Origin of the sequence: Virgibacillus subterraneus, assembly GCF_900110695.1 — a bacterium.
In the GTDB taxonomy this organism is placed as follows: domain Bacteria; phylum Bacillota; class Bacilli; order Bacillales; family Amphibacillaceae; genus Lentibacillus; species Lentibacillus subterraneus.
The window spans coordinates 1,209,430-1,324,772 of the sequence record NZ_FOEH01000001.1 but is presented as its reverse complement, the minus strand read 5'-3'; the positions used below and the strand labels follow the sequence as shown (position 1 = coordinate 1,324,772).

The following is a 115,343-nucleotide window of genomic DNA, read 5'->3' as shown; positions in this document are numbered from 1 at the left end:
ATCCTTAAATTATAGTATATCACTTTTAAATACCCAGCTAAATAGAAAAAACCTTAATGATTGCTCAAGCGACTAATATTTTGGCACAATAGAGTAAAGGGAGGCTAGTAAAATGACAACAATTACTGTTGGAGATACAGTACGTGCTAATTATAATTCAGGAAAATACATAGGAGAAGTAATGGAAGATCGTGGCAAACGATTTTTAATTAAAGTTCTTGCAGTTGAGAAACATCCAATGCAAGGCGACCTTCATAATCCTGGTCAAGTGGATGGCGTATTTTTTCATGAGCGAAAGGCTCTGGCGCATTATGAAAAAATGAATGTAGTTAAATCAGCTGTACATCCATTTGAAGGAGAAGTACCTGATTACAATCAATCATTACATGAAGCAATTGATAATCAAAAGCAAAAGCTTGCCTTAAAAGATTCAGAGTTCAATCAAAAGGCACTGGAATGGATAAAAGGATTGGAAGAAAAATATTATACCAAAAGCTATTATAAATAGCAGGCAGTCTCACAACTATTGTGAGACTGTTTTTATTACGCAGTAGGGACTTTCAGGTTTTTCTTTTTCTTCTCTGGTTGCCCATAAATTTTCCTTGTTATTTTGGGAGCATAATTAAACAGAACCATCCCTAAAAATGCTGTTATTACGATATAAACACCGCTGAAAATTTTAATCGATCCAACAGCAACTCCTGCAATAACAACTGAAAATTCCCCTCTTGCACACAGGGATAAGCCCGCGCGTAATGCTACACGCTTTGACAAACCATATAACTTTCCGCCAACAATCCCGACTGTTATTTTAGCTACAATTGACCATATAATCAGCACAATTAGCAGTACTGGCATTGGAACGCCTTGACCTAAATCAACTGTTGTTCCAAAATAGACAAAGAATGTTGGTAATACAAGATTCTTAATTGGGGATACCGTACCTTCAATACGATCAATTTTACCAATTTCAGCTAGCATAACACCGGCTAAGAATGCACCCAGCACTTCGGATAGACCCAAATATAATGCCAATCCACCATAGGAAACTGCGATCCCCACTAATAAAGCAAATTTGAAATCTTCATCATCGATACGCTGCAGAAACTTTTCAAAATGCTTGAATAACGTTTTTCCTAAGATAATTGCTACAAGTGACAAACCAACAATTTTCCCTAACAGTATTGCAAAATCCAGACCACCAAAAGCGTCTCCTGAACTCATTGCGATTAAAATGGCGACTACTATTGGCGCTACTAAGTCTTCAAAAATTAATATACCTAAAATATACTCCGTCTCTGAGTTTGCCATCCTACCCTTATCATCAAGCAGTTTCGCTGTGATCGATGAACTTGTCGCATATGTAATACCACCAATGAGAAATGCTGTGAACCAGTCCATGCCAAAGCCAAATGCAATTACAGTAGATACACCAAGGCTTAGAATTACATCCAAAAGACCTGAACTCCATATTTTCTTAGCTATTCCGCCTAATCGTTTTGTACTGAATTCCAACCCAAGTACAAAGAACAATAAAACGATGGCAATTTCACTGGAGAAATGTAATATTTCATTTCCTTCCAAAAATTCAGCGAACGAAACACCTAATAAAATATACAATATTACGTTAGGAAACCTTATTCTGAATCCGATAAAACCTAACACAAATATACCGAGTAATACTATCCCGGCACCTAATAATGTTGGAAGATCAGTGAACAAAACTCATCATTCCTCACCCTTACATAGCTTTGATAAGGTGGAAATCTGATCTTCTTTTCCAACCGACATCAAGATATCACCTGGTATTAATGTTGTGTCTGCTTCAGGTATCGCAGTAACATCATCACCATGAACAATTCCAATTATAGTTGCACCACTTTTATTACGAACATCTGATTCTTCAATTGTCTTATGTGCAAGTGAGGATGCCTCTTCTAAAGTTATATAATCAATAATAATCTGGCGTTTAAACATACGCATCTTATCAATACCAACAGGCTGATAGGTTGCACCAAGTAATTGAGCAGCAATTTCTCTCGTTTCATCCGGTGTAAGATCCATAGCAAAATCTGCTTCATCACTATCAGCGTCATCAAAGAAATATAGCTCTCTTTTACCTGTATGGTGGACAATAATTACCAGCATGTCATCTTCTGCAGTCTTCATTGAAATTTTTTGACCAATTCCAGGAAGCTGGGAAACAGAAATGTTCATTTAAGTCACCTCTTCTTAATTGTTATAATTATGTGGCTAATCGCCAGATTCAGTGGCGAAAGTTGTAGTTGCACTTATACTTATTTTTGAAAATTCCATATATTCCATCAGTGTAAAATAAAAAGCTAGAGAATAGAATCCCTAGCTCGATTAATTATTCACCTAAATGTTCTTTAAGTACTTCTGTTACACCTTTAATTGCTTCGTCTTCATCGCTTCCTGTTGCAGAGATTTTCACTTCTGCTCCTTTAGGAATTCCCAATGACATAACACCCATAATCGATTTAAGGTTAACACTTTTTTCATTATATGAAATTTCAACCTCTGATTCATATTGTCCAGCCTTATTTACTAATAGTGTAGCTGGACGTGCATGTACACCAGTATCTGCTGTAATTGTAAATGATTGTTCTTGCATTATAACTCATCCTTCCAACAATAATATCCTTTATTATGTATCTCCATTTTATGAAATACTTAATTACATTATATACAATTATTATCTCGATTGAAACAAAAAAGCAATAATTACCGATTTATTTCACTTATTTGTTTTTGTATATCCATTATGATAACGTTACTTTTGTATCATTATCTAATATAGGAGGAAACATTCACATGAGTGTGCATATTGGAGCAAATAAAGGCGATATTGCTGATAAGATTTTATTACCTGGTGATCCCTTACGAGCAAAGTTTATTGCAGATACGTTCCTAGAAGACGTGACACAATATAATAATGTGCGAGGAATGTATGGATATACAGGAACTTACAAGGGTGAGCGTATATCTGTTCAAGGAACAGGAATGGGTGTACCATCCATCTCAATCTACGTAAACGAATTAATCCAAAGTTATGATGTTCAAAAATTAATTCGAGTAGGTACGTGTGGCGCCATTCAAAAAGATGTTCAAGTCCGGGACGTAATTCTAGCTCAGGGAGCAACAACTGATTCGCAAATGAATCGGATGATATTTAATGGTATTGATTATGCACCATTAGCTGATTTTGATTTACTAAAGAATGCATATGATGTAGGTATTAATAAAGGCATGAATTTACGTGTAGGAAATGTATTTACCAGCGATACATTTTATCGTGACAACGCACAAGAGTTAAATGAATTATTGGCTAAGTATAAAGTGCTCGCAATCGAAATGGAAACAACAGCATTATATACACTTGCCGCCAAGTTTAATCGCCAAGCCCTTTCGGTTCTGACAGTTTCTGACCACATCCTTACTGGCGAGGAAACTTCTTCAGAGGAGCGACAAACAACATTTAATGAAATGATGGAAATAGCACTTGATGCAGCGATAAAAGAATAACTGAACACAGCCTTTCAATTATGAGAGGCTGTTTTTTAACTTTATATGTTAACCAATATAAATTATAGTTGACAATGGAAGTCTATTTTTATATTATCTATATTGAAGGGAGCGATCGAAGTGAAAAGTTTACGTCCTATTGATCTAACATTCGGTGCAGTATTCGTATGTCTAATGGCTGTGGGAGCAAACATATCGGTGTGGTTTCCGATGCTAGCAGTTCCAATTGGAGGCGCGTCTGTACCATTATCACTCCAAACATTCTTTGCAATTCTTGCAGGACTAATGCTCGGAAAAAAATTAGGCAGTACCTCCATGATTACATATATTTTGGTTGGTGTGGCCGGAGTACCAGTCTTTGCAAAGATGTCTGCAGGCCCCATGGCGCTTGTCTCCCCTACTGGTGGTTTCATAATTTCATTTGTATTCATAGCATTTTTTGTAGGTTTCATTGCAGAGTTCAGCAGAAAACCATCCATTCCAGTGTATACGGTAGCAGCTCTTGTTGGTTTAATAATTAATTATGGAATAGGTGTAAGCTATATGTATGTTGCAATGAATACATGGCTTGAACTACAGATTTCTTATCCAGTAGCATGGATTGGTATGATTCCGTTTCTCGTAAAAGACACTGCTCTGGCATGTTTATCTGCTGTATTTATGGTAAGTTTGGCTAAGCGGGTTCCATCAAGATGGACTTCCGTTGCAAGGACATAATACGTGAAAGTTTGGCAAGGATATTCCTTATGGAGTATCCTTTTTAATTAAATGAAATGTTTCTACATATGTGATAAAATTACAAATTATAGTCTTTAAAACTTTACCACAACCGATTCATGACTAGTAAAGTTAAAGCAACAGAGAGGATGTTCACACATTCATGGGTTTCTTTGCAAATTTTCCATTATGGGCAGCATTGTCTGCAATTGTTTTTGCACAGGGGGTAAAAGTCCCTATTCGCTTCTTTGTGACAAAAGAATTCAAACCTGGTTTAGCCTTTAGCAATGGTGGTATGCCCAGTAGTCACTCAGCAGCAGTAGCAGCATTAACCACCGGTGTTGGAATTTCAGAAGGAGTTCCCTCCACTATGTTTGCTATAGCATGTGTCTTCAGTATTATTATTATGTTCGATGCCTCAGGAGTACGCAGGCAAGCAGGAGAACAAGCGATTGTTTTAAATCAGCTAGTTAAGGACTTTCAATATTTTATGGACGGGGCAAAGGACTGGAGTAAAAAGGAAGATTATGAAAAGCGTAAGGAGTTAAAAGAGTTGCTGGGACATCAGCCAATCGAAGTGTTTTTCGGTGGCTTATCAGGGATCGCAATTGCATTTATAATTTATCAATTATATTAAGACTTTTTCATAAAATTTTATCCCTCACAGCTAATTTTTAGAATAAAGTGAGCATAACCCAGCGCAGGAAATACACGAAGACTCCTGCGGGAGGAAAAGCTTCGGCGAGAGCCGCCCTAAGGTGCGCGAAGTTTATTCCAGAGCGGTGTCATAGCACTCAAGTATTTTTCCGCATTAAGTCACCATTTATATCAACTAATTCTTAAGATTCAGTGCTTGGGCCTATTTTAATAAACGTCCACAATAGAGCATTAGTTTGCCGAGCAATTTGCTTCATAAAGTCATAGTGAAATAAAGAGTTATTGCAATCGTTATGTAGATTGAATGCTTTCCATGCCTAGCGTGGCGTATGAGGTTTCAGAAAGGAGCGATTACGCCATCAATACATATAAAGACGATAGTAAATTCATATAAAAAAGCAGTTCAATTAAGAGTACAAATTGCGTTTTTGTATACCGTAACTGAACCACTTTATAAAGGGGAAACTTCTGTTTTGATTTAACTTTTGGTTATTTGATTCCTGAATACCTGTAATGCTTCATTTTCATTTAATTTGTTCAATTCTTTTTCTGTTAACTTACCATCGCCACGTTCAATGATGTATACCTCTACTTGCTTTTTACCCCACTCTGAATAGACATCTTCCACTGTTTCATAATAAAGATCGATTTTATTTCCGTTAATGGCTCCACCTTTATCAGCAACAACACCATATCCATAACCTGGGATAAACATAACAGTACCAATCGGATAAACACTTAAATCAGCAGCAATAGTAGAGTATAAGTCTCGTTTAACGGTTACACCAGAATACGTTACTCCATATTGCGGATGATCAGGAGTCTTCCCAGTTGATTCTACACCAGCAGTATAGCCAGTTGCTACAACAGTACTACTAGGAAACTGCTTTTCAATGAATTCCTCACTATATTCTTTCAGTGTTTTTGGGCCTTCTACTTGCTCGCTTGAAATATATCTTTTCTGCTGTTTAGCAACATTTAGTTTCTTCTCTTTTAATGCAGTCTGCCTATTTTTGGCTGTACCATTTGCATCTTTATAAGAAACTTCAGCTCCATCTGCAACCCACGCATGTACATCTGTGATTGTGATATTTGAAATAGACGATAATGTTACAAAAAACGCTCCCAGGAATAATAGAAACATACTAGTTCTGCGAAAAATTTTAGTTTTAGTCACTAATAACACCTTTCTGGTAGCATGCTAATTTAATATAACAGTTTTAGGCACGATATACCCTACCTCAGCAAACTGCATCCTCAAATAGCTACCTATCTTGACAGTGTTACCAAAAAACAAGTTATTATACACATAAACTAATGAAAAATAATGAATTCTATTAAATATTCAAAAAAGTAGAAAGCATTTTTTTTAGAACTCCCATTGAGTGTATTATGTGTGATAAAATAAATTGTAAGATTATTAGCTAAATGAAAAGGAGCATCATATTTGGAAGCTTACCACAAACTCACACTGGCAAAAGAAACGATTAACCATGTAATTTTAGGACAAGAAGACGTTATAGATTTACTGTTTACAGCACTCTTGAGTAATGGACATGTCATACTCGAAAGTATTCCAGGATCGGGTAAAACTAAATTAGCAAAAGCATTCGCTAAAATCTTTGACGGCGAATTCAACCGTATTCAGTTTACACCTGACGTGCTACCTAGTGATGTAACGGGGATCAGATTCTTCAATCCAAAAACACAGGAGTTTGAATTGTTAACAGGTCCTGTCAAAACAAACATTTTATTGGCTGACGAAATAAACCGAGCAACACCTAGAACACAATCAAGCTTGCTTGAAGTCATGGAGGAGCACCAAACGACAATCGATGGTACAACAATAAAAATCCCTTCACCTTTTTTTGTTATTGCTACTCAGAATCCCATTGAGTCCAATCATGGAACATTCCCATTACCTGAAGCTCAACTTGACCGCTTTTCATTGAAAATTACTCTGGATTATCCAACGTTTGAACAAGAAAAGGAAATTTTATCAAATCAACGCCTAAGTGACCCAATAGAAGAAGTCACGTCAATTCTGTCAATAGATGAGATTATTTTATTACAGCAAGAAGTACGACATGTTGATGTTTCAAATGTTGTAATGGATTACTTATTGCAACTCGTCCATAAAACTAGGGAGCATAAGGATATTGAACTTGGTGTCAGTTCACGAGCTGCATTAGCTTTAATGCGTGCCGGACAAGCTCGCGCATTTATAGACGGTCGTGATTTTGTCACCCCTCAGGATATCAAATCTATTGCAAGATATGTTTTCGAACATCGTATTATACTATCCATGGAAGGTGCAATACGTAATGAAAAAACAGAAGTCGTGCGAGAATTAATTCAGTCTATTGAGGTACCTGTTGAAGCGAGGACAACAAGATAATGCAATGGAAAATAGTAAAAACAACAGAAAACGAGGTTTACCACCAACTAACATTAGCATTTCTCCTTTTGCTGACAATCGTCAGTCTATACCTTGATAGACCTCTCGTATTTTTGTTGGTTGGTATAATCGCTATTTATTATCTTGGATTGCATTTATATAATCGTCAGATTGGGAAAAATTTAACTCTGGAGATTCCCGAGCAATTCAAGAAGGCATTTCCCAGTGAAACATTAAACCTATCAATTAAGATAAAAAATAACTCACTGCTCCCTTATTTAAATGGATATATATCCTTTAAAATGAAAGATCACGTTTTGAATGAGGATTATTTGCAAACAACCTGGAGGGGCTTAAATTATTACCAAATCCCTGTTTCACTCCCTGGGAAAAGTGAAGTATCATTAACAATCCCATTTAAGACTGTAAAGCGCGGTGTTGGTCGTCTTAAAGAATTCAATTTTACATTTTCCCACCTGCTAAGTTTTGAACAATTGATGCTATATCCTTTAGAAAAGAATTTTAATGAACTGATTGTCTTTCCTGAATTACAAGAAGTAAGTAAGCTGCGAGAAATACGGAACCAAAACCCTGGTACGAGTGTTACAATTCATTCTCCATATGAAGACGTCCTGCAGCCTTTGGGAACAAGAGATTATGTAACTTCTGATCCGTTTCAGCGAATTCATTGGAAAGCAAGTGCCAAGACACAAAAGCTGCAAACAAAAATATACGAACGAAACCGTTACATCGCCTGGACGATTATAATTAACATATCCGAAAGAAGTTCGTTGGGTAATTTATACACAAGTCCAAAACTGGAAAAGATCTTATCTGAAGCAGCGTACATAACCCGTAATATTATAAAAGACGGTCATGAAGTAGAAATCTATCTGAACAGTGATAGTCTTGTTCATTTACCTGAGGATCATGACATCCGACACTTGAAGAAAATTTTGGAACTGCTGACTCGTGTTGGTAATGGAAGTTTGATAATTCCAGTAAAAAATATTTTGTATCGTCTGCACCAGTCCCAAACAAAATCGCGGCTGATAATAATGATTGGAGAAAATGATGAATCGAATAACTACTATATTAATAAGCTAATCAGCCAAGGTAATCACCTATTCCAAGTTAATGATTCTCATATTATTCCAGTCACAAAAGGAAATGATATGTATGGATAATAACAATCGTATAGTCAAGTTCATGCAATTATTTTCGGAATCAATAATGTTTTACTTTATACTAATTCCTATTTTCACTTTTACCCAAGACCCATATCCATTTTGGAGCTATCTGCTTATTACAGGGCTAACTTTAATTTCACTTGATATTTCCCTGCGGATGATAAAAAACTACGCAGTTTATGTACCGGTTATAGCATTAGCTTTTTCGTTCATGAATTATATTTTTAGTTATCCAATGCTTACAATAGCACTTTGGCTAGGATTTATTACTTGGAGATATGCTCATACTGAAAGGAATGGTCCATCCGACAATCAGTTCACAATCCTAAATTTAACTTTCGTTATGTTTTTTCTTGAATTCATGTTTATTAATCATCCCAACCTTATATGGTTTGGTATTTTACAATTCATTATTATTCTTTGTGGGTATTGGCTGAAGCTGATGAACAATATGGAAAAACATAGTAAACTAAAGACAATTTTAACGTTTAGCACCTTCGGAATACTTCTTTTAGCTGGAGGTATAATTACTTATGGCCTTTATCCATTAACCAAAGGGCTTATCAGCTTTATTTTGTCAGGCGTTGGTTTCTTGTTCCAATATATCGTGTTCGGTATTGTTAATATGGCGAACTTTTTAGGTCTTGACTTTCGATTTTTGCTCAATCTTGTGGATGAAAAAACCTTTGATCAAGCGACAAGCAGTTTCAAAGAAAATATGGATGAATTGGACGAAATGGCTAATACTGACAGTTCCTACGATGGCGGGATGGAGATTATAAATTGGTGGACTATTATAATTGCACTAGCCTTACTTATTCTTATCGCAATTTTTCTTTTCAGGAAAAAAGTTGTTCAAGAAAATGTCCCTGATGGAAAGCAGAGCAGCATCTCAATCGTTACTCCGCTTATGTCCTCCCCCGATAGTAACAATGGCTTACGGAAGTACTTCTCATCCTGGAAAACAGTAAATCCTTTGAGAAGAAAAGTACTCAAGCTTGAACAGAAAGCATATACGAATGGATTGGGGAGACAGCCTTCAGAAACAATTGAGGAATGGTTTTCCCGTCTGCATATAAATCCTTCTTATCTTGATTTATATCAAAAGATCAGATATGGAGATAAGAATCTAACTCATAAAGAAAAAGAGAGATTTATTCACCTACTGGATGAATTAATGAGCAAGATTTGAAAACTTGGCTTATCGCCACTCCTTAGTATAGATAAGCCTTAGTTGCACTAGTGTAGAAATATTCTTCTAACTGATAAAAAAAGCGTTAACCCATTGAAGATATAGGGTTAACGCTTTTTTTACTATACATTAAAACATTTGATAGCCACTCTTACGTAAAAATCGAATAACAATTCCTGATACGATTGTCCCCAGAAAACCAGCTCCCAGAATACTAATATCAGCAGCTGTTATATCCATTAATTTAGAAAATGCTATTGAAAAAGAGCCACCTGGATCTTTAAAATATTCAAGTGATGACATATCATCAACTATCATCAAAACAATAACCGGATAAATAAGTGCCATTAACCAAGTTCGTCTTAACAACATATTTAAAATAAAGGCCAGTCCAAAAAATATCACAAAGAACAATAATATAGAAACTACAAACTGTATCACCGTTGTATCTCCCTTCACACTTTCCATACAAAAACTATTTTATAACAAACCAGCAGAAAAGCAAAGGCATCACATTTGCCTTTGCTTGGCAGTAGAAAAGTATAGATACTTTCCTACTGCATAAGTGCAACTACTGCTTTGCGATAAGCCAAGTTTTTCATTTGTTCTTCTAATCTAGTAAAATATATTAAATTTTCCTTTTCTTATTAATAACCCTGGCCCTCCCAATTTTAAGAGATAACGGTTATCAATGACTTTTTTCATAACTGTTGCACTCCAGCCGAATATTTTGCGCTGGTTTAGCACAACTCCAATAGCATCCGTATGACCAAGTGAAGCTACTGTCCCAAGAATTTTCGGCTCAAAAGCTTCTAGTTCATCTTTTCCTTGAACTAAGGACTTTACATTATGTGCAACAATTCCAGATTCCTGAATTGCTATTTGTGCTGTTGGAGGATATGGCCTTCCAGTTTCTTCGTTCATAATTAGTGCACAATCACCAATAACAAATACATCATCATAATCTGGTGCACGCATATCCGGACGTACTTCTGCTTTTCCACGATTTGTCTGAAACCCTGAAGCTTCAACAATTGAATTAGCACGAACTCCGGCAGCCCAAACTGTAGTCTGAGTCGGGATTTCTTCGAGTTTATCATCCTTCTGGTAAACAATACTGTCTGGCTTACATTCTTTTAACATTGCACCAGTGATAAATTCAACACCTCGTGACTCCAAGGAGTTCATAGCATATTCTACGAGCTGTGGATCAAACCCTGGTAATACAGATGGTGATCCTTCTACATTAATGACGCGTACAAGTGCTTTGTCTATATCGTATTCATTACAAAGCTCTGGAATACGGTTTGCTAATTCACCAACAAATTCAATCCCTGTAAATCCCCCACCTCCAACAACAATATTGAGACGGCCTTGATTCTTTTCTTTTTCATTATGATACATTGCGAAATTATACTCAATATGTTCTTTTATTAGTCGGGCACTGTTTATGTTTCCAATCGTAAATGCATGTTCTTCTAGTCCTGGAATTCCGAAAGTTGCTGCTTCAAAACCAAGACCAAGGACCAGAATATCATAATCTAACACACTATTTTCCAATTTCACTTTTTTTTCATCAGGCTTAATAGAAACAACTGTATCTTCTATAAAATTGACTTTACTCATATTAACAACATCTTTAACCGGAATTCGTGTACGATCATGATGCAAAGTTCCAGCTGCGTTTTCATGCAACCAAGTTGATTGGTAATGATAGTCATTTTTATTTACAAGCGTAATAGTAGCTTCATTAATGTTTAGTGACTTCTGCAATTTTACAGTAGTCATCATTCCCCCATAACCTGCACCTAATATGACGATATTTGGCTTGTTCATCTCTCATCACTTCCATTTGAATTATTTCGATACGTATGTGACTTATTTCACGTAAATAGACATTAGAAAACTTGGCTTGTGGCCAAGTGCAAATAGTTTATTTCATTTATATAACTTTTGTTACACGATTGTAATATAAAATATCTATTGATTATATTAGATGTTTTTTCGACAATTTTCAACCTTTATTTTTTATTTATAAAAATTGTATTTTTCAAACTATGTTAAAGTATCCTTGCTTGTGTGCATCAATACACATATAATAATTGTTTATGATAATATAGGAATGGTACACATACACGAAAAAGATAAATGGGGGATTTCCATGTCAGATAAAGTATATGACGTAACAATTATCGGCGCTGGACCTACTGGCTTATTTACTGCCTTTTATGGTGGGATGAGACAAGCTAGTGTTAAGATAATTGAAAGCTTACCACATACTGGCGGGCAATTAACTGCCCTGTATCCAGAGAAATATATATATGATGTTGCAGGTTTTCCGAAGATCCGTGCACAAGACCTGGTAGACAACCTTGAGGAACAGGCAAATATGTTTGATTCAACAATTGTTCTTGAACAGTCCATAAATGAAATTGAACGTATGGAAGATGACACATTCAAGCTGATTTCAGATAAGGAAGTCCATTATACCAAAACAATCATTATCACAGCAGGCAATGGTGCATTCCAGCCACGTCGCCTAAACGTTGGAGATTGTGATCAATTTGAAGGCGTCAATTTGCATTACCATGTAAAAGATATGAATCAATATAAAGATCAAAACGTCATGCTGCTGGGTGGTGGCGACTCAGCTGTCGATTGGGCATTAATGCTTGAACCAATAGCTAAAAAAGTAAGTTTGGTGCACCGTCGTGACAAATTTAGAGCACACGAACATAGTGTAGAAAAATTAATGGATTCAAATGTTGATATTTTGACACCTTTTGTTCCAACAGCTATTACAGGTACTGAAAAAATTGACAAAGTTACATTGGAAGAAGTAAAAGGTTATAAATCAATAGACATTGATGTCGACTCCGTTCTATGTAACTATGGATTTGTATCAACACTTGGTCCAATTAAAGATTGGGGATTGGAAATAGAGAAGAACAGTATCGTTGTTAACTCGAAAATGGAAACCAATATTCCAGGGATATATGGTGCCGGAGATATTACTACTTATCCAGGCAAAGTAAAACTAATCGCCACTGGATTCGGTGAAGGTCCAACAGCCATAAACAATGCAAAACAATATATCGATCCGAAAGCCCGAATTCAGCCAAAGCACTCAACAAGTATGTTTTAAATAATAAGCCTAAACACCTTATGAACGTGTTTAGGCTTATTTTTTTGAAAATCCTGAAGATGATCAACCATCATCCTGGAGTGAATGCTACCCTCCATTCTGGGAAGACTTTATTTTCGCTCACCGGACACAGGAGCCTCTATTTCGGTTAAAAAGTGCCTTTTGAGGGATACGCGGACACAGGAGCACTTATTTAACATATATCCAAATGAAATAGGGCTACTTTAAGCAAATAAGGTACCTGGTGTCCGCTTAAACCTTAATATTGCTTGTTTTCCATAAAATAAGGTCCCTCACGTCCACTAAAGTTGTTTCAGGCATTTCCTCGCTATTCTTTTGCTTTCGTTCAACAATGACAATAGTAGTTACCAAGCGATTATCTACTACAAGACGATTAAATCCTATATATATATATGAAAACGGCAGTCATTTTTATCATATGGTCATATGACATTTGATGTTGTTTGTATTATTTTTTTCAAAAATAATACTTTGTGTAACTATATTCGATTCTCAAGCCTAATAAGTGGCAACATAATATCGACAATTTTGTGGAAATTTAAAAATACTGAGGTAATCGCTGAGGTGGGGTGCATTTCATGATGCATTAATTTAATTAAGGAAGTCTATTCTTAGAAAACTAGGCGATTGCCTTAGTTACACTTTTGCAGCAAGAAAAATAGTTATACTTATCTAATAAAAAAAACCAAAGCGCCTTATTTCCTGCGCTTTGGCTTTTTAATTAGCACTTCTCTGGTGAACCTTCCCGTTCTTTTGCTTTAAATGAAGATCCACAGCCGCATGATACCATTGCATTCGGATTGTCGATGCTAAATCCGCCGCCCATCATGTTTTGCTTAAAATCTATCGTTGTTCCTTCTATAATAGGTATATCCTGTTTATAAATTACAACAGGGATGCCATTAATATCGTCAACCATATCAAGTTCCTCATTAACTTCATAATCAAAGCCTATTGAGTATGATAGTCCACTGCATCCGCCACCTTTAATTCCGAATCGCAGACGGACACCCTCTTCTTCTTCTTTCATCATTTCTTTCACCTGGATTGCTGCTTGATCTGTAACCGTAATAGCCATCTTAATTCCCTCCTCATTAATTCAGACGGATCAATATAATATGTTACCTACCAGTATACAAACTACAAGGAAACTATTCAAATATTATCGGCTAAAAAATAAGTTCCAGTTGCGATTACATCTGCTCCACCAGTCATCCAGACGGAACCTTTATCATCCCATTTAATAATTAAATCGCCACCTGCCAGATGAACAGTAATGTCCTCGTTTCGCTGTACACTTCCATTTAGGACGGCAGCTACTACTGAGGCGCATGCCCCCGTTCCACATGCTTGTGTTACACCAGAGCCACGTTCCCAAACCTGAAAATTAAGCTCTCTTGGAGAAATCACTTCAATAAATTCTACATTTACTCCATCTGGAAAGCGTTGGTCCTTCTCTATTACCGGTCCGAGTTCATACAATGGCGTTGTATCTATAGAGTTTACGAAAAATACTGCATGCGGATTTCCCATTGATACTGCGGTTACATCCAATTTTTCATCTCCAACAGTAAATGGCTCAGCAACAACCTGAGGGGCATCTTCACCCATCATCGGAATCGCCTGTCGTCGTAATATTGGCTCACCCATATTAATCGTGACTTCCTGTACCAGACCTGCTTCCACATTCACTTCGGCTTTAACTGTATTGGCACGTGTTTCAATTTGAAATTTCTCACGCTGGATAATCCCATTCTCATATGCATACTTTGCTACACAGCGTAATCCATTCCCACAGCTCTGTCCTTCTGAGCCATCCTTGTTAAAAATCCGCATGCCAACATCCGCAGCATCACTCGGCTGGATCAGAATCATGCCATCTGAGCCAATCCCTGTATAAACATCTGATACACTTTTCGCAAGACCTGATAGTTGCTCCTCCGCAATAGTAAACTTAAATAAATCAATATAAATATAATTATTTCCTAGACCATGCATTTTCGTAAAAGGGATTTCCATGTCAAAACAAACCTCATTCCATTTATGGTTGAAGAACTGCTCCATTTTTATCTAATTCACTATATATCGTCTTAAGTCTTGGAATGCCTTCAGCAACCAATTCATCATTCACAAATACAATTGGATAAAATAAATCTTCTTCAAAAATGCGTTCAACAAATTGCTGATGTTTCTCGACATCAGGAGGCTGATTTATGTCAATATATTCATATTCAATGACATCATCAATATACTTTCTCCCTATTGCAGCCTGCAGCCATTCATATGTGTCCAAAGACCCAGGTGCTCCAACACAGCTTGCGCAAATCTGTTCTGCTCCGTAAACCGATATCAAGATACTTTTTCCCATTGCGAAACCTCCACATCTTAGTTACTTATATTTTACAAAATCTTTAATAAAAGATAAAATAAAAATATCTACTATACACAAATGAAATTTTGGATAGATTTTTTTCCTAATCCGTTTTATAATGATATCAGAAAGGAGAAGATGGATAATGCAAGAGCAAGTACAGGAAGTTTTAAACAAATTACGCCCATTTTTACTACGTGATGGTGGAGATGTGGAGCTAATTGATGTTGATAACGAGGGCATTGTACTTCTTCGTCTTATGGGTGCTTGCGGTAACTGCCCAAGTTCTACAATCACGTTGAAAGCTGGAATTGAACGTGCTTTAATGGCAGAGGTCCCAGGTGTTACAGAAATCGAACAAGTATTTTAAAATATAACTTATTAAAAGCAGACTGAGGATAGTCTGCTTTTTTATGAATTTTTCACAGGTGTTATTGGGCCTTCTCCATTAAAGCTTGCTAGAAGGTTATCCATGCAAAGATGAAGCATTTTAGTCCGCGTTTCTACACTTGCTGATCCGATATGCGGCAAACAAACAACATTGTTCAGCTTCACAAGTGGGTGATTTGCGTCAATCGGTTCTTCCTCAAATACATCCAGGCCGGCAGCATGAATCGTATTCTCATTTAGAGCATGATACAGAGCCTTTTCATCCACTACTCCTCCACGTGACACGTTGATAAAGATAGCAGATGTTTTCATTTTCTGGAAAGCGTCCTTATTGAACAGCTTTCTTGTCTCAGTTGTTAAGGGAATAACTGAAACAACAAAATCAGCTTCACGAAGCAATTCGTCAAAGTCCATATAGGTAGCTCCAAGGTCGTTTTCAGCACTAGGCTTTCGTGAACGATTGTGGTACATAATTGGCATGCCAAACCCTTCTGCACGTCTGGCAATAGATTCACCAATTCTTCCCATTCCAACGATTCCAACTTTCTTCCCATGGATATCAGAGCCTGCCATTAAGTATGGCGACCAATGATTCCACTTGCCTTCACGAATATAATCATTTGCTTCTACAATTCTGCGTGACGTAGCAGTTAATAAAGAAAAAGCTAAATCGGCAGTTGTTTCGGTTAACACATCAGGTGTATTTGTAACGATAACATTCCTTTCCTGAGCCGCTTCTAAATCAATATTGTCATAACCCACAGCCATATTTGCAACAACTCTTAACTGTGGGGCATTCTCAAATAATTCACGATCCATTTTTTCAGTAAGCAAGCATAGCACACCATCAGCTTCCTTTACCTCTTCTAAGAGCACATCTCTTGGAACAGGAATATCCTCTTCCTCCCACATACGAAAGTCAAGGGAATCCTGATAAGGCACTAAAATCTCATCCGGAATTTTCCGTGTTACATAAATAATTGGCTTTTTCATAATTATCCGCTCCTATATCAAGCTTATAGCCAGTGTAACATAGGAATTTGTAATTCTTTACTATCAATACCTAAATGGTCAAAAAGATTACCTAACCGCTCCTCGTATATAGACTGATTTTCTAGCATTTCATCCAACTCATCATAGCGTTGCTCATACTGTTGTTTTGTGAAACCTTGTTCGATAATATCAAACAAATGGATTGGATACAGTAATCGTGCGTACATTAAACGCCAGCTGAAAATAGAGAGTGTCCGTACCTGTTTATATTCATCCAGAAAATCTTTAATCCCATTCATTGGATCTTCATGCTTCAGTAATTTAAACCTGATATATTCCGCTAAATCACGAACAGGGTGGTCATATACGAGGTCAGTAGTCCATATGGTTGATTCAATCTCTCCATGATATCTTCTGAAGGCAATAGTACCTTGATCAACTTCATGAAACCGTGATTCATACTCGCTCTCCTGCATATACTGGATTGCATTTTCACTTACTCCAATTATATATGGTAAAGCATCTACTAAAAGTCTGTGGTATTCATTAGGATATTCAGCTGAATCCACCTCAATCTGCTTTTCAAAAGCGGTTAACTTATCAATCCATAATTGTTTCCATTGACCATAGCTTGAAATAGTCTGTGGCTCATATTGATACCGTGAACCAGTTTGATGAAATTGAGCTAGAGATGCTCCATGTACTACACTGCTGTCAACAGGATTATCTTCCAATTGAAATACCATGTGATTCTCATTGTGGTATTCTGTGTACCACTCGCCCTTCCTATTTGGAACGGGAATAGCTGTTTGGGTGTAATTATTTTCATATAGATAATAAGCAAGTGCTGCCTGCTCCATATGTATAATTTCCCTCTGTTCAGCAGAAATGGTAAAATAAAATAAGTTATTATGTTTGAGTCCTTCTACCCCATTCCAAACAGTTCTTTCATTTGCTTGAATCCCATAATATGTTGCGAGTAAATCCCTCATGTTGGTCTCCCCTTTCATGACTATTATTAGTGTATGTTTGAAAAAGAAATATCTTAACAAATTTCCGGAAGAAAAGGTGATATTAAATGGATGAAAATACGAATCAGAGTGAACTGGAACAAAAAGCAAGAGAATGGTTAACAGAACGTGGTGTTACATTAGAAGATATTGCGGAGCTGGTGTATTACCTGCAATCAAAATATCATGATGAATTGAGCATGGATGATTGCTTGCATAACGTGGATCGTGTATTAACAAAAAGAGAAGTGCAGAATGCTGTTTTAACAGGAATACAACTGGATAAGCTTGCTGAGCAGAATATGCTTGCCCAGCCACTTCAAACAACAATTGAAACCGATGAAAGCTTATATGGAATCGATGAGATTGTGGCATTTTCTATTGTTAATGTGTATGGTTCCATTGGTTTTACGAATTATGGTTATATTGATAAACAAAAACCAGGCATTTTAAAACGATTGAATGATAAATCGACAGGGGAATGCCATACATTTTTAGATGATATCGTAGGGGCAATTGCCGCTGCAGCATCAAGTCGCCTAGCGCATGCCACTGGCGATGACCAGCTAATTGATGATTAACAAACAAAAGCCCAGCATTTGCTGGGCTTTTATCTGTTATAAGTGTGTTTAAATGTGGTCAATCCATTCGGTTAAATTATGTACATAATAGGTTGGTTCTTTAACAAGCAGTGGATAATCTTTATATGTAGTTACACCTGTAAATACCATTAATGTATCCATACCAGCATTTATACCAGCGAGAATATCAGTATGATAGTTATCACCAACCATAAGTGTTTCGTCTTTAGAAAAACCAAGTGTACTTAATGCCTGTTCCATGATAATCTCTTCAGGTTTTCCGATAAAGATTGGCTCTTTACCAGTACTAACAGTCACAACTGATGTTAGAGCCCCATTTCCTGGCTCAAGGCCTCTTTCAGTGGGAATTGCCACATCACTATTTGTCGAAATGAACGCAGCACCCCCACGAACTGCAGTACATGCTTTAGACAGCTTGTCATAGTTAATTTCATGATCAATCCCGATAACGACAAAATCACAATCCTTATCTGTAACAATATGACCTTCCCGCTGTAAAGCATCATACAGTCCTTCTTCTCCAATCACGAAACAGCGTGCATTATGCTTTTTTTGCTTAATAAATTTCGCTGTAGCCATACTCGATGTAAAAACATGTTCTGGAGTTGAACGGATATCCATACTTTGTAATTTATCGGATATTTGTAACTGCGTCCTAGAGGAATTATTCGTCAAAAATAAATACGGAATACCAAATTGATCAAGCTTGGAAACAAAATCAGCAGCTTGGTCAATCCGTTCATTACCCCGATACATCGTACCATCCAAATCGATTAAATATCCTTTATATCTTCTCATTTATCTAATACCTCTTCACTATTCTTTTGCAAAAGCATTTGCAACGCCTAACTCATTATCCAAGTAACTTCTGATGTATGAACTGAACTGATTTAACTTGTCCTTATTTTCCTGAATTGTTCGATCCAATAACGCATGATCTACTTCAATATAATCTTTTACTACGATTTTCCGTAATTGAATTACTTCCTTAAAGCCTGCCTCATCATTTTCAGGCATCACTTTCTCATCTACAAGAATATCGATGATGTCTTCATAACTTCCTGGGTCACGCATAATAAACCCATCGATCATCATATTCCCAACATCAAGTATTGATTCAATTACCATATGTACAGTACGTTCCAAGTATAACTTTTCCATAAATGTTTCATACTTATGGCGGGAAACTTCGTTAAGTAATTTTTCCATATATATAAGTGTCTCTTCAATTTTTTTTCGTTCAACAAAATACATGAATTCACCCTCCCAAAATACTGCTACATACAACTATACCATATTTAAAATGATTGAATAACCAATACATGTTATAGTATTAGTAAACCTGGCATTCGTTAAAGGGATTCTTATGAAAGCGTATCTTGCTTTCATAGGACCCCTTATACTCTGGAGTGCAAGCCTTAATATAGATAAGCCTTAGTTGCACTTATGCAGTGAGAAAGTATTTAATACTTTCTTAACTGCGAAAAAATACTAAAATTGTTCGAGGTGAAATAACATGGGAGATAAGTTTGATTACCTGAAAGATGAAACAGTAACAAAAGAGGTTCGCTACATAAGCTTTATGGGGAAATTACAACGCTATGACTTTGCCTTCATGCAACATGAAGAGAACCCAAAAAAACATATCGTCATTTATTTACAGAAAAACCGTTTTGCTCTACTTGGAAAAGACGACCTTTACAAAAAGGGGGAAATTGAGCATATATTTCATGAGACTCAAATGGAGGCAGATGAGATTCGTGAGTTCTTGGATGGGATTTTATAATTAATAACCACTGTTTGCTCAACGAATTGGAATGCTTCTATTGGATTGTAAGATAAGGCAACGTAATCTAAACAGGTAAGTAGTGAGAGTCGTATGCACTCTTGCTTGCATTGTTTAGTTTACACTACCATCCTTTTATAGTTTAAAGCCAGTTATTAGAAAACTCAGCTAATCATCAAGCCTTTATAACATAATTCTTAGTTACAAATTAGAGAACTACATACGTAGCAAACAAATACATTGCCCCAGTAATTAAAGCAGTGTAGAGAAATGTCTTTCGTGTATAGACTTCCCATGCATTGCTAAATGATTAGTATTCTCCCTGTCAGCTTAATCGTAAAATATTCAAGAATTTTCTTATGCTTCTTAGCTTCTTTATTAACCTATGGATCATCATAATTCATAGTTATCACTCTTTTCAAGATTGAATTAAAATTAACAGTGACAGTGCTGATTATTTTATATAGAAAAGTCATACATATAGACAGCAACTCACTTTAACTACCATATTTTCTCTTAATATGCTGTTCTTTTTCTCTATCATCCTTTACTTTAATTAGGGTTTTCTTCACTATTCAGATCATAATCCGGATTCTCCACACGAACCCAGAGCCCATGAAAACCTACAATAAATAAGATTCCAAAAGGTATTAAGCATGCTGTTGTTACAAAAAGGGCAGTGTTATAACCTTGGAAAACCTGTAGCGACCTTGAAAATCCATAGGATCCGCCTGCTGTAAAGATAACCAAGAGAAAGGCCACAGTCCAATACACTTTCCCGAATAGTGTTTTCCTCCATCTAGCTGAAAGTACTCCTTCCGCAACAACATACCGAAAATGATGTGTAAGTATTAGACATAAAACATAGACACCTATTAGAACAAGTAATAACCATAAAGGTTCACCTACTACGCGCCAAAACGGAATAAGGAAAAAGAATGCAGTTGTGTCATAAACAAAGATGCCTGTCAAAGCATGCCACCTGTAATCAAGATGTTTTTGCTTTAAATACCCCAAAAAAACTCTTAAGACAAGTAATGCTATTATTAACCCCCATATTAGAAAATATATGGTCGACCAGTGGGGTATTGCTACAACTCCAATACCAACTATCCCAGGAATAAGTGGACTCTTATAAACATTTCTAGCCAATTGATCAGTTGCAGTCTCTTCTTCACTTATTTTCAAGTTTCTCTCACCCTTTTTTAATCTAAAAATAATTTACTTTTTATATAGGTTCATACCAATTTTTATCCTCCATCTGGTAACGGCTCACATTGTAACGCCATAATTATCCATAGACTTATAAAAATAGCTATAGAAAAAAATGAAATTTAAATCTTCCTCCATAATTTATACTTTACTGTTCAAAATACCTCCCTTTGAATACCCCCATATTTTCACCTTAATAAACATAATACACCCTCAGCAGAAACTTCTTGAAGGTGTATTTATAGAATCGTTATGTCTTTTAACGTTGCATCACTATAACAAGGTTTAACTTTCCCCTAATTTAGGATGACTCTTTCCCTTCTTTTTCGTATTAAGATGATTTTTACGTAATAATGGTATAGCAAAACCTAACACAAGAGCTGTATATGGAATGCCTCCTGAACCGGATAACCACTCAAATGTCTCTATAGGTATATAGAAACAATAAATAAAAATCATCATAATCATATAGAACCTTCGCCAATTTTTTTCTGATTTAGACAAAAACGACATCCCCTTTCAATTAGCAAAAATAATATAAAAATGATTATTACATTACTTTTATTCCTCTAATTCAAGACCATGTTCATCTGCCAATTCAAGGAATTTATTATCGGCTTTCTTACCCAATTCCATCGCATCTTTTAATATTCTATTTGACTCTTCAATGATATCCTTCGTTTCCTGTTGGCTAACTGACTGATTTCCCATTTTCTTTACTGCTTGAAACTTTAATTGAATCCCTTCATGCCACAATTTAAATTGTTCCAAACGCATCTGATGCAATTCTTTCACTATATCCGTTTTAGGGTCTTGCGAATTAATATATTCTTCAACCTCTTTTACAATAGGCATAGCCTTTTCTTTTTGTAACTGATATGCCTCTGTCGGCGTTGAAGTATTTAATGACTTTTTTATTATTTTATCTAACTCTTGACCTTTACTGTTTACATTATTCAGATAGCTATTATGATATTCAACTAACTCTTTTGCTGTCTCAGATGCACATGCAGTGAGCAAGAGTATGATGAATAAACCTGTAATGAAAAAGATCTTTTTCATTTTCAATTACAAAACTCCCATTCACGTTATAAATATTATGGTTATTAATCTAATGGCACTGTACGCCTTCCATCCCATATCACATTTATAAAATCAATTTTCGGTCCTGCAGATTCCTGATAAATATTCTCTTTAATACCTTCCATATACCCGTCATAGGAAAAGGCTTCCATATCATTCGCTGCTTTTACATAAATTCTATGGTCTCGGATATACAGTTTTGCTCCTTCCAGAACACCGTCATTTTCCAGGATTGTTTCTTTAACTTCATCGATTACCTTAGACTCAATGTTCTCATACTGCAGTAAGTCCTCCAACTTTTCTCGTACGACAGACCTGTTCAACTCATCCTTCAAAACTTGATCAAAGGCTTCTATGTGTATTTCATTTGCTGTCCAACCATTATAGGAACTGTTTGAGGTTAAAGCATCTGCTCTGACACCAACTTTTTCCTCGATATCTTCAAAAAAGGCCTGCAACGCTCCTTCCAATGTTTCATCTTCATAATCATAGATAATTTGACGTACCTCTTCGTACAAAACACTGGAACCTGCAAGACTCGCTTGCTGAACAGTTGTTGCAGAACTTTCTTTAACAGCTAAAGCTCCCCCTAAATTCACAACCAATATTAAAAGAATCATAATAATGCCCAACATTCCCAGAACGAACAGTGCAATGATTCCTTCCTCATTTTGAAGGGTTTTTTTCATCATTTAATCACCCTACCATGTGCTGCTGTAGAATATGGAATAGAAGGAATTTGATTACCAAAAAGTTCCTCAGGTAAAAAAACTAAGTTAATTCTGACCTTCACACTTGCCAAAAAATCCCTGCCACCTTCACTTGATCCATTAATAGAAACCGTCTGTAAGTAATTGCCTGTGGAAGATAAAATTTCAGAAGCAGCTTGTTGTGCTTCATTCGAATTTTGAGTAACGGAATAGACCGTAGCATACTCATTTGCTGCTGACTGGGCGATTAGGACACCATTCACTCCTACGATAAACTGCCAGATTATCATTAGTAACAGTAAAGCTAACGGTAGAATACCCAAAAATTCAATTGTAGCTGAACCATTCTCATCTCTGAATTTTTTCTTCCACAGTTTCATCATCTTACACTCTCCTACCTATATGTATATAGATCGAACCTAAAGTTTTGGATGTCAAAGGTCCTTTTTCATAGAATCCATTTAATGATGCAAAATGATAGAAGTATAATAACAAATGGAGAGAATACTAAACTTAATGTCATCTGAGCGGCAAATGATTTTGTGATATCCTAAAACTATCTTTATATGTATTTGCTTGAATTCTATCGGTTTTGGCTACAACTTTTATATTATCTGGGTTAGTCATTTTGATACTCTTAAATGATTGCAGCAATTATAATTTTCAAATTTGTGTGTATATGTTTCCTAAGTGTATTTTAATGGATTATTCATGGTTCTCTCCTAACCTGGAAATATTATTGCAGATAATATTATCCCTGCAATCCAGTGGTATCCTTACTGTCTACCTCTAGTACATCCTCCGATTCACGCCATTTAATAATAAGTGAAGTTAGATAGACTATTACAAAAGGAAAAACTATTATATTTAAGGCTATTTGCGATATGATTTGAGCGGAATAGGAGGATGTAATATTAAATATTTGTGCGGATAGCGTCACACCTATTACAGCTTCCAACAATCCAGTGAATAAAATAAGTACCATGGTTTTAAATAAATGCTTTTTACCAATCCTCATTCCTTCCTTCAAAGACTTCCAAGTAGACTTTTCGTCAAACATGCTTAGGTATGTAACTGGAAAGAATATAGATAACAAGATCAATCCAGGAATTAAAAACAACATAAATCCTATTGTTGAGAAAAAAGATAGCAAACAAGCAAATATAAATACGGTAAACCCATTGGCCAGAAATTGATATAATGCATCTTTCAGACTATCTTCTTTTCCGACATATTCGTTATACACATAACGGATATATGGTATCTGAGCATATAAAAAAAACAGTACAGTTAAAAAACCATAATATATATCCGCATAAGAATAATTCACCAAATAGCTTGGTGTTATCGCATAAATATAATTGGTTACGAAGGAATGAAGCAGCAATAATGGGAATGTAGTTGTTATCATCAACATAAACATTTTCTCAAACTTGCCTGTATATAGTTGCCATGTATATTTTAATGGGTTTTCCATAGTTATCTCCTTCTAACTTATAACAATGATATGTAAGTATCGAATCTTTAATATCTATTCTTCTCAAGGATAACGTAATAGCTTTATATCCTGTTCAATGCGGGCATCTATATCCCGAATTAGAGCATTATACCACTTATCATAAAGTGCATTGTCCGAGTCATAATCATTTCCCACCACAATGTTTTTGGTCAATTCATTGAGCGACCTTTCTAACCCAACTTCCGAAACTTCACTTCTCATTTCATTTAACATTCTATTTTGAATGAGTGATCCATATTTTTTTAGATTATTACGGTTTTCGTAAATAACATCAAAATCCTTACGAAAATCATACCTTGGTTTTAATTGTTTGTATTGTATTAGGTTAAAGGAGGGAATAAGCTTTTTTAATCTTTCTATTTCCTCATCCGTAAAGTATCCGTTCTCTTTAATACAATCGAGAAGTTGTTTTGACTCCTCCCATAATTCAATCAGTTCATCTTGAAGCTTTAACATTGAATCCATAATACCGTAAGCACGTTGATAATTTATTTGTTTCTCGTTATCTAAAACGCCATCATCTAATATTGACTTTAAGTATTCTTTCATTTTACTGTGGAGTTGAAAGTTTAGACCTGCCCTAAAACTACCATAATCCTCTATATTGTTCGCAGTTAACGCATAATACGTATGAGCATTTAGTGCATTAATAGCTTCATCTTTATTGAATTTGTTAGGTGATATTATTGAAAAGCCTTTTTGCTCAGAGCCCCATTTTTTTGTGTAGAAAACATAATAAAACAATATATTATTTGTCTTATATGCCTGACCGTTTACATTCTCATTCTCAAACATTTTCTTGTTTTTTTTTGCCCATTTTATAAGTTTTTCTTTATTAACTTCCATTATTAACCCCTCGCTTAAATAATATAATTAATGAATAACTGATTTTTAATAAAAGAATAGAGTAATTACTCTATTCTTTTATTAAAACCATCCAGTCACAGTATCCCAAGCTTTCTTCGCTGTATCTTTAACCGCATCTGCAGCCTTTGTAACTTTATCCCAGTTTTTTGCAACAAGTTTAACCCCTTTTGACACAGCATAGAGTCCAGCACCAGCGGCCATTATTCCTGCCCCTATTGCCTGGCCACCTGGTATCGCTAGGGCCACTCCTCCAGCACTCATAAGAGTTTCCCCTATGTCTGCACCAATATCTGCCCCTGCAGAAACTTTATCTGTTCCTGACGCACTGTCATTTAAAGACGCGAAGTCCGCAATACTATCCCCAGTTTTATAAGCAGAAACAAACGTATTCACAGCTGATAAACCAGCATTAAATTTAGACAATGCCCCCATACTTTTCCATGTACCTTTAATAGCTGATATGTCGGTGTTTTTAAGTAATTTAGAGCTAGAGTCCTTAAATAATACTTTATACTTGTTAATTTTAGAATTATTCGAAAGAACATCTCTTCCACTAGAATTATTTTGGATGTCTCCAAAGTTCTTCGCCATACCCTGAATGGCTTTCACGGAATCATACGAATCATATGCCTTAAATCCCGCATCGGCGGCATTTACTATGTCATTGTTTCCCAATACTAATTTCGTGCTGTTAAGCAAAAAGTTGGAAGTAAACTTTCCTGGCCGGAAAGGAGCACCATCAAGACCAGATTTTTTGTCTAACCCATTATTAATAAAATTGGCAGAAGAGTTTAATACATCATTCGTTAAATAATGGGTTACTTTGTATGCACCTGTGTCATAAAAAGGTTGATCTCCTGATGTGCCATTACCATCGGTTCCTTCTCCTGACCAGGAATCAGCCTTTGTTCCATCACTATTGAAGCCATCTTCCGACCACGACTCACCTTTTGTTCCGTCACCATTGAATCCGCCTTCTGACCAGGGGTTCCCCGTGGTGCCACCACCATTGTAACCCTCTTCTGACCAGGGATTTCCTGTGGTTCCATCACCGTTGAAGCCGTCCTCTGACCAACCTTCTATATACCATGGTATACTGGTCCATTCATAGCCCAGCCAGTCAGAACCTTCAGTAACTGATCCATCAGTACCCTTACCATCCCAGGTACTGCCATTCCATTCCAGGTCAGAGCCATCCCAAGAATTTCCTTCCCAGGTATCACCCTCCCATGTATCACCTTCCCACGTATTACCCTCCCACGTGTCTCCTGACCATGAGCTCACAGCATAGACGGTGGGGGTAATTACAGGAAAGAAGGCGATGAATATTATTGTTAACAAAACTAATAGTTTCTTTATCCATCTACCAATTTCCATCACCCCGTTATTCTATTAAAATGTACACTGGGTGTTAATTCTGAGTTTGTTTATTAAACTTTTCGTTGATAGATTTCTTAGTCTTTTTTATATTTTCCGTACTTATGTTCTTTAGGTTTTCTTCGATTTCACCATCCAATTGTTTTACCATATCATTTACTTTATGAGCCCTTTTTTGTAATTTTTGCTCTTGTTCAAAAGTTACTATTCCCGCTTCTTCTGCCAAATTTATTGCAGCTAATAAATGATTTCCCTGTGATAGGGACCTAAAATGCCAATTGTTGGATAGTTCCATAATATCAAAACCGTTATTAACACTCATTGCATCTAAGTCTTGCAATGCATCTTCTTTCCATTCCTTCCACAACTCTAAAACTTCTTCCGCACGGTCGAATTCTTCTTCTAATTCATTTTGATCATTCGCAGTTGTATAAACGCCATTTGACGCTTCAGCCATTTTTTGTAATTGTTCCTGTGCTTTTCCATCTGCCTGGTAACCAATTATATTAATAACTGGTTTCGCGTTTGAATTGGAAAGGGATTTAGCAACTTTTACCGGGTCTCCATCACAAGTGCTTACACCATCACTAACCAAATAAATTAAGTTTGAATTATTCTTAGCTTCAAATTGTTTCAGCGCTTCTTTGGATTGCTTGAGTGCTGCAGCTATTGGTGTCCAGCCCTTAGGAGAAAATTTGTTCAAAGCTTGTTGAATTTTATTGGCATTATATGGTGCGAACCCGTATACCTGCTCAATTGCGCTACATGACATATCTTTATCTGCATCGGAACCAGACCCTTTATGACCATAAACTCGCAACGATACGTTAGCTTTCTCAGGAATGTTCTTAAGAAAGTTATTTATAGTTTCCTTTGCGAGTTCCATACGGGTTTTGCCAACGGTAGTAACTGCAGCCATGCTTCCACTCGAGTCAAGAATAACTTCGATATTATAATTTTCTTTAAAGTGGTAACGTGAGTCAGGTAAATCCGGATTTCCAAATGAAGAAAATTCCCATTTTTTAATCATATCTTTTGGATTCGGCAAATCCTCTGCAACTAGCCAATACATATAGGCTAAATATTTTTTCAACTCTTTTTCAGATGCATTTTCACTCATAGGCGGTAACTTTTTTAATTGTTTTTTGACTTCTTTTTCATTGTCATAGACACTCTTATTGGCAAACATTCCTGGCTGTTGAGATATAAATCCAGATATGTTCGTTGGAATTGGCTTCACCTGTTCCAGAATATCATTGTTATCTGTTTTAGCATCATCTTGTGATGTCATATCATTATTATCGCCAGTATTTTCTTTATCAGATGTTATTGATTCTTCTTGCTCAGTTGCTTTCTCTTCCTCATTCAACGCTTGGTTTTCTTCTTCATTTTCATTGCAACCTGAAATAACTATTAGGACAGCGATGATTGAAAATACATAGCAAAACTTCTTTAACATGAATTAAAGTCCCCTTACTTATCGATTATATTTTGATCATCTATTAATATCCTCAGCTACCGCCGCTGCCAATTTTATTAATTAGATCACTAAATTTTTGAACGAGTGTAGTCCCAAAATCTCCACCACTAAATGCCTGTGAAACAACACCAACAATTATAACTATTACAGCCGCTATACCAATCCATTCCAACGTCTGTGAACCTCTTTCATCCTTTTTTAAAGTCTCAAACCCGTTCATTGCCTTTACATAAATTTTTTGAATAAAGTTCATTTAAATCCCTCCTGATTTTTTAAAATAAATTAAAAATACTATTTTCACCCATTAACATATTCATGATCATTAATCCAGCAATCATCAATATGGATACGGGTGCGATTAAAAATGTGGTCACTAATGTTACTTTTGGTGATGCTTTAGCTGCCAATTCCTTCACTTGTTCCTGTCGTATTTGCCTCAAGTCATCCGCTTGTATCTTAAACGTCTTAGCTATCGGTATTCCTAGGTCCATCCCTTGTATTAATGCTTTGATTAATGATTGGAATTCCTCATTGTCATTCCGCTGTAATAGTTCACGATATGCTTTCTCCCGAGGAACACCAAGATGAATTTCCTGATTAAATCGAGAAAATTCCTCTCGAATTGGACCATCGAAATATCGAATCACCTCCCTTAATGCATGGTCTAAACTAACCCCTGCTTGTAGGCTGGTACTTACCGTATCCATAAAGTCAGGTAAGTCCATTCTGATTAGTTGTTGACGCTTTTTTGCTTCCCTTCTTACTAGAATTATAGGTATAAAGTAACCAATAACTGGGTTAAATATAATCATATATTGCGAGAATGGCAGCCCAATAATCATTGCTAATATGCCGGTAAAAAAACCTGCAATAAATAAAAATATTTTCAAGCCTTGGAAACGGGCAACAGTTAACTGTAATGGATTACCGGACCTTCTCAGCCATTCTTTCACCATATGGTTTTCACTAAAAAAGTTAATACGCTGACCTAAATCAGCAAAGTCATCTGCAGAATTTGTAACTCGACTGAAAATCTCTGCTCTTCTGTTTTTTTTCTTCACCTTTTTTTCAAATGGATCAACATGCGTTACCTCAGAAATATGGTCTAATGCAACACGTTTTTCCTGAATGAAAGACCAGAAATGTTTCATCCCGATAAGGCAACAGAACCAAAAAGCTATGATTGATAATATTATTAATGCATCCATATACTACACCTTTATATTCGTAATTTTTCGTATCAGGAAAAATGATAAAACAATTGATACTATAAATATTATTAATATTATTAATCCAAATCCGGAAAACAATGGATCAATAAAGCCATCAATCACATTATTCATAACAAGCAACAAGAATACAGGCAGTGCAGGAACAATAAACGAAATATATTTTTCTTCCGAGGTCATTGTCTTGATTACTTGATCTAATACTTTTCTTTCTTCAAATGTATCTGCCATTGTGTCAAGCGTTAATGCTAAGTTCCCACCGGTTTGCTTTTGTATTAGAAGTGTTGCAATAAACAGATTAAATTCACGTGACTTATTTCTCTTTTGTACGGAAAGAAATGCAGCTTCCATCGTGACACCCAGCTTCAGCTCATTGGAGATGCGTTTGAATTCATCTCCCGCTGGTGCTACAATTTCTCTTGCTGCTATGTCAATCCCCTGATTGATTGTTAACCCGGACCGTGCAGCATTTCCAAGAATCCTGCAAATTTCCCCAAGTTGTTCATTAAATCGTTTTTCATAATTATTTTTTCTAAAATAAAATAGTAAGTAATTTGCTACTAGAAGTAATAGTATTGGCAGTAACATTGCTACGTGGAATGGCATCCCGAATATGGAAAAAAACATTACAAGTAATGTGATATAGCCAGCAACCAATATTCCTAAATACTCCGAAGGCAACAATTTCAAATTTGCATTTTGCAGTTTATTCCGTAATGCTTGAGAGGATTCCTGTTCATCAAAACGATCCCCCCATTTACTAATAAAGCTTTTCCGCTCTTCTTCTGGGTACCACTGTCTTACTATTTGTTTCCATTCTTTCTTTTGGGAGCGATAACCTAAGTAAAAATACACAAACAGTAAAAGTGACAAAACTGCTAAACTATAAAGTATAGACACCGCTATGTTCATAGTCCACTTCCTCCTTTGGGGTGAAGAAATCCCTCTCCAATTCTATTCCAAAGATCTTAAGATGTGGTAAACATTTTGGGATTATCCCTGTTGGTGTATAATCACCCCTTATATTTCCATCACTGTCTACACCTGTTCGTTGAAATCTGAATATGTCCCTTACTTCTATTTTGTTACCTTCTATTTTTTCAAGTTCTGATATGTTCGTGATCTTACGAGTTCCGTCAGTTAAGCGTTGAACCTGGACGATATAATCCAATGCTCCGACAATATAATCGCGAATGATATGTGTAGGTAAATCCATTCCTGCCATAACTACCATCCCTTCTACACGATTAATTGCATCTATTGGAGTGTTTGAGTGAACAGTTGTTAACGATCCTTCGTGACCAGTATTCATTGCTTGGAGCATGTCAAATGCCTCTGCTCCACGAACCTCTCCAACAATAATCCGGTCGGGCCTCATCCGTAACGAGTTTTTGACCAAGTTCCGAATGGTTATTTCTCCACTGCCTTCAACGTTTGGGGGGCGGGATTCCATTCCAACAACATTGGATCTGTCAAGTTTAAGTTCTGCAGAATCTTCAATTGTTATTACCCTTTCACCATGTGGAATTGATTTTGCCAAAGCATTTAGCAAAGTAGTTTTACCACTTCCTGTTCCACCAGAGATTAATACATTTAATTTCGTTTCTACTAATACCTTCAAGAAGATAGACATTTTATTTGTGAACGTGTTGTATGTTTCTAGATCATCCATAGTAAATGGGGTTTTTCTGAACTTACGAATGGATATTATCGTACCCGCTAGGCTAATTGGTGAAATTATTGCGTTCACACGACTACCATCAGGCAATCTAGCATCAACCATTGGAGAGCTTTCATCAATTCTTCGACCAAGTGGGGCAACAACCCGGTCAACAATGTGACGCACATGGGATTCATCCTTAAAAGAAACGTTCGTCCGATCAAGTCTACCGTTTCGTTCAACATAAACTTCTCTTGGGCTATTTACCAGAATTTCGGTAATGGAATCATCCTTTAAAAGGGGTTCCAACGGTCCGAATCCAATACTTTCATCAATAAGATTGGAAAGAAGTTTTTCTTTATCCTGTCTTGGTATGACTACTTTTTCCTCAGCCATAAACTGACTAACATATCGTTCAATTTTCAAACGTTTGTCTGACTCTTTTAAACTAGTAATTTGTTCCAGGTTAACTTCAGTTAAAAGTCTGGTTTTATAGTGTTCTACCAATTCATCTATATATCCGGAATTGGCGACAAAGCTAGCATCAATATCATTACGTGCATTGGCTTCTCCTTTATTTTGAAAAAGAGACATGATACCACCTCACTTGTTTATTATTTCAACATCGAATTTACCCATTTATGTATATCTTTAGCAACAGGAGTCAATTTCTTCTCTTGTGCCTCCTTACGCAGTGTTTCACCTTGATTAATATATGACTGAACATTTTTAATATCCTTTCTAATTTCTGCAGCAATTGTGTAGGATACAAAACGGTCCATATCTTTCTTCGTCAATTCCTTATCTTTACCTTTAAAGTTCATTACAAGTTCAAGTCGATCATCTGTTATAATTCCTAATCTATGAAACAGATTTTCAACACCTTTTAAGACCCTAATAGCTACTGTATCAATATCCATTACATAATAGATTCGGTATGCCTCTTCCAAAACGGTAAAAACCCTCTCATCAATCCAATTGGGTAAATCAACAATAATAAAATCATAGCTACGTTTACTGGCTCGTAAAAGTTTTATAATAAATTCATCATTGATTTTCTCGGCCATCTCGGCGTCTCTTGGACTTACCAGCACATTTAAGTCGGAGTGTTCTTCCTTTTCAGCAATGTTTCGCAAATGTGGTTCATTTAATTCATCAATTACTGGAAGCAAGTCGATTATTGATCGATTACTGTCTATGCCCAAAAATGTCTCAGCACCACCAAATTGTAAATTTAAGTCGATAAATAATACTTTTGCTGTTGACTCTAATTTTAACGTCTGCGCAAATGTAGTACTTAATAGTGACTTTCCTGTTCCCCCGCTTCCGCTATAAAAGGCAAATATCTTACCTCCACCGCGTTTGAAGCTCTCAGTTTCATCAGCCTTTTCAATTCGTTGTTTCACTTCTCTTGCTAATATTTCAAGATGTTCTTGAAATATCAACTCCTCACCGGGAAACACATAATAATCAGAAATGCCCAGCCTTATTAATCCTCGCAGCAATTCAAAATCCTCTTCATCATTTAAACATATGATGGATGCATTAGGAGAGTCTGATAACACAACCTGTGCATCATCGACGGCTGAATTATTACTATTTAACAAAATGACAATTTGTGCATTGTATTTTTTTAAATCTGTAGCAGTTATAAAATGCACCTGAAATGATTCATTTATATGTTCACCTAAAGCCGAAATCAATTCTTCATTCTTTCCAATAACATAAATATCATTTACTTTAGCCATCCTCTTCCTCCAAATACTGAAATAAATACACTATTCTTTTCTTATTCTTTATTATCCTTTTTTTCTTTTTCTGCATTTGCTTTCTTTTCTTTATCCTTCTCCGGTACTTCCTCTATTACTTGTTTGTTTTCAGCCTCAGCTTCTTCTTTATCTGCTTGCTTTTGCATTTGGCCAACATTTGATTTCACAATTCTTAGGCTATCGGCATAATTTTGCATATGTATGAGTTCCGGTACCTTTTCAAAAGGAATCTCTAACTGCACGCCAGAAAATTCCTTTTTTTGGGTCGCCACCCTGGCAACTTTTACGTCTTTCATGAAAACCTCAGTTAGCGGCTCTTCTCCAAAGCTGTTTGAAATGATAATATCCACACGATCCAGCGCAAATAACTCTTGGTCAAAAAAAATCTTTTCGGAAGAATTCAACAATGTTATCAACCGATTATCTGTTTCCGTGATTGTTGAAGTTTTTTTCAATATACTTTTAGTAATAATTTCTCCAGATGACAGTGGTACAACTGACACTATATTTTTCAATGATTCAATATTCGTAATATGTTCATCACGTAAATATTTCTTTGGTATCTCGTCTGTAGTAATATCTTCTGGCTTAATCATTGATCTTGAAGGAATATCGTTGTTAGCAACATAAACCTCCACAATGGTTCCAAGGTTACTGTTTAAGGCTTGAACTTTTTTTAATACAAGAAATCCAGAAACTAATGCTAATACAAGTGCGATCAGAAAAAATATAATTGCCTTCCGTTTCGATTCAAGCATTTATTGACCCTCTTTCTCTCTTCAATATATACGATTAAACATAAGTAATATATACAATACATCATTACATAAATACCAATTGTGTCAATATTGTTACAAATAATAAGCGTTACTACTGAGTAATTAATGCCTACAAAATTAGTAAAAATTTCCAACATTAAATAAACGATTAAACGAATAATAAGTATAATTACCTAAAAAAATCAATTAAATGTAAATAAATGTTAATTAATTAGGTACTATTATTTATTTTTTCAAATTATTAAATAATTGTCCTTTATCTTAAATTCAAAATATTTTCATAGTCGAAATTAACTATTTATATTGGATGAAATTAACATGATATTTTTGTGCTAGTTGTAGAAATTAATAAAGAAAGGATGATGTTGCGTGTCAAAAAGAGATAAGAAGAAGTATAGTAATTTTTCAAATGTAAATAGTCAGAATAACTTAATACCTGAAGAGTTTCCTGAAGGACCTTTTGGATCGGCTATTAATGATGAGGAACCAGTTTTTAGTAAGTCGACACCCTGGGAAAAGGGTCAACGCCGTCAAAGTGCGTTTGTTTATCCTGATAAAGAGCGCCATGATGATTTGCCAAGACAAGCGTCTGGTGCGCATCCTATTCATGATGAACCAGGCGATGTTCACCCAGAAGAAGAAAAGCAGTAGTTCAAAGAGAACTACTGCTTTTCTTAATCAATTTTTTTTATAATAAAATAAGCACAGCCAAAATTACAATACTCGTACAAATAGTCATCCAACGTACTTATTTTTGTATCAAATGCTGCTTTTGAGTTTTGGTCATCATAAAAGCCCTTAAGTCGGAGTTGCTCATATCCCCAGTCCCCAACAATAAAGTCGTATTTTGATAATATGTCAGAAAATCGTTCATTAAATTTTTCCTCTTGGTAAGCATCTTTTATATTTTCTATAATTTCGTATTTTTTTCCTTGAATTTCAATCAATTAAGTCACCCCTCTTGTGCTGATTATAGTTTATCACATCAAAGCAATTAACAACCACCAATTTTCACAATAATTTAATGAATGAATTCATCACAATACAACAAACTAAGGTCATGTGAAATTACATTAGGAGGAAAATTATGAACAAGACACTTTTTCTATCATTATTAATTGTAACTGTCACACTTGCCGGATGTGCAAATACAGACAATGCAACAGAAGATGAACAACAGCAAATAGTGGATGAGCTTGATCCTTCTCAGGAAAACCAACCAGACAACCCTGCTGGAGATAACAAATTAGGGTATGTTCGATACACGAAAGATCAATTGAACAGTGATCCTGAAAAGTATAATTCTGTCACCATCGATCGAACAAAAATGGCCAATATGATTACTCGGATCATATTGCGTAATGATGGATTTGAAGAAGTCGCTACTTTAGTTACTGATGAAGAAGTTCTTATCGCGTATTCTAAAAATGAGGGAATGGATTCCACCAAAGCTGCGGATATGGCTAAAAAATCAGCTGTTTCTGCAATGCCTGGGTACTTCGAGGTTTATGTATCTGATAATGAGTTACTGATGCAGGATATTCAAAGTCTCCATAATTCAAGTGTTCAGGAAAATGATTATGACAATACGATCAACCGGATAATTAATGAAATGAAGAAATCACCACAGGGTATGGAAGAATAAACAACTACTGATCTCTATAGTGGAGAACTAAGGAGGTGAACCGTCTATGTCAGTAAAACTTTATACGCTACTAGTTCCAATTTTAATTATTGGATTATATTATGGAGGACAAGAGGTACTGGCGAAAGAGCAGTTATACGATGAACGTATGGCATTATACAAAAAAACCGAGGCGTTAACACAAGTACCCTGGTATTATATAGCAGCAATTGATCAATATGAACGAAACAGCAAGAAAGACGAAGCCGATGAAAAGGTAGTATCAATAACAATCCCAAATGAACTCTGGTATGGTCTTGGAAATAGTTCCTTGATTCAGGATGAAGATATTATACAATTTTTTCACGGTGATGGAAAAGATGGAAATGGCGATAATAAAGCTGATCCAAAACAGTCTGAGGACGTTCTCTTTACAATGGCTAATATAATTTTGGAATACGGACCAGCTAAAGATGAAGTGAAAATTGCTCTTTGGAATTACTATAAACGAGACCTTACTGTTAAAACTATCATGAATACAGCTAAAGTATTTCGAAAATTCAAGAGTATTAACCTGACAGACCGTGATTTCCCTGTTTCATTAAACCACAACTACAGTTACCGAAGTACATGGGGAAACAGACGGGGTTTTGGTGGCTTACGAATCCACGAAGGCACTGATATTTTTGCTGGATACGGAACCCCTGTTAAATCCACCACATACGGAGTTGTCGAATTAAAAGGTTGGAATCTATATGGTGGGTGGAGAATCGGGATTCGTGATATATATAATATTTATCACTACTATGGTCATTTAAGCGGTTATGAGGATGATATTAAGGTAGGACAGGTAGTGCAACCTGGAGATGTTCTTGGAAGTGTTGGATCGACTGGATATGGCCCACCTGGAACCTCAGGTAAATTCCCACCACATTTGCACTACGGAATGTATAAAGATAATGGACATAGCGAGTGGTCATTTGATCCATATCCATACTTACGTAAATGGGAAAAAATGGCGAAAGATAAAGACTAAGATAAGTTGTAAGATTAGAAAACTTGGCTTATCCCCAATCCTAAGTTTCACTTGAGCAGTAAGAAAGGATTTATATTTTCTTAACTGCATAAAAAAGAGCCTCTACCTAAAAAGGTACAGGCTCTTAATAAATTTATATACTTATTGTTTGGATTTCTTCACAGCGTTTGTGATACTAGCTGCTAATCCTCCCCAAATAATTACCATACCAAGGATCATAACGAATATTGCTCCACCACTCATTTAGTTACCCCTCCCCAGTTTTCTTTGATTCTTCTTCTGCAGCTTCTGATGATTTCCATTTCGTTAATGCTAACAGGACACCTATTACCAATGCACCAGCAGCAACGAACCATCCTCCAAACAAGATAAACGTATCTGAATAGTTTCCATAGTTACCAGATTCCGTTTCAAATAGTTTCAGCAGATTCTGCTTAAACAAGCCGTACATTGTATATCCTAGCACTAATGGTGTAATAACACTTAAACTTAGTGTCCACCACCAGCCAAGCTTAATATCTGAAATTTCATTTGCATGTTCCTTGAAATCTCCTAGTTTACGCAAGAACCACGCTATTACTACTACTTCAACAAGACCAACGAAAGCTACACCAAACTGGTTAATAAAGTAATCAGCAGCATCCAGGAAGCTTAACCCGCCCTGTGTTGCAAATAATAATGAGATAACTGCGGCAGTTCCGCCACCGAATAATACTGCCTTTGAACGTGATATTTTGAATTTATCCACCAAACCAGCGACGTAAGTCTCAGTAATTGACATAAGTGACGATAAGCCGGCAAGCACCAGTGAAGCGAAGAACAGGAATCCGAATAGTTCATTTAGTGCAGGGAATTCATTTATGATTGCCGGGAATACGACAAAAGCCAATCCAACCCCACCAGAAACAACTTCATCTACTGGTACTCCTTGTTGATTCGCCATAAAACCTAAGATTCCAAATACTCCAATACCAGCAAGTAATTCAAAACTAGAGTTTCCGAAACCAACAATGAAAGCATTATTTGTTAAATCAGTTTTCTTCGGTAAATAACTTGAGTACGTGATCATAATCGCGAATGCAATAGATAAACTGAAGAATATTTGCCCGTAAGCAGCTACCCAAACATCAGGATTCCCAATTTTACTAAAATCAGGTGCAAAGAATGCCTCAAGACCATCAATTGCTCCAGGTAAAGTAATTGCACGGATTACAATAATAAGAAAAATAATTACCAATGCTGGTATAAAAATCCGGTTTGCAGTTTCAATACCCTTTTTAACACCCTTGAACAGGATACCTAGTACAACTGCCCAAACAATGATTAAAGGAATTAGCACTCCTGGAACAAAACTGCCTGTCTGACCAGGGTCAACAGTTAAGTTCAAATAATCGGTAAATAAGAATGCCTCTGTGTCTGAACCCCAATTCAAATTAAATGAGAATATTGAATAAGATATTGCCCAGGCAATAATAACAGAGTAATAGGTCGATATGACGAAGGCAACTAATACTGCCCACCAACCAATAAATTCTGATCCTTTACTCATTTTCTTATAGGTTAACGGTGCAGACCCACGGTATTTGTGACCCATAGTAAATTCCATAATTAAAATTGGAATACCTGCTGTTAATAATGCAATTAGGTATGGAATAAAAAACGCACCACCACCACTTTCATACGCTGTTGCTGGGAATCGCCATATATTACCCAGACCAATTGCGGATCCAACAGCAGCAAAGATAAAACCTGCTCTTGTCCCCCATTGAGAACGATTTTCCATTTGAAGACCTCCCCTTTTTCTTCCTTATTACATCCTAAGTATATGTATGAGAGTAACAAGGAATGTTTACAATCTTTATTTTATTCTGATATTGATGTTTGTATTATAACGGTACTTTTTGACTATGTCAAAGTAATATTGAAATTTTCTGTATTCACTTTATTTTCGTTAAATAAAATTCTCTATAAATATGAAGAAATAGGCCATCACGAAAGTTATTTATACTTATCATAATGACCTATTTTTCCTGGATTTTCTATTTTGTTTTGTTGAAAAACTGAATAACGAATCCAACCAAAACTACTACAATTAATGCAGCTAACAGAGCAAAAACTACTTGATTGGTTATACCAATTATTAAGAAACCAATTGCTGAAGCAAATGCTGCGATAAGAGCATATGGAAGCTGTGTCAAAACGTGATCAATATGGTTACTGCCTGCACCTGTGGATGATAATATGGTTGTATCTGATATTGGTGTACAGTGATCACCAAAGACAGACCCTGCCAATACAGCAGATAGAGCTGGAAGCAACATTGAAACGTCTGTTATAACTGCTACTTCCGCTGCAATTGGCAGCATAATCCCAAATGTTCCCCACGATGTACCTGTTGCTAATGCCATCAGGCCTGCAATAATAAAGAACAACAGTGGCAAAAATGCTGAACTGATTGAAGCATCGCTAACAATCTGTGCTAGATATTGACCTGTTTCAAGGGTCCCAATTACAGAACCAATCATCCAGGCAAGCAGCAATATATAAATGGCAGGAAGCATTGTTTTGATACCCTCGAACAGAATTTTTTCCCAATTAGCTTTTGGTTGTCCTTGCTGGAGATGGAATACTAAGGCGGTTAATACTGACGCAATTCCTCCCAAAAATAATGAAAGGTTAACATTCGTATTTGCAAAAGTTGTTATAATCGTAACCTTAGCTCCACTTGCATTCATACCTGTTAAAACCATTGCCGTAACAGTAGCCACAATTAAAACACCAATCGGAACTAATAAATGGTAAATTCTTCCCTGTTGATGTGGTTCGAAAGCATCACTAAGATCTCCCGGTACATTACTTTCACCGGGTTTAAGCAACTTCCCTTCCGTTTTAGCCCGATCTTCATGTTTACGCATTGCTCCTATATCCATTTTAAGAAATGCAACTAAAAAGACGAGCAATATTGCGGTAAACGCATAAAAGTTAAGTGGGATCATTGTAATAAATGCTTCAAGGGGTTGAATATTGGTTATTTCGTTTGTGGCAAGCAGCCCTCCAATAATACCAATAATATAAGCTCCCCAGCTTGATATTGGTGAAATTACGGTCACCGGTGCTGATGTCGAATCAATAAAGTATGCAAGCTTTGCCCGAGAAATTTTATGCCGGTCTGTTAATGGTCTCGCAATTTGCCCTACAGCCAGACTATTAAAGTAATCATCTATAAAAATAATTAGCCCCATAATTGCTGTCATTACTTGAGCACCATTACGTGTCCTAACCCTATTAATCATCCAGTCTCCAAAGGCTCTGCTTCCTCCTGACGCTGTCAAAAACGCTGTCAGCATCCCTAGAAGCAATAAAAAGCTCAATAAGTAAATATTACCAATGTTAATCGATCCATCCGAAATAAAAATATTATAAAAAATTATACCTATTTCCTGAATAGAATCGACTACTGCAAAATCATGAATAAATAAAGCTCCGACAATTATTCCTGCCCCTAAAGACAGCAATACCTTTCTCGTTAGTAATACAAGTACTAACATAATAACTGCTGGAATTATTGAAAAAATTGTTCCTTCCATGTTCTTTCCTCCATTTCTTTGATGAAGTGCATGATGAAAGAGATTCGATGTGAGTATATTAGCTTATCACCAGAAATTACTAGTGAAAGCCCTCGTTATACTGTTATATCTTCTAAAGGTAAGGCTATTTACATAGCTTTTGTTGCTTTTTAATCTTCACAGTTGATATAAACTACGACACAGACTAAGGGTAACCGGTCTTGTAGTATTTAATGCGGCTCCCTGACCACGCAGTGCGCAGCACGAGGAGGCTCGACAGCCGCCCGCGGAAAGCGTAGTGTATTTCCGGAGTGGAGTTTTTCAACATTGTGTCGCAGTCTATATCAACTACGTAATGATTTCATTGCTTTGATAAAACAACAGTCTTTTAGAAAACAGCCTAAAGTAAAAAAAAGACACAAAAAAGCAATGATAGAAAATAACCTACCATTGCTTATACAGTATACGTTATCCTCCATTTCGATCAGTAGTTCTCCATGCACTAAGTATTAGCATGGCAGTATATCTTTTATTCAAAAACATACCAGCAATAATGACTTGACTATCATTACACTTCGGCAAAAAACCCTTTCATCAGCCTTCATTGATGGTCAACCTCCAACTGACTACTCATGTTTTCTGCACCTCTACCTCACCGATCTGATAAGGTTAGCCATATTAAATTTTCTTAACACATTATAGCAAATTATTCATCTTCTAGCAATGAGTCCTTATCTATGGAAATTGATGGATCTCCATCGCCACTACCACTGAAAAATTCTGGTACATCACCCATAACAACTCTTGAATCAATATAAATTTTTGTTGAAACTCTTGTAAGGTCAGTAGTGAATGGGATAACTATTTGTACGTCTGCCTCTACAATAATATAAATTGTTACTAACGCGCCATTTATTCCAAGGTCTTTTATATCACGGACAACATCCGTTTGTACATTACCAACAAGTTCCAGATTAACAGGTATTTTCGGCCCCAAATTGGCAAGTACAGAATTACCAGTAGCCTGACCAAGGGGTATCTCCACTACGGTCGGATCTTTTTTTGGAAGATTTTCTGCACCGCCATCATACTCGATAGGATCATTCAATGATTCCTCATATCTTGGCTGCCTTCCTTCATTCATACTAATAAAGAACTCTTCTACACGATCTGTTGACACCCTATTTATTTCACTAACTACTGCTGAATTCCAGCCATATGTAGTTATATTCCCTTCATTATCCTCAGTCATTGAAATAAGGTCTTCAAAATTATAATTTTCTGCAAACCGTACAGCAGTATTTATAGCTCGGGTAGCAAATTCGGTTGTTTTTACCTCGGCTATTCTCATCAAAGTTGGTTTAATCCCTTTATCTATTACCCATATACTAATCGATGTCATGAAAACAAATAATATCAAAGTAATTACAAAAATATTTTTCACGGGAGGTGGTGTCCGTGGATTCCTTTTCCTCCTGATGATGGGCTGCCTCAACATAAAAACCCCCTTATAAAACAACTTATGCTTGTTTAAAGGAGGTTAGAATTCAATATTTTGCAATTATGATTCCAGATTACACGACGTAATTGTCACATTAAGTATTATTGCTAAATCAATTTCATATGGTTCAACTTCCATGCCATTTTCCTTAAAGACTCGAATAATAGGGCGATCACATAGATGGTTATTCTGCTGCGCAACAATACCATTTCTGCCATCACTTAATTTAACAGTCAGTCCATTCGGATATACAGCTACACTTTTCTTAAATGCTTCAACTATCTCTTTATCAAATAACTTTATTGCACCAGCATATAACACTTCTAAGCCTTCGTGCGGCAGCTTCGCATCCCGATATACTCGATTACTTGTAACAGCATCGAAAACGTCAGCGACACCGATAAGTTTAGCATACTTATGCAATTGGTCTCCCTCAATACCACGCGGATAGCCTGATCCATCCAAACGTTCATGATGTTGGTATGCGCAATGGGCTACTAATAATGGTAGATCAAGTTGCTTTCTTAAAAAATCGTATCCTAGCTGTGTATGGCTTTTAATAATTTCAAATTCATCACTATCAAGCTTGTCAGGTTTCTGCAATATATCCTGATCGATAAATACTTTACCAACATCATGCAGCATTGCACCAGTACCAATTTCGGATAACTCTTTTTTGGACAGACCTAATTCAATCCCTATTGCAATCGAGTAAATAGTTACATTTATGGAATGCTGAAAAATATAATCATCTGTCACAAAGATATCAGCAAGTAATGATACAGTATCTGAATTGTTTTGTATCTCTTCCATAATCTGCTGAACTATATCTGTCAGTTTTTTTCCTTGTTTATTCAATATATGTGAGTTATTCATATATCCATCCTGTCTCATTTTAGAGAAAGTTTCTTTTATAGTATTGGATGCCTCCATCCGTAGTTTTTCTGAAATTGGAGATTCAATATGAATATCATCTGTTAATTCATCTTTTATGTAAACATATGTTATACCTAGGTTAATAAGTCGCCTGATAACTCTCTCTGTTAAACCTAGACCTTTTTGTATTAATACCTGACCATTATCATTATATATGGTTTGTGCAAGAGTGGTGCCAGGTTGAATAGATTTCGTACTTACAAGTCTCATAATGTGCTCCCTACTTCACCTTGTCCGACATTTTTCGTTTTAATTCGACAAACATCCATTAAAATAATATCAAATAATATCTAAAAATGCTATAAAAAGTTTAGAAAACTTGGCATTTGCCAAGCCTTTAGGCGAATGCCTTAGTTGCACTTATGCAGTAAGAAAGGATTTATGCTTGTTTAACTTCATAAATAAAATGCCTTCCACTTTGGAAGACATGTCGTTATGATATTTTGTCTAGTGCTTCTTTCCCTATCATCCCTGATTCCCATCCGTATACTTTTGAGGCATCGGTAATCTTTTCCAGTGGCGCATTTAATAATTCATCAATGGTTTTGACACCTACTGCACGCCCCGCTATTACTTTTCTATCCGCCAGCACATTGTTTAATAAATCTACATCCAGTGCGCCGCACATGATGTATCCTACCTCATTGGAGATCATTAATAAATTTGTTTTAGGTAATTCTACCGTAATCGCAGTAAAAAACATACCGTTCACTTCCAAAGGATTTACAGTAATCATTTAACGTTTATTCCTCCCTCATAATGTACACAATATCTTATGCACTGGGGAGGTTATTTGTCACACAAAATCATTTCGCAGCGTCTGTGCTAATAAATCACGAAGAAATTCAGGTAAAAAATATTTCTTTGTTTCCGATTTAGCTACTTCTGGCAGTAAACGTCCAAACGTAAACGTATCTGCTGTTGCAACTGTATAGGATTTATTTTGATCTAGGGCCTCACCATTCCAGGTAACCTGTTCAACGTATTCATGTCCATCTTCCCGATAAAATGTATCTACTTTCAAACCAGAATAGATCATTCTTCCAATTACCTCACCCCGGAAACCGAATCCTTTCAATTTAAGCTCCGTTAATTCTTTTGTAAAGGAAGCCCGAACTACCTCAAGCAGTTCATCTCCCTTTAATTCTACAACACACGGATTTATCGGATGTGGGCATATCCGATGAATATCCTTGTAGGTAATGTTACCGGCTGGCAATTGGTCTAGCAGCACACCTGCATTTAGCATCGCAACATCCGCTTTAGTCCATTCACGTAATGTGTCAGTTAGTTTTTGCATCACATGTGTATGTCTGAACCACTTTATTTCAACTGGGTTATCAAGATGAACCACTGTTTCACCAAGGATTTTATCAGCTTTCTCTGTCAGTTCAATTAAGGTCTGTTCCGTGTGTAGATCCTTCGCCATATGTGTTGTATCTTTTGTATATGCTTCCTTTTTTACCAGTTTTTGAAGTGAATGATCCCATGTTAAGATAACTTCACCAACAAATGTACAATGTTTACCAGCAGCAGTTATGATTGTATTGTTAATCATTTCTCCAGTACGCAGTAAATGATGTGTATGACCACCAATAATAATATCAATATCATCGAACCTGCGTGCAATTTCCTGATCTTCCGTAATGCCAAGATGAGATAACAAAATGATGACATCAGTAGATTCTTTTAATTTTGTTATATGCTCTTCCAATGCTTGAAGAGGTATAGATATATGCCAATCAAGCAGCTCATAAAATGCATTAAATGGAGCAGTCAATCCAATAATACCAATCCGAACACCATTAACTGACTTAATTTCTACAGTTGGCTGCAGCCAATTTGGTTCAGTGCCAGTAAGACTTTGCATGTTCGCACAAACTACCTGAAAATTAGCATCATCATATAAATGGTGCAAATCATCATGGGTCAAAGTTATGCCTTCATTATTGCCGATTGTAGCTAGGTCATAACCTACATCGTTCATTAAGCTCACATTTGCCTTCCCCATAAAGGCTTCTGCAATCGGATTTACACGATCTACATGATCTCCTATATCGATTAACCAGCATGAGTTTCCTTCAGCTGTTTTCCGTTCCTTTTCTTCTTTCAGATATCCGGCAACACGGGACCAATTTTCAAAGTAACTATGTAAATCGTTTGTATAATAAAAATAAAGTTTCTCCTGCATGTTATATACTCCTTACATTATTCCATCAATAATAAGCCGAATTCCTATTACAATTAAGATAATCCTTATAAACCATTCAAGTATATTACCATTAATTTTCTGATTTATTTTAGCACCAATTGTACCGCCTATCCATGCACCGGGAATAAAAAAGAATACATACTCCCAAGCAACATGGCCTAAAGCAATGTGCGTGCTTGCACTAATAATACTAATGAATAATATCATAAACATTGATGTCGCTGTGGCTATATGCACGGGTAATCCAAATAAAAGAATCATCACCGGGACCATTATTGAGCCACCACCTATACCAAACATGCCTGATAATATACCAACCCCTAAAGAAATTATAAACGCTGGCCAAATAGATACATTGTATTGATATGTATCACCTGATTTAGATTTAGGCTGTTTTCGCTTTATTAGAAATGATAGTGATAAAGTGATCATCAATAATCCGAAATAGAGGGTGAATTTATCCGAATCGACAAACTGATTTAGCCATGACCCAAAAATACCACCAGGAATACTCCCAGTCAAAAGCAGCAATCCTAATCGATAATCAACCCTTCTCTCCTTATAATAGGAGATTGTGGATGAAAACGCAGTAAATACCATGGCAATTAATGATATACCAACAATCATCTGCGGGGTTGCCCACGCAAATGAATCAAAATTCTGATACATGATTAATAGGCTGGGGATTAAAATGATTCCACCGCCCAGTCCAATAAGACTTCCAATAAATGCTGATATAACAGCAATTAAAACACAAATAATATAAACCAAATACTACCCCCTCAATCTTGTTCGCTTCTACCACAATAGTAGCACTGATTAAGGATGAAATACATCATAATGCTGTTGATTTCTGTTGGAATATCTACTTATCATTAATGTCTTCCTTCTACTACTATTATCGAACCTAAAGTGAAATAGGTGTCATATGAAAAGTTTATTTTGATGCCACTTTTTGGCTACGACATACGATTGTAGTTGTAGAAGTGGTATAAGTGGACCTAAGAAAACAAAATACGTTTTCATGACAATGTTATATTAAGGTGCAGTTAATAAAATATATACTTTATATCTGCATAAGTGCAACTAAGGTGTTTAATCTATAAAGATAGTTCTATCTCTTCGGATTAATACTTCCTTTACTCAATATGAAAAATCTATTCCCCGTTATAAAGAATAGCCCATTTCTTGAAGAATCGATATCAATATACTGGCAATTATTCCAACCGAACAGAGTATCTTCGCAAAAAGTAACATTTCTTATACAAGTTCAATTAATTTCTTATTCCTATCACAAGATTTATATAAATTTATTTACACCAGAATATTCTATTCCCATATCTATACTTTAAATTTGAATATCTGTCATCTTTTTCTTTTATAGCTTCAAAAGAAAGTGAAACTACAACGTTAAGGAATTTTTAATATTATAAGCCTAATTTCTCAATTTAACGTTAAAAAAGTAAGCTTTATTCGTTGCACCATTAAGTTTGTTTTGCTGAAGATCTTTATTCACAATACACGAATTATAAGCTTATGATATCCTCTATCACGGACCACCATTTAAGAAAAAATTTAGATTTTCTTTAGAGAGAGTTTATAATTTTATTTTATGCTAATTTAAGACAAAACATATATTAAAAAGGAGGATGTATTAGATGAAAACAAAAACTTCTGTACTCATCATTGGCGGTGGATTAAGTGGATTGTCAGTTGCATTGTTTTTAGCCTATCGCAATATAGACTGTATTGTTATTGAAAAGCATCAAACGACTTCCATTCAATATAAGTTCAGCGGGATTTCTGCACGTTCAATGGAGTTGTACCGTAATGTAGGCATCGAAGACGCCATTAGAAAGCAACGTCCAAGAAGAGAATCCAATATTGTAGTCATGGCAAAAAATCTAGCCGATGAGGATCACAAAATCATGGAAATTGAACAGGCCGATACTAGCCAGATTAGTCCAACACGCCATGCAGAATGTGAACAGGACCGATTAGAACCGATTTTAAAGAAAAAAGCAGTAAAACTGGGAGCGGATATCAGATTTAATACAGAGGTTACGGATATTAGACAGGGGATGGGTAAGGTTAAAGTATTGATTAAAAATCAATCTACTGAGCAAACTTCAGAGATCCATGCTTCCTATGTCATTGCAGCAGATGGATCAAATGGCAAAACGAGAGAAAAATTAGGTGTAAGTCGACAAGGACCTGGTATCCTTCAAAATTGGTTAAATGTCATTTTTGACACAGATGCACTACCAGCAATAAATGGTTGCTATTTCACTGCCTCAATTCTTGAGGACATTAATGGTACCTTGGTACCTAGAGAAGGAACAAAACGCTGGTCGATGTCAGTTCAGTATTTTCCTCAAGAGGGAGAAAAACCAAGTGACTATACAGATGAACGATGTAAGGAATTAATTAAAAGAGGATTAGGAAGAGATGATGTAAACTTAAACATTGTAAATATAAAACCTTGGGAAGCTGCAGCTTTTATATCCGACAAGTTTGTGTATGAAAGGGTCTTTTTTATTGGTGATACTGCTCATGTCATCCCTCCAACAGGTGGATTTAGTGGAAATACTGGAATTCATGATGCTTATAATCTTGCTTGGAAGCTTGAGTCTGTTATTAAAGGAATAGCAGGAGCAGAATTATTAAACACGTATGGACAAGAACGACAACCAATTGCCTATCAAACCATGCAACAAGCCTTAGCGCGACTTCAAGCCTGGTTTAAAGACCCAAGTAACAAACTGCCCCCTGTAGAGAAAATCATTCCCGACAATAATGTGGTATTTGGATACCGTTATCAAAACGGTTGTCTTATCCATGAAACCGGGCAAACCAATCAGGAAGTATTTGAGGATGTAAATAATCCTACAGTTCGACCTGGAGGGCGTGCACCTCACCTAAATTTAGAGAATAACGGTCAAATTGTTTCAACAATTGACTTATTTTTGGATCAGTGGGTTGTTCTTACTGGGGTAGATGGTGAAAAATGGGAAAATGCAATCCAGCAATCCAAATGGGCTAAGCAAGTGAGATGCTATAGAATTGGTCAAAACGGAGAATTGAAGGATTATAGTAATAGTTTTAGAAAGAAATATGACGTTGGTATGGAAGGAGCAGTGCTAATACGTCCCGATGGCTTTATTGCCTGGAGATCAAAGGAGATGACAGAACACCCAAATGAACTTATCCACGAGGTATTTAATCGATTGTTATTTGTACATTAATTCGGTGATTAATGTACAATAAACAATAATCATTTAAATTAGCTTACTGAATGACTTTCTCGAAAACAAGTGCCCCTTATAGTATTATCTAAAAATAGGATACCAAAGGGAAATGACAAGTAATTCATTTAACTCTGGAGGACTTGCTTTAGATGCTATTTATATATTATTCCTTAAACCTGATCACCATTTTCAATAAACTGAGCTAAAAAGTGTATCTCAAAATTCTGGTTCTGCACAACGAAAAAAGCCTTGATATGACAAAGTCATATCAAGGCTTTCTACAGTTTAGCCGATTGAACCTTCCATTTCAAATTTGATTAGGCGGTTCATTTCTACGGCATATTCCATTGGAAGTTCTTTTGTAAATGGCTCGATAAAGCCCATTACAATCATCTCGGTAGCTTCTTCTTCACCAAGTCCTCTACTCATAAGGTAGAACAACTGCTCTTCAGAAACTTTGGAAACTTTTGCTTCGTGTTCCAAGGAAATATTGTCATTATTAATTTCGTTATATGGAATTGTATCGGATGTTGATTCGTTATCCATAATTAACGTATCACACTCAATGTTAGAACGTGCACCGGATGCTTTTCGTCCAAAATTAACAATACCCCGATACGATACTTTACCACCTTGTTTTGAAATTGACTTCGAAACGATAGTGGAAGAAGTATTCGGTGCAAGGTGATGCATTTTAGCACCAGCATCCTGGTGCTGGCCACGGCCGGCAATTGCAATTGAAAGTGTATTACCACGTGCACCTTCACCTTTTAAGATGATAGATGGATATTTCATTGTCAACTTAGAACCGATGTTACCATCAATCCATTCCATTGTTGCATTTGCATCAGCAGTGGCACGTTTAGTAACCAAGTTATAAACGTTATTTGCCCAGTTCTGAATTGTTGTATAACGGCAATATGCATCTTTATGAACAAAGATTTCAACGACCGCACTGTGCAGTGAATTCGTTGTATAAACTGGTGCTGTACAACCTTCAACATAGTGTACAGATGAACCTTCATCAGCGATGATAAGTGTACGTTCAAACTGTCCCATATTTTCCGAGTTTATACGGAAATATGCTTGTAGAGGTGTTGTCGTTTGCACACCCTTTGGAACATAGATGAACGATCCGCCAGACCATACTGCTGAATTTAATGCGGAAAATTTGTTATCTGACGCTGGAATAACCTTTCCAAAATATTGTCTGAAAAGATCTTCGTTTTCCTTGAGCGCAGTATCCGTATCCTTAAATATGATACCCATATCAGATAAGTCTTGTTTTAAGCTGTGGTATACTACCTCAGATTCATACTGTGCAGATACACCAGCAAGATATTTTTGTTCAGCTTCAGGAATACCTAATTTATCAAATGTCTGTTTGATTTCATCAGGTACTTCATCCCATGATTTCTCTGTTCTTTCGGATGGCTTAACATAGTAGATAATCTCATCAAAGTTCAATTCAGAAAGATCTCCACCCCATTGTGGCATTGGCATCTTATAGAATTGATTCAATGCTTTCAAACGATAATCCAGCATCCATTGAGGTTCTTCTTTCATTCTTGAGATTTCTTCAACTACCTCTTGCGTAAGTCCTTTTCCAGAGCGGAAAACCGAAACGTCTTTATCATGAAAGCCATATTTATACTCTTCCATTTCTGGCATTTGCTTTGCCATGTAAAAAACCTCCTTCAGGTGTTTTGGGACGTACTAGTACCGATACGGCATTGCGTATAACCGGCAATAACTCCATCATCCGTTAGCTACCTACTATTCTTGAACACCTTTTTCCATTGCTTTCCAAGCAAGAGTTGCACATTTAATTCTTGCTGGAAATTTTGAAACACCTTGCAATGCTTCAATATCACCAAGGTCTGTATCACCTAAGTCCATCTCTTCACCAAGCATCATTTGTGAAAAAGCTTTCGACATTTCTAACGCGTCTTCAAGTCTTTTTCCTTTAACTGCTTGGGTCATCATTGATGCAGATGACATACTGATTGAACAACCTTCACCATCAAACTTGGCATCTTGAACAACTCCATTTTCTACTTGCAATTGAAGCTGAATCCGATCACCACATGTTGGGTTATTCATATCAACAGTTAGCGCGTCACCTTCAACTGAACCCCGATTTCTTGGATTCTTATAGTGATCCATGATTACCTGTCTATATAATGTATCAAGGTTGTTAAAAGACATCACCAAAATACTCCTTTGTTTTCAAAAGTCCATCGACTAAGCGATCAATATCTTCTTCTGTATTATACAAATAAAAGCTGGCACGTGCTGTTGCTACTACCTCAAGCCATTTCATCAGTGGCTGTGCACAATGATGTCCTGCACGAACAGCTATTCCTTCTGCATCAAGTACAGTGGCTGTATCGTGTGGGTGTACATCGTCTAAATTAAATGTAACTAATGCTGCACGTTTTTCAGGACCATATATAGTAATACCATCAATAGATCTTAAATTTTTGAGAGCATAATCAGCTAACTTTTGTTCATGTGCTGTTATATTCTCTAATCCAACATCATTCAAAAAGTCAATGGCTGCACCTAATCCGATTGCACCAGCAATAATAGGCGTTCCACCTTCAAACTTCCAAGGCAATTCTTTCCATGTTGAATCGTAGAGATTAACAAAGTCTATCATCTCTCCACCGAATTCGACTGGCTCCATATCTTCAAGAAGTTCTCTCTTACCATACAATACCCCGATACCAGTTGGCCCACACATTTTATGACCAGAGAACGCATAAAAATCACAATCCAATTCCTTCACGTCAACTTTCATATGTGGTGCACCCTGCGCACCATCAACTACAGTAACTGCATCATTTTGATGAGCAATTTGTGCAACTTCTTTAACCGGGTTAACAGTTCCAAGTACATTGGATACATGTGTAACAGCAACTACTTTTGTATTACCTGTTATTGTCTCACGTACATCGTCCAATGTAAACGTTCCATTAGGTTGTAATGGTATATATTTTAGTGTTGCACCTGTAGCTTTAGCTGCTTGTTGCCAAGGTATTATATTACTGTGATGTTCCATTGGAGTGATTACAATTTCATCTCCAGCTTTCAAATTGGCACGTGCATAACTGTAGGCAACTGTGTTGATTGATGTAGTTGTACCACGTGTGAAAATAACTTCTGCAGTACTATTTGCATTAATAAACCGTCGTACCTTTTCACGAGCACCTTCATATTTGTCAGTAGCCCGTGTACCCAGTGTATGAACACCGCGATGCACATTGGAATTATCCTGTCGATAATAGGCATCAACGGCTTCTATCACCTGCAACGGTTTTTGCGATGTTGCAGATGAGTCTAAATATACTAAAGGATGTCCATTAACTTCCTGATCTAAAATAGGAAATTGCTGCCTTATGGCTTTTACATCCATTAGTATACCTTCCTTTCAATTACTTGTGTCAACTGTTCCTTAACTGAAGCAATTGGCAGCCTATTTACTACTGGAGCAAGGAAACCGTGAATGATTAAACGCTCTGCTTCTTTCTGTGTAATTCCACGGCTCATCAAATAGTATAATTGAAGCGGGTCAACACGACCAACAGACGCTGCGTGACCTGCTGTAACATCGTCTTCATCGATTAGAAGAATTGGGTTAGCATCACCACGTGCTTTTTCACTTAGCATCAAGACGCGTGATTCCTGTTCAGCATTTGATTTTGAAGCACCATGTTCAATTTTTCCAATACCATTAAATATAGATGTTGCACTGTCCTTCATAACACCATGTTGTAAAATATGTCCCTCAGATTCTTTACCAAAGTGAACAATGTTTGCTGTGAAGTTCTGTATTTGCTTTCCGCGACCAACTGAAACAGTTTTCGCATTTGATTCAGAATTGTCACCAACTAGATGTGTAACGTTTTCCGAAACAGTATTCCCATCATTCATTTGACCTAAAGCCCAGTCAATTTTTGCATCACGATATGCGACACCACGACGGTTAATATAAGAAGTTGTTCCAGCAGCAAAATTGTCAACCGCTCCAAACGAAACCTGCGCATTGTTATGCGCAATAACTTCCGTAACGATGTTTGCCACAGTTTCTTCTTCTTTATTTTGTGATACATAATTCTCAACATATGTTAAAGAACTATTATCATCAGCAACAACCAATACATGATTAAACATTGCCGCTTCAGGATCTTCCTGCCAAAAAATCACTTGCAATGGTTCTTCCAGCTGTACATTTTTAGGTACATATACGAATACGCCACCGTTCATCAATGCTGTATGAAGTGCGGTCAAACGATGTTCATCAACAGAAACAGCGTCCTTCATATAATAACGTTTAACCAAATCTTCATGCTCACGAAGTGCCGTAAAGATATCAGTAAATATAACGCCTTTACTTTTCAGCTCTTCATTTAACGAAGCATATGCAACCGTATGATTGCGCTGTATTACAAGGTTTTCCTGTTTATTTTCTTTATCAAGAAAATCCTGGATATCTGCTGGTAAATTATCTAATGACGAAATCTCCTCACCTTTAGCTGCATCATGTTTGAATTTACTGAAATTCCATCTGCCTATTTTCGTTTTATCAGGCTTAGGCATTTCCAGTGTATCAGCTTGTTCTAAAGCTTGAAGGCGTAATGATTTCATCCATTCCGGTTCATTATTATCTTGTGAAAACTGGCTGATATAATCTTTATCGTATGGTAGCTTTGTCTCAACAGTCATATTACCCCTCCTAACTTTTACGCTTTTTGCTCAAGAGATTCGTCTTCGATGCCTAGTTCTTCTTTGATCCAGTCATAACCTTCAGCTTCAAGACGTTTTGCTAGTTCAGGTCCACCTGATTTAACAACACGGCCTTGCATCATAACATGAACTTTATCTGGTGTGATGTAATTAAGTAAACGCTGATAGTGTGTAATAATTAAGCAACCAAAATTATCGTCTCGTAGTTTATTAATTCCTTTGGACACTACTTTTAATGCATCAATATCCAAACCTGAATCAATTTCATCTAAAATTGCAATTTCTGGTTTAATAAGCATTAATTGAAGAATTTCATTACGCTTTTTCTCACCGCCTGAGAAGCCTTCATTTAAATAACGCTGTGCCATGTTTTTGTCGATTTCAAGAAAGTCTAATGCATTATCCATTTCTTTAATAAACTTCATTAAAGAAATCTCATCGCCTTCTTCACGGCGAGCATTTATAGATGAACGAAGAAAATCAGATGTTGTTACTCCACTAATTTCACTAGGATATTGCATTCCAAGGAAAAGACCTGCACGTGCGCGCTCATCTACTTCCATTTCCAATACGTCCTCACCGTCTAAGTATACATTTCCTTCAGTGATTTCGAATTTTGGATGACCCATGATAGCTGATGCAAGTGTTGATTTACCAGTACCATTTGGCCCCATTACTGCATGGAACTCGCCACCCTTTATCGTAAGGTTTACACCTTTTAATATTTGGTTACCTTCAATTGAAACATGAAGATTTTTAATTTCTAGTGTTGATCCTGCCATGTCGATACCTCCAATTACTATTTTGTGCTTATTTCTTTCAAATGGATATTACATCCATTCTCAATTTATTCTCATTATAATCTTAAAGCATTTCGAATTTATTATCAACTCATTCATACTAATAAAAACGTGTATTTCTAGCTGATTAAATATGTTTGGTTTTGAGAAAAATTGTGAATTTCTTCACTCTATTATATGCAATAACTGAGAATGTACTTTCTAATTTAATTTCTAATTATTATTTTTTTAAGAAAAAATGCTGGTACCCCACACTAGGATACCAGCACAATTAATATTTATTAATTATGAATGTGGCTATCAATTTCAGCTACCATATGTTTACATTGTTCATACTCTTTTTGTCGTCTTTTTTCAACAGCAATGCGATTTTCTAACTTTCTTTCATACTCCGCATAACACATCTTATGCGTTTGCTGCATTCCCTTCTCCATCTCTGGAGTGTAATTCATCTTAATCCCACTATAAATAGTGAATCATCCTTTCGATTTGATTACAATATTAAGAATATCACAAGGACGATACCCTACACAAAGTGCATTTAAACGTTTAAAATCGTAATGAATAATATATGGAAGTGTTGAAAATGGATAGCAAGTTTTACTTTACACATAGAGCTAATTACTGCTATTTACTATGAATTACTCAAAATTCGCTATAAAATTACTTCGCTTCTCCATTTACTGGAACTACTGCACCATCAAACTCTTCTAAAATAAAGTTTTGGATCTCCTCAGAGTGCAGTACATCAACTAATGTGTTTAACGATTCATTACCTTTATTTACTGTTTTAACTGCAACAACATTTACATATGGAGATTCTTCACCTTCTAGAATCAAGGCGTCTTCCAATGGATTCAAATCTGCGCCAATTGCATAATTGGTATTGATCGCCACTAAAGTGTTTTCTTCTGACTCATATAGCTCTGGTAAGAATGCTGCATCATAATCATAGGAGAATTTTAAATCTTTTGGGTTCTCTACAATATCTTCCGTAGTAGCCTCTACTTTGTCTACTTTTTCAGAAAGCTTAATAAGCCCTTCCTTTTCTAACAAGGATAGTACTCGTCCATGATCAGCGACAGAACGGCTCATAAGTACTTCAGTTCCTTTGGCAACTTCGTCAACACTATTAATTGTTTTCGAATATATCCCAATTGGCTCAATGTGAATTCCACCAATGTGTGTGAAATCATAGCCAATATCTGCAATTTGCTTATTTAAATAAGGAATATGTTGGAAATAATTTGCGTCAAGTTCACCACTTGAAAGGTCTTCATTTGGTAAAACATAGTCAGTGTACTCTTCAATCTTTAATGTTATTCCTTTTTCCTTAAGAATAGGCTTAGCTTTCTCTAAAATTTGTGCGTGCGGAGTACTGGATGCCCCAACCTTAATAACATTATCATCTGAACTGGACTCATCACCGCCACAAGCTGCTAACGTTAGTACAAAAAATATAGATACAAATACCAAGATCTTTTTCATTTTATCTCTCTCCTTTATCTTTTATCTAATTTGTTAGTAATAAAATCCCCAATGAATTGAAAAATAAATACAATGATTACGATTAATACGGTACAAACAAACACGACATCAAACATACGTCGCTGGAATCCGAAAAAGTATGCATAATTTCCTAAACCACCAGCCCCTATAACACCAGCCATTGCAGTATAGCCAATCAAGGCAATTGCAGTGACAGTAAGTCCTGATACAAGTGCTGGCATTGATTCTGGAAGTAATACACGAAAAATAATTGTGCGAGTCTTTGCACCCATAGATTTCGCTGCTTCAATCACTCCCTTATCAACTTCCTTCAATGCAATCTCTACAAGTCGACCATAAAATGGAGCCGCACCAATGATTAAAGCTGGTAATGCTGCATTTGGTCCCCGAATGGTTCCAATCAGAAAGTCAGTAAATGGGAACAAAAGTAATATCAAGATTATAAATGGAATCGCTCTAAATACGTTTACGATTGATGCCACGATTAAATTAAGAAGTTTATTCTGCCAAATACCCCCTTTCATCGTCAGATAAAGTAGTAACCCTAATAGTATTCCGAAAATAAATGTTCCAAATAATGAAAGGATGGTCATGTAAAAGGTTTCGTACGTGGCAACCCATAAATCTTCCATATTCAAATTTGGGAAAATATTAGTTAGCATCGCGAACCACCTCCATTTCAACTGAGGTCTCATTTGTTATAAAGTCTATAGCTTTATTGATTTCACTCAACTCACCATCAGCCTGAACAAATAGTGTTCCATACGCACCACGCTGCGTTTGGGTGATCTTACCTTGCAGAATGTTAATATCAATTGCAAATCTCTTAGCAACTTGACTAATTAATGCCTGGTTTGTTGTCTCACCAATGAAATGAAGCCGAATAAGCTTACCACTATCATAAGTATCAATTAAATGGGCAACTCCATCATCTTCATCATTGGTTCCCATAACCTGCTCAACGAATTTCTTTGTAACAGGCTTCTCAGGTCGTAAAAAAACATCCAGAACATCGCCTTGTTCAACGATTCTTCCTTCTTCCATTACTGCTACCTGATTACATATTTTGCGAATCACATGCATTTCATGAGTAATTAGAATAACCGTTAAACCAAGCTTTTTATTGATATCAACTAACAAATCTAATATCGAGTTGGTCGTTTCCGGATCAAGTGCTGAAGTTGCTTCATCACACAGCAATACTTTTGGATTATTTGCAAGTGACCTCGCTATCCCAACACGCTGCTTCTGCCCACCACTTAACTGAGAGGGATAAGCACTTTCTCTTCCTGCAAGTCCAACTAATTCGATTAATTCTTGAACACGTTCTTCACGTTCAATTTTTGATACGCCTGCAATCTCCAATGGAAATGCAATGTTATCTTTTACGGTCCGTGACCACAATAAATTAAAATGTTGAAAAATCATGCCTATTTCCTGACGTGCCACTCGAAGTTGTTTTGAATTTAATGCAGTAATTTCCTGCTGATCAATGACGATTTTCCCACCAGTAGGTTCTTCCAGCCGATTGAGCAATCGTACAAATGTACTTTTACCCGCACCACTGTAGCCAATGACACCAAAAATCTCACCTTCATTTATATCAAGGGTTAAATCATCCACTGCTGTAATGTTGCTTTTATTTGATTTAAAAATTTTATTTAAACCCTCTATTGAAATCACAAGTATTCCTCCTTTGCCATCCACTATTATGTCCTACTTAATAAGAAAAACGCCTTTCTGTAAGAGAACAGAAAGACGTAATATATGTAGTCTTTACGTTCCCTTATCTGTCAAAGCAGCTGCTTTGCAGGAGTTGGCACCTTTCAAATAAAAAAACATTTGAGGTTGCCGCGGTTTCATAGGGCCAGCCCCTCCACCGCTCAAGATAAGAGATATAAACTATTTAATTAAAATTCGATAATCCAGATAATAGCACGCATATTATTATGTGTCAATAAAATTATTTATCTGAAAATAAAGCTGGTTCGTAGTCCATTAAGTAGCTATATATATTGGCAATTGATTTAAATGCGTAAATTTTTTCCTTGATCTCGTTACCATCCTTAATTAAAAGACATGGTACACTTTCAATTTGATTATCCTGCATAAACTCCGGGTGCAGCGAGGCATTCATGTCATAAAAAATATCCTGTTTATGAACCGATTCAATCTTATCCAGCATTGATTTTGCCAACGCGCATGTACCACAAAATGGTGTATAAATATATAATAAATAATGATCTTGTTCTAATTGTTCCTCATTAATCTGTTGCAATACTACCACCCTAAATCAAGAATATGGGATTAACCTCGATTCGTTTGCCTACCAATGCCGTTGCAAGAATATTTTCAGGGGTTGTTGCTACTTCACGAAACTCACTGCTCACATAAATGTGTTCAGCATGCGGAAGCTCACGCGTTAACTGTTTGCGCAGTTTTATCCCTGAACTATCCTCATCAACTAAAATAAAAACATCCCTATTATCCAAATCATACGTTTCCAAAAGCTCGTCAAATCGTTCAACACCGAGTGTCCCGTTCGTGCAAATTACTTCAACATCATCTGTTATCACCCGTTTGACCTGCTTTTTATCAGTTAGTCCCTCAACAATGATAACTTTTTCTACGTCATTTGTCATCATTACATGCACTCCTTACATTAAATTAACTGAATGCATTAATCATATATTTTACTACTTTTTTCAACCCACATCCAATAATTAATATTATTGCATTACGAATTATTCATATTAGATAGTTTATGCTTAAACCGAATTATTAAGTATGAATATAGATTTTTTAAAAGATATAAAGTGCGACACAACACCAAGAGTCTACTACGCAAAGGACGTGCGAGTGCAGACGTTCATCCATCTTTCCAGGATATTGTGAACATATCTAGTGCAGGTAAATACTAGGAAGTGTTGCATTAACTTACCTGTTAAGACTCATTGATCGGAAAAACAACTATTTCTGAAAACAGCCAAAAAAAGTAACGGGTTCACTTGTGAGGTGCAAAACAGTAAATCTCAAGTGAAATCTCAGCTATAATCTCATAGTTTTCACTAGACAGACTGGTGTCCACGGATTTGGCGGATCCTCATTCCGTTATTTCCTTAAAAACGCCTATTTTGGTCGTGTTATGTAATCCTCATTCCGCTATTTACCCTTTTCAGCCATATTTTTCAAAGTTATTAGGTAAATAACGGAACCAGAAACCGATTCAACCTTCTAAGACGGCTTTTTCACCCATTTAGCGGAACCACGATTCACTTTACCGGTTTGTGTGATTCACATTCCGCTTAATTCACACCATAAATCACATTAAAATCACGTACACTACAATTTCGTTGTGAATTACATTATAGCAATAAAAAAGACCGACTTCACAAGATCGATCGCAGTGTGCAGTCAGCCTTATTAATAGGATTAATCTTCCTCGATTATTTCCTGATATTGCTCAGCAGATAGTAAATTATTTAGTTCTGAATCGTCAGATGGCTCCAAAACAACCATCCATGCTTTTTCATATGGTGATTCATTAACAAATTCAGGGCTATCCTCTAATTCTTCATTGATTTCTACAACTTTTCCGCTGATTGGGGCGTACAACTCGGAAACCGTTTTAACAGATTCAACGCTGCCGAATGGCTCATCTACTTCAACCTCTTCACCTACTTCGGGAAGTTCAACAAATACAATATCCCCTAATTCGGATTGTGCAAATTCTGTAATCCCAATACGTACATTACCATCTTCTTCTTTTACCCATTCGTGTTCTTCTGAATATAATAAGTCTTTTGGTAAGCTCATCTAAATCCCTCCGTTAATTAATTGCAATATTACTATACTAGGTATATGGACTTTTTTCTAGCATTTTTACTTTTATTAAAGCCAACTTTCAGTGAAGGTTTCTTCCTTGAATCCAACAGTCACTTTTTTTCCGTCGGTTGTAATTGGTCGCTTAATTAGCATACCATCAGATGCCAGAATTTCAGCCATTTCTTCAGTAGTCGCATCTTTAATTTTATCCTTAATATTTAATTCACGATATTTCTTGCCGCTCGTATTAAAAAACTTTTTTGGTGGTAATCCACTCTTTGCAATTAGGCTCTGAAGCTGATCACTTGATGGTGGCTCGTCCACAATATGTATGCTAGTATAGTCGATTTCATGCTCATCTAACCATTTCTTCGCCTTTTTACAAGTTCCGCAATTTGGATACCAATAAAACGTTAATCCCACTTCATCCCTCCTAACAATTTCAGATGTTAATTTTATTATAGCAAATATAATGAAGGTCGGTCGATGAAATTGTGAAATTTCAAAGACTTCCTACAAAAGATTTATATGATTGGCTAATGTGCTATAATACTGGCAGATTAGTTAATAAGGGGAATAATCGATGCATTATATAAACGCTTTACCGGTATACTCTATCCTCCTATCCCTTGTCATTTTCATTTCTATAAGATTCATAATTTTAAGGAAAACCGATCGAAAAATTGTCCTATACCAAGAATTCATTTACAGTTTGTGGATTATTTATATGGAAAGTTTACTTTATCTGACAGTGTTTCCTTCTACAGATGCTACTCGAAGTGATTGGGTTGGCATAAATCTGATACCATTTAACACGATTGAAAATTATTTATTTTTATTCTTTCAAGGCGAGATATCCGTTGCTTCTGTTAATCTATTAGGAAATACTGTTGTATTTGTTCCAATGGGAATATTGCTTGTATTAGTAAACAGCAAAATTAGTTTTAAAAAGATGTTTCTAATAGGTATTGGAACATCTTTAACTATTGAAGTAACACAACTTGTTCTTTCTTTACTCAATGTCCTTTCAAGAAGTTTCGACGTTGATGATCTTATATTAAACACAACCGGCGTTATTATAGGATTTGCACTTATGAAAATTGGATTCTTTTTTATTAGGTTGAAAAAGTAAGGCTCTTTTAATAACTTTTTACTTATTCTAACAGTTAATTATTTCTACGACAGAAACTAGAGTAACCTATGTAGTACTAAGTGTGGCTCTCTGACTACGCAGCTGGAATGGTTAAAATCTTGTTTTAATCCATCTTTCCAGGATATTGTGACCATACCCAGCAGAGGAAATACACGGTGACTCCTTCGGGAACAACAATCTCTTAAGAAACTGCCAAATGTAAAACCACCCTCACAATAAATGTAGAGGGTGGTTAATTATTTTTAGACTAGATATTTTTCTTCTTCAATTATCTTAGCAGCAATTTCACGTTTTTTCCCAATCACATCTGTTGGCGTGTGACGAGTCAGCTTACGTAATGATGAAAGCATCATACGGAGAGTATCGCCTGATTCAACAGCAATTAGAGTTTCTTTTGCATCTGCCTCAATGCGATTAAATGCTTCCTGCACATATACTTGTGTGTAAAGAAGTTTTTGTTTATTTTTTTCTTCTCCAGACTTAGTAATAGCTTTTTCTGTACGAAGAATTGCTGATTCCATGTTATATACTTCAGCTGTCATATCGGCAAGATTTACAAGAATCTCCTGTTCATTTTCAAGCTTTTTCCCATATTTCTGAGCTGCCAGCCCAGCACCAAGCAATACCATTTTCTTCGCATTTTTCAATAGATATTTTTCCTGTTCTAACGTTTTATCGCCAACTTCTTCAGGCATCATCATCATTAGTTCTTCCTGAAGACTCTGCGCTTGTTGAAGTAATGGCAATTCACCTTTCATTGCTTTTTTCAGCAATGTTCCAGGAACGATTAACCGGTTAATTTCATTTGTTCCTTCAAAAATACGGTTAATTCGTGAGTCACGGTATGCACGCGCAACTTCATATTCTTCCATAAAGCCATACCCACCGTGTAGTTGAACAGCTTCATCTGTTACATAATCAAGACATTCGGTTGCAGTGTATTTATTCATGGAGCACTCGATTTGATATTCTGCAATTGCCTTAGCAACTTCACGGCCATCTTTTAATTCCTCATCCGACAAAGCACCCATACGTTGTTCAAATAATCCTACTGTACGATATACAGCACTTTCGTTCGCATAGGTTCTTGTTGCCATGGTTGCTAATTTTTCCTGTGTTAGGCTGAAACTTGAAATTGGCGTATTAAACTGCTTACGTTCATTTACATATTTTGTTGCAACTTCAAGTGCACGTTTTGATCCACCTACACCACCAATTGCAAGCTTATAGCGGCCAACGTTCAGGATGTTAAATGCAATAACATGACCACGGCCTTTTTCACCTAATAGGTTTTCAACTGGTACTTCTGCATCTTCCAGAATCAATGTACGAGTTGACGAGCTCTTAATACCCATTTTCTTTTCTTCTGGTCCAGTTGATACTCCAGGGAATTCACGTTCAACAATAAATGCTGAGAAATGTTCGCCATCAATTTTTGCATAAACAATGAAAACATCCGCAAATGCTGAGTTAGTGATCCACTGTTTCTCACCATTTAAAATATAGTGTGTACCTGCGTCATTTAATTTTGCAGTTGTTTTTGCTCCCATTGCATCTGAACCAGAGCTTGGTTCGGTTAATGCATAAGCAGCCAATAATTCACCTGTGGCAAGTTTTGGCAAGTATTTTTCTTTTTGCTCATCATTACCGAAGAATACAATTGGCAATGAACCGATACCAACATGAGCTCCGTGTGTTACCGAGAATCCACCAGCACGTGAGAACTTCTCGGTAATTAGTGAAGAACTGATTTTGTCTAGTGCAAGACCTCCATATTCTTCTGGAACATCAGAACCAAGCAATCCTAGTTCCCCAGCCTTTTTCAATAAATCTACTGAATGTTCAAATTCATGGTTTTCCAGATTATCAATTTTCGGTACGACTTCGCCTAATACGAAGTCTTCTGTTGTCTTTGCAATCATTTTATGTTCTTCAGTAAAATCCTCTGGAGTGATGACATCTTCACCTGTTAAATCTTCTGTTAAAAATGCTCCACCCTTAAAAATTTTCTCTTTTGTTTCGCTCATTTGAATCGTTCCTTTCCATTATTGGATGGCGCCATAATTTGTGCGCCCTTATTGCTTACTTCTGATAGATAAAATTATGAAGTTCGGCGAATCTGCAGTGAACTACGGCATTGCTAGCAATTTTATAGTAGTTCAAATACTCCAGCAGCGCCCATTCCACCACCGATACACATTGTTACGACACCATATTGTACGTTGCGGCGTTTCATTTCATGAATAAGGCTTAACGTCAATTTTGTACCTGTCATGCCAAGCGGATGGCCCAGCGCAATTGCTCCACCGTTTACATTTACAATGTTCGGGTCTAGATCAAGTGCCTGGATTACTCGAACAGATTGTGATGCGAATGCTTCATTTAACTCGAATAATCCGATATCAGATAGCTCAAGACCAGCTATTTTCAAAGCTTTTGGTACTGCTTCAACAGGACCAACACCCATAATTTCCGGTTCTACTCCTGCTACTGCGAACGAACGGAACTTAGCAAGCGGCTTTAACCCTTCTGAATTTGCTTTATCACGGTCCATCAGAAGTACGGAACCAGCCCCATCACTCATTTGCGAAGAGTTACCTGCTGTAACAGAACCTGTTACGTTAAACGCTGGGCGAAGTTTTCCCAATACTTCCTTAGTTGTTCCAGGACGGACCCCTTCGTCCATTTCAAACATGAATTTCTTTTCTTCAATTTTATTCTTTTCGCCAACAACTCGATTTGTCACTTCTACCGGGACAATTTCATCCTTAAATTTACCTTCTTGTATTGCCTTGCCAGCACGTTCATGACTTTGTACAGCAAAAGCATCCTGGTCTTCACGGGAAATACCAAAGCGATTTGCTACTTCTTCTGCCGTGTGACCCATTCCCATATAATATCCTGGTGCATCCTGTACAAGCTTTGTGTTTGGCTTAATAACATGACCACCCATTGGGATCAGGCTCATTGATTCTGCACCACCAGCAATGATCGAGTCACTTGCACCAACCATAATACGTTCTGCTGCATATGCAATACTTTGTAAACCTGATGAACAATAGCGGTTGATTGTAATTCCTGGCACATCATTTCTTAGTCCTGCCAGACCAGCGATGTTACGAGCCATATTCATACCCTGTTCTGCTTCTGGCATCGCACATCCAATAATCACATCATCAATATTTCCGTCGTAATTCCCTGCACGCTTCAATGTTTCTTTTATTGTTAATGCTGCTAAATCATCTGGTCTTGAATTTGCCAGTGATCCTTTATTTGCTCTTCCTACAGGGGTTCTTGCACCTGCAACAATTACTGCTTCCTTCACATTTCTTCCCCCTCTTCTATTAGTTACGTAGTGGTTTTCCTTTTAATAACATGTGTTGCATACGCTGTTGTGTTTTTGGCTCAGCAATTAAGCTTAAGAAAGCCTCGCGCTCTAAATCAAGCATTACCTGCTCATCAATTAACGTTCCTTCTTTAATACGTCCACCTGATAAGACATAGGCAAGTTTTTCAGCAATTTTCACATCATGATCTGATGCATATCCGCCAAATCGCAATGTCTTTGCACCCAATAGCATTGCTGCATATCCAGCTTCGCCTACTACAGGAATCTTTTCGCGTTTCGGTGCTTGATAGCCAGCACTAGCTAGCGCCAATACCTTTTCTTTTGCATCGTGTAACAAGTGATCCGGATTTACACTAATAGCATCATTACTATTCAAAAATCCGTTTTCACGAGCTTCAGCGGCTGAAGTTGATACTTTAGCCATCGCTACTTTTTCAAAAACATCGTTCGCTACTTTTGTCAGGTCAAGATCTACTCCCTCTGGCAGATTACGAAGTTCTTTCAGATAAAGTTCTTTCGTTCCGCCGCCACCTGGGATTAATCCGACTCCAAACTCAACAAGACCCATGTAGGTTTCAGGAGATGCCTGGATAGAAGCTGCCGGCAAAGAAACTTCAGCACCTCCACCAAGCGCCATATTGAATGGTGCCGTTACAACTGGCTTTTCTGAATACTTAATATTCATCGCCATCTTTTGGAATTGACGGACAACCATGTCCAATTCAAAGAAATTATCGTCTTGAGCTTCCATTAGCATCATACCAAGGTTCGCGCCAACACAGAAGTTCTTACCTTGATTACCAATTACAAGTCCTTTATAATTTCTTCCTACTTCTTCAATTGCAAAGTTTACCATTTGGATGATATCAAGACCGATTGCATTACTTTGTGAATGGAATTCCAGCCCTGCAACACCATCACCTAAATCTATTAAACTTGCTCCCGTATTCCTTTTAATGACCCCTTTAACATCTTTTAAACGCTTTAAATTAATCTCTTTTTCATTAAAGTTCTGTTGCTTGTATTCACCGTTATCATAGTAATATACATTACCATTTTCGGTTTTATAGAAGGAGTCGTTGCCATTTTTCAGTAGCTCCAGCACCCATTCAGGTACTGTTTCGCCCTCTTCCTGCATTCGTTCAACAGATTCACGCAAGCCAATTGTATCCCATGTTTCAAATGGACCAATTTCCCAGCCGAATCCCCATTTCATTGCCTGATCAATTGATACGATATCATCAGCAATTTCGCCTGTAAGCTCAGCAGAATAAATTAAAACTGGCTTCATTATTGACCATACCAAGTCACTTGCCCTGTCGCCTTTAGCTGATACAAGCGCTTTCAATTTACGACGGGATCCTTTTTCCTGCTTAGCCGTTTCCGTCGCAGCAGTTTTTAGCTTTTTACGATCCTCGTATTCTAGTGTTTCCGGATTCAATTCATAGATTGTACTTCCGTCTTTACCTTTTTTCTTAAGGAAAAACCCTTGGCCACTTTTGGCACCAAGCCACCCGTTATCCTGCATTTTCAAAATAAAATCAGGAACATCGAATACTTCTTTTTCTGCACCTTCAACCTGATCGTAAACATTTTTAGCAACGTGAATAAATGTATCTAAACCAACAACATCCAATGTACGGAATGTAGCACTTTTTGGACGTCCAATCATTGGCCCGGTAACAGAATCTACTTCACCAACACTGTACCCGCCTTTTAACATTTCCTGCACTGTCACAAGCAATCCATATGTACCGATACGATTGGCAATGAAATTTGGTGTGTCTTTTGCTTCAACTACACCTTTGCCCAGCACATTTTCACCAAACGTTTTCATGAATTCCAGTACTTCTGGATCTGTGTGTTTTGTCGGAATAACCTCAAGCAATTTCAAATAGCGTGGCGGATTGAAAAAGTGTGTCCCAAGGAAATGCTTTTGAAAATCCTTTGAGCAATCAGCAGCCATATCCTCTACCGAAATACCTGAAGTATTGGAAGTTATAATACTTCCTTCTTTACGATATTTATCCACATTTGCAAATACTTTCTTCTTAATATCCAGGTTCTCCACAACGACTTCAATAACCCAATCTACATCTCCCAATTTTTCCATATCATCATCCATGTTGCCAACTTCGATTAAGTCAAGACTTTTTGTTGAGGTAATTGGTGATGGATTTTGTTTACGCAGCGCTTTTTTGCTTTGTGCAGCAATACGATTTCGTACAGCGCGATCCTCTAGTGTTAAGCCCTTCTTTTCTTCATCTTTTGTTAACTCTTTTGGTGCAATATCGAGCATAATTGTCGGTATTCCAACGTTAGCCAAGTGGGCAGCAATTCCAGACCCCATAACACCTGAGCCTAACACTGCAGCACGCTTGATTGTTTGCTTCATGTTTTGTCCCCCTATCTTCATTTGAATGAATACTCATTCATTTTTAACTGTAAAAATAAAAGATAGTCTCCTATCCATCTATTTATTAGTATAAATTATATTCTGATATTTCGCAATAAAAAAAGAGTATATTTTTTTCTATTTTGACTTTAATGACTTGTGAAACTGCGTTAAACTATTAAAGGCTTCATATACAGAAAGGACCTGACAGTTATGAACAAGAAACTTGTAACCGAATACTTACAGATTGTTATTGGTGCTTCACTCGTCGCACTTTCATATAATATATTCCTATTACCTTCAAAACTAGCAGCCGGTGGTATTTCCGGGATAAGTACAATTCTTTTTGAACTATACGAATTAAGTCCTGCATACACGCAGTTTTTAATTAATCTTCCCATTTTTATAATCGGCTGGCTTGCAATGGGTAAAGATTTTAGTTGGAAGACATTATTAGGAACATTTTGGGTACCTTTTGTTATTTTCCTAAGTGCTGATTTTCCTTACACAATTAACAACCCGCTACTAGGCGCAATCTATGGTGGTATTGTTTTAGGTGCCGGTCTTGGAACTGTTTATAAAGGAAATGGATCTACCGGTGGTACCGCCGCAATTGCTCAAGTTGTAAAGAAATTTACTGGACTATCAAGTGGGTACTCTCAGTTAATTGTAGATGGGTTTGTTGTTGTATCTTCTATTATCGTGTTTAATCTGGAACTTACACTTTTTGCTTTAATGTGTATCTATGTAACAAGTAAAACAATTGACATCGTTCAATTACGCACATCTGCATCCAAATTAATTCTGATTATCACTGAAGATGAAGACAAAATCCAAGGTCTTATTGGTGAACGGATAGATCGTGGATTAACTAAGGTTCGAACTATAGGCGGCTATTCAAATGAAAATAAAACAATGATTCTTTGTGTTACTGAACAACAAGAAGCAGTTCAACTGAAAAAAACATTGCAAAAAGAGGTGCCAACATCCTTTGTCATATTCCTTAATGCATCAGAAGTACTGGGACGAGGATTCTCGCTGGATAAATATTATGGGCAGAAGTTTTAAAAAGTGGCTTCTTTATAGCAATTAGCAGCAGATATAGTTATTTAGTTATTAAAATAACAGATGATGCATTTAAATTATGTTGCAATGCTACACGGAGACTCATGCGGGAACAGCGGCCAGGTCAAGATCCCACAGCGAATGGTTTTGGTTAGCGAGGAGCCTCGACGGTCGCCCGCGGAAAGCGTAGTGTATTTCTGGAGCGTATGTTATGTTGAAGTTATATCAATAGCGACAAATTATATAAAATCCCTCGTATCCAATCTGATACGGGGGATTTAATTGATCTATTATTTTTTAAAGATTCCCTTTAAGACAAACATTACATTAGCCGGACGTTCTGCCAGGCGACGCATGTTGTAACCGTACCAGTCTTTACCGTATGGCACATATACACGCATTTTATATCCTTGTTTTCTCAGCCTGTTCTGTAATTCAATCCGAATACCAAACAACATTTGAAATTCAAATTGTTCACGTGGAATATTATGTTCTTGTTCCAGTTGTTTCACATAATCGATAATTGCATCATCATGTGTTCCAACAGCAGTGTAATTACCATTTAATAAATTCATTTTAATTAGCTTTTTATAATTCTCATCAACGTCTTTCTTATCAGGGAAAGCGACTTCAGGTGACTCTTTGTATGCCCCTTTTACAAGACGAAGATACGGATTATATTCATCAAGATCTTGTAAGTCCTCTTCTGTACGATATAAGTACGCCTGTAGTACTGTACCAATATTTTCATACTCACTTCGCAATTCTTTGAAAATATCCAATGTTTTGCCACAACGTTCGTAGTCTTCCATATCAATCGTCACGGTTACATTATGCTGCTTACCTGCATCAAGAATTTTTCGCAAACTATCCATTACTAATTCTTCCGATATATCCAGTCCCAGTGATGTCAGTTTTAGAGACAACTCAGAATCCAAACCTTTATCTGCAATCTTCTTTATTGCATTAATACATTCATCAGCAGATTCTTTAGCCTCTTGCTCATTATCGACAAACTCTCCAAGATGATCGATCGTAACGACAAATCCATCATTGTTTATTTCCTTGATCTTTCTTGCTGCATGATCAATATCTATACCTGCAACAAAACGGGATGCACCAAATTTGAACCCGTATTTTTTCGCCAATTTTGTAAGCGTTTTATTTTTTGATAAAAATAAGAAGAAGTTACGCATAAGTTGTTCCACGCTGATTACCCCCAACTAAAAAAATTTTCTGTATTACATATTCTGTGCACAATTAATATCATATCATGTATTTCTTGAAAAGAGTATCATTTTTTACGTTTTATGAGTGATTTCAGCCTTTTTTGGCGAAATTAATCGATTTATGTCGTTTCTTCTCGCTTTTATGGATAGTAAATCCAGTTTCCGCTATATTGTAAGCAATTATATAAGAGAAGCTGAATTCCATTTTAAGGAATACAGCTCATATCTCATGCTACTATATCATAGCCTTGGTCTTCTATTGCTTCCCGCATATCAGCTACGCTAGCTTTTGCATCATCGTAGGTTACGTCGACTTTCCCAGATCCAAGGTTAACCTCCACACCAGTAATTCCATCTAATTCTTCCAAAGCACCTTTTACTGAACTTTCACAGTGTCCACACGTCATTCCTTTTACCTCTAAAGTAATCTGCATATAAATAACCTCCTAATAATTGAGCAAATTAAAATTAATATCTAGAATTGGGAATTACCATAGGATTATTGTCCTATATAAATATAATAACTTTTAACTACTTTTCTTACAATTAATTGATCCCTCATCACTAATCGAAATCATTCCTATTTACAAATCGTAATCATTACGATAATATAATATAACAAACTATAAATGAGAGGGTTAAATTCATGAGAAGAACACATTACGCATTTATCTTAATTACTATTATAGGAATCATTGCGTCAGGATGCTCATCCTCCTCTGATTCTAAAAATAACAATGATTTAACACTATACACATCAATTTATCCAATACAGTATGCCGTTGAAAGAATTGGCAGCGAAACGGTAAATATAAAATCGATTTATCCTCCAGGTGTTGATGCGCACACATATGAACCTACCTCCAAAGAAATGACGACTATAGCAGACGGAAATGCATTCATTTACCTCGGTGCAGGGATGGAAGGATTTGCTGAAACTGCTGCATCTGCACTCGATTCCCAGGATATTAGATTGATTGAAATAGGGTCACAAGAAGAATTATTTCATCAAGATGCAAATAATAACACTGAACATGACCACAGCGATCGTAATCCTCACATTTGGTTAGATCCAAAGCGTATGCTTAAAATGTCCAGTTATATTAAAGGCAAGCTTATCGAAATGGATCCTGAAAATAAACAGGCATATACAAAAAACTTTAATGATCTAAAAGAAGATCTATTAGCATTAGATAAACGTTTTGAAGAAACACTACAACCAAAAGTCAAAAAGGAGATCCTCGTATCACACGCAGCATACGGATATTGGGAAGAGCGTTATGACATCGAGCAAATTGCTATAAGTGGATTGTCTTCGAGTGACGAACCATCACAAAAAGAATTAACCGAAATTATTGACCTGGCAGAAGAGAAAAAGTTAAATTATGTTATTTTTGAACAAAGTGGCTCTGATAAAGTTTCCAAAATTATTCAGGATCAAATAGGTGCAGAAGCATTGTACATCCATAACCTTTCTGTATTAAACGAAGAGGATATTGAAAATGAAGCAGATTATCTATCTTTAATGAACAAAAACCTTGAAGTACTTGATAAAGCTACAAATTAGGAGGATTCCCCTATGAATGAACCAATCATTTCTATGAAAAATATTGAATATGCATATGAAAATAAAAGTGTCCTGAGTAATATAAACTTTGAAATTCCGCAAGGCTCTTTTATGGGGTTAGTAGGACCAAATGGCGGGGGAAAAACAACGTTAATTAAGCTCATTCTTGGACTACTAAAACCGGATAGTGGCTCCATTGACCTTTTCGGCCAGCCAATTGATAAGTTTAAAGCATGGGATAAAATTGGTTTTGTATCTCAAAAATCCAATTCATTCAACAAGGGGTTTCCAGCAACTGTTTTTGAAGTTGTCTCAATGGGACTGACTGCAAAAGTCGGATATTTGAAGTTTTTCACTACAAAACATAAAAAGAAAATCTTGCATACCATTGACCAAGTGGGTATGGGGGAATACGCTTATGAGAATATCGGTAATCTCTCAGGTGGTCAGCAACAGCGCATCTTTATTGCCCGATCATTAGTTAGTGACCCGGAGTTACTCATTCTTGACGAACCTACTGTTGGTGTCGATTATGAAAATGTGCAGCGTTTTTACGAGCTATTGCATCAGTTAAATAACGAACAGAACATTACTTTACTCCTTGTTACGCATGACACTGGAACAATGACTGAGCATGCGACAGATATTGTTTGCTTGAACAAAACACTGCATTTTCATGGAAATCCTAAAGAGTATTTATCGTTATCAGAGAAAGATTTATCACAGTTCTACGGTCATCCAGTAAATATAGTTACACACGATCATTAACGTTGGGGGAAAGAATATGCTAGCTGATTTTATACAATACGACTTTTTGCGAAACACATTTTTAACCGGACTATTAATTGGAATCATCGCACCACTGCTTGGTACTTTCATTGTAGTCCGTCGTCTTTCCCTTATCGCTGATGCGTTATCACATGTAACTTTAGCCGGTATTGCATTTGGTCTATTAATAGAGAAAAAGTTCGCAGCCGGACTTATTACTCCATTGTATAGTGGGATGGCATTCTCAGTACTTGGTTCAATTTTTATTGAAAAGCTACGAGGCGTGTATCAAGCATATCAAGAACTGGCAATTCCAATTATTTTATCTGGTGGTGTCGGTCTAAGTGTTATATTTATTTCACTTGCAGATGGTTTTAATACAGAGCTTTTCAATTATTTATTTGGGTCTGTATCTGCAGTAAGTCAAAATGATTTTTATTCTATCCTGGCAATTTCCATTGTTATCATTCTAGTGATTCGGTTATTTTATAAAGAACTTGTCACCCTATCATTTGATGAAGAACATGCAATCGTCTCAGGAATTCATTCCAAACGGATTCATTTACTTTTTATTGTATTAACTGCATTAGTAATCGCTGCATCGATACGTATTGTTGGCGTTTTACTCGTATCAGCATTAATGACATTGCCTGTTGCAGCAAGCATGCGAATTGCTCGTGGTTTTAAACAAATGATTATATATTCCATTGTCTTCGGTGAGCTAGCTGTTATCATAGGTTTAATATCCGGCTATTATTTCAGTATTCCGCCTGGGGGTACGATTGTCCTTGTATCGATTGTTATTTTACTGCTTTCAATTGGATTGAAACGCTTTACCTATACTCCGAAAAAAGAGAGGGAAGTCGAATGAAGTTACAGGAAGCACTTGAAAAACTTAAAAGCCAAGGCTATAAAACTACTGCAAAACGTCAAGACATCTTGGCCTATTTTGATGAAACTGATGGTTATCGAACTGCAAGAGACTTACTTCAGCACATGGAACCCACATATAAAGGAATAAGCTTTGACACCCTTTACCGTAACTTGCATTTATTTGACGAGGTTGGAATTCTGGAAACTACTGAACTGAACGGGGAAAAACATTTCAGAATTACATGTACCCATCATCATCACCATCACTTTATTTGTAAAGATTGCGGCAAAACAAAAGAAATCGATGTATGTCCAATGAATGAGGTACAGAATTCACTTGGAAACTATGCAATCGAGGGACATAAGTTTGAAATTTATGGTTTGTGTCCGGTGTGTCAGGACGCCTAATTGATGAAGATCTATTTAGCTGTCGGTATCGGAGGTATGGTAGGCGCCTCAGGGAGATATGGAATATCTATTTTATTTTGGACAAATACAAGCTTCCCCTACGCTACTTTAATTGCTAATTTGCTTGGATGTTTTCTGCTCAGTTTCTTACTTCATCATGATTCCATTAAACTTAAGTTGAGTCCAGAAGTGTTTGCAGCACTTGGAACTGGAATGATTGGTTCGTTTACAACTTTTTCAACTTTCGCAGTCGAAACAGTTGAGCTGTTTGATAGTAGCTTCCTCTTAGCTGGTAGCTATATAGTACTTAGTATTATTGGCGGGCTTCTATTTTGTTATCTTGGGTTCAAGATGGCATTTAAAAAGCGGGTGAGAGCATGAATATTATCCTAGTTGCACTCGGCGGTTTTCTTGGAAGCATAGCCCGTTATTATATTTCATTAAAAGCAAATAAACGCCTGATTGGAACTTGGACTGCTAATATTACTGGTTCCATTGTTCTAGCATTACTTTTTCGATATTACTTAGATAATAGCATTTCAGAATGGCTATGGGTGTTTTTAGGAGTTGGCTTTTGCGGGGCGTACACCACATTTTCTACGTTTGGAAATGAAACAATAAAGCTCATATTAGAGAAAAGATATTGGCTGGCAATAGGGTATGTACTTAGCTCACTTACAGTATCAGTGTTGTTTGTTTACGTTTTAATCTAAAACTTATTTAGGAAACTATTAAAAGAACTGTACCACGATTAAATATGTGGTACAGCTTTTATATATATGAACCGATTTTAACCCCTGGATAATCGAAAAGTAGGTAGATACGATTGGTTTTGTATTATCATTTGATGTTCACGCTGTTCTGTCGATGTTTCCATTCTTCTGTTGATGTTCCCATTCTTCTGTTGATGTTTCCACACTCATTCCGTAATATCATACTCAGCTAAATACTTCTTCCAAAACCTTTTCTTCATCGTGGTCAAGCATATTTTTTTGAATAACTTGATCGGCTGATTTGTTCATTTGGTCTTCCAGTTCGTGTGATGCATCAGACTCACCTACTACATAAATCTTCTCCCATTTACGGTCTTTGGCTTTCTTGTCTAATTTTGGTGCAATACTTTTATACCAACGTTGTTTGTTCGCTTCATATCGATCCTTGAAATTTTCCTGCTGCAGACTTTTACCACCTGATCCCATGGATGCGTCTGCTTTATGTGGACCTGAGAATTGACGCCAATCATCTGTATTAATATCAAGTTCGTAGTAAATTGTATCCTCAATCTCATTAAGGTGTGTTTCCATTACTTTTATTTGATTTTGCTGTACAAGAATAATTCCGGATTTCGGAAAGTTATCATTAAGTGCTTTAAGTTGATCAACTTTTGCATTTTCTTCCCAGAAAAATTCTGTCTTCAATCGCATTTGCACACGTGCTGCATACCAAACATCTTCATTAGCGGTTGCAAATAAGACAATGCCCTTTCTAAAATGCTGTTCATTAGCATGGACGTACTTTTCAACCTTTTGCTTAATCAGTTGAAAATTCTTAAGTTCTTCTTTGTTATCATCTTCTTCTAAATAGCTTTCAAAATTCCGCAACCCATTTTTAAGATGAATTTTCCACTCCCCAGCCTGCTGCTCCGGGTCAGAAGGATCTGTATTCAGATACATGGAAAACACCTTGTTTGCACCGTCTTTTCTAACCTTCTCTAGCTGTTTAATTTGCTCATTTAGATTCATTAGATATCGGCACTCCTTTCAATTTCTTAATTTACGTTTATCCGGTATCAGGCAGAATTAAACATACTATGAAGTCAGTTTCAATCCAACTGCAGCCGAAAGAACCATGCTAATAAATAAAAGACGGCGCCAATCCCTTGATTCCCCATATACAATCATTCCAATTAAAGTACTTCCAGCTGTCCCAATTCCTGTCCATATCGCATAAGCCGTACTCATTGGAATAGATTCCATTGCAAGTGCCAAAAAAATAAAGCTAATTGTAAATCCACCAAACAACCACCCGAATGTCAGAAAGTTCATCTTCCTATTCACTTTATTAATGCCCATAACTCCCGCCACTTCACCAAATCCGGCAATTAGTAAAAAAATCCAACTCATTATGAACCCTCTCCTTCATACTCAGTTGTTATTGTTTTAAGTCCGATAACACCAGTTAGTAATAGCAGAATCAATATGATTTTTACCAAATTAAATGGCTCACCAAACAACACAATTTCTAATATAACTGTCCCAGCATTACCCATTCCAGTAAAAACTGCATATGAAGTACCTACCGAAAGCTTTCTCGAAGCAATAATTAATAAATGCATACTCAAATAAATGGCAATGGCAGTTAGTACCCATGTTCCCACATTCGACGCATGCTTTAAGCCAATCACCCATCCTATCTCAAAAATTCCAGCCAATAATACAATATTCCAGCTTCGTTTCATTTTACTCAACTCCTCCAATTAAAAAAGCCCGGAAAATATCCATCTTTAAGATATCCTCCCGGGCTTTTATCCCTCCGTGTACACGTTCGTGCGTCTTCTCTCGGACCAGTCCAATAATTGCGGAACCCTAGAAAACTTTTATTAATTAAGTATTAAAACAAGTTTATAATTAATCTAGAAAAAATACGTAAGCTAATACTTTATTATTTTAACTTTTTTTATTTGGTAACCATCAATTTCCTCAACAATAAATTGATACCCTTCACCTTCAACAACTGATCCTTTTTCAGCATCTACGTTATGAGTTATAATCCAGCCACCGATTGTGTCAACTTCATCGTCCTCCAGTTCTGTCCCAAAATACGAATTAATTTCATCCAACAGGACTTTTCCTGCAACAATTGCTGTATCATCACTTACTTTTTCTATCATTGGCTTTTCATTAGCATCAAACTCATCACGAATTTCACCAACGATTTCTTCAAGTATATCTTCAACTGTTACAAGTCCTGCTGTTCCTCCATATTCGTCAATTACAATCGCCATATGAATACGTTCTTTTTGCATTTTAACCAATACTTGTTTAATCGGCGTGATTTCAGATACATGAATTATCGGCCGAATGAACTTTTCAATAGAGTCATAACTCTGATTTATATGACCAGTAAAGATCTCCTTCAAGTTCACCAAGCCGACAATGTGATCCTTGTCTCCATCCGCAACTGGATATCTGGTGAATTGCCCCTCCTGTATTACCTTAATATTTTCATCAAAACTATCCTCTTTAAAGAAACAGATCATCTCGGTACGGGGAATCATAATTTCTTTAGCAACACGTTCATCAAATTCAAAGATATTATTCACATATCTCATTTCTGATTGATTAATTTCACCACTCTTGTAGCTTTGGGACAAAATTAATCGTAACTCTTCCTCAGAATGAGCAACCTCTTGTTCATTCATTGATTTAAAACCAATCATTTTAGTAAGATACCGTGCTGCACCATTTAATAGCCAAATAAATGGGTACATAACTTTATAAAAGAAAATAAGCGGTCTTGCTAAGGATAATGTCACAGCCTCGGCTTTTTGTATAGCGATAGTTTTAGGTGCCAATTCTCCAACAACTACATGTAAAAAAGTGATGATAAAAAAGGCAATTGCAATTGATACACCATGTGAAACCGCCGCATTTATTTCTAGTTCGTCAAAAATCGGCTGCAACAGACTAGCTACAGCAGGTTCACCGAGCCAACCTATACCTAACGCTGTAACTGTTATCCCTAATTGACATGCAGATAAATAAGCATCCAAATTATTAATCAGTTTCCTTGCATGCACAGCTTTCTTATTTCCTTCTTCAATAAGGTGATCAATACGTGTTGTCCGAACTTTTACAATAGCGAATTCGGTTGCTACGAAAAAAGCAGTCATCATTATTAAAATAGCTACTAATAACAAATTTATAATTGTCATTGAGAATCTCCTCACGTTTTAAGGATAAATTACTCTATTAATACATACCTTTTCATAAGGATAAATTATGGACAAGATATGTGGTGAGATTTTGAGTATGTTTAAAAAAATAATATCTATCTTAGCTGGGAGTGTATTCATAGCAATTGGTATTAATTATTTTGCTATTCCACATCATTTAGTAGACGGTGGAATTATTGGGTTAGGACTTATTGCCAAATACACCCTTGGGCTTAAACCAGGACTTACAATTATTGTTTTAAGTCTGCCATTATATATATATGCATGGTTTCATTTTCGATCCTATTTCTATAACGGGTTACATGGTTTATTGGTAACCTCACTTCTTATCGACTATTTTCATCCATTATCATCATGGGATACAGCTCCAATACTAGTCAGTGCAATTACAGGTGGATTTATGATTGGGACTGGTATCGGAATAATGTTATTAACCAAAACTAGTACTGGCGGTGTTGACCTTTTAGCATTAATGATTGCAAAATCAACCACACTTAACGTGGGGATTATTATCTTTATTATTGATTCCATCGTTATACTGTTTGGCTGGATTATCATTCAGGAAACAACTATTATTTTTTCAAGCTTAATGGTAATCATGATTGGATTAACAACATTTACGATTACAAAGTATTATACTGAATAACGATAAGTAGCTAAAAGATACCTTTTAGCTACTTGTTTCTATTTATCATTTTCTTTAGGTAACGGTTCTTTTTTAATCATTTTAATAAAGGATACAACAATTATTAGCAATATAATTGTGAACGGCAGTGCGGATACGAGTGATGCAGTCTGTAAAGCATCCAATCCACCTCCACCTGCAAGCAATAGCACAACCGCTATGGCAGTGATTAGTATTCCCCAAATTACTTTTACAGTTAATGCAGGGTTCAAGCTACCTTTCGATGTCATACTACCAAGAATATAAGTTGCTGAGTCTGCTGATGTAACCAGGAACGTAAAGATTAGAAATATTGATAGCAATGATAATATGGTCGCAAATGGTAAATCACCAAATGATTCAAATAATGCCACAGCTAAATCGGCATCTACAGCTTCAGCTATTTTGGTGCCATTAAATAAATCACTGTGAATTGCGGTACCTCCAAGAGCTGCTATCCATAGGCAAGCAATTAACGGTGGAACTACTAATACACCGAATACAAATTCACGAATTGTTCTGCCTTTCGAAACTCGTGCAACGAATGCACCTACGAATGGTGACCAAGCCGTTGACCATGCCCAATAGAAAATCGTCCAATCACGGATCCAGGTTTCACCTGAATATGGTGTTAATCGCAAACTATATTGGACAAAGCTTGTAATGTAATCACCTAAACCTAATACAAATGTATTTAAGATGAAAACTGTAGGGCCAACAGCAAATACAAATGCTAGTAATACTAAACACAAAGCCAAATTTAAATTACTCAGCCATTTTATCCCCTTATTTAATCCCGTACTGGACGAAATTAAGTATGTTACAAGCATGACTCCAGCAATGGCCATTTGAACCCATATTGAATTTGGGACATCAAAAACACTCTTCAAACCACCATTCATCTGCATTATACCGAGCCCTAAAGAGGTTGCTACACCCATAACAGTTGCAATAACTGCTAACGAATCAATAGTCCCACTTAACCCTTTGTTCTTACCGACAACCGGTTGGATTGCAGTAGAAATAAGACCTTTCTTTTCCTTCTTAAACTGCAGAAATGCAATTACCAGACCTACTATAGCGAAAACGGACCATTGACTAACCCCCCAGTGAAAAAAGGCGTAGCCCATTGCAACTCTTGCAGCTTCCTCCGATTGAGCTTGAATCTCTGGAAATGGGGTGGAAAAAAAGTGACTCATTGGCTCAGCTACGCCCCAAAATACTAGGCCTGCACCGAATCCTGCTGAAAACAACATTCCAATCCAGGTGAAAAATGGATATTCAGGACGAGAATCCGGTGCACCAAGGCGAACTCTTCCATATTTACTGAATGAAAGGCCAACTAAAAATATTACAAAGATAAATACAGCCAAAGAATAAAACCATCCAAAATTGATGGTCGTAAAGTTAAATAGTTTACCTGCTACTTCTCCAAATTTAACTGGCATTGTAGCACCCATAATTACTAATAGTGTTACGATAATTGCTGATACGAAAAATACAGGGTTTTTATATGTATGTTTTTCCATAATTGTTCCTTTCTCACGATAGTATTTTGTTAACATTGGATTGAGAATAAATAAGGGAAGAAAAATAGGTATATCATTTGTAATTTAACCCGAAAAGGGTAACTCTAAACTCCTTATTTTAATTACAGCAACTCCTTTTTAAGATAATAACATTTTTTACAAAAGTAATGGAACTTGAAAAAGTTCTATTTTCATTTTTTATTTAGGCTGTTTTCGTAAGTTTTATTGCTTTCTAATCTTCGTAGTTAATATAGACTGCGACACAATGTTGAAAAAAATTTTACTGCTATGACTCCACTCCGGAAATACACTACGCTTTCCGCGGGCGGCTGTCGAGCCTCCTCGTGCTGCGCACTGCGGGGTCTCCCCGATGCCTTTCCTCCCGCAGGAGTCTCCGTGTATTTCCTGCGCTAAGATTTGTTCACAATGTCCTGGAAATTAAAAAAAATATATTGTGATGGATATAAATACGATTATATACATTTAAACAAGCAGCTGAAATATGCGAGACTCCTGTGGGACAGAGATCCTAAGAGACCCCACAGTGAGCGTTCTTTGCGATCGAGGAGGCTCGTGGTGAGCCCACGGAAAGCGAGTATATTCCAGCTGCGTGGTCAGGGAGACGCATTAAATACTACAAGCCCGGTTACCCTTAGTCTGTGTCGCAGTTTATATCAACTACTGCTAAGATTCACTGCTTGGAAAAAGAACAATCTTTTAGAAAACTCCCTATTTCATAACTGTTTATACGTAAAAATGGCCTCCACATATTGGAGACCATCTTTGTTTGTTATAACTTTTCTGCAAAAGTTCCCTCCGAAATGAATGTATCCACTTCGTTACGGTCGGAAGGTTTTTCTCGTTCCTGTAATTGCTGCTGCAAGTCTTCTTTCTCACCCTGATAACCAATCGCAACAATAGCATGAACCATATAATTTTCAGGTATATTTAATACTTCTTTCGCTTTTGATTTGTCAAATCCACCCATAGCGTGTGATGCCAAGCCATTTCGAGCTGCTTCTAAGGCTAGATAGCCCCACGCAGCACCTGTATCAAAAGCATGTGAAGGATTTTCTCCCCCCATAAATTCTGCATCAGTTTTTGAAACGACAGCTATCAATACCGGTGCTTTTTCGCACCATGCTACATTACCATCAAAGATAAACGAATGAAACCTTTGATGATCTGCTTCTGTACGCGCTACTACAAACCGCCATGGCTGAACATTTGCCGCTGATGGTGCCCATCTTGCTGCCTCAAAAACTGTGTTCAATACATCTTCAGGAACTTCCTTATTTAAAAATGACCTTGGTGACCATCTCTTAATAAAGATAGGATCTATATCGTGAGATGCTTTCCGAAACTCTTTTAATTCATACATTGGTATGTGTGCCTCCTCTGTTCTATATCTGTTGTTAATGTAATAGTTCCGAAAACCATTATACAATCCATACTTACTTTTTGTAACTAATATGCTCGCATTAGAAAACTTGGCTTCTTGCCTAGTCTGGTTGCACTTATGCAATAAGAAGGGATTTATACTTTCTTATTTCGAACAAAGGGCGCTAGTCGCTGGCCGGTGAGAAAGTTACGTCCTGTGGCGTCACTGGCACTATTACGTCTTATCCGTATCCGTGGGATCTGGACGTGGCTGATTCTGTAGTCCAGTTATCCATAGCACTTAAATTTTAGAGTTTCGCTAGACACTAAAAAAGATCTACCCTCAAAGGATAGATCTTTAAATTTAAAATTATTTTATACGGCGTACATGTCCGGCAAAGTGACTTTTCCAATAGCTGTTGTTCATGCTTGCGATTGCCAGCCCAGTACTATTTTGTGAACCAATGAATTTACCATTTCCTAAATATATACCGATATGGCCATTAGTTTTATAAGTATTAAAGAATATGAGGTCACCTGGTTGAATATTACTATAGGAAACTTTACTGCCAGTATATTGCAATTGAGCAGTACTGGAAGGTACTGAAATTCCAGCCTGTGAGAATGCCCATGATATAAATCCAGAGCAATCAAAACCGCTTGGTGAGCCTCCACCCCAAACATAAGGAGTTCCAAGATATGGCATTCCGGCATTCATCACTTCACTAAGACTCCCGCTTGGAGCTTTCTCTTCTTTTTTACTTAGAGTTGTCAGATTACCCCCATCAGAACTTGATGATGAGCCTGAATTGCTATGTACATTTCCTGAACGCTGCTCAACTTCTCGATTGATTGTCACAAGACTTCTTTTCTTATCCTGCAAACTAGACTTTAATGCTCTAAGTTTCTGCTCTTTTTCTTTTAATTCTTTCTTGTCAGCCTCATTTTGTTCCTTTTGGACCAAGATGGTTTCCTTCATGCCTTCCAGTTCCACTTTCATATCATTTAAACCATCAAGTTTTTCTTGGACAGAAGCCTTTTTATCTTCCAATTTGCCAATATCTTCCTTTTGTTGTTTCATAAGCTTATTGTCTGATTCAGCTATTTTAGTAACTGCAGAAACTCGACCGATCAAGTCACTAAAACTTTTTGATCCAAAAATTACCTCTAGATAGTTAACATCCCCACCGCTTTTCTGGTAGGAAACAATACGACTTTTCAAAATCTCATTCCGTACCTCAATATCTCCTTCCAGATTTTTAACATCATTTTCAATTGTATTTATTTCTTCCTTAGTATCTTTAATTTCACTAGTAGTTTCACTCATTTTATCCTTATTTTGTTCCAGGGCATTGTTGACACTGTCTATTTTTTCGTTTAAGTCTTCCAAATCTATCATTACATTGGCTATCTTCTCCTCTGCTTCTGATAGATTGGCATTTAATGTTGAACGTTCAGATTGTGAATTATCTGGTGTCTCTGCATGAACAGAATCAGTTAAAAACGCACTTCCCAAAATAACCACACCTGTTGTGGCTATTATACTTATCGTTTTTTTCATCTTTCTATTCCCCCGCTTCCCCTTATCTTTATGTAAATTCTTTCTCGATTTTGTGAGTAAATTGTAGTAATATGATAAATTACTTAAAATTATGTATCTGCCTTTTTAGGTAATTCGTATTATATCATCTAAAAATGACATGAATGTAATAGAAAGATTACAATTGTATTTCAATTTAAAAAGTATCCTTTATAAAATCAGATGAACCAGTAACTGTCAGTCAAGCCATTCCTCTTTATTCAACCTAAAAAACAATGCAGATACTTAACCAGTCATGACTATCCATACTGCAAAATACCCATATTTTCATCTGATTCTGACATATATGAAAAATTTAATCGGTACATTTTCTGTGATTTCCTTATCCTTCTTTTGCCCTATTACAATTTCATAATAAAAAGGACACTCTCCTAAGAAAGTGTCCTTCTCAATATTATTTCGTAAATTGTTCTTCTTCCGTTGACCCCTTTAACGCTGCAGTAGAAGACTTTCCACCAGATATTACCTGAGCCACCTCATCAAAATATCCCGTTCCGACTTCCCTCTGATGACGTGTGGCACTATATCCGAATTCTTCACTGGAAAATTCCGCTTGCTGCAGTTCAGAATATGCTGCCATTCCATTATCTTTATACTTTCTGGCAAGTTCGAACATGCTATGGTTTAGCGCATGAAACCCAGCCAACGTAACAAATTGAAATTTATAGCCCATCTGAGCAAGTTCATCTTGGAAACTGGCTATTTCCTGCTCCGAAAGTTTGCGCTTCCAGTTGAAGGATGGTGAACAATTATAGGCTAATAGTTTACCAGGATATTTTTCATGAATAGCATCGGCAAATTTTTGTGCCTCCTGCAGGTTTGGTTCTGATGTTTCACACCATATTAAATCTGCATATGGTGCATAAGCAATCCCACGGGCAATCGCTTGATCGATTCCTGCTTTTGTTTTGAAAAATCCCTCCGATGTCCGTTCACCAGTTAAGAAGGAATCATCATATGGGTCGACATCACTTGTAATTAAATCTGCCGCATTTGCATCTGTCCGGGCAATAATTAATGTTGGTGTTCCCATTACATCAGCTGCTAACCTAGCTGAAATTAGGTTCCGCACTGCTGTCTGAGTTGGCAACAACACTTTTCCACCCAAATGACCACATTTCTTTTCCGATGATAGTTGGTCCTCAAAATGTACAGCTGATGCACCTGCCTCAATCATAGATTTCATTAATTCAAAAACATTTAACTGCCCGCCAAAACCCGCTTCCGCATCAGCAACAATTGGTGCAAACCAATCAATTGAATCATCACCTTCAGCATGATGGATTTGATCTGCACGTTGTAATGCCTGGTTAATTCGCTGCACAACATTCGGAACACTATTAACTGGGTATAAACTTTGATCCGGATACATCTGACCGGACATATTGGCATCTGCCGCTACCTGCCAGCCGCTCAAGTATATAGCTTTCAATCCTGCTTTAACTTGCTGCACCGCTTGATTACCTGTTAGTGCACCTAATGCATTCACATAGCCATTATCACTATTAACCAAATTCCATAATTTCTCTGAACCTTTTTTTGCTAGTGTATGTTCAATATCTATAGAACCACGTAGCCGAATAACATCCTCTGCCTCATATGGTCGTTCTACATTCACCCACCGTATATTCTGGTCCCACTCATTTTTAATTTGCTCCACCCGGTTACTTTCCATTATTAAATTTCTCCTTTCGTTAATCGTTTATATGCTGGTATAGTTAAAAAATCCACGAAATCATCTTGCGCGATAAGATCCCTGAATAAACTGGAAGCTTCTTTATAATTCTCTTCTTCAAATTCTTCTTGTAATATTTCGTCTATCATTTTCAATGTAACTTTCCGCTGATCTTCAAGGACTCCCTTAGGATGACGAATCCATTGCCATAATTGTGCACGTGAAATTTCTGCTGTGGCAGCATCCTCCATTAAATTATTGATTGGAACTGCACCACGTCCTTGAAGCCAAGCTGCTATATATTGAATACCTACCGTTATGTTTGTTCGTACTCCTTGTTCCGTTATTTTTCCTTGTGGTACTTCCAGCAAGTCTTCGCGTGAAACATCTACATCAGCACGTTTCCTTGAAATTTGATTGGGCTCCGGCATACTTTTATCAAATATATCTTTTACAAACTGAACCATTCCCGGATGTGCAACCCATGTTCCATCATGTCCATCCGTTACTTCACGTTCTTTGTCTGCACGAACTTTCTGAAATGATGCTTCATTTGCTTGTGGATCATTTTTCACTGGAATCTGTGCTGCCATTCCACCTATTGCCGGTGCGTTCCGCCTGTGACAAGTCTTAATCGCTAGTAATGAATAGGCACGCATAAATGGAACATCCATTGTTACAGTAGAACGATCTGGAAAGAGAACCTCAGGATGGTTTTGGAATTTCTTAATAAAGCTGAAAATGTAATCCCACCTGCCGCAATTGAGCCCTGCTGAATGCTCACGTAATTCATATAAGATTTCATCCATCTCAAATGCCGCAGTAATCGTTTCTATTAGTACAGTTGCCCTTATCGATCCTTGTGGTATAACCAACTCATTTTGTGCGAAGATAAATACATCATTCCACAGCCGTGCCTCCAGGTGATTTTCAAGTTTCGGCAAATAAAAATAGGGACCAGATCCACGCCTTAGCAATTCTTTTGCATTGTGAAAAAAATAGAGTCCAAAGTCTACTAAACTAGCAGAAATAGGTTTTCCATTGATTGTTAGATTCTGCTCTTCAAGGTGCCAACCACGTGGACGAACAATTAAAACTGCTGTACTATCATTTAATTTGTATTCTTTGCCATTATCTCCCTGAAAATCGATTTCTTTTCGAATGGCATCCTTTAAATTTATTTGGCCATTTATAACATTTTCCCATGATGGAGATGTTGCGTCTTCAAAGTCTGCCATGAAAGTCTTTGCACCTGAATTTAGTGCATTAATGACCATTTTTCGATCAACCGGTCCGGTGATTTCAACCCGACGATCCTGTAAATCTGTTGGCATTGGCTCAATTGTCCAATTGCTTTCACGAATTTCACATGTATCAGATAAAAAATCAAGATCATGTTCGCCTTTCTGTAACTCATTCCGAAGTTCCAACAGCCTTTTTCTACGTTCCTCAAAATGTAAATGAAGTTTTGCAATAAAGTTCAGAGCATCATCTGTTAAGACTTCATCAAATTTATCACCCCAATGATTTATTATTTGTACTTTTTCACTTTTCATCAGCATCAAATTCACACCTTTCTTGTTATAACACAATAACTAAAACTATATATTGTTATATAACAATATATCCAAAAAAATTTATTCTTCCCTTTTCGATAGACAATAATCACATTCTAATGTATAGCTGCGATCGTCAATTTGCTTTCCACATTCCGGGCAGATTGCATTATTCAATGTACTTCCCTCCCCTCTTTTATATAACAGTATTAATAACTATTTAATTGTTATAATACAGTCTATGTGTTTTTCTTATAAAATGCAACCCTTTTTTAAAAAAAGATTTGCAAATTGGATAATCTATGGAAGAATATGATATGAGTCATTATTTGGAGTGAATCAGAATATGAAGCATTTTAATTTTCTTGGAAGCCGAGTTGTCAAAACAGGTGTAGCCATTTTCATAACTGCCTGGATATGTGTATTATTAGAATGGCCACCTGTGTTTGCCGTTATTACAGCAATAGTTACGATTGAGCCCACTGTTTCGGATTCAATAAGAAAAGGACTTATTCGTTTTCCGGCATCTGCAATTGGGTCGGCATATGCAGTCCTTTTTATATCTATTTTTGGTAATTCACCACTTACCTACTCACTTGCCGCAGTTTTTACGATTGCAACGTGCTTCAAGTTTAAATTGCATGCAGGTTTGCTAGTTGCAACGCTTACCGCTGTTGCAATGGTTGAAGTAATTCATAGCAATTATTTAATATCATTTTTTATTCGATTGGGTACTACAACTACTGGATTAATCGTTTCGACTGCCGTTAATATGTTTGTTCTGCCGCCAGACTATACCAAGGACATTATCCAGAAGATACAAGGGATTAGAAAAAAGACAGGAATTGTTATAGAAAAAGTATTTCAGGACATATTGCAGGAAAATGATAAAGAATTAGAAACTACAGAGCAGAATCTGGTCGATCAACTGGAAAAAACAATTCATCAAACAGAAACACTAATTCGCTTTCAAAAAGATGAAACAAAATACCATCCACTGGTCGGAACGGAAAAGGATCAATTCCAATCTGCACAAGATCATTTATTTAAATTAAAACTTATTCATTACCATATCGATAATCTTATTAATACACCGCTAAAAACTATCTCTTGGTCAAAAGAAGAGCGAACAATCATATTAAAAGCTGTATCAGAGTTAGCTTATTCATTGCAAAATAAAACCAACTATACATCTGGAAAACATCATCAGCAGCTTAAGCAATTAACAGAGATTTTTTGGGATGACAATGAGGATATAACTAAAAACAATGATAACCACCCTACTACTTTTCCTCCCGAGTTAATCATCTTGTATGAACTTGTTTCCGTTTATAACTTAGTTGAGAGGTACTACAAAAAAACTGCGGATTCACTTCAAAGGTAAAAACACAATAAAAACACACACGAGATTTCGCTTGTGAAATCCCGTGTGTGTTTTTATTGCTATATCAAGGCTAATTCACAAGAGTGTAGTGGATGTGATTTATGGTGTGAGCGGAATGAGGGTCACACAAACCAGTGAAGTGAATCGTGGTTCCGTTAAATAGGGGAAAAAGCCTTCATGTAAGGTTGAAACGGTTCCTGGTTCCGTTATTTACCTAATAACAATGAAAAATGTGGCTGAAAAGGGTGAATAGCGGAATGACGATTACATAACACGATCAAAATAGGCGTTTTTAAAGGAAATAACGGAATGAGGATCCGCCAATCAGCGCGCCAGCCTGTCTAGTGAATAAAAACACTTAAACTCATAAAGAAAAATGGCTTGGAGAAATATCCAATCCATTTAGGTGAGATCTAACTTGTGATTTACTGTTTTGCACCTCACAGGTTAATAATGTTATTGTGGTTTTTTAACGTTAGAAAACTAGGTAATGTGATTCTTATGTTATACTAGATCATTTTTAAAGGCGTATATAACTGCTTGTGTTCGATCTTGTACTTCCAATTTTCCCAGAACATTACTAACGTGAACCTTTACTGTTTTCAAGGCAATAAATAACTGATCAGCAATTTCCTGATTTGTTTTCCCCTGTGCAACAAGCATTAGTATTTCCATTTCACGGTCAGTCAATTGATCATGCGGGCTATCGACAGGCTTTTCGCGCATTCGGTTCATTATTTTCCCTGTTACTTCAGGCTCCAAAATAGATTGGCCCTCATAAGTTGCACGGATTGCTTTGGCAATTTCATTTGCCTTGGAAGTCTTCAGCATATAGCTCGTTGCACCCGCTTCAAGTGCTGGGTACACCTTTTCATCGTCTAGAAAGCTTGTCACGATAATAATCTTTGCCTCAGGCCATTGTTCGATAATTTTCTTTGTTGCTTCAATTCCATCCATTTCTTCCATGACCAGATCCATTAAGATGATATCAGGCTTTAAATCCAAGGCTAATCCAACTGCCTCTCCACCATCACCAGCTTCCGCGATAACCTCAATATCTTGTTGGGCTGACAAGTAGGCTGCGACACCTATTCTAACCATCTCATGATCGTCAGCAAATAGTACGTTAATCATTACTTTCACCTTCTTTTCTAAAGCTTGGGACTTTCACTTCCAGCCTTGTTCCTTTGTCAGGCAAACTGATAATTTTAAACGTTCCGCCCACTTCAAATGCACGTTCACGCATATTTTGGAGTCCGTATGAACTAGTTTTAACCTGTTCCATATCAAATCCAATTCCATCATCAACTACACGCATAATTACAGTTTCATCACGTTCGATTAACATGACATGGAAGGAAGATGCCTTGGCATGACGAAGGGTGTTTGAAACAGATTCCTGCAGAATTCGAAATAACTGGTCTTCCACACCTTTATCAAGGGTGAGTGCTTCTACCTTCCAGTCAATCTCCATTGGAACTTTTTGTGTAAGTTCAACCAATAACTCTTCTACACCTTCTTGAAGAGATTTCCCTTTAAGTGCAACAGGACGCAAATGAAGTAATAATGCACGCATCTCAAGCTGTGATTGATGGATCATCTTCTCGACCATTTGCAGTTGTTGTTTAATCGATGCATCATCAGGTGGATTCGATTCATTAATGGCTGACATCATCATGGACGCTGCGAACAGCTGCTGACTAACCGAATCATGTAGTTCTCTTGCCAATCGATTCCTTTCCTGGACGACGACTTCCTGTAAACTCTTCTCACGTTCATTCGCTCTTTCTGTAACCAATCGTTGTGCATTTTCAGTTTGGATTCGTATTTTTTCCTGTATTTGTTCCATGTAATGTTGAATTTTATCAAGCTCTTTATAGGCTTCATCATCAGTAGATATTTTTTGACCTTTTGCAATTTCATCCAAATGCTTTGAAACACGCTGCAGCCGTTGTCGCCAGTACCATCCCGTAGTTACACCAATAATTGAACCTGCAACGGTTGGTACTCCAAGCACAAATACTAGAAATGGCACATCATAAATCGTTCGATCGATTATTAACGACCAGTTATCAAGTGGAAAAGCTGCCATTGTAATCCCAATCATTATTAGCGTGATTAGCAAGGTAAATAAAATCGCGGTGAAGACGTGACGTAAAATAGGACTCATATCCGCTTCACCTCAATATCTCCGGAGAGTACTGACGTTACAATTTTCACACGTGGAAATGTTGTATCATAGTCTTCTGTTTGATAGAGAAGCGATTGATTCATCAACTTCCAATGATGCTTTCCCAGAATATGAGCACGCCCAAAAATGGCACTATGATGTATGCTAACTTCTACTTCGTAAGGAACGTGTATTTCAACGTTACCAATGATATGACGTAGCGAAATAACTACAGTATCATTAGGAAGAACGGTATTACTTAAATCAATTACCCTGTCTCCAAAAGCTGCATGAATATTAATATCACGCCATTGATATGCTGTATCTTCCGTACGATGATCACCGAAAACTTTATGGTTAAACAATGGCTTCAATTGTGTAACAGTTTCACTTTCCATCTCTTCGGTTACAGTTAATCTTGGATTTATTTGTTCCGATTCCTGCTTCGACTTGGAATAGTTTATGATGAATAAAACGATAGCTGCCAGAATTAAGAAACGGACTGCCAGCATATTTAAGACAGCAAATACTAAACCAACTACCCCAAACCAGAAAAAGATTTTTCCCCACAGCCGATAGAACTTTTTCCAGCCGATATAGATAAAAAAGCCTGAAAATAAAGCTGAAAAAATCATCCCACCATGAAAAAAGGCAACTTCTATTACAAAAAGAATCACTCCAATTATCAATATCCAGTTAAATGTATCTGTCGACAAACGTTGAAACATGAAGTGACCCCCTCTTAATTTATGTAGTATCAAAAGCATAGGTGCTTGTATAGTGGCGTATGGACTGGACTGACCTGTGCGAGATAAAGGAAAGCAGAAAGTGATTTTCTTTCTAGCTTGACTTGTCGTAAGCACAGGGAGGGAAGTACACTAGCCACTAAGCACCGACACTAGCCGAACAGACGCAGAAGGACTGCGCCTGTTCAGTATATCATTTTTTCTCATGTTGATACATAATGCTTTTAATTTGCCTTTTCTTGCATTTCTTTTTCCAGTTTGTCAATTTTACTGTCAAATGTGCTTCTGTAATAGGAAGTGTTTACTTTGTTTTCAAGACCTTCAATGTACTGCTCCATTTCAGCAAAGCGTGAAAAAGGTTTTTCTGATGATTCTTCCACTACTTTATTTATTTGATGATTCGCATGTGCGACATTTTCACGACCCATTAATTCCATTCTGCGCAAATGCATATCTTTCAGTTTGTGCTTCATCTCTTCATATTTCTGCTCTAATGTTTCCAACTGCTCCACTACTTCTTCACGTGATGCTTTCATACGATCTGCACGTACTTGATACTCTTCATGCTCTCTTACTGCAAATTCATGCATTTGCTCTTCTCCTGCTTTTTCTGCGATACCTGCTTGTTTCAGGCGTTTATCGGCAAGATCCTGTGCCTTATGATATTCTCTGGTAAATTCATCTTTCAGTTTATATTGACGCTCAACAAGCTTGCGTACTTTTTCCTTTTCCTGCTCGCTTTGGCGTAAATATTGATTTAAAGCTGCAATTGGATTTTTCTGCTCCTTTTGATCCATCATATTGTGAAGATCAGACGAAACTGAATCTTTTATCCGTGTAAATATATTTGTCATCATAATTCGCTCCTTTTCAATTTATCGATTTATTTCTGCCCATTGGCGTTCAAAGTTTGTGAATGGATCATTTTCTTCCACAACTTGTCCAACAGATTGATCATCATCTTTCCAGCTTGTGTAAATTAGGTACAAAACATATGCTGCTGCAATGCCTATTACTGCATAGATGTTTGATAGGCCAATACCTAGTACAAATAAACCAGCGATTACCCAGCCAATTTTTCCCGCTGCAGAATCACTTTTAATGAACTTTTTAAAGATGATATACAGCAGCCACACACTGACTCCTAATAAAATCATCGGACCAAGATTAGCCAGCAAAATAAAAAATGCAAGCAATCCTCCGACGAACAACATAAATTTTTTCATGTATCCCGCCTCCTTTCATAAATCAATCATACCGATTAAACAGCGTCCTTGTAATGATCCACAGCCATATTTTGAACTAGGTCTCAAGGCGTATACTGCTATAAAAACAAGGTGTGCTATCCCTAAAAAGGAACAGCACACCCTGATTCTTTATCGTTTTGTTGTCGAACTTTATCGTTTTCGCTTCTACCTTTATCGATTCTATGTCGATGTTTATCGCTTCCGTGTCGAACTTTATCGATTCGCACCTGCCAAAGCACCAACTCGGTCAATCACACTCCGGATTTCCTCTTTGGAAACGTCAAAATGCGTGACAAAGCGGACTGTATATGGACCAAATGGTACTGCTAGAATACCAGATTCCTTGAGCATATCTAAAAACTGTTCTGCACGTAATTCGGCATCTTCAGTATTTACAAGCACTATATTTGTATCGACGTTATTTTCGATTATTAAGCCGCTTACTTCTTTCAATCCGTCTGCTAATAGTTGCGCATTTTCATGATCTTCTGTTAGTCGATCAACCATTGTGCGTAATGCGACTAAACCTGGTGCAGCAATTATGCCAGCTTGTCTTAATCCGCCTCCCAAGCGTTTACGCCACTTCCTTGCTTTTTTGATAAATGAGGAAGATCCTGCAATTATGGAGCCAACAGGTGCACCTAACCCTTTAGACAGGCAAAACTGTACCGTATCTGTATATGCCGCAAATTCCTTTACATCAATTCCTGTAGCAACTGCCGCGTTAAACAATCGTGCCCCGTCCAGATGAACAGGAATGCTTTTTTCTTGGGCCATCTCAAAGATTGCTCGCATATTATCAAGTGAAACAACTGCTCCACCCGCACGATTATGTGTGTTTTCAAGGCAAATCAGCCCTGTCTCCGGTAAATGTATATCGTCTCCGCGAACCGCTTCTTGAACTTCACCAGGACTCATGGCACCGTTCTTTCCATATATAGTTCTTGGCTGGACACCTGCAAGTGCTGAAATGGATGCACCCTCATATATAAAAATATGGGAATCTGCTTCTAAAATAATTTCCTCCCCTGGCTGACAGTGTGTCAATACAGCAATCTGATTTCCCTGTGTTCCACTTGGGACAAACATTGCAGCCTCTTTGCCAAGCATTTGAGCAGATAATTCCTCCAATTCTATTATCGTCGGATCCTCCTGGTATACATCGTCTCCAACTACTGCATCGAAGGCCGCTTGTCGCATTTCAGGTGTAGGTTTAGTCACTGTATCACTTCGTAAGTCAATCATCGTTTCCCCTCCATATTATTTATCAGCTAGAATTTCTTTTGCAATTAACTCGTACGATTTCTGTCTTGCCTCATAACTGTGTGTAATAGTAACAAGCATAAATTCATCTACCTGATAAAGCAGCTGCTGTTGTTCAAGCTGCTTTTTAACTTCTTTTGGATCACCTATAATCATTTTGCGTTCCATTTTCCTAATTGTTTCTTTTTCTTCATCCGAAAAAGAGTACGCCTTAGCCTCTTCAACAGATGGTATACGTCCGCTGCCCTCACCTTTTGCACGCTGCAAACTCCAAAGCTGACTGCTTAATGCCAATTCATTAGCTTTATCTGTTGTTTCTGCACAAATGACTGACACTGTTACAATCGTTTCTGAATGTTTTTTTGTATAGTGCTTAACGATTGAAGGGCCATCTGCATCACTCATAAAATGTCCGTACACATATGGAAGACCTTTTTCAGCAGCCAATATAGCACTTTTTTCACTTGTGCCAAGTAACCACGGCTCTGGTGAATACGTTGGGACAGGAGACGGCTTTATTTTCGAATACATGTGATCCTTTGGAAAACTATTATGTAAAAATCCCAGGACTTCATCAATTGAATCAGAAAACTGGTTTACCTGTTTTAAAAAGTCACCTGATAACGCAATGCTCGCCTCAGCCGATCCGCCGGGAGCGCGTCCAATCCCAAGGTCGATACGATCCGAAAATAGAGTTGCAAGCATATTATATCTTTCTGCAACATTAAAAGGCTTATAGTGAGGTAACAGTACAGCACCAGCACCGATTCTGATACGACTGGTTTGCGCTCCAATCATTCCAAGGATAAGGTCTGGTGCAGGACAAGCTAATCCTGGCAAATCATGATGTTCTGCAATCCAATAACGCGTATAACCCAAATCATCACCAGTTTGGGCCAGTTTTATCGATGCTGCTAATGCTTCATTTGCTGTTTTACCATTTGATATCGGAGCCTGGTCTAGAATACTTAACCTCATTTTGCAGTACCTTCTTTCAGTTCAAAATATACTAGCTTCTTAAGAGAGCCTCTACCAATAATCATTGACTACATATTAACATACATATATCATCGTCATATAGTTTCTAAAACTACATACTAGTTAAGAAGGTGTTCATAATATGGGGATTTATATACGTGAGCCAATTAATGGTCTGACACATTTGTTTGGCGCTATTTTATCGTTTGTGGGATTGCTTGCCTTGGTCATTAAAGCAGCAGCAACGACAGATTCTATGCTAGCAATCATGGCGGTAATAATTTTTGGAGTTAGCATGATTTTATTATATGCAGCGTCAGCAACATATCACATGGTTGTTGCAAAAGATCACGTGATTGCCTTTTTAAGGCGAATTGACCATTCCATGATATTTGTACTGATCGCTGGTACCTATACGCCACTATGCTTAATAAGTTTACAGGGTGTCACCGGCTGGGTTTTATTTGCAGTAATCAGCAGTATCGCAATAGCCGGAGTAACATTTAAATTAGTTTGGTTTCACTCACCCAGATGGCTGTCGACAGCATTATATATTGTGATGGGGTGGATTGTTGTATTTTATAGCCCTGCACTTGCACCAATCATAGGTATGAACGGAATGACTCTGCTAATCCTTGGAGGTCTTTTTTACACGGTGGAGGCATTTATCTACTGGCTAAAGCCTAAGTTTCTATCATTTAAACATATGGGGTTTCACGAGATTTTTCATATATTTATTCTGTTTGGAAGTCTATTTCACTTTTTCTGTATATATCGATATGTACTGTAAATAAGAAAAGCGCAAGCGCCCGTTTAGCAACGTACAAACTGCGCCCTGCCATGCAGGGTGGGTCGGCGTTGCCGCGCGCATAGCGGCGAAGTTAGGCGATCTTCCTTAAATGAGATAAAGGAAACACGGTGAGCTGTAAGCGAACCGATGTTGACTTATCGTAGTGAGGATTGTGAAGTTTGCTAGTTGCTGGACGCTGGAGCTGGACATAGCTTGTTCCACCTGAGAACGAAATAAGGCTTAAATTTTATACTTTCTTTCCCTGCTAAAAAGAAAAAGCCACCAATCAGCGTTGGTGGCTTCCTTTTTCTTATAATGCCGTTTCCACAACTTTCTTCGCATTTTCACCCCTGACAAACACAAACGTATATAGCAGCAACAATACTAGCAAACTAATAATGGAAAAACCATAAATGAAATGATAGCTTGTAAGGGATGCAAGCACACCAAGCCCTGTTGATCCAACTGCAATCCCCAGATCCATCGATGAAAAGAACATGGCGTTGGCAGTTCCCTGCTTTTCTTTTTCCACGAAACCAACAGCTATTGCCTGTAAAGTTGGTGTCATAATGCCATAAGAAAATCCGTACAATACCCCAGCTATAAGCAATGTTACCGTATTCTCGGTAATCGATAATAGAAATAACCCGATAATGCCAGCGATTGCAGCAGGATAAATAATGATTTTATGTCCCAGGTTATCATACAATCGCCCGGAGAATGGACGAACAACAACCATCATAACTGTCATCATCAGGAAAAATAATGAAACAGATGCTCCAATATTTGCTTCCTCACCAAGACCACTCAAAAAACTGATTACTCCCCCTAAAGTCGTTGTAAAAAACATCGCTAAAATACACGGAAGTAATGCCTTCTTATCAAATGCATATTCCTTAAATGAAATTTGCTTGTCTGTGTCGGCAGAGGCATTAATCTTAGGAGTTTTCACAAAAAATCCAAGCACCAATGCAGCTATTGTCATTACAATGGACAATATAATTAAGAGATTGTACGAGTATAGCTGAAGCATTGAAATGGCAAACATCGGGGCCACACTTGTACCAACACTTGTAGCTAATCCGTAGTAGCCGATGCCTTCCCCAAGCCGTTTAACCGGAATAATGTTTGTCGCCAAAGTGGAGAGTATGGTAGTAATAATACCAAACGCAACCCCATGTAATGCCCGCAGACAAAGCAGGAGACCTACGGAAGTCTGACCAAAACTCACCCCGACCGTTAGCACCAATAGTACTAGCGTGATAATGCTCATTAATTTAACGTCGATCTTATGAATCAAGTAGCCGATCAGAGGACGCGTTAAGATGGCTGCCCCCATAAAGACCGTTGTCATCAGTCCAGCCTGTGTCGGGTTCTTTTTAATCTCCATAATATATGCAGGAAAACCTGCAGTCAGTAATTGTAAACATAGAAAAAATAAAAAAGCCATCACGACAATGACTATAAATTGGGACGTCCATAATCTTGATGTTTTTCTACCCATAAAAATGAATTCCTTCTTTCTAATTGTTTGCTTCGTCTAGTTGTGAATCAATGTTGCTCTCCAGTGAATGCAAAACTTCTTGAAAAATTGCTAGTTGATCTTTACCAATATCATTGATTATTTTAATATAAATTTCCTCGAGATAGGGTCCAACTTCTTCAACCAATTGTGAGCCCCTCTCTGTAATGTTGATAAAAAAAGAACGCCGGTCTTCCGGATTTCGTACTCGATACACATACTCATGCTTTTCCAACAGATCGAGGATTTTGGTTAATGTTGCTTGATCTTTATCCGCTCGTTCAGATAATACTTTTTGTGTAACTTGACCAGATTCGTTTAATGTACGGAGAACACTCCATTGCTCTGTCGTAATATTAAACGATTTTAAATAGTAGTTTATAATGCGTGTAATTTTTTTGCTTAGCCGAACCGATGCAGAGCCAATCGCTTTATCCATTGACATAGTCACAAGGAAAACCCCTTTCAAACATACTTTTACTAGTATATACGAAAATAATGTTTGTGTAAATATATTTTGTATACGAAGTTTTTTTAACCTAAAAAGATGACCCAGCTTGTGCCGGGCCATTGCTTCTTTAATAGGATACAATTTCAGAAAGTATATATTGATAAAGAAGTTGCTCTGTATAATCTAATGACGTCTCGTGTGTTCGCTCATATGCGTGAGATGAATCAATTCCCGGTCCGATAAGTCCATGGATAATATCATGCCCAGCTCTGATAGCAGCTGATGCATCGGAACCATAGTACGGATAAATATCCAATTTATGCCCGATATTGTTTGATTCAGCAAGCTCTACAAGATGCTTACGCAATCCATAATGATATGGTCCGCTGGCATCCTTCACACAGATCGAAACGGTATATTCGTCAGTAGTTTGGCCATCACCCATTGCACCCATATCGACAGCCAGGTATTCGACCGTTTCAGGATTTATATTGGAGTTGCCACCATAGCCAATTTCTTCATTGTTTGAAATTAGAAAATGTGTCGTATGAGGTAATGTGACATTTTCTTCTTTAACCCTTTTTATAAGTTGCATAAGGCCGGCAACACTTGCTTTATCATCTAAATGGCGTGATTTAATAAAGCCATTATCTGTTATCTGAACACGCGGATCAAAGGAAACAAAATCCCCTACCTCAATACCAAGTGCACGAATATCATCAGCATTTTCAACCTTTGCATCAATACGGACTTCCATATTCTCCTGATTACGCTCAGCTTTTCCTGCATCCTTATAGACATGGACGGAAGTTTGATGCATTAGGATTGTTCCTGTGTAAACTTTGCCACTGGTGGTTTGGATTTCACAGTACTCACCCTCAATAGCGTTATATTTGAAACCGCCGATAAGGTCGAGACGCAAGCGGCCGTTACTTTTCACTTCTTTAACCATAGCACCTAGTGTATCAACATGTGCGGTTAATATTCTGTGTTCCTTGTCATTTGCTCCAGGTAATGTCGCAATTAAACCACCTTTACGGTTGCGCTTTGTTTCCACCTGCAGATTATGTAAAAAATCCTCCACATATTGAATCACTTTCTCAGTGTTACCTGATGGGCTCGGTATTAAAACCAGTTGTTTAATAAGTTCTTTCGTTTCGTTTATGTTTGGATATGTAGCCAAAATAATTGCTCCTTCCTTAAACTATAAATATATTTCTTACATTGTATCGTTAATTATGGAAGCTAACAACAAGCCTTCTAAAAACTCACACTCTAATCATGTATAGGTTGGCTACTAAGCATGATTATATAATATTTAATAAACGACTCATTTTTAAAGAAAACTAAATCAAAAAATTTTACTCCCTAAAATTTAATAAATTATTTTATTTAATGTTTACCTAGGATTAGGAAGATGACATAATGGGTATTATCTGAACTGATAAATCTTTTTTATCCTAAACCTTCATATTTGTCCTTATTATTAACTAAATTTACAAAAATTGAATTAAGTGTAGAAATAGTCAACCATACAATCTTTATAAAAATAGGTAAGTTGATTTCTCCCATTCTTATATCCCTTAAATGAGCTAATCTATTCCTCAAGTCAAAACCAATCCCCTGGTCCTCAGTTAGAAAATAATATCTAGTCCACCGATGATGATGCTCCCCAATTAAATCACATAAAACACTAGTACTGTTCTTTGAATTACCTATGGTAGTTCCAAGTGTTATTTTGGATTTATCAAAGAATGCATCTTCATCTATGCATAAATATATCATTCGAAGTATTTTTTCTAAAAATGAGATCACAAATATTGATTTAATATGATAAAATACATCCTCATTAATATTTTTATTTATATCAGAAAGAATAGTTATTAAAGCATTAACATCGTCTTCAAGGCTATCATATTTCGTATCATAATTAAGCTCCGCAAAAATACACTCTAATACCGTATTCACTGATTTTTTAAATTCCTCTATTCTTTTATCATCTCTAAACCAGTAGAAAAGCGCCATAGAATTAGAGTTTATAAGTATGTCTATGGTATTTAGTTTTCCAACAGTAAAATAAGAATTGGTTTCAAAAGAGCTACCAACATAATCTATAAGTGATGACTTGTATTCTTTTGCTCGTTTTTCCAACCTGGAATACCAAAGGTTATTTGTGTCTATCCAATGAGTAATTGCCATATACTTTGAAAACTCACCCACACCTTTTTTATCTAACTCACTCATAAACTTATCATATACTTCAGTAGATATCTCATATTGAAACTGTTGTCCATGCTCTGTTAAGTATTCTTCAACTTCTTTATCTATTAATCTTATATAATTCTCGACAGATTTAGCACCTTCAATTCTTAATAAATACAGTGTTTTTATTGCTCTGTGTAACAGCTTTTGCAAATAATAAATACTTTGTTCTTTTTTAAAATACTGATTATCGATATAACTTAGTATTTTTTTACCGAGTTCTAAAGCAATTTCTTTATTCACATTATTTAACCACTCAGCAGTGTCACAAATATTTTCGAATCTATATTCGCAAAGTTTATTAAAGTTTTTTTCATCAAGCAATAGTAATTTCAGAAGATTGCCATTCTCTTTTTTGAAAACTTTTAGTAATTTATTGAAGTTATCATAAATAAAAATTGGATGTTCCTGTATTAAATATTCTAATACTCCAGAGTATTTAACTCCGTTGTAGAATTTGATAATTAAATCTAATGTCATTTTCCTCAAGCCATATTTATGGTATTTCTGATCATATTCAAAAATATCTATATAGTAATCGTTGATAAATTGTATTAAACTAGAATTTTCTACTTTGTTTATTTTCTTTTCTGTATACGCTATCAACTCTTTTAGTTGTGTCTTATATGGTTCGTGTAAGTAATCAGAATCATCACTGTAACGGGTTATATACTTTAGAAAAATAAAGTCAATATAATCTGTTAAATTTGAGAGAGTATCGAAGTTAGTTGTTTTATAATATCGTTCTATAACAAAAAAATTATCAATTAAATCTCTAATTGTATTAGAAGTGCTTAAATCAGATAACTCGTATTTTTCTAGATTTATTAAAACTCTTTTTTCATCGTACAACTTTGAAAGCAAACTCATGTTTTATACTCCTTCTATTGAATTGAAGTATCATTTTTAATTAAATCACCCTATTTTTAAACTTGGAATGCTAGATCCTTCCCATGTGAACACCTTAACAGTGATTTTATAAATCTTACTTTATGTAATAGCTATGGTTCAAATAATCCATGTTATAAGAACTACTCTAACTTAGGGTTGGTCTAGCTTCTTACACGCCTAAATGTTTTATCACGGAAAAGTAATATACTTGATTTACAGTAACGGCACTTACTACCGAACTTACTGCCTCACCATTTTCGCGTTTCAGGTAAAAAGGGTACACTTTTTGGAAAGTATTATAATCTAACTTTCTTTCTGAACTAAGCTTACTGGATGGAGTGTGATCAAATGCTTTGTTTATAAAGATTATGGTTCCGTCTTTAGAAGCAGAGAACCATACAGGTACTTTTTTTGTTTTTGGAACAGTTGGCATTCAACCCTCTTGCCTTCTAATCTACGGATTATACTATTCCATATATGTAATGTTTTCATTATATCCTCTCCACTTAACACTTATTATGCAATCACTTAATGCAAAAAATTATAAAACTATTTCTTGTATTATTCGACGTCAATTGTTAAAATCCTCCAATAAATGCTATAAAAACGATTTTTAAAGTAAAGTCAGTTTAAATATCTAACTTCTTTTAATCCTAGTATCAAGTTTGTCTTAATGGAATAGAATATGTGAAAATTTTAGCCTGTAACCTCTATCGTTAATTATGTTTAGATATCTTATAACTTACGGTATTATAGTATCTTTCATTATATTAAATATTCTAAAGTGGTAAAAAAATTAGTGAATGTCCTATTTCCATAAGCATCAAAGTCTACGGTAATGGAATCACCATCTTCTAACTCAACAATTCCCTCTGCATACTTTTCTTGTTTCACGTGTTTTGGGCTACTATCTTCTTCTGGCTCTTCTTGATCTATAGGTCCAGTTTCTTGACTTTTTGCCATTTTCATTGATTTTCTAGAATCTCTTTTCTGACCAGAGACTTCAAGCATAAGTTTTCAAAATTGAAAGCTTATGCTTGAAGTCTCAACAAATAAAAAAACCACCAAATATGTATTGGTGGAGACGGTGGGAATCGAACCCACGTCCAGAGATATCGCCACTCAGGCTTCTACGAGTGTAGTTGGTATATTCTCATTCACTAGCACGTCAGCCTACCAACAGGCTTCCGTGTAGCTAGTCTGATTAGTTTCAACTATCATCCTCAGACGGTGAATGACAGTGTAGCCCGCTTCATTTGAGACCCTTCAATCTGCCACACGGGCGATAGCAGGAAGGATCGCTTTAGCAGTGCTTAGGCAGCTGCTAGAGCTGGTGAATTATTTTCTTCGCCAGTTATATTTAGGCAATTAACGTTTTACGAGCCGTAACCTCGACGCGCGACCTGAGCTCAATCTATCCCTGTCGAATCCGTAACGTCCCCATTTAAAGGAGAATCGCTTGGAATAGAACGAGCAATTATCTAATTTGATGTCGTTTATCTTCTAACGACAATTCTTATTATACCATAATCAATGCTAAAATCAAGCCCTGGAAGGTTTTACCTCATGTTGTCCTTGATAGCACGATCAACATCACGTTTCATCTGCTTGCGTTTCAAATCTTCACGTTTGTCATATTTCTTTTTCCCTTTTCCAAGTCCAAGTAATACTTTTGCAACGCCGTTTTTAATATAGATTTTTAATGGAACAAGTGCATATCCCTGCTGTTGTGTTAACCCAATTAATTTATCAATTTCCTTGCGATGTAAAAGCAATTTACGAGTTCGTGTTGGATCATGGTTATACCGGTTCCCCTGTTCATATGTTGCGATATGCAAATTAATCAGTTTTACCTCACCACGATCAATTCTCGCGTGGGAATCCTTAATATTGATTCGTCCAGCCCGAATTGACTTGATTTCAGTTCCTTGTAAAACAATTCCTGCTTCATACGTATCTTCTATAAAATAATCGTGTGATGCTCTTCTGTTTTTAGCAATTTCGTTTCCTTTTCCCTTTGGCATACCGTGCTTCCTCCTACTGCGTGCGTGACCCTTATTTTATCAAAATATCTGTAATTATTCCAATTGTTTAAAGAAGCGAGAAAAAAATCAGGGCTGTTACCCAATCGGCACAGCCCCTCACAGCTATAATATCAATAATAAACTAACTGCCATTACGGCCATTCCACTAATTAACCCATAAATTGAAACATGTGCTTCATCATACTTCTTTGCTGCCGGCAGTAATTCATCTAACGAGATAAATACCATAATTCCCGCTACACCAGCAAAGATAACACCAAATGTTATTTCACTTAAGAACGGCATAAGAACTAAGAAAGCAGTAACAGCACCGATGGGCTCAGCCAATCCTGACAGAAAAGATAACCGAAATGCCTTTTTCTTGTCATTCGTTGCATAGTAAATTGGGACTGATACTGCAATTCCTTCTGGTATGTTATGAATTGCGACCGCAATTGCAATTGCCAAACCCAATCCTGGATCCTGTAAAGTAGATACAAATGTAGCTATCCCCTCTGGAAAGTTATGAATGCCAATAGCCAGTGCAGTAAATACACCCATTTTTAGCAAGGCTGGATCATTCGCGGCACTACCGTTTTTTCGCATATCCTCAATCTTTTTTAATTCATGCGGATTTGACTGTTTTGGAATAAAACGGTCAATTATTGCAATTAGTGCAATTCCAGCAAAAAAGGATCCTACTGTAAGCCAGTTTCCACCCTGTTCACCAAGTTCTCCAACTAATGATTCTTTTGCTTTTACAAAAATATCAACAAACGATACATAAATCATTACGCCTGCCGAAAAGCCCAAGGCAAAGGATAAAAATTTTGTGTTTGTAGTTTTTGCAAAGAATGCCAACAAACTTCCTATACCTGTTGCCAGACCCGCAAAAAGCGTAAATAGAAATGCTAATATAAGATCATGTGACATTCAGCTTTTCTCCTTCTTTGTTGTCCTGATTAATAAATGTTTACCTAAGGAAACATTTATAGTAACAGTTACATTTTATTCTATTGGGTAACAAAATGCAACCAGAATTGTTCGACTAGATGCCTCGGCTTTCGACAAACCTTTATAGTGAATGTCGCAGTTGCACTTATGCAGTAATAAAAAGACTGATACGGTGCAACATTCTGCCCCATACCAGTCTTAATTCTACAATGCTTCCTTACTTTTTTGCCTTTTTAGCTTTAATTTTTTTCTTGTTATTCTTCTGAGGTTGCTGAGGTTGGCTTGTAGCCAGTTCAAAGTCAATAATCCGTTCATCCAGATTAACTTTTACAACACGGACTTCAACTTCTTCACCTATCTTATAGATGTTTCCTGTTCGTTCACCAATCATTGCGTAATTTCGGTCGTCATAATGATAATAATCATCTGTCAGATTACTGACGTGCACAAGTCCTTCTATAGTGTTCTCCAATTCTACAAATAAGCCAAAATTAGTAACTGAGCTTATTACACCCGTGTACTCCTCACCAATCTTATCCTGCATAAATTCTGCTTTCTTAAGATCATCTGTTTCTCGCTCGGCATCGACTGCGGCTCGTTCTCTTCCTGATGTGTGACGGGCAATTTCCGGCATGGATTCTTTCCAGTGTTTAGTTGTTTTCGCATCGAGTTTCTTATCAATCAAATATGTTCGAATTAACCGATGTACAATCAGATCCGGGTACCGTCGAATTGGTGATGTGAAATGCGTATAAAAATCAGTCGCTAACCCAAAATGTCCAACACTTTGCGGATCATATTTTGCTTGCTGCATGGATCGCAGCATGAGCTTTGATACTATCATTTCCTCCGGCTTATCTTTTACTTCCTCAATTACTTTTTGCAATGCCTGTGGGTGAATTTCATTTGCTGTTCCCTTTACAACATAACCGAGTCCAGCAATAAATTCGAAAAAGTGCTGGAGTTTTCCTTCATTAGGATCTTCATGAATCCGATGTATAAACGGTACATCCATCCAGTGGAAGTGTTCAGCAATTGTTTCATTTGCTGCCAGCATAAATTCTTCAATTAATCGTTCTGCTACTGAACGTTCACGTAAAACGACATCGCTTGCTTTTCCGTTTTCGTCTACTAGTACTTGAGCTTCTTTGAAATCAAAATCAATAGCTCCACGATTAAATCGTTTACCACGCAGTATTGCTGCTAGTTGCTCCATCTGTTCAAACATTGGTACGAGCGTATTATATTTAACACGAACTTCCTCATCCTGATCGACTAATATTTTGTTAACATCACTGTACGTCATACGTGCGTTTGTTTTAATAACACTTTGGAAGATTTCATGATTTACGATTTCACCAGCATCAGTTATTTCCATCTCACAGCCAAGTGTAAGCCTGTCTACTTGTGGATTTAACGAACAAATTCCATTTGATAACCGATGCGGAATCATTGGAATTACACGATCAACTAAGTAAACACTTGTTCCACGCTCAAACGCTTCCTTATCAATTGGCGAATTCTGTCCAACATAATAACTTACGTCAGCAATATATACACCAAGCTTATAGTTGCCGTTATCCAACTTTTTGACTGTCACAGCATCATCCAAATCCTTGGCATCTGCTCCATCAATTGTGACAATGACTTCATCACGGAGGTCACGCCGGTTTTCGAGTTCTGCTTCATCAATCTCTTCTGGTGTATTTGCTGCTTGATCCAGCACTTCCTCTGGAAAGTCAATTTTAATTCCATGCTTATGAATAATGGATATAATATCAATTCCAGGATCGTTTTTATGACCAAGGATTTGAATAATTTCACCCTCAGCACTCTTTCTGCCTTCTGGATACTTTGTGATATGTGCAATAACTTTATGTCCGCTGACAGCTCCATTTGTCATACTTTTCGGGATAAAAATATCATTCGGAATCCGCTTATCATCAGCTATTACAAAACCAAATGATTTATTGTCTTCAAATGTACCAACTACAGCATGTGTTGCACGCTCTAGAACACGAATAACCGTACCTTCTGGCCTGTTGCCATCATCATTTTTCTTTTCCAATCTTACGAGCACTTTGTCATTATTCATCGCTGATGCTAAATCAGAGTGATGGATGTAAACATCTGTTTGTCCCTCATCATCAGGTATTAGAAACGCAAATCCCTTTGCATGCATTTGAATTCGGCCACGAACCAAGTTCATTTTTTCCGGCAGTCCAAAGCGATTTTTACGTGTTCGAACAAGTTCACCAGTTTCCTCAAGTTCATTTAACGCTTTGACTAGCTCCTTGAAATCATCTGATCCTTTTAGGTCCAATGAAGCTTCTAACTCTTCGACGGCTAAAGGTTTCTCCCTATGTTCATTAAAAAAATTCTGTAAACGCTCTTTTATCGTTTCGTTCATATGCTCACCTTCTTTCTTTAGTATTGTTAACTTTTTAACTAAATTATAATCATTCTTTCCAATCAAGTGATTCTAAAAATTGAAATACATCCTCATGCAGTTGTTCTTTTTCTTTGTCCATTGTAATAACGTGGCCTGATTCTTCGTACCACTTAATATCTTTTTTATCTGCTTCAACGTTCTCATAGATGTATGTAGCACTTTCCTTATTGATCATTTCATCTTGCTGTGCTTGTACGACAAAGGTTGGTGTGTAAATAGTATCAATATTGTTCTGCACTTCCGTAATGAGCTCACCAAGATCCTTGAACATATCTTGTGAGTTCTCAATTAGTTCTGCTACTTCCTGCTGAATTGTATCAGCATTCTTGCCTTCTAATTGCTTAAATTCTTTTGCTTTAAATTTGTATCCTTTTGTAAGCTCTTCTTGATTGTCATAAAACATTGGCGCACACATTGGTATTATCCCTTTTACCTGTTCAGAGTATGCCAGCCTTAGTCCTAAGACACCTCCTAGAGATAATCCAGCGACAGCGATTTCCTTATAGCCGAGCTCCTTCAAATGATTGAAAGCATTTTGAACATCCTCCCACCATTCATCAGCGCTCGCTTTCACCAATTCTTCAGGCTCCTGTCCGTGTCCACGGTAAATCGGAGCATGACTAGTATACCCTTTCTTTTCCAAATAACGACCCATCATTCGTACATCAGCTGAATGTCCTGTAAACCCATGTAATAACAATACCGCACGAGGGCCTGCTTCAAACGTAAAAGGTTTTGGAAGTTTAACTTTCATTAGGTAACAACTCCTTATTCTATTCTGTTTATTCGTGTGTTGTTTTGCTTATTAGCACCACTTTGTTAATTCCCATTATTCACCATACCCTATTATTTAACACTTGAAAATAAATAAACCCTTATCACATCATTTGCGATAAGGGTTATCATTTATTGAAGGACATATGCACTTAGGAATGCTAAAATGAAAAATAGCGCTCCTGTAACCACTGTACCACGATGCAAAATCAGATCTGCACCACGGGCTTTTTGCTTACCGAAAAGCTGCTCTGCGCCACCTGAAATCGCTCCAGACAGCCCTTCACTTTTACCTGACTGTAATAAAACAAGTACAATCATAATAACTGCATCAATAACTAATACTATATTTACGAACTCTACCATATTCCAACGGCACCTCCTGTAACGCACAATTACCTATATGTACTTTAGCATAAATTTCGTTGAGATAGCAAGTGATTTTTTGCAAAACTTTGGACGTTTAACTATTTTCATTCTATCATATGTTTAATAATAAGTTTAGGATTGGGTGGTACATAGTGGAAAATACATTTTGGATACAAATGCCGGATAATGTAGATATTTATGTTAAAAAATGGTTTGATCATTCAAAAAAGCCAAAAGCTATCGTACAACTGGCACACGGCATGGTGGAACACATTGATCGTTATAATGAATTTGCTGATTTCTTAGTTAAAAATGACATCTTTGTATATGGAAATGATCATCGTGGGCACGGTAAAACTGGAGAGAAACAGGGATTATTTGGTTATCTGGCCGATGAAGATGGATTTAATAAAACGACAAATGATCTATTACAAATTACATCAGTAATAAAGCAGGAATACCCGGATACACCATTAATTTTACTTGGACACAGCATGGGCTCTTTTTTAGCCAGAAATTACATACTGGAAAACAGCTCACTCATTAACGGCGTCATTTTATCTGGAACAGGCTACTATCCAAGGGTGACGAGCCAGGCAGCAATGCAAATAGCTTCGACACTTCCAGCAAAGGAAAAATCAAACATGATGAATACGCTGGCTTTCTTTTCTTATAACAAGCGAATCAAACAAAAACGGACTAACATCGATTGGCTGACACGTGATGAAGAAATTGTTCAAGCATTCATCGATGATCCGTACTGTGGGTTTATTCCAACTGCAGGATTCTTTCACGATTTAATGGACGGCATTACAACCATCCATATTCAAGAATTAAATAGGTACATTCGAAGTGACCTGCCAATGCTGTTGTTAAGCGGAATAGAGGACCCAGTTGGTGATTATGCAAAGGGTGTCTGGAAAACAGCAAACTTGTATAATGAAACAGGTCTAGAAAACGTTATTACAATGCTGTATGAGGATGGAAGACACGAATTATTAAATGAAATCAATCGTGATGAGGTCTATCAGGCTGTTTATCGATGGATTATGCAACAAATTTAGAAGGAAGCGTTTTCATTGTGAAACCTTTGTGGCGCCGACTGACAATGCTTGAATTGAGAAGGCTAAAGGGTATAAAATGTAGAATGGATAAATGAATTTTTAATGAAGGGTTGGTTTAATAAATTATGATTCAAGGGATAGCAGCATCAAATGGTATAGCAATTGCTAAAGCATATCAGCTAGTTACACCAGATTTAAGTTATGAAGCGAAACCGATTCAAGATCCGAACAAAGAAGTTGAACGGCTGGATAAAGCATTGGAAATATCCAAACAGGAATTAGAGAAAATCAAAGCACATACCAAAAAGGAAATTGGCGATGAGCACGCAGAAATTTTCTCAGCTCATTTACTTGTTTTAAGTGACCCGGAGCTTATTAATCCTATTAAGGAAAAAATTAATTCGGATAATGTAATGGCTGAAGTGGCATTAGATGAAACAGCCAATATGTTCATCGACATGTTTAAAAATATGGATAATGAGTATATGCGTGAGCGCGCAGCCGATATTCAAGATGTTACAAAACGGGTAAAAGCTCATTTGCTTGAGGTAACATTCCCCGATCCCGCATTAATCGATGAAGAGGTTATTGTAATCGCAAATGACCTGACACCTTCTGACACAGCACAATTGAACCGAGAATTTGTAAAAGGCTTCGTTACAGATGTTGGCGGACGTACATCACATTCAGCTATCATGGCGCGTTCCCTTGAAATTCCAGCTATAGTCGGGACAAAGGAAATCACAAGTACTGTAAAAAAGAATGACATGATGATAGTAGATGGAATTGAAGGAAATGTTATTATCAATCCTTCTGATGAAGAGCTCGCAACATACAAGGAAAAGCAAGAAACCTATGCAAGGCAAAAAGAAGAATGGGCTAAAATGAAGAATGAGCCTACAAAAACGTCAGATGGTGAGCAGGTTGAGCTTGCTGCCAATATTGGAACACCTGAGGATGTATCAAGCGTCCTTGACAATGGCGGCGAAGGAATCGGCCTTTACCGCACAGAATTTTTATACATGGGTAAAAACCAACTTCCTACCGAGGATGAACAATATGATGCATACAAATCTGTGCTGGAACAAATGGATGAAAAACCAGTCGTTGTTCGAACATTGGATATTGGTGGCGACAAGGAGTTAAGTTATCTTGACCTGCCAAAAGAATTGAACCCATTCTTAGGCTTTCGTGCCATTCGCTTCTGTTTGGAAAATGAAGATATTTTCCGCACACAATTACGTGCCTTATTACGTGCAAGCGTACACGGTAATTTAAAAATTATGTTCCCTATGATTGCAACACTGGAAGAATTCCGCCAGGCTAAGGCAATTCTTATAGATGAAAAAGAAAATCTGAAAAAAGAAGGCATAAGCGTATCGGATCAAATTGAAGTAGGAATTATGGTTGAAATTCCATCCACTGCTGTAATCGCAAAACAGTTTGCCAAAGAAGTAGATTTCTTCAGCATTGGTACGAATGATTTAATTCAGTACACAATGGCTGCTGACAGAATGAATGAACATGTTTCATATTTATACCAGCCACATCATCCTGCAATTCTAAACCTGGTTAGCACCGTTATCGATGCCGCGCATAATGAAAACAAATGGGTTGGCATGTGTGGTGAAATGGCCGGAGATCCAATTGCAATTCCGATCTTGCTGGGACTTGGCTTAGATGAATTCAGCATGAGTGCAACATCAATCCTGCAAGCTCGTACACAAATTCACGACCTATCAATAGAAAAACTAGCTTCGTACAAAGATAAAATTTTGTCGATGGGAACTACTGAAGAAGTTGTAGAATTTATTAAAGAGAAAACAGAATAAATCTAGTTGATTGCTCGGACCATGTGTTTGGTCCGAGCAATTTTTTGTAAAGGTAATCTGAAGCTACCTCTGGTTGATATATCTATTTTTAGGTCGATATATCCAGTTTCAGGTCGATATCACGTTACTCTAGTTGATATATCACCCACATAACGTATGTTACTCCGAAATTATCTCCATTTTATCCTCAATACTATTCCGGCCTCTATTTCTGGGAACACGCTCCGGATATCCAATCTGCATGACAGCTGCAACTTTCATTCTTTTACTATCCAAGCCAATATCCTCTACAAATCCATCATCATGCATGTACGGCGTAATCGTCCAAAGCATACCAACACCATACTCCCAAGCCGCCAATTGTGCATTTTGGATAAATGCACATACTGCCGCATATTCCTCTTCATAGCGCACAGGATCTTCTTCTTTTTCGAAATAAATCAACGCATGGTGTGGAATCGCCAGCAAAAAGTCCCGCATGGAGATAATCATTTTCTTAGTCTTAGGATCATCATCCGTCTTAAGCATCCCTATCCGTTGATAACTTGCAATAATAGCATCTATAAAAGCTTGTTTACCTTTTTTCTGATATAGTTTAATATTCCACGGCTCTTTCATATAATGTGTAGGGGCATAGGAACCATATGTGAAGATCTCTTTTAGAATACTTTCATCAACTTCTTCGTCTTTGTAATTATGAATAGATCTGCGTTGCTTGATCGCTTGTAAAATATCGATGGGGTTCACCTCACAAAATTATTCAAACCGCTGCCCCGTCATTACTGTCATAAAATTTGTATAAAATTTCTTATAATCCAGTTCAAAAGCAATGCGGTGTAATTTCTTTTTTTCTGTTTCTGTATTTGCAAATGGTCGATTATCTGCGATGCTCTGTCCTCTTGCTACTCCATTCTGCACCTGTACTATTTGCACTGGTAATTTACGATATCCTAGCATATCTTCATGAATAGTTGCCATTAAAGTAAGTACATCATGCAGCGGGCTTCCTTGAATATTTGGGTTTCGTTCTTTATAAAAACTATAATAATAATCTAGTAACGATTTAATTATCTTGGTATCACCAACCCTGTCAATATAATCAACCATACGTGGAGTAGCAATTGCTTCGGATGTTACATTTAAAGGAATGATTGCTAAGTTATGGGCATATTTTAACACAATCTGGGCTGCAATAGGGTCACCATGAAAATTTGCCTCAGATACAGCAGTGACATTCCCGGGAACCCAGAATGCCCCTCCCATTATATAAAAACCTTTTACATTACGCATACGTTCCTGATATAAAATAAACATTGTAGCGAGGGAAGTTAGTCTTCCAATGTTAACAATAATGAGTTCATCCTGATATTTCTCAATAATATCAATAATCCCAAAAAAGTTTTCAATGACTTCACCATCCTCAACTTCAGGCGGGATAATAGGCCCAAGTCCGTATTTCCCATGAATTTCTGGGAAATATACCGGTGTCTCTCCAGTCATTGGGATCTCTGCCCCGCCAAATACTTCTATCACTTCAGCAACATTATAAAGATTTCTGATGTAGTGTACATTCGCTAAGGCCTTTTCCCTTGCGATATTTCCATAGTCAGCAACAACCCCAACCACATCAATTTCATCATTAAAATAAGAGTAGATAAGTCCAACGGTATCATCAATGCCAATATCACCAAAGACTAATACTTTTTGCGCCAACAGTATCCCCCCCTTTGTAAATATCTGTTAATTACACCTTATTCCAGTAGGGTTTTGTCCTATGTTCAAATTTTTTTATTAGAAAACTTGGCACTCGCCAAAAAAAAGTACTTTCTTAATTGCTTAAAGATGCCACCTTTTCACTATTACAATCGATTATGGTAGTAGAAAGGTGGCATAGTTTTTTTAAATTATTGAAGTTTTTCATATCCGTTCGAAGTTGACTATAATGAGTTGAAACTCACCTGACTTGTTTGTGATAAGCAAATTAAAAAACTTGGCTTATCACCAAGCTTTAATGGCGTACACTTATGTAGTAAGAGAGTATTTATATCAAAAAAAGAGACGGAATTATTCCGCCTCCCATAAAGTCATTTATTTATTCAAATTATAAAACGCGCTCAGCCCGGCATATTCGCCCATGCCTGCCAATTCGTCTTCGATACGAAGCAATTGGTTGTATTTTGCAACTCGGTCTGTACGTGATGGTGCGCCTGTTTTAATTTGCCCAGCGTTTGATGCCACAGCTATATCAGCAATTGTCGCATCTTCTGTTTCACCAGAACGGTGTGAAATGATAGCAGTATATCCAGCACGTTTAGCCATTTCTATTGCTTCAAAGGTTTCAGTCAATGTGCCTATTTGGTTAACCTTAACTAAGATGGAGTTGCCAACACCTTGTTCGATACCTTGGGAAAGCTTACTTGTATTTGTAACAAATAAATCGTCACCAACAAGCTGTACGCGATCTCCAATTCGATCAGTTAATAATTTATGACCTTCCCAATCATTCTCGTCCAAGCCATCTTCAATTGAGATAATTGGATATTTATTTACCATATCTTCATACCAATCAACCATCTCAGCTGATGTTCGCACGACACCTTCACCTTTTAGATTATATTTGCCATCACTGTAAATTTCAGAGGCAGCTACATCCATCGCCAGCTGAACTTCTTCACCTGATTTATAACCAGCAGCTTCAATGGCTTCAACAATGGTTTGCAATGCTTCCTCGTTGGACTTAAGGTTTGGTGCAAATCCACCTTCATCGCCAACACCAGTGTTGTAGCCTTTTGATTTTAATACTTTTTTCAGAGAGTGGAAAATTTCTGCACCGGTACGAAGTGCTTCCTGAAATGTTGCTGCAGCTACAGGCATTATCATAAATTCCTGGATGTCTACATTATTATCAGCATGCTCTCCACCGTTCAAAATGTTCATCATTGGTGTTGGAAGTGTTTTAGCGTTAAATCCACCTAAGTAATTATAAAGTGGGATTTCCAGGTAGCTTGATGCAGCATGTGCAACTGCCATCGAGACACCCAAGATTGCGTTGGCACCAAGGTTACCTTTATTTTCCGTGGCGTCCAGCTCCAGCATAATTTGGTCAATGATATTTTGACGTGTTACATCAACACCAATTAATTCAGGACCAATAATATCATTAACGTTCTGAACAGCCTTTTGAACACCTTTGCCTAGATAACGTTCACTGTCACCGTCACGGAGTTCTACCGCTTCATATTCACCAGTAGATGCACCACTTGGTACTAATGCAGCACCAAATGCACCTGATTCTGTAAAGATTTCCACCTCAACAGTAGGGTTACCGCGGGAATCTAACACTTCTCGTCCATAAACATCTGTAATATATGGCATTAAAATCGCTCCTTTTGTTTTTAATTTTACTTAATGGTTAAAAGCAAAAAATACTTACCTTTTAATTAGTGATTCGCCAGTCATTTCTTTTGGTTTTGCAACATTTAACAAGTCCAACAATGTTGGTGATAGATCGGCTAAGATACCACCATCACGGAGTTCTACATCTTCCCCTGTAACAATAACGGGAACAGGGTTTGTCGTGTGAGCAGTCATTGGATCACCTTCCAAAGTTGTAACTTCATCGGAATTACCATGATCCGCTGTAATGATCGCATTGCCACCAAGCTCTATAATTTTATCAACTACTTTACCTAAACATTCATCAACTGCTTCAATTGCTTTAATTGTCGGTTCCAGCATGCCAGAATGTCCAACCATGTCCGGGTTAGCAAAGTTTAATAAAACTGCATTGTGCTCTTTGGAATCAAGTTCTTCCAGCAATTTATCAGTGACCTCATAAACACTCATTTCAGGCTTTAAGTCATATGTCGCAACTTTTGGAGAATCGATAAGGACACGTTTTTCACCCGGAAATTCATTCTCACGTCCGCCACTCATAAAAAAGGTGACATGCGGGTATTTTTCCGTTTCGGCGATTCGGAGCTGCTTCATATCATTCTGTGCCAGTACTTCACCAACAGTATTATCTAAATTGACAGGCTTATATGCAACATAACCATCAACTGATTCACTGAAGTTCGTAAGCATTACGAAATCCAGATTTTTTGGAACGTTTTCTCCACGGTCAAAGTCTCGAAAATCTTCATTTGCGAATGTACGAGAAATTTGAATTGCACGATCAGGACGGAAATTGTAAAAGATAATCGAATCCTCATTCTGAACTTTTCCAACAGGTTCATCATTATCATCAGTAATAACAGATGGAATAACAAACTCATCATGTATTCCATTTTCATAGGAATCGTCAATCACTTTATACGGGCTCTGATATTTAGGACCTTCACCATAGACCATAGCATCATAAGCTTTCTTAACGCGCTCCCATCGTTTATCACGATCCATGGAATAATAACGTCCGGAAATTGTAGCAATTTTTCCGACACCGTATTCTTTCATTTTTTCTTCTGTTTGTTCAATGTAGGTTTTAGCTGTTTGCGGACCGACATCACGACCATCCAGAAATGCATGGACATATACGTTTTCCAGCCCATTATCCTTAGCCAGCTTCAACATTGCGAAAAGATGGTTAATATGGCTGTGCACACCACCGTCTGATAACAGACCAAAAATATGCAGTGATTTACCTTTATCCTTCGCATGCTGCATCGATTTAAGAAATGCTTCTTTTTCGAAAAAGTCGCCCTCTTTAATCGATAAATTAACGCGGGTTAAACTCTGGTAAACGATTCGTCCAGCACCTATGTTAAGGTGACCCACTTCTGAGTTACCCATCTGACCTTCAGGAAGTCCAACAGCTTCACCACTAGCCTGTAATTGATTATGAGCAAACTTTTCCCAGTAACGGTCAAAATTAGGCGTGTTTGCTTGTCTGACAGCATTACCCATCTTTTCATCACGGATACCAAATCCGTCTAAGATGATGATTGCAGCTAAATTTCCTTGATTCATTTTGTACCGGCCTCCACAAGCGCTAAAAATGATTCTGCTTCAAGGCTGGCTCCTCCAACTAGTGCACCATCAATGTCAGATTGCGTTAACAATTCATCAATATTGGCGGGTTTGACACTTCCACCGTATTGAATAACAACTTTTTCAGCAGTATCTTCTGATGCAGCATCTTTGATTACATTACGAATGTGCGTACACACTTCATTCGCATCCTCACTTGACGCAGTTTTTCCTGTTCCAATTGCCCAAATAGGTTCATAGGCAACAATCGTTGAAGCTACCTGTTCTTCTGATAGTCCCTCAAGCCCTTTACGAACCTGTTTTTCAATATGTTTCATCGTTTCGTTTGCTTCGCGTTGTTCAAGTGTTTCACCAACACAAACAATCGGTGTAAGGCCATGTTTAAATGCTGCATGGGCTTTCTTATTGACCGTTTCATCGGTTTCAGCAAAATGTTCACGACGCTCCGAGTGGCCAATAACAACATGAGTCACACCAAGGTCTTTCAGCATAACCGGACTTACCTCGCCAGTAAATGCACCTTTCTCTTCAAAATGCATATTCTGCGCACCGATTTTGACTTTTGTTCCTTTTGTTTTCTCAACTAAAGATGATAAAAAGGGAAATGGTGCACAGATAATGGATTCAACATTATCATTACTTGGTACCTTTTTCACCACATCATCAGTGAATTGATTTGCTTCTGCTAAAATTTTATTCATTTTCCAATTTCCTGCGATTACTTTATTGCGCATCCTCTCACCTCTAACTTCAAATTTTGTTATTTTTCATCTAGCGCTTGTACACCTGGCAACACTTTGCCTTCCATAAATTCAAGAGAAGCTCCTCCACCTGTTGAAACATGGTCCATATCTTCAGCAAAACCAAATTTCTCAACTGCTGCAGCTGAGTCTCCGCCGCCAATTACAGTATAACCTTCTGTGTTCGCTAATGCCTCTGCCACTGCTTTAGTTCCACCAGCAAATGCATTATATTCAAAAACACCCATTGGCCCATTCCAAATTACAAGTTTTGAGTCAGCAACAATTTGTTCATAGATTTCACGTGTTTTTGGTCCAATATCTAATGCTTCCCAATCTGCAGGAATTTCATCTATATTTACAACTTTAGTGTTAGCTGTTTCTGAAAAATCATCGGCTACGACAGCATCCTTTGGCAAAATAAAGTTTACACCTTTATCCTCTGCCTTTTGCATGAATTCTTTGGCCAAATCAATTTTATCTTCTTCCAGCAACGACTTACCAATTTCATGACCTTGCGCTTTAATAAAAGTATATGCAAGCCCTCCACCAATAATAAGATTATCGACTTTGTCTAGTAAGTGGTCAATTACATTAATTTTATCTTTTACTTTAGCACCACCGATAATTGCTGTGAACGGACGCTCCGGATTTTCGAGGGCTTTACCGAGTACATCAATCTCTTTTTCCATTAAGAAGCCTGCAGCAGCTGGTAACTTTTCAGCAACACCAGTTGTTGAAGCATGCGCGCGATGTGCTGCTCCAAACGCATCATTTACATACAAATCAGCCATCTCTGCAAAAGCCTGTGCTAAATCCTGTTCATTCTTTTCCTCACCAGCTTCAAAACGAACATTTTCAATTAATAAAATATCTCCGTCGCTAATTTGTGAAATGGCTTCATGTACTTCTTTTCCATAAACGGAATCAGTTTTCACAACATCTTTACCAATGAGTTCACTTAGACGTTCCGCTACAGGATCCAGACGCAATTCCTCTTTAATCTCTCCTTTTGGACGACCAAGGTGGCTCGCCAAAATAACAATTGCACCTTTTTCCGATAAATAATTAATCGTTGGTAATGCGGCCTTGATTCGTGTATCATCCGTAACTTCACCATTTTTCATTGGCACGTTGAAGTCTACGCGGCAAAACACTCGCTTACCTTCTACATCAAGATCATGAAGTGTTTTTTTGTTCATGGCTATACCTCCTGCTTTTAAACTTATGTATCTTATTAAATTCCCCGGAATTGCTCCCATTAATCATTTTATTGGAAAACTTGGCTTGTCGCCAATCACTAATATAGATATGCCTTAGCTGCATTTATGCAATAAGAAAGGATTTATACTTTTGTATGAAAAACACCTCTCTAGCTCTATTACAAATTCATTCTCATAATAGATGGTTGCTGCGCATTGCGGAGCCAAGGAAGTTATTTTTTAGCGGACACAGGTGACCCTATTTCTATAAAAAGTCGACTTTTCGAATTTATCCGGACACAGCAGCCCTTATTTTACATATATCATGGTTAATAGAGGTGTTTTGTAACAAATAAGGTCCTTGGTGTCCGCAAACATCAACATTTTCCTGTATTTCAGTCAAATAAGGTCCCTGGTGTCCGCCAAATCTTTCTACATTATTTGTATGAAAATTCATGATAGATTGTGGCTGCGCACTCGGCAGCCTTAACTGCAAAGAAAGGGAAGAGGATTGCCCTCTCCCCCTTATAATATATTTTTATAGGCCTTGCTTTTGGATAAATACTGCCATGTCCACACAACGTGCAGAGTAACCCATTTCATTGTCATACCATGAAATGACTTTTACCATGTTATCTTCAAGTGTCATAGTTGATAAGCTATCAAAGATAGATGAATGTGGATTACCAACAATATCAGATGAAACGAGTGCTTCATCACTATACTCCAGCACATCTTTCAAATCTCCATCAGCTGCTGCTTCTTTGAATGCTTTATTTACTTCTTCTTCTGTAACGTTCTTATCCAGTTCTGCTACCAAGTCAACTAATGAACCATCTGGTGTAGGAACGCGTACTGCCATGCCATTCAATTTACCATCTAATTCAGGTAATACTTTTCCAACTACTTTTGCTGCACCAGTTGATGTTGGTATAATATTTTGTGCTGCAGCACGTGCACGACGATAATCCTTGTGTGGCAAGTCAAGAATTTGCTGGTCATTCGTATATGAGTGAACAGTTGTCATTAGACCGCGTTTCAATCCGAAATTTTCCTGTAATACTTTTGCTAGTGGCGCAATACAGTTTGTAGTACAAGATGCATTGGAAACAATGTGATGCTCGCTAGGATTATAATCCTGTTCATTAACACCCATAACCATAGTTAAATCTTCTTGTTTTGCTGGTGCTGAAATGATAACTTTCTTCGCGCCTGCATCAATATGTTTCTTGGCATCCTCGCGTTGAGTAAATCGTCCAGTGGATTCAATGACAATTTCGACTCCAAGATCTCCCCAGCCTAAGTCAGCAGGATCTCTTTCAGATAGTACCTTAATTTCTTTCCCGCCAACAACGATATTGGAT

The 115,343-nt window shown here is 36.9% G+C and carries 118 protein-coding genes, 1 other RNA gene, 1 pseudogene and 3 riboswitches (1 of these 123 running past the window's edge); of the genes and pseudogenes, 28 read left to right on the top strand and 92 right to left on the bottom strand.

The window, feature by feature from the left end; translation table 11 throughout:
* Positions 1 to 112: 112 nt before the first annotated feature.
* A complete protein-coding gene (gene kapB / locus BMY13_RS06225; RefSeq protein WP_092492148.1) occupies positions 113 to 508 on the top strand; it encodes a kinase-associated lipoprotein KapB in 396 nt (131 codons plus the stop codon).
* A gap of 35 nt (positions 509 to 543) precedes the next feature.
* Here the strand turns inward: kapB and BMY13_RS06220 are convergent, their stop codons facing one another.
* From BMY13_RS06220 to BMY13_RS06210, 3 genes are all read right to left on the bottom strand, one after another.
* Positions 544 to 1,722, bottom strand: coding sequence for a cation:proton antiporter (locus BMY13_RS06220; RefSeq protein WP_092503319.1), 1,179 nt, complete (start codon positions 1,720 to 1,722; stop codon positions 544 to 546).
* Between the two features lie 6 nt (positions 1,723 to 1,728).
* Positions 1,729 to 2,217, bottom strand: coding sequence for a cation:proton antiporter regulatory subunit (locus tag BMY13_RS06215; protein ID WP_092492146.1), 489 nt, complete (start codon positions 2,215 to 2,217; stop codon positions 1,729 to 1,731).
* Positions 2,218 to 2,371: 154 nt separating this feature from the next.
* The gene (locus BMY13_RS06210) at positions 2,372 to 2,635 is read right to left on the bottom strand and encodes a phosphocarrier protein HPr (RefSeq protein ID WP_092492145.1); all 264 of its coding nucleotides are present in this window, start codon (positions 2,633 to 2,635) and stop codon (positions 2,372 to 2,374) included.
* 200 nt (positions 2,636 to 2,835) lie between these two features.
* Here BMY13_RS06210 and deoD point away from each other — a divergent pair, with 200 nt between their 5' ends.
* The 3 genes from deoD (at position 2,836) to BMY13_RS06195 (ending at position 4,900) form a co-directional block, all read left to right on the top strand.
* Positions 2,836 to 3,546: a purine-nucleoside phosphorylase gene (gene deoD, locus BMY13_RS06205; protein WP_092492144.1), complete on the top strand. Its 711-nt coding sequence runs from the start codon at positions 2,836 to 2,838 to the stop codon at positions 3,544 to 3,546.
* A gap of 120 nt (positions 3,547 to 3,666) precedes the next feature.
* Positions 3,667 to 4,263 (top strand): biotin transporter BioY, encoded by a 597-nt coding sequence (locus BMY13_RS06200; protein WP_092503317.1) that lies wholly within the window; start codon positions 3,667 to 3,669, stop codon positions 4,261 to 4,263.
* A gap of 163 nt (positions 4,264 to 4,426) precedes the next feature.
* Complete coding sequence (locus BMY13_RS06195; protein ID WP_092492142.1) at positions 4,427 to 4,900, top strand: divergent PAP2 family protein; 474 nt, start codon at positions 4,427 to 4,429, stop codon at positions 4,898 to 4,900.
* A 498-nt stretch (positions 4,901 to 5,398) separates the two neighbouring features.
* On the opposite strand, the gene BMY13_RS06190 is transcribed toward BMY13_RS06195, so the two are convergent.
* Positions 5,399 to 6,097: a 3D domain-containing protein gene (locus BMY13_RS06190; protein WP_281243659.1), complete on the bottom strand. Its 699-nt coding sequence runs from the start codon at positions 6,095 to 6,097 to the stop codon at positions 5,399 to 5,401.
* 270 nt (positions 6,098 to 6,367) lie between these two features.
* Here BMY13_RS06190 and BMY13_RS06185 point away from each other — a divergent pair, with 270 nt between their 5' ends.
* Genes BMY13_RS06185 through BMY13_RS06175 form a run of 3 tightly spaced genes read left to right on the top strand, consistent with a single transcriptional unit; the run spans position 6,368 to position 9,700 of the window.
* The gene (locus BMY13_RS06185) at positions 6,368 to 7,318 is read left to right on the top strand and encodes an AAA family ATPase (protein WP_092492141.1); all 951 of its coding nucleotides are present in this window, start codon (positions 6,368 to 6,370) and stop codon (positions 7,316 to 7,318) included.
* Entirely contained in the window at positions 7,318 to 8,505 is a 1,188-nt protein-coding gene (locus BMY13_RS06180) for a DUF58 domain-containing protein (RefSeq protein ID WP_092503315.1), read from the top strand. Before BMY13_RS06185 ends, BMY13_RS06180 begins: the two co-directional genes overlap by 1 nt.
* Positions 8,498 to 9,700 (top strand): hypothetical protein, encoded by a 1,203-nt coding sequence (locus BMY13_RS06175; RefSeq protein WP_092503313.1) that lies wholly within the window; start codon positions 8,498 to 8,500, stop codon positions 9,698 to 9,700. Before BMY13_RS06180 ends, BMY13_RS06175 begins: the two co-directional genes overlap by 8 nt.
* Positions 9,701 to 9,829: 129 nt before the next feature.
* Here BMY13_RS06175 and BMY13_RS06170 read toward each other — a convergent pair whose 3' ends face one another.
* Together BMY13_RS06170 and BMY13_RS06165 are read right to left on the bottom strand one after the other, a co-directional pair.
* On the bottom strand, positions 9,830 to 10,141 hold the full coding sequence (locus BMY13_RS06170; RefSeq protein ID WP_092492138.1) for a YuiB family protein: 312 nt from the start codon (positions 10,139 to 10,141) through the stop codon (positions 9,830 to 9,832).
* 174 nt (positions 10,142 to 10,315) lie between these two features.
* Positions 10,316 to 11,536 carry an NAD(P)/FAD-dependent oxidoreductase gene (locus BMY13_RS06165; RefSeq protein ID WP_092492137.1) on the bottom strand — a complete coding sequence of 407 codons (1,221 nt, stop codon included), beginning with the start codon at positions 11,534 to 11,536 and terminating at the stop codon, positions 10,316 to 10,318.
* A 325-nt stretch (positions 11,537 to 11,861) separates the two neighbouring features.
* Here BMY13_RS06165 and BMY13_RS06160 point away from each other — a divergent pair, with 325 nt between their 5' ends.
* Positions 11,862 to 12,845, top strand: coding sequence for an NAD(P)/FAD-dependent oxidoreductase (locus BMY13_RS06160; RefSeq protein WP_092503311.1), 984 nt, complete (start codon positions 11,862 to 11,864; stop codon positions 12,843 to 12,845).
* 742 nt (positions 12,846 to 13,587) lie between these two features.
* On the opposite strand, the gene BMY13_RS06155 is transcribed toward BMY13_RS06160, so the two are convergent.
* The 3 genes from BMY13_RS06155 to BMY13_RS06145 all read right to left on the bottom strand — a co-directional run bounded on the left by BMY13_RS06155 (position 13,588) and on the right by BMY13_RS06145 (position 15,234).
* Positions 13,588 to 13,944 (bottom strand): HesB/IscA family protein, encoded by a 357-nt coding sequence (locus tag BMY13_RS06155; protein ID WP_092492135.1) that lies wholly within the window; start codon positions 13,942 to 13,944, stop codon positions 13,588 to 13,590.
* A 77-nt stretch (positions 13,945 to 14,021) separates the two neighbouring features.
* Positions 14,022 to 14,885 (bottom strand): diaminopimelate epimerase, encoded by an 864-nt coding sequence (dapF, locus tag BMY13_RS06150; protein WP_092503309.1) that lies wholly within the window; start codon positions 14,883 to 14,885, stop codon positions 14,022 to 14,024.
* A gap of 22 nt (positions 14,886 to 14,907) precedes the next feature.
* A complete protein-coding gene (locus tag BMY13_RS06145; RefSeq protein WP_092492133.1) occupies positions 14,908 to 15,234 on the bottom strand; it encodes a YuzD family protein in 327 nt (108 codons plus the stop codon).
* A gap of 121 nt (positions 15,235 to 15,355) precedes the next feature.
* Here BMY13_RS06145 and BMY13_RS06140 point away from each other — a divergent pair, with 121 nt between their 5' ends.
* Positions 15,356 to 15,607 (top strand): NifU family protein, encoded by a 252-nt coding sequence (locus BMY13_RS06140; RefSeq protein WP_245736036.1) that lies wholly within the window; start codon positions 15,356 to 15,358, stop codon positions 15,605 to 15,607.
* 41 nt (positions 15,608 to 15,648) lie between these two features.
* Here BMY13_RS06140 and BMY13_RS06135 read toward each other — a convergent pair whose 3' ends face one another.
* Both BMY13_RS06135 and BMY13_RS06130 read right to left on the bottom strand, forming a co-directional pair.
* A complete protein-coding gene (locus BMY13_RS06135; RefSeq protein ID WP_092503306.1) occupies positions 15,649 to 16,620 on the bottom strand; it encodes a 2-hydroxyacid dehydrogenase in 972 nt (323 codons plus the stop codon).
* A gap of 23 nt (positions 16,621 to 16,643) precedes the next feature.
* Positions 16,644 to 17,612, bottom strand: coding sequence for a protein kinase family protein (locus BMY13_RS06130; RefSeq protein WP_092503304.1), 969 nt, complete (start codon positions 17,610 to 17,612; stop codon positions 16,644 to 16,646).
* 86 nt (positions 17,613 to 17,698) lie between these two features.
* On the opposite strand from BMY13_RS06130, the gene BMY13_RS06125 reads away from it, so the two are divergent.
* On the top strand, positions 17,699 to 18,211 hold the full coding sequence (locus BMY13_RS06125; RefSeq protein WP_092492129.1) for a phosphatidylglycerophosphatase A family protein: 513 nt from the start codon (positions 17,699 to 17,701) through the stop codon (positions 18,209 to 18,211).
* A gap of 48 nt (positions 18,212 to 18,259) precedes the next feature.
* Here the strand turns inward: BMY13_RS06125 and BMY13_RS06120 are convergent, their stop codons facing one another.
* The gene (locus BMY13_RS06120) at positions 18,260 to 19,030 is read right to left on the bottom strand and encodes a TIGR01457 family HAD-type hydrolase (RefSeq protein ID WP_092503302.1); all 771 of its coding nucleotides are present in this window, start codon (positions 19,028 to 19,030) and stop codon (positions 18,260 to 18,262) included.
* Positions 19,031 to 19,048: 18 nt separating this feature from the next.
* Entirely contained in the window at positions 19,049 to 19,486 is a 438-nt protein-coding gene (locus tag BMY13_RS06115; RefSeq protein WP_092503300.1) for a DUF86 domain-containing protein, read from the bottom strand.
* Between the two features lie 262 nt (positions 19,487 to 19,748).
* Between BMY13_RS06115 and BMY13_RS06110 the strand changes: the two genes are divergently transcribed.
* Positions 19,749 to 20,018, top strand: coding sequence for an SAV0927 family protein (locus tag BMY13_RS06110; RefSeq protein WP_092503298.1), 270 nt, complete (start codon positions 19,749 to 19,751; stop codon positions 20,016 to 20,018).
* A gap of 552 nt (positions 20,019 to 20,570) precedes the next feature.
* Here the strand turns inward: BMY13_RS06110 and BMY13_RS06105 are convergent.
* From BMY13_RS06105 to BMY13_RS06035, 15 genes are all read right to left on the bottom strand, one after another.
* Positions 20,571 to 21,206, bottom strand: coding sequence for a hypothetical protein (locus tag BMY13_RS06105; protein ID WP_092503296.1), 636 nt, complete (start codon positions 21,204 to 21,206; stop codon positions 20,571 to 20,573).
* Between the two features lie 309 nt (positions 21,207 to 21,515).
* Positions 21,516 to 21,734 (bottom strand): hypothetical protein, encoded by a 219-nt coding sequence (locus BMY13_RS06100; RefSeq protein ID WP_092503294.1) that lies wholly within the window; start codon positions 21,732 to 21,734, stop codon positions 21,516 to 21,518.
* A gap of 57 nt (positions 21,735 to 21,791) precedes the next feature.
* Positions 21,792 to 22,298, bottom strand: coding sequence for a hypothetical protein (locus BMY13_RS06095; protein WP_092503292.1), 507 nt, complete (start codon positions 22,296 to 22,298; stop codon positions 21,792 to 21,794).
* Between the two features lie 38 nt (positions 22,299 to 22,336).
* Entirely contained in the window at positions 22,337 to 23,005 is a 669-nt protein-coding gene (locus BMY13_RS06090) for a hypothetical protein (RefSeq protein WP_175476723.1), read from the bottom strand.
* Positions 23,002 to 23,406, bottom strand: a complete 405-nt coding sequence (locus tag BMY13_RS06085; protein WP_245736035.1) for a TadE/TadG family type IV pilus assembly protein — start codon at positions 23,404 to 23,406, stop codon at positions 23,002 to 23,004. The genes BMY13_RS06090 and BMY13_RS06085 overlap by 4 nt, the downstream gene beginning before the upstream one ends.
* A gap of 368 nt (positions 23,407 to 23,774) precedes the next feature.
* Entirely contained in the window at positions 23,775 to 24,500 is a 726-nt protein-coding gene (locus BMY13_RS06080; RefSeq protein ID WP_092503288.1) for a YciC family protein, read from the bottom strand.
* Positions 24,501 to 24,563: 63 nt separating this feature from the next.
* The gene (locus BMY13_RS06075; RefSeq protein WP_092503286.1) at positions 24,564 to 25,388 is read right to left on the bottom strand and encodes a hypothetical protein; all 825 of its coding nucleotides are present in this window, start codon (positions 25,386 to 25,388) and stop codon (positions 24,564 to 24,566) included.
* A gap of 81 nt (positions 25,389 to 25,469) precedes the next feature.
* Positions 25,470 to 26,786, bottom strand: a complete 1,317-nt coding sequence (locus BMY13_RS06070) for a hypothetical protein (protein ID WP_092503284.1) — start codon at positions 26,784 to 26,786, stop codon at positions 25,470 to 25,472.
* A 34-nt stretch (positions 26,787 to 26,820) separates the two neighbouring features.
* A complete protein-coding gene (locus BMY13_RS06065; protein WP_092503281.1) occupies positions 26,821 to 28,245 on the bottom strand; it encodes a vWA domain-containing protein in 1,425 nt (474 codons plus the stop codon).
* A 52-nt stretch (positions 28,246 to 28,297) separates the two neighbouring features.
* Positions 28,298 to 28,519 carry a hypothetical protein gene (locus BMY13_RS06060; RefSeq protein ID WP_092503279.1) on the bottom strand — a complete coding sequence of 74 codons (222 nt, stop codon included), beginning with the start codon at positions 28,517 to 28,519 and terminating at the stop codon, positions 28,298 to 28,300.
* A 19-nt stretch (positions 28,520 to 28,538) separates the two neighbouring features.
* The gene (locus BMY13_RS06055) at positions 28,539 to 29,474 is read right to left on the bottom strand and encodes a type II secretion system F family protein (RefSeq protein ID WP_092503277.1); all 936 of its coding nucleotides are present in this window, start codon (positions 29,472 to 29,474) and stop codon (positions 28,539 to 28,541) included.
* A gap of 3 nt (positions 29,475 to 29,477) precedes the next feature.
* Positions 29,478 to 30,407, bottom strand: a complete 930-nt coding sequence (locus BMY13_RS06050; RefSeq protein ID WP_092503275.1) for a type II secretion system F family protein — start codon at positions 30,405 to 30,407, stop codon at positions 29,478 to 29,480.
* Positions 30,379 to 31,749 (bottom strand): TadA family conjugal transfer-associated ATPase, encoded by a 1,371-nt coding sequence (locus tag BMY13_RS06045; RefSeq protein ID WP_092503273.1) that lies wholly within the window; start codon positions 31,747 to 31,749, stop codon positions 30,379 to 30,381. The genes BMY13_RS06050 and BMY13_RS06045 overlap by 29 nt, the downstream gene beginning before the upstream one ends.
* A gap of 20 nt (positions 31,750 to 31,769) precedes the next feature.
* Positions 31,770 to 32,903, bottom strand: coding sequence for a CpaE/TadZ family protein (locus tag BMY13_RS06040; protein ID WP_092492112.1), 1,134 nt, complete (start codon positions 32,901 to 32,903; stop codon positions 31,770 to 31,772).
* A 41-nt stretch (positions 32,904 to 32,944) separates the two neighbouring features.
* On the bottom strand, positions 32,945 to 33,682 hold the full coding sequence (locus BMY13_RS06035; protein ID WP_092503271.1) for an SAF domain-containing protein: 738 nt from the start codon (positions 33,680 to 33,682) through the stop codon (positions 32,945 to 32,947).
* 390 nt (positions 33,683 to 34,072) lie between these two features.
* Between BMY13_RS06035 and BMY13_RS06030 the strand changes: the two genes are divergently transcribed.
* The gene (locus BMY13_RS06030; RefSeq protein WP_092492110.1) at positions 34,073 to 34,354 is read left to right on the top strand and encodes a hypothetical protein; all 282 of its coding nucleotides are present in this window, start codon (positions 34,073 to 34,075) and stop codon (positions 34,352 to 34,354) included.
* Between the two features lie 23 nt (positions 34,355 to 34,377).
* On the opposite strand, the gene BMY13_RS06025 is transcribed toward BMY13_RS06030, so the two are convergent.
* Complete coding sequence (locus tag BMY13_RS06025; protein WP_092492109.1) at positions 34,378 to 34,650, bottom strand: YutD family protein; 273 nt, start codon at positions 34,648 to 34,650, stop codon at positions 34,378 to 34,380.
* Between the two features lie 140 nt (positions 34,651 to 34,790).
* On the opposite strand from BMY13_RS06025, the gene BMY13_RS06020 reads away from it, so the two are divergent.
* Positions 34,791 to 35,348 carry a YhcN/YlaJ family sporulation lipoprotein gene (locus BMY13_RS06020; RefSeq protein ID WP_092503269.1) on the top strand — a complete coding sequence of 186 codons (558 nt, stop codon included), beginning with the start codon at positions 34,791 to 34,793 and terminating at the stop codon, positions 35,346 to 35,348.
* Positions 35,349 to 35,394: 46 nt separating this feature from the next.
* On the top strand, positions 35,395 to 36,363 hold the full coding sequence (locus BMY13_RS06015; protein ID WP_092492107.1) for a M23 family metallopeptidase: 969 nt from the start codon (positions 35,395 to 35,397) through the stop codon (positions 36,361 to 36,363).
* A 141-nt stretch (positions 36,364 to 36,504) separates the two neighbouring features.
* Here BMY13_RS06015 and BMY13_RS06010 read toward each other — a convergent pair whose 3' ends face one another.
* From BMY13_RS06010 to BMY13_RS20045, 9 genes and pseudogenes are all read right to left on the bottom strand, one after another.
* The gene (locus BMY13_RS06010; protein WP_092492106.1) at positions 36,505 to 36,606 is read right to left on the bottom strand and encodes a methionine/alanine import family NSS transporter small subunit; all 102 of its coding nucleotides are present in this window, start codon (positions 36,604 to 36,606) and stop codon (positions 36,505 to 36,507) included.
* A gap of 4 nt (positions 36,607 to 36,610) precedes the next feature.
* A complete protein-coding gene (locus tag BMY13_RS06005; protein WP_092503267.1) occupies positions 36,611 to 38,146 on the bottom strand; it encodes a sodium-dependent transporter in 1,536 nt (511 codons plus the stop codon).
* A gap of 256 nt (positions 38,147 to 38,402) precedes the next feature.
* Entirely contained in the window at positions 38,403 to 39,950 is a 1,548-nt protein-coding gene (locus tag BMY13_RS06000; RefSeq protein WP_092503264.1) for a Na+/H+ antiporter NhaC family protein, read from the bottom strand.
* Between the two features lie 459 nt (positions 39,951 to 40,409).
* Positions 40,410 to 40,587, bottom strand: a riboswitch (Lysine riboswitch).
* Positions 40,588 to 40,635: 48 nt separating this feature from the next.
* Complete coding sequence (yunB, locus tag BMY13_RS05995; protein ID WP_092503262.1) at positions 40,636 to 41,427, bottom strand: sporulation protein YunB; 792 nt, start codon at positions 41,425 to 41,427, stop codon at positions 40,636 to 40,638.
* 63 nt (positions 41,428 to 41,490) lie between these two features.
* Positions 41,491 to 42,576, bottom strand: coding sequence for an HD-GYP domain-containing protein (locus BMY13_RS05990; RefSeq protein WP_092503260.1), 1,086 nt, complete (start codon positions 42,574 to 42,576; stop codon positions 41,491 to 41,493).
* Between the two features lie 223 nt (positions 42,577 to 42,799).
* Positions 42,800 to 43,102, bottom strand: a complete 303-nt coding sequence (locus BMY13_RS05985) for a YunC family protein (protein ID WP_092492101.1) — start codon at positions 43,100 to 43,102, stop codon at positions 42,800 to 42,802.
* A gap of 60 nt (positions 43,103 to 43,162) precedes the next feature.
* Entirely contained in the window at positions 43,163 to 44,557 is a 1,395-nt protein-coding gene (locus tag BMY13_RS05980; protein ID WP_092503258.1) for a bifunctional metallophosphatase/5'-nucleotidase, read from the bottom strand.
* 12 nt (positions 44,558 to 44,569) lie between these two features.
* On the bottom strand, positions 44,570 to 45,349 hold the full coding sequence (locus BMY13_RS05975; protein ID WP_092503255.1) for a sulfite exporter TauE/SafE family protein: 780 nt from the start codon (positions 45,347 to 45,349) through the stop codon (positions 44,570 to 44,572).
* Positions 45,350 to 45,847: 498 nt separating this feature from the next.
* Positions 45,848 to 45,945, bottom strand: a pseudogene (locus BMY13_RS20045) (IS200/IS605 family transposase); the annotation flags it as partial.
* A 291-nt stretch (positions 45,946 to 46,236) separates the two neighbouring features.
* On the opposite strand from BMY13_RS20045, the gene BMY13_RS05970 reads away from it, so the two are divergent.
* Positions 46,237 to 47,823 (top strand): FAD-dependent monooxygenase, encoded by a 1,587-nt coding sequence (locus BMY13_RS05970; protein WP_092503252.1) that lies wholly within the window; start codon positions 46,237 to 46,239, stop codon positions 47,821 to 47,823.
* 288 nt (positions 47,824 to 48,111) lie between these two features.
* Here BMY13_RS05970 and sufB read toward each other — a convergent pair whose 3' ends face one another.
* The 13 genes from sufB to BMY13_RS05910 form a co-directional block, all read right to left on the bottom strand.
* A complete protein-coding gene (gene sufB / locus BMY13_RS05965) occupies positions 48,112 to 49,509 on the bottom strand; it encodes a Fe-S cluster assembly protein SufB (RefSeq protein ID WP_092492097.1) in 1,398 nt (465 codons plus the stop codon).
* A gap of 93 nt (positions 49,510 to 49,602) precedes the next feature.
* Positions 49,603 to 50,034 (bottom strand): Fe-S cluster assembly sulfur transfer protein SufU, encoded by a 432-nt coding sequence (sufU, locus tag BMY13_RS05960; protein ID WP_092492096.1) that lies wholly within the window; start codon positions 50,032 to 50,034, stop codon positions 49,603 to 49,605.
* Positions 50,024 to 51,244: a cysteine desulfurase gene (locus BMY13_RS05955; RefSeq protein WP_092503250.1), complete on the bottom strand. Its 1,221-nt coding sequence runs from the start codon at positions 51,242 to 51,244 to the stop codon at positions 50,024 to 50,026. The genes sufU and BMY13_RS05955 overlap by 11 nt, the downstream gene beginning before the upstream one ends.
* Positions 51,244 to 52,554: a Fe-S cluster assembly protein SufD gene (gene sufD, locus BMY13_RS05950; RefSeq protein ID WP_092492094.1), complete on the bottom strand. Its 1,311-nt coding sequence runs from the start codon at positions 52,552 to 52,554 to the stop codon at positions 51,244 to 51,246. Before sufD ends, BMY13_RS05955 begins: the two co-directional genes overlap by 1 nt.
* Before the next feature lie 17 nt (positions 52,555 to 52,571).
* On the bottom strand, positions 52,572 to 53,357 hold the full coding sequence (sufC, locus tag BMY13_RS05945; RefSeq protein WP_092492093.1) for a Fe-S cluster assembly ATPase SufC: 786 nt from the start codon (positions 53,355 to 53,357) through the stop codon (positions 52,572 to 52,574).
* 299 nt (positions 53,358 to 53,656) lie between these two features.
* Positions 53,657 to 53,827 (bottom strand): YuzK family famiily protein, encoded by a 171-nt coding sequence (locus BMY13_RS19435; protein ID WP_175476722.1) that lies wholly within the window; start codon positions 53,825 to 53,827, stop codon positions 53,657 to 53,659.
* Between the two features lie 211 nt (positions 53,828 to 54,038).
* A complete protein-coding gene (locus BMY13_RS05940) occupies positions 54,039 to 54,863 on the bottom strand; it encodes a MetQ/NlpA family ABC transporter substrate-binding protein (protein ID WP_092503248.1) in 825 nt (274 codons plus the stop codon).
* Between the two features lie 14 nt (positions 54,864 to 54,877).
* Positions 54,878 to 55,546 carry a methionine ABC transporter permease gene (locus BMY13_RS05935; protein ID WP_092503246.1) on the bottom strand — a complete coding sequence of 223 codons (669 nt, stop codon included), beginning with the start codon at positions 55,544 to 55,546 and terminating at the stop codon, positions 54,878 to 54,880.
* Positions 55,536 to 56,567 carry a methionine ABC transporter ATP-binding protein gene (locus BMY13_RS05930; RefSeq protein WP_092503243.1) on the bottom strand — a complete coding sequence of 344 codons (1,032 nt, stop codon included), beginning with the start codon at positions 56,565 to 56,567 and terminating at the stop codon, positions 55,536 to 55,538. The genes BMY13_RS05935 and BMY13_RS05930 overlap by 11 nt, the downstream gene beginning before the upstream one ends.
* A 100-nt stretch (positions 56,568 to 56,667) precedes the next feature.
* Positions 56,668 to 56,779: riboswitch (SAM riboswitch) on the bottom strand.
* 68 nt (positions 56,780 to 56,847) lie between these two features.
* Positions 56,848 to 57,162 carry a thioredoxin family protein gene (locus BMY13_RS05925; protein WP_092492089.1) on the bottom strand — a complete coding sequence of 105 codons (315 nt, stop codon included), beginning with the start codon at positions 57,160 to 57,162 and terminating at the stop codon, positions 56,848 to 56,850.
* Between the two features lie 10 nt (positions 57,163 to 57,172).
* A complete protein-coding gene (locus BMY13_RS05920; RefSeq protein ID WP_092492249.1) occupies positions 57,173 to 57,526 on the bottom strand; it encodes a toprim domain-containing protein in 354 nt (117 codons plus the stop codon).
* A gap of 790 nt (positions 57,527 to 58,316) precedes the next feature.
* Positions 58,317 to 58,700 (bottom strand): glycine cleavage system protein GcvH, encoded by a 384-nt coding sequence (gcvH, locus tag BMY13_RS05915; protein WP_092492088.1) that lies wholly within the window; start codon positions 58,698 to 58,700, stop codon positions 58,317 to 58,319.
* A 75-nt stretch (positions 58,701 to 58,775) separates the two neighbouring features.
* A complete protein-coding gene (locus BMY13_RS05910; protein ID WP_092503240.1) occupies positions 58,776 to 59,132 on the bottom strand; it encodes an arsenate reductase family protein in 357 nt (118 codons plus the stop codon).
* 304 nt (positions 59,133 to 59,436) lie between these two features.
* Here BMY13_RS05910 and BMY13_RS05905 point away from each other — a divergent pair, with 304 nt between their 5' ends.
* A complete protein-coding gene (locus BMY13_RS05905; protein ID WP_175476720.1) occupies positions 59,437 to 59,841 on the top strand; it encodes a VanZ family protein in 405 nt (134 codons plus the stop codon).
* 263 nt (positions 59,842 to 60,104) lie between these two features.
* Here the strand turns inward: BMY13_RS05905 and BMY13_RS05900 are convergent, their stop codons facing one another.
* The 3 genes from BMY13_RS05900 to BMY13_RS05890 form a co-directional block, all read right to left on the bottom strand.
* Entirely contained in the window at positions 60,105 to 61,889 is a 1,785-nt protein-coding gene (locus BMY13_RS05900; protein WP_092492085.1) for an acyl-CoA dehydrogenase family protein, read from the bottom strand.
* Between the two features lie 122 nt (positions 61,890 to 62,011).
* Positions 62,012 to 63,187, bottom strand: a complete 1,176-nt coding sequence (locus tag BMY13_RS05895) for an acetyl-CoA C-acetyltransferase (RefSeq protein WP_092492084.1) — start codon at positions 63,185 to 63,187, stop codon at positions 62,012 to 62,014.
* Between the two features lie 19 nt (positions 63,188 to 63,206).
* Positions 63,207 to 65,606, bottom strand: coding sequence for a 3-hydroxyacyl-CoA dehydrogenase/enoyl-CoA hydratase family protein (locus BMY13_RS05890; protein ID WP_092503236.1), 2,400 nt, complete (start codon positions 65,604 to 65,606; stop codon positions 63,207 to 63,209).
* A 213-nt stretch (positions 65,607 to 65,819) separates the two neighbouring features.
* On the opposite strand from BMY13_RS05890, the gene BMY13_RS05885 reads away from it, so the two are divergent.
* Positions 65,820 to 66,674: a YitT family protein gene (locus BMY13_RS05885; RefSeq protein ID WP_092492082.1), complete on the top strand. Its 855-nt coding sequence runs from the start codon at positions 65,820 to 65,822 to the stop codon at positions 66,672 to 66,674.
* 287 nt (positions 66,675 to 66,961) lie between these two features.
* On the opposite strand, the gene BMY13_RS05880 is transcribed toward BMY13_RS05885, so the two are convergent.
* Together BMY13_RS05880 and copZ are read right to left on the bottom strand one after the other, a co-directional pair.
* Positions 66,962 to 67,879 (bottom strand): proline dehydrogenase family protein, encoded by a 918-nt coding sequence (locus BMY13_RS05880; protein ID WP_092492081.1) that lies wholly within the window; start codon positions 67,877 to 67,879, stop codon positions 66,962 to 66,964.
* A gap of 248 nt (positions 67,880 to 68,127) precedes the next feature.
* Complete coding sequence (gene copZ / locus BMY13_RS05875; RefSeq protein ID WP_092492080.1) at positions 68,128 to 68,334, bottom strand: copper chaperone CopZ; 207 nt, start codon at positions 68,332 to 68,334, stop codon at positions 68,128 to 68,130.
* Positions 68,335 to 68,546: 212 nt separating this feature from the next.
* Between copZ and BMY13_RS05870 the strand changes: the two genes are divergently transcribed.
* Genes BMY13_RS05870 through crcB (BMY13_RS05845) form a run of 6 tightly spaced genes read left to right on the top strand, consistent with a single transcriptional unit; the run spans position 68,547 to position 72,229 of the window.
* Positions 68,547 to 69,467, top strand: a complete 921-nt coding sequence (locus BMY13_RS05870; RefSeq protein ID WP_092503234.1) for a metal ABC transporter solute-binding protein, Zn/Mn family — start codon at positions 68,547 to 68,549, stop codon at positions 69,465 to 69,467.
* Between the two features lie 12 nt (positions 69,468 to 69,479).
* Positions 69,480 to 70,235 carry a metal ABC transporter ATP-binding protein gene (locus BMY13_RS05865; RefSeq protein ID WP_092492078.1) on the top strand — a complete coding sequence of 252 codons (756 nt, stop codon included), beginning with the start codon at positions 69,480 to 69,482 and terminating at the stop codon, positions 70,233 to 70,235.
* 16 nt (positions 70,236 to 70,251) lie between these two features.
* Complete coding sequence (locus BMY13_RS05860; protein WP_092492077.1) at positions 70,252 to 71,106, top strand: metal ABC transporter permease; 855 nt, start codon at positions 70,252 to 70,254, stop codon at positions 71,104 to 71,106.
* The gene (locus BMY13_RS05855) at positions 71,103 to 71,516 is read left to right on the top strand and encodes a Fur family transcriptional regulator (RefSeq protein ID WP_092503232.1); all 414 of its coding nucleotides are present in this window, start codon (positions 71,103 to 71,105) and stop codon (positions 71,514 to 71,516) included. The genes BMY13_RS05860 and BMY13_RS05855 overlap by 4 nt, the downstream gene beginning before the upstream one ends.
* A 3-nt stretch (positions 71,517 to 71,519) precedes the next feature.
* Positions 71,520 to 71,897 (top strand): fluoride efflux transporter CrcB, encoded by a 378-nt coding sequence (crcB, locus tag BMY13_RS05850; RefSeq protein ID WP_092503230.1) that lies wholly within the window; start codon positions 71,520 to 71,522, stop codon positions 71,895 to 71,897.
* Complete coding sequence (gene crcB, locus BMY13_RS05845; protein WP_092503228.1) at positions 71,894 to 72,229, top strand: fluoride efflux transporter CrcB; 336 nt, start codon at positions 71,894 to 71,896, stop codon at positions 72,227 to 72,229. The genes crcB (BMY13_RS05850) and crcB (BMY13_RS05845) overlap by 4 nt, the downstream gene beginning before the upstream one ends.
* Positions 72,230 to 72,454: 225 nt before the next feature.
* Here crcB (BMY13_RS05845) and BMY13_RS05840 read toward each other — a convergent pair whose 3' ends face one another.
* The 4 genes from BMY13_RS05840 to BMY13_RS05825 form a co-directional block, all read right to left on the bottom strand.
* Positions 72,455 to 73,258 carry a VLRF1 family aeRF1-type release factor gene (locus tag BMY13_RS05840; protein WP_092503226.1) on the bottom strand — a complete coding sequence of 268 codons (804 nt, stop codon included), beginning with the start codon at positions 73,256 to 73,258 and terminating at the stop codon, positions 72,455 to 72,457.
* 66 nt (positions 73,259 to 73,324) lie between these two features.
* On the bottom strand, positions 73,325 to 73,639 hold the full coding sequence (locus tag BMY13_RS05835; protein WP_092492072.1) for a DMT family transporter: 315 nt from the start codon (positions 73,637 to 73,639) through the stop codon (positions 73,325 to 73,327).
* Complete coding sequence (locus BMY13_RS05830; RefSeq protein WP_092503224.1) at positions 73,639 to 73,974, bottom strand: DMT family transporter; 336 nt, start codon at positions 73,972 to 73,974, stop codon at positions 73,639 to 73,641. Before BMY13_RS05830 ends, BMY13_RS05835 begins: the two co-directional genes overlap by 1 nt.
* Positions 73,975 to 74,027: 53 nt before the next feature.
* Positions 74,028 to 74,116, bottom strand: a riboswitch (guanidine-I (ykkC/yxkD leader).
* A 50-nt stretch (positions 74,117 to 74,166) separates the two neighbouring features.
* On the bottom strand, positions 74,167 to 75,450 hold the full coding sequence (locus tag BMY13_RS05825; protein WP_092503221.1) for a hemolysin family protein: 1,284 nt from the start codon (positions 75,448 to 75,450) through the stop codon (positions 74,167 to 74,169).
* 97 nt (positions 75,451 to 75,547) lie between these two features.
* Between BMY13_RS05825 and BMY13_RS05820 the strand changes: the two genes are divergently transcribed.
* Positions 75,548 to 76,117, top strand: a complete 570-nt coding sequence (locus BMY13_RS05820; RefSeq protein WP_092503219.1) for a YitT family protein — start codon at positions 75,548 to 75,550, stop codon at positions 76,115 to 76,117.
* Between the two features lie 38 nt (positions 76,118 to 76,155).
* On the opposite strand, the gene BMY13_RS05815 is transcribed toward BMY13_RS05820, so the two are convergent.
* From BMY13_RS05815 to aceB, 6 genes are all read right to left on the bottom strand, one after another.
* Entirely contained in the window at positions 76,156 to 77,664 is a 1,509-nt protein-coding gene (locus tag BMY13_RS05815; protein ID WP_092492068.1) for a BCCT family transporter, read from the bottom strand.
* Between the two features lie 222 nt (positions 77,665 to 77,886).
* Positions 77,887 to 78,066 (bottom strand): hypothetical protein, encoded by a 180-nt coding sequence (locus BMY13_RS19695; RefSeq protein ID WP_139184803.1) that lies wholly within the window; start codon positions 78,064 to 78,066, stop codon positions 77,887 to 77,889.
* Positions 78,067 to 78,454: 388 nt separating this feature from the next.
* Positions 78,455 to 79,045, bottom strand: a complete 591-nt coding sequence (locus BMY13_RS05810; protein WP_092503217.1) for a nitroreductase family protein — start codon at positions 79,043 to 79,045, stop codon at positions 78,455 to 78,457.
* Positions 79,046 to 79,414: 369 nt separating this feature from the next.
* On the bottom strand, positions 79,415 to 80,605 hold the full coding sequence (locus tag BMY13_RS05805) for a C40 family peptidase (RefSeq protein ID WP_092503215.1): 1,191 nt from the start codon (positions 80,603 to 80,605) through the stop codon (positions 79,415 to 79,417).
* 433 nt (positions 80,606 to 81,038) lie between these two features.
* Positions 81,039 to 82,319 carry an isocitrate lyase gene (gene aceA / locus BMY13_RS05800; protein WP_092503213.1) on the bottom strand — a complete coding sequence of 427 codons (1,281 nt, stop codon included), beginning with the start codon at positions 82,317 to 82,319 and terminating at the stop codon, positions 81,039 to 81,041.
* A gap of 2 nt (positions 82,320 to 82,321) precedes the next feature.
* Positions 82,322 to 83,881, bottom strand: a complete 1,560-nt coding sequence (aceB, locus tag BMY13_RS05795; protein ID WP_092503211.1) for a malate synthase A — start codon at positions 83,879 to 83,881, stop codon at positions 82,322 to 82,324.
* A gap of 340 nt (positions 83,882 to 84,221) precedes the next feature.
* Here aceB and BMY13_RS05790 point away from each other — a divergent pair, with 340 nt between their 5' ends.
* Positions 84,222 to 85,259: an FUSC family protein gene (locus tag BMY13_RS05790; protein WP_092503209.1), complete on the top strand. Its 1,038-nt coding sequence runs from the start codon at positions 84,222 to 84,224 to the stop codon at positions 85,257 to 85,259.
* Between the two features lie 504 nt (positions 85,260 to 85,763).
* On the opposite strand, the gene BMY13_RS05785 is transcribed toward BMY13_RS05790, so the two are convergent.
* From BMY13_RS05785 to BMY13_RS05755, 7 genes are all read right to left on the bottom strand, one after another.
* On the bottom strand, positions 85,764 to 86,393 hold the full coding sequence (locus BMY13_RS05785) for a response regulator transcription factor (protein WP_092503207.1): 630 nt from the start codon (positions 86,391 to 86,393) through the stop codon (positions 85,764 to 85,766).
* Positions 86,386 to 87,429 (bottom strand): sensor histidine kinase, encoded by a 1,044-nt coding sequence (locus BMY13_RS05780; RefSeq protein ID WP_092503205.1) that lies wholly within the window; start codon positions 87,427 to 87,429, stop codon positions 86,386 to 86,388. The genes BMY13_RS05785 and BMY13_RS05780 overlap by 8 nt, the downstream gene beginning before the upstream one ends.
* Positions 87,426 to 88,157 (bottom strand): cell wall-active antibiotics response protein LiaF, encoded by a 732-nt coding sequence (liaF, locus tag BMY13_RS05775; protein ID WP_092503203.1) that lies wholly within the window; start codon positions 88,155 to 88,157, stop codon positions 87,426 to 87,428. The genes BMY13_RS05780 and liaF overlap by 4 nt, the downstream gene beginning before the upstream one ends.
* A 242-nt stretch (positions 88,158 to 88,399) precedes the next feature.
* Entirely contained in the window at positions 88,400 to 89,029 is a 630-nt protein-coding gene (locus tag BMY13_RS05770; RefSeq protein WP_175476719.1) for a PspA/IM30 family protein, read from the bottom strand.
* 21 nt (positions 89,030 to 89,050) lie between these two features.
* On the bottom strand, positions 89,051 to 89,401 hold the full coding sequence (locus BMY13_RS05765; protein ID WP_092503198.1) for a lmo0954 family membrane protein: 351 nt from the start codon (positions 89,399 to 89,401) through the stop codon (positions 89,051 to 89,053).
* 234 nt (positions 89,402 to 89,635) lie between these two features.
* Positions 89,636 to 90,667 (bottom strand): low-specificity L-threonine aldolase, encoded by a 1,032-nt coding sequence (ltaE, locus tag BMY13_RS05760; RefSeq protein ID WP_092503196.1) that lies wholly within the window; start codon positions 90,665 to 90,667, stop codon positions 89,636 to 89,638.
* Positions 90,668 to 90,682: 15 nt separating this feature from the next.
* Positions 90,683 to 91,663 carry an LLM class flavin-dependent oxidoreductase gene (locus BMY13_RS05755; RefSeq protein ID WP_092503194.1) on the bottom strand — a complete coding sequence of 327 codons (981 nt, stop codon included), beginning with the start codon at positions 91,661 to 91,663 and terminating at the stop codon, positions 90,683 to 90,685.
* Positions 91,664 to 91,805: 142 nt separating this feature from the next.
* Here BMY13_RS05755 and trhA point away from each other — a divergent pair, with 142 nt between their 5' ends.
* Positions 91,806 to 92,453, top strand: a complete 648-nt coding sequence (gene trhA / locus BMY13_RS05750; protein ID WP_092503192.1) for a PAQR family membrane homeostasis protein TrhA — start codon at positions 91,806 to 91,808, stop codon at positions 92,451 to 92,453.
* Between the two features lie 310 nt (positions 92,454 to 92,763).
* On the opposite strand, the gene BMY13_RS05745 is transcribed toward trhA, so the two are convergent.
* The 12 genes from BMY13_RS05745 to secG all read right to left on the bottom strand — a co-directional run bounded on the left by BMY13_RS05745 (position 92,764) and on the right by secG (position 104,149).
* Positions 92,764 to 93,957, bottom strand: coding sequence for an MFS transporter (locus tag BMY13_RS05745; RefSeq protein WP_092503190.1), 1,194 nt, complete (start codon positions 93,955 to 93,957; stop codon positions 92,764 to 92,766).
* Positions 93,958 to 93,976: 19 nt separating this feature from the next.
* Positions 93,977 to 94,420 carry a MarR family winged helix-turn-helix transcriptional regulator gene (locus BMY13_RS05740; protein WP_092503458.1) on the bottom strand — a complete coding sequence of 148 codons (444 nt, stop codon included), beginning with the start codon at positions 94,418 to 94,420 and terminating at the stop codon, positions 93,977 to 93,979.
* 133 nt (positions 94,421 to 94,553) lie between these two features.
* On the bottom strand, positions 94,554 to 95,609 hold the full coding sequence (locus BMY13_RS05735; protein WP_092503188.1) for a M42 family metallopeptidase: 1,056 nt from the start codon (positions 95,607 to 95,609) through the stop codon (positions 94,554 to 94,556).
* Positions 95,610 to 95,881: 272 nt separating this feature from the next.
* Positions 95,882 to 97,558, bottom strand: a complete 1,677-nt coding sequence (locus tag BMY13_RS05730) for a hypothetical protein (protein WP_092503186.1) — start codon at positions 97,556 to 97,558, stop codon at positions 95,882 to 95,884.
* A 190-nt stretch (positions 97,559 to 97,748) separates the two neighbouring features.
* A complete protein-coding gene (locus BMY13_RS05725; protein WP_092503184.1) occupies positions 97,749 to 98,012 on the bottom strand; it encodes a hypothetical protein in 264 nt (87 codons plus the stop codon).
* A 332-nt stretch (positions 98,013 to 98,344) separates the two neighbouring features.
* Entirely contained in the window at positions 98,345 to 98,542 is a 198-nt protein-coding gene (locus tag BMY13_RS05720; protein ID WP_139184799.1) for a hypothetical protein, read from the bottom strand.
* A gap of 113 nt (positions 98,543 to 98,655) precedes the next feature.
* Positions 98,656 to 99,021: a transfer-messenger RNA gene (ssrA, locus tag BMY13_RS05715) on the bottom strand.
* Positions 99,022 to 99,138: 117 nt separating this feature from the next.
* The gene (gene smpB, locus BMY13_RS05710) at positions 99,139 to 99,603 is read right to left on the bottom strand and encodes an SsrA-binding protein SmpB (protein WP_092503180.1); all 465 of its coding nucleotides are present in this window, start codon (positions 99,601 to 99,603) and stop codon (positions 99,139 to 99,141) included.
* A 123-nt stretch (positions 99,604 to 99,726) separates the two neighbouring features.
* The gene (zupT, locus tag BMY13_RS05705; RefSeq protein ID WP_092503178.1) at positions 99,727 to 100,536 is read right to left on the bottom strand and encodes a zinc transporter ZupT; all 810 of its coding nucleotides are present in this window, start codon (positions 100,534 to 100,536) and stop codon (positions 99,727 to 99,729) included.
* A 238-nt stretch (positions 100,537 to 100,774) separates the two neighbouring features.
* Positions 100,775 to 102,967 carry a ribonuclease R gene (rnr, locus tag BMY13_RS05700; protein ID WP_092503455.1) on the bottom strand — a complete coding sequence of 731 codons (2,193 nt, stop codon included), beginning with the start codon at positions 102,965 to 102,967 and terminating at the stop codon, positions 100,775 to 100,777.
* Positions 102,968 to 103,016: 49 nt separating this feature from the next.
* On the bottom strand, positions 103,017 to 103,763 hold the full coding sequence (locus BMY13_RS05695) for an alpha/beta hydrolase (protein ID WP_092503176.1): 747 nt from the start codon (positions 103,761 to 103,763) through the stop codon (positions 103,017 to 103,019).
* 152 nt (positions 103,764 to 103,915) lie between these two features.
* Positions 103,916 to 104,149: a preprotein translocase subunit SecG gene (gene secG, locus BMY13_RS05690; RefSeq protein ID WP_092492043.1), complete on the bottom strand. Its 234-nt coding sequence runs from the start codon at positions 104,147 to 104,149 to the stop codon at positions 103,916 to 103,918.
* Between the two features lie 155 nt (positions 104,150 to 104,304).
* On the opposite strand from secG, the gene BMY13_RS05685 reads away from it, so the two are divergent.
* On the top strand, positions 104,305 to 105,216 hold the full coding sequence (locus BMY13_RS05685) for an alpha/beta hydrolase (protein ID WP_092503174.1): 912 nt from the start codon (positions 104,305 to 104,307) through the stop codon (positions 105,214 to 105,216).
* 125 nt (positions 105,217 to 105,341) lie between these two features.
* Positions 105,342 to 107,048, top strand: a complete 1,707-nt coding sequence (gene ptsP, locus BMY13_RS05680) for a phosphoenolpyruvate--protein phosphotransferase (RefSeq protein WP_092503172.1) — start codon at positions 105,342 to 105,344, stop codon at positions 107,046 to 107,048.
* Between the two features lie 159 nt (positions 107,049 to 107,207).
* Here ptsP and BMY13_RS05675 read toward each other — a convergent pair whose 3' ends face one another.
* From BMY13_RS05675 to gap, 7 genes are all read right to left on the bottom strand, one after another.
* Positions 107,208 to 107,795, bottom strand: coding sequence for a nitroreductase family protein (locus BMY13_RS05675; protein WP_092503170.1), 588 nt, complete (start codon positions 107,793 to 107,795; stop codon positions 107,208 to 107,210).
* Between the two features lie 9 nt (positions 107,796 to 107,804).
* The gene (locus BMY13_RS05670; protein WP_092503169.1) at positions 107,805 to 108,761 is read right to left on the bottom strand and encodes a nucleoside hydrolase; all 957 of its coding nucleotides are present in this window, start codon (positions 108,759 to 108,761) and stop codon (positions 107,805 to 107,807) included.
* Positions 108,762 to 109,136: 375 nt separating this feature from the next.
* Positions 109,137 to 110,423: a phosphopyruvate hydratase gene (gene eno / locus BMY13_RS05665; protein WP_092492038.1), complete on the bottom strand. Its 1,287-nt coding sequence runs from the start codon at positions 110,421 to 110,423 to the stop codon at positions 109,137 to 109,139.
* Between the two features lie 54 nt (positions 110,424 to 110,477).
* Entirely contained in the window at positions 110,478 to 112,016 is a 1,539-nt protein-coding gene (gene gpmI / locus BMY13_RS05660; RefSeq protein WP_092503167.1) for a 2,3-bisphosphoglycerate-independent phosphoglycerate mutase, read from the bottom strand.
* Complete coding sequence (tpiA, locus tag BMY13_RS05655; protein WP_092492036.1) at positions 112,013 to 112,771, bottom strand: triose-phosphate isomerase; 759 nt, start codon at positions 112,769 to 112,771, stop codon at positions 112,013 to 112,015. The genes gpmI and tpiA overlap by 4 nt, the downstream gene beginning before the upstream one ends.
* 26 nt (positions 112,772 to 112,797) lie before the next feature.
* A complete protein-coding gene (locus BMY13_RS05650) occupies positions 112,798 to 113,979 on the bottom strand; it encodes a phosphoglycerate kinase (protein WP_092503165.1) in 1,182 nt (393 codons plus the stop codon).
* 538 nt (positions 113,980 to 114,517) lie between these two features.
* Positions 114,518 to 115,343, bottom strand: the 3' portion of a protein-coding gene (gap, locus tag BMY13_RS05640) for a type I glyceraldehyde-3-phosphate dehydrogenase (protein WP_092503161.1). The gene runs 185 nt beyond the window's last position; the window shows 826 of its 1,011 coding nt (coding positions 186–1,011); its start codon lies off the right edge, out of view; its stop codon occupies positions 114,518 to 114,520.

Excerpts from the sequence above, each read along its gene's own strand:
- kapB (WP_092492148.1), top strand. The coding sequence starts at position 113 with ATGACAACAATTACTGTTGGAGATACAGTACGTGCTAATTATAATTCA.
- BMY13_RS06215 (WP_092492146.1), bottom strand. The coding sequence starts at position 2,217 with ATGAACATTTCTGTTTCCCAGCTTCCTGGAATTGGTCAAAAAATTTCA.
- BMY13_RS06210 (WP_092492145.1), bottom strand. The coding sequence starts at position 2,635 with ATGCAAGAACAATCATTTACAATTACAGCAGATACTGGTGTACATGCA.
- deoD (WP_092492144.1), top strand. The coding sequence starts at position 2,836 with ATGAGTGTGCATATTGGAGCAAATAAAGGCGATATTGCTGATAAGATT.
- BMY13_RS06195 (WP_092492142.1), top strand. The coding sequence starts at position 4,427 with ATGGGTTTCTTTGCAAATTTTCCATTATGGGCAGCATTGTCTGCAATT.
- BMY13_RS06180 (WP_092503315.1), top strand. The coding sequence starts at position 7,318 with ATGCAATGGAAAATAGTAAAAACAACAGAAAACGAGGTTTACCACCAA.
- BMY13_RS06175 (WP_092503313.1), top strand. The coding sequence starts at position 8,498 with ATGGATAATAACAATCGTATAGTCAAGTTCATGCAATTATTTTCGGAA.
- BMY13_RS06165 (WP_092492137.1), bottom strand. The coding sequence starts at position 11,536 with ATGAACAAGCCAAATATCGTCATATTAGGTGCAGGTTATGGGGGAATG.
- BMY13_RS06160 (WP_092503311.1), top strand. The coding sequence starts at position 11,862 with ATGTCAGATAAAGTATATGACGTAACAATTATCGGCGCTGGACCTACT.
- BMY13_RS06155 (WP_092492135.1), bottom strand. The coding sequence starts at position 13,944 with ATGGCTATTACGGTTACAGATCAAGCAGCAATCCAGGTGAAAGAAATG.
- dapF (WP_092503309.1), bottom strand. The coding sequence starts at position 14,885 with ATGGAAATCCCTTTTACGAAAATGCATGGTCTAGGAAATAATTATATT.
- BMY13_RS06145 (WP_092492133.1), bottom strand. The coding sequence starts at position 15,234 with ATGGGAAAAAGTATCTTGATATCGGTTTACGGAGCAGAACAGATTTGC.
- BMY13_RS06140 (WP_245736036.1), top strand. The coding sequence starts at position 15,356 with ATGATATCAGAAAGGAGAAGATGGATAATGCAAGAGCAAGTACAGGAA.
- BMY13_RS06135 (WP_092503306.1), bottom strand. The coding sequence starts at position 16,620 with ATGAAAAAGCCAATTATTTATGTAACACGGAAAATTCCGGATGAGATT.
- BMY13_RS06130 (WP_092503304.1), bottom strand. The coding sequence starts at position 17,612 with ATGAGGGATTTACTCGCAACATATTATGGGATTCAAGCAAATGAAAGA.
- BMY13_RS06125 (WP_092492129.1), top strand. The coding sequence starts at position 17,699 with ATGGATGAAAATACGAATCAGAGTGAACTGGAACAAAAAGCAAGAGAA.
- BMY13_RS06120 (WP_092503302.1), bottom strand. The coding sequence starts at position 19,030 with ATGAGAAGATATAAAGGATATTTAATCGATTTGGATGGTACGATGTAT.
- BMY13_RS06115 (WP_092503300.1), bottom strand. The coding sequence starts at position 19,486 with ATGTATTTTGTTGAACGAAAAAAAATTGAAGAGACACTTATATATATG.
- BMY13_RS06110 (WP_092503298.1), top strand. The coding sequence starts at position 19,749 with ATGGGAGATAAGTTTGATTACCTGAAAGATGAAACAGTAACAAAAGAG.
- BMY13_RS06090 (WP_175476723.1), bottom strand. The coding sequence starts at position 23,005 with ATGATGAAAAAAACCCTTCAAAATGAGGAAGGAATCATTGCACTGTTC.
- BMY13_RS06085 (WP_245736035.1), bottom strand. The coding sequence starts at position 23,406 with ATGATGAAACTGTGGAAGAAAAAATTCAGAGATGAGAATGGTTCAGCT.
- BMY13_RS06080 (WP_092503288.1), bottom strand. The coding sequence starts at position 24,500 with ATGGAAAACCCATTAAAATATACATGGCAACTATATACAGGCAAGTTT.
- BMY13_RS06075 (WP_092503286.1), bottom strand. The coding sequence starts at position 25,388 with ATGGAAGTTAATAAAGAAAAACTTATAAAATGGGCAAAAAAAAACAAG.
- BMY13_RS06070 (WP_092503284.1), bottom strand. The coding sequence starts at position 26,786 with ATGGAAATTGGTAGATGGATAAAGAAACTATTAGTTTTGTTAACAATA.
- BMY13_RS06065 (WP_092503281.1), bottom strand. The coding sequence starts at position 28,245 with ATGTTAAAGAAGTTTTGCTATGTATTTTCAATCATCGCTGTCCTAATA.
- BMY13_RS06060 (WP_092503279.1), bottom strand. The coding sequence starts at position 28,519 with ATGAACTTTATTCAAAAAATTTATGTAAAGGCAATGAACGGGTTTGAG.
- BMY13_RS06055 (WP_092503277.1), bottom strand. The coding sequence starts at position 29,474 with ATGGATGCATTAATAATATTATCAATCATAGCTTTTTGGTTCTGTTGC.
- BMY13_RS06050 (WP_092503275.1), bottom strand. The coding sequence starts at position 30,407 with ATGAACATAGCGGTGTCTATACTTTATAGTTTAGCAGTTTTGTCACTT.
- BMY13_RS06045 (WP_092503273.1), bottom strand. The coding sequence starts at position 31,749 with ATGTCTCTTTTTCAAAATAAAGGAGAAGCCAATGCACGTAATGATATT.
- BMY13_RS06040 (WP_092492112.1), bottom strand. The coding sequence starts at position 32,903 with ATGGCTAAAGTAAATGATATTTATGTTATTGGAAAGAATGAAGAATTG.
- BMY13_RS06035 (WP_092503271.1), bottom strand. The coding sequence starts at position 33,682 with ATGCTTGAATCGAAACGGAAGGCAATTATATTTTTTCTGATCGCACTT.
- BMY13_RS06020 (WP_092503269.1), top strand. The coding sequence starts at position 34,791 with ATGAACAAGACACTTTTTCTATCATTATTAATTGTAACTGTCACACTT.
- BMY13_RS06015 (WP_092492107.1), top strand. The coding sequence starts at position 35,395 with ATGTCAGTAAAACTTTATACGCTACTAGTTCCAATTTTAATTATTGGA.
- BMY13_RS06010 (WP_092492106.1), bottom strand. The coding sequence starts at position 36,606 with ATGAGTGGTGGAGCAATATTCGTTATGATCCTTGGTATGGTAATTATT.
- BMY13_RS06005 (WP_092503267.1), bottom strand. The coding sequence starts at position 38,146 with ATGGAAAATCGTTCTCAATGGGGGACAAGAGCAGGTTTTATCTTTGCT.
- BMY13_RS06000 (WP_092503264.1), bottom strand. The coding sequence starts at position 39,950 with ATGGAAGGAACAATTTTTTCAATAATTCCAGCAGTTATTATGTTAGTA.
- yunB (WP_092503262.1), bottom strand. The coding sequence starts at position 41,427 with ATGTTGAGGCAGCCCATCATCAGGAGGAAAAGGAATCCACGGACACCA.
- BMY13_RS05990 (WP_092503260.1), bottom strand. The coding sequence starts at position 42,576 with ATGAGACTTGTAAGTACGAAATCTATTCAACCTGGCACCACTCTTGCA.
- BMY13_RS05985 (WP_092492101.1), bottom strand. The coding sequence starts at position 43,102 with ATGATTACTGTAAATCCTTTGGAAGTGAACGGTATGTTTTTTACTGCG.
- BMY13_RS05980 (WP_092503258.1), bottom strand. The coding sequence starts at position 44,557 with ATGCAGGAGAAACTTTATTTTTATTATACAAACGATTTACATAGTTAC.
- BMY13_RS05970 (WP_092503252.1), top strand. The coding sequence starts at position 46,237 with ATGAAAACAAAAACTTCTGTACTCATCATTGGCGGTGGATTAAGTGGA.
- sufB (WP_092492097.1), bottom strand. The coding sequence starts at position 49,509 with ATGGCAAAGCAAATGCCAGAAATGGAAGAGTATAAATATGGCTTTCAT.
- sufU (WP_092492096.1), bottom strand. The coding sequence starts at position 50,034 with ATGTCTTTTAACAACCTTGATACATTATATAGACAGGTAATCATGGAT.
- BMY13_RS05955 (WP_092503250.1), bottom strand. The coding sequence starts at position 51,244 with ATGGATGTAAAAGCCATAAGGCAGCAATTTCCTATTTTAGATCAGGAA.
- sufD (WP_092492094.1), bottom strand. The coding sequence starts at position 52,554 with ATGACTGTTGAGACAAAGCTACCATACGATAAAGATTATATCAGCCAG.
- sufC (WP_092492093.1), bottom strand. The coding sequence starts at position 53,357 with ATGGCAGGATCAACACTAGAAATTAAAAATCTTCATGTTTCAATTGAA.
- BMY13_RS19435 (WP_175476722.1), bottom strand. The coding sequence starts at position 53,827 with ATGAATTACACTCCAGAGATGGAGAAGGGAATGCAGCAAACGCATAAG.
- BMY13_RS05940 (WP_092503248.1), bottom strand. The coding sequence starts at position 54,863 with ATGAAAAAGATCTTGGTATTTGTATCTATATTTTTTGTACTAACGTTA.
- BMY13_RS05935 (WP_092503246.1), bottom strand. The coding sequence starts at position 55,546 with ATGCTAACTAATATTTTCCCAAATTTGAATATGGAAGATTTATGGGTT.
- BMY13_RS05920 (WP_092492249.1), bottom strand. The coding sequence starts at position 57,526 with ATGACAAATGACGTAGAAAAAGTTATCATTGTTGAGGGACTAACTGAT.
- gcvH (WP_092492088.1), bottom strand. The coding sequence starts at position 58,700 with ATGAGCTTACCAAAAGACTTATTATATTCAGAAGAACACGAATGGGTA.
- BMY13_RS05905 (WP_175476720.1), top strand. The coding sequence starts at position 59,437 with ATGGAAAGTTTACTTTATCTGACAGTGTTTCCTTCTACAGATGCTACT.
- BMY13_RS05900 (WP_092492085.1), bottom strand. The coding sequence starts at position 61,889 with ATGAGCGAAACAAAAGAGAAAATTTTTAAGGGTGGAGCATTTTTAACA.
- BMY13_RS05890 (WP_092503236.1), bottom strand. The coding sequence starts at position 65,606 with ATGAAGCAAACAATCAAGCGTGCTGCAGTGTTAGGCTCAGGTGTTATG.
- BMY13_RS05885 (WP_092492082.1), top strand. The coding sequence starts at position 65,820 with ATGAACAAGAAACTTGTAACCGAATACTTACAGATTGTTATTGGTGCT.
- copZ (WP_092492080.1), bottom strand. The coding sequence starts at position 68,334 with ATGCAGATTACTTTAGAGGTAAAAGGAATGACGTGTGGACACTGTGAA.
- BMY13_RS05870 (WP_092503234.1), top strand. The coding sequence starts at position 68,547 with ATGAGAAGAACACATTACGCATTTATCTTAATTACTATTATAGGAATC.
- BMY13_RS05865 (WP_092492078.1), top strand. The coding sequence starts at position 69,480 with ATGAATGAACCAATCATTTCTATGAAAAATATTGAATATGCATATGAA.
- BMY13_RS05860 (WP_092492077.1), top strand. The coding sequence starts at position 70,252 with ATGCTAGCTGATTTTATACAATACGACTTTTTGCGAAACACATTTTTA.
- BMY13_RS05855 (WP_092503232.1), top strand. The coding sequence starts at position 71,103 with ATGAAGTTACAGGAAGCACTTGAAAAACTTAAAAGCCAAGGCTATAAA.
- crcB (WP_092503230.1), top strand. The coding sequence starts at position 71,520 with ATGAAGATCTATTTAGCTGTCGGTATCGGAGGTATGGTAGGCGCCTCA.
- crcB (WP_092503228.1), top strand. The coding sequence starts at position 71,894 with ATGAATATTATCCTAGTTGCACTCGGCGGTTTTCTTGGAAGCATAGCC.
- BMY13_RS05840 (WP_092503226.1), bottom strand. The coding sequence starts at position 73,258 with ATGAATCTAAATGAGCAAATTAAACAGCTAGAGAAGGTTAGAAAAGAC.
- BMY13_RS05835 (WP_092492072.1), bottom strand. The coding sequence starts at position 73,639 with ATGAGTTGGATTTTTTTACTAATTGCCGGATTTGGTGAAGTGGCGGGA.
- BMY13_RS05830 (WP_092503224.1), bottom strand. The coding sequence starts at position 73,974 with ATGAAACGAAGCTGGAATATTGTATTATTGGCTGGAATTTTTGAGATA.
- BMY13_RS05825 (WP_092503221.1), bottom strand. The coding sequence starts at position 75,450 with ATGACAATTATAAATTTGTTATTAGTAGCTATTTTAATAATGATGACT.
- BMY13_RS05820 (WP_092503219.1), top strand. The coding sequence starts at position 75,548 with ATGTTTAAAAAAATAATATCTATCTTAGCTGGGAGTGTATTCATAGCA.
- BMY13_RS05815 (WP_092492068.1), bottom strand. The coding sequence starts at position 77,664 with ATGGAAAAACATACATATAAAAACCCTGTATTTTTCGTATCAGCAATT.
- BMY13_RS05810 (WP_092503217.1), bottom strand. The coding sequence starts at position 79,045 with ATGTATGAATTAAAAGAGTTTCGGAAAGCATCTCACGATATAGATCCT.
- BMY13_RS05805 (WP_092503215.1), bottom strand. The coding sequence starts at position 80,605 with ATGAAAAAAACGATAAGTATAATAGCCACAACAGGTGTGGTTATTTTG.
- aceA (WP_092503213.1), bottom strand. The coding sequence starts at position 82,319 with ATGGAAAGTAACCGGGTGGAGCAAATTAAAAATGAGTGGGACCAGAAT.
- aceB (WP_092503211.1), bottom strand. The coding sequence starts at position 83,881 with ATGCTGATGAAAAGTGAAAAAGTACAAATAATAAATCATTGGGGTGAT.
- BMY13_RS05790 (WP_092503209.1), top strand. The coding sequence starts at position 84,222 with ATGAAGCATTTTAATTTTCTTGGAAGCCGAGTTGTCAAAACAGGTGTA.
- BMY13_RS05785 (WP_092503207.1), bottom strand. The coding sequence starts at position 86,393 with ATGATTAACGTACTATTTGCTGACGATCATGAGATGGTTAGAATAGGT.
- BMY13_RS05780 (WP_092503205.1), bottom strand. The coding sequence starts at position 87,429 with ATGAGTCCTATTTTACGTCACGTCTTCACCGCGATTTTATTTACCTTG.
- liaF (WP_092503203.1), bottom strand. The coding sequence starts at position 88,157 with ATGTTTCAACGTTTGTCGACAGATACATTTAACTGGATATTGATAATT.
- BMY13_RS05770 (WP_175476719.1), bottom strand. The coding sequence starts at position 89,029 with ATGACAAATATATTTACACGGATAAAAGATTCAGTTTCGTCTGATCTT.
- BMY13_RS05765 (WP_092503198.1), bottom strand. The coding sequence starts at position 89,401 with ATGAAAAAATTTATGTTGTTCGTCGGAGGATTGCTTGCATTTTTTATT.
- ltaE (WP_092503196.1), bottom strand. The coding sequence starts at position 90,667 with ATGATTGACTTACGAAGTGATACAGTGACTAAACCTACACCTGAAATG.
- BMY13_RS05755 (WP_092503194.1), bottom strand. The coding sequence starts at position 91,663 with ATGAGGTTAAGTATTCTAGACCAGGCTCCGATATCAAATGGTAAAACA.
- trhA (WP_092503192.1), top strand. The coding sequence starts at position 91,806 with ATGGGGATTTATATACGTGAGCCAATTAATGGTCTGACACATTTGTTT.
- BMY13_RS05745 (WP_092503190.1), bottom strand. The coding sequence starts at position 93,957 with ATGGGTAGAAAAACATCAAGATTATGGACGTCCCAATTTATAGTCATT.
- BMY13_RS05740 (WP_092503458.1), bottom strand. The coding sequence starts at position 94,420 with ATGTCAATGGATAAAGCGATTGGCTCTGCATCGGTTCGGCTAAGCAAA.
- BMY13_RS05730 (WP_092503186.1), bottom strand. The coding sequence starts at position 97,558 with ATGAGTTTGCTTTCAAAGTTGTACGATGAAAAAAGAGTTTTAATAAAT.
- BMY13_RS05725 (WP_092503184.1), bottom strand. The coding sequence starts at position 98,012 with ATGCCAACTGTTCCAAAAACAAAAAAAGTACCTGTATGGTTCTCTGCT.
- BMY13_RS05720 (WP_139184799.1), bottom strand. The coding sequence starts at position 98,542 with ATGGCAAAAAGTCAAGAAACTGGACCTATAGATCAAGAAGAGCCAGAA.
- smpB (WP_092503180.1), bottom strand. The coding sequence starts at position 99,603 with ATGCCAAAGGGAAAAGGAAACGAAATTGCTAAAAACAGAAGAGCATCA.
- zupT (WP_092503178.1), bottom strand. The coding sequence starts at position 100,536 with ATGTCACATGATCTTATATTAGCATTTCTATTTACGCTTTTTGCGGGT.
- rnr (WP_092503455.1), bottom strand. The coding sequence starts at position 102,967 with ATGAACGAAACGATAAAAGAGCGTTTACAGAATTTTTTTAATGAACAT.
- BMY13_RS05695 (WP_092503176.1), bottom strand. The coding sequence starts at position 103,763 with ATGAAAGTTAAACTTCCAAAACCTTTTACGTTTGAAGCAGGCCCTCGT.
- secG (WP_092492043.1), bottom strand. The coding sequence starts at position 104,149 with ATGGTAGAGTTCGTAAATATAGTATTAGTTATTGATGCAGTTATTATG.
- ptsP (WP_092503172.1), top strand. The coding sequence starts at position 105,342 with ATGATTCAAGGGATAGCAGCATCAAATGGTATAGCAATTGCTAAAGCA.
- eno (WP_092492038.1), bottom strand. The coding sequence starts at position 110,423 with ATGCCATATATTACAGATGTTTATGGACGAGAAGTGTTAGATTCCCGC.
- gpmI (WP_092503167.1), bottom strand. The coding sequence starts at position 112,016 with ATGAATCAAGGAAATTTAGCTGCAATCATCATCTTAGACGGATTTGGT.
- tpiA (WP_092492036.1), bottom strand. The coding sequence starts at position 112,771 with ATGCGCAATAAAGTAATCGCAGGAAATTGGAAAATGAATAAAATTTTA.
- BMY13_RS05650 (WP_092503165.1), bottom strand. The coding sequence starts at position 113,979 with ATGAACAAAAAAACACTTCATGATCTTGATGTAGAAGGTAAGCGAGTG.